The following is a 115,343-nucleotide window of genomic DNA, read 5'->3' as shown; positions in this document are numbered from 1 at the left end:
AAATTTGCATTTCCCTTTTTTCTTTTTGTTTCCTCTTTTGTTTTTTTAGTATTTAATATAAAAGAAGATAAAAAAAGTATAGATTAAAGATTAAAGAAATAAATCTAGCCTTATTTTAATATTATAAAAGCTTCTAAGTCTATTTAAGACTTTTTTGTTGATATACTTTTGTCTTGAATAATATACCTAAGAAGACAAAAAATATGAAAGCGGCTAATTTTTCATTAGAGTTTCAGTTAAATATTTCTGAAATTAGAAAACTTAACAAAATGTACTTTGAACACTTGTTTAAAGAGCGTTTAATCTATGTTTTTTTTGTTGTTGCATTAGTGATGCTTTTTCTTGATTTTATTAATGAAGCCGATTTTTTTCAGTGGCTGATAAGTTGTTTGGTTACACTTGTTTTTTTGGTGATCATTCAATTCTTTTTTCTGGATGCTATATCTAGAACGATTTTCTGCTTAACAAAATGGCTTATCCAGTATAACAAATTTTATAGCAGATATAAACTCACTTTTACTTATTCTGATGTTTGCGTTCGATCTCCGTTAAGAGAATTAAAACATAAATGGACAAAAATTGAAAAAGTTATTTCGACTAAAAATTTCTTATTTCTCTACGTAAAAGAAAGAAATGCTTATATCATTTCTATTTCAAAGAAAGATCACAATTGTCAAGAGATTGAAGAATTGGTTTCATTTGTTGAAAAGCATGTCATGCACGTGATAAAAGTCTAATCCATTTTTAATAATAATATCAAAAAATACCTTATTATGATTGTTTTATGGCTTATTGAAGCTAATGAATGATTGATACAGCTCTAATTTTGCTACATATTTTAGTAGCGAATCCCTCAGTTAATCGAGGAGTTTACTAGTTTTAAAAAACAAAAAGATGCAAAAGGAGCGAGTTTTAGTAGTTGATAATCAAGGTTTTTTTCTGAAAATGTTTAAAAGAAAACTTAAAGATGAGTTTGAATTTTTAGAAAAATCTTTTACTGATCAATGTGAAGGGACAATAAATCAATATGATCGAATTATTTATGTAGTCTACAGGAGAGAAGAGTTGCTTAGTTTTTTACAAGAAGAAAAAAGAGCAAATACTTTAGTTTGTTTGTTTAATAGGCAACTTTACAAGAGCTTATCTTTTTTAGAAGAAATCAATAATTTGATTTTGTTTGATGAATCAAAAACTAGTCGTGAAATTTTTAAAGAAGTAAAACTCTTTTTGAAAATGAAATTAGATTTCAAAAGGGAAAAAAAGACAGTGAGGCCATCTAATCCATCACAATCAAAGTTTAATGAATATTACAAAGCAATGTATTTTTTAATGTGAAGTAATTTATTTTATTTTTTATATTTTTTTCGATCATATTATTTGATAGTAATGTGTTTAAATTGCAGGGTAATTGTTGTTCGTTATCCTGCTTTTTATTTATATTAATTTTCATTTTTTTTAGAAGTTTTTGATTTTTAAGTGTTATTATAACAATTAAAAATCTTAAATTGTTCTGAAAAAATAAAGAATAAAGAAAGAATGAAAAAAAGAGTATTATTTTATCTTCCAATTACTTTAGTTACAGTATTATTAGCGAGTTGCAAAGTTTCTCAAAATGTATCAGAAAAAACAATTGTTTTAAAAAACAGTAGTTCTCTAGCGCTCTCGCAAAAAGCAATTTCTATAAAAAGAGAGAATATTGGAGAAAGCAATGTAAAAGGAGCTTTCCCTATTTTAGTTTCAAAAACAGATACCATTCCAGCGCAGACAAACGATTTGAATGGCGATGGAAAATGGGATGAACTTTTCTTTACAACTGATTTTTCACCAAACGAAGAAAAAATCATTCAGTTAAAATGGTCTGATATAGATCCGAGGTTTACAATAAAAACCAGTGCACGTTTTGGAAAAAGAGAAGGGAAAGATCTTCCTGTTCATCCAGATACACAAGAGGTTTTAATGGCAAATCAGGTTCATAAAAAATTAGGTTATCAAAAATACCAAACAGACGGACCGACTTGGGAGAATGACAAAGTTGGTTTTAGACATTATCTAGATGGAAGAAATTCTAAAGATGTATTTGGGAAAAAGCTTCCAGGAATAACTCCCGAAAACGTTGGTATAAACAGCAAAGGCGCAGTTGAAGATAATTATCATGTGATGTACGATTGGGGAAGAGATATTTTTCCTGTTGGGAATTCTGTTGGTTTAGGCGGTTATGCATTGCTGATTGATAATAAAATAAACCGACTTGGAATTTTAGGCAATGACACCATAAATAATGTAGAAAAGACAACTTTTAAAATTGTAGCAGAAGGACCGGTAAATTCTGTTTTAAGCTACCATTATCAAAACTGGAAAGCCTCTGGAAATCTTTATCAAGTACAGGAAACAACTTCTATTTGGCCTGGAATGTATGGTTATAAAAATACTGTTTCAATAGATGGCATTAAAGGCAAAGAAACATTTTTGGCTGCAATTTCTAATTTGAATAATAAAAATCCGCTACAGGTTATAGAAGCTGGAGATTGGATATGTCTAATTCAGCACGATTATTTGACTTATGAACGCCAATGGATTTTGGGAACAGCGATTTTAGTTCCTGCAAATATTTATCAAGGTTATATTGAAGCTCCTAAAACAGGACAGCTGACGGATTCGTATTTGGCAAAATTAAAAGTTGATAATAAAAAAGAGATCAGTTATTATGCGATTGCAGCTTGGGAACTGAGCGCCGATAAAGGTTTTAATGATTCTGCATTTTTTACTAATTATGTGACCAATTTGGCCAAACAGCTTTCGGCTAAAATAAAAGTCGAAGTAAAGTAATTTGAAACGATAGGGCGTTGTACAAATGAGAGAGTTTTTTATTGTTTTAGCTTTTATAAGCGGATTGAATTTTTCTTTCTCGCAACAGGTAACTGATGTTTTTCCTGATGGCACTTCCATCAGCAGCTGGTTTAAAAACGATCAGAAATTGCAATTAGCGGATTTAGAAAAACAATATCGTATAACAGATTTTGGAGCTAAAAAAGACAGTACAATACTCCAAACGCAAGCCATTCAGGCAATAATTGACCTTGCATCGGCAAATGGTGGCGGTGTAATTGTAGTACCGAAAGGTGTATTTTTGAGTGGCGCTTTATTCTTTAAACCTAAAACAGCTTTATATTTAGCCAAAGGAGCAGTTCTAAAAGGTTCAGATAATATTATTGATTATCCAATTATGGCTTCAAGAATGGAAGGACAAAATCTGGATTATTTTCCCGCCTTGGTCAATGCTTATGGGGTAGATCATTTTTCTATTTCGGGAGAAGGAACAATAGACGGAAATGGAAAAAAGTTTTGGGAAGCTTTCTGGAAAAAACGTGGTGAGAATCCTGATTGCACGAATCTTGAAGTCTCTAGGCCAAGATTAATTTTTGTATGGAATTCAAAAAATGTTCAGTTTCAGGATGTAAAATTGATTAATTCAGGTTTTTGGACGAATCACTTTTATAAATGTAATAATGTAAAACTGCTGAATCTTTACATCTTTTCGCCCCATATTGAAATTAAAGCGCCAAGTACCGATGCCATTGATCTTGATGTCTGCGAAAATGTTTTGATAAAAAACTGCTATATGTCTGTAAATGATGATGCCATTGCCTTGAAAGGAGGGAAAGGACCTTACGCAGATAAAGATCCAAATAACGGCCCTAATAAAAACATCATAATTGAGGATTGTACATTTGGATTTTGCCATTCGGCTTTAACCAATGGAAGTGAAGCGATTCATAATCGAAATGTAATTTTTAGAAATAGCCAAATAAAAGGTGCTTCTAGAATGTTGTGGCTAAAAATGAGACCAGACACGCCACAGCGATACGAATATATTTTAGTCGAAAACATTCAAGGCGAAGCAGAAACTGGACTTGCCATTTTTGCTTGGCGACAGTTTTATGATTTGAAAAACCGTCAGGATATTCCTTTATCTTATGGCGATCAGATTACTTTAAAAAATATCAATCTTAAATGCACAAATTTTTATGGGGTGGAAAAAGATCCCAATGTGAGATTGAGTAATTTTAGATTTGAAAATCTAAATATAGAGTCTGTAAAAACTAAGATGGATAAAAGCATTATAGACGGACTTGTTTTAAAGAATGTTTACCTAAACAAGACTCTTATTGAGTAAAATTTTCCTTTTTTGAGGAATTTTTCCGCTCAAAAATTAACAAATAGAAGAGGTATAAGCCATCTTTTTGGATGAAACTAGTTTTAATTTGATACTTTCTGCAGCGTATTAAAACAGTTGTTGTAAAAACACTTTCAAAGTAAGTGGTTGATTGCTAATGTATTGTATTTGCTGGTTTTTAATAAAGAACAGAAGTCAATTTATTGTAAAGGAAATGAATGAAAAACTGCATTAAATTTAACAGCAAAATTGTTGTAACTATCACACAAACTTTTATTTTTGTGGCTTAATTTAACAATATATAAGCATGAAAGATTTATTAGTAAAAATCAACGCCGAAATTGAAACATTCAAAGCTGAAGCTGAATCTTTGACTGAAAAAGGAATTAAAGCTGCTGGACCAAGAGCACGTAAATCAACTTTAGAAATTGAAAAACTTTTAAAAGAGTTTAGAAAAGTTTCTATCGAAGAATCAAAAAAATAATACAACTAAAACCTCGTCAATCGACGAGGTTTTTTTATGGGTTAAAGTTGTTGGGAGTAAAGAGTAAAGAATAAAGAGTAAAGAGTAAAGAGTAAAGAATTAAGAATTAAGAATTAAGAATTAAGAATTAAGAATTAAGAATTAAGAATTAAGAATTTCTCTTAACGTCTAAAAAAAACTTAGAATCTTAGAACCTTAGCATCTTAGTATCTTAGAAAAAACTCATATCCATTTTAGCTTCGTCGCAATCGAGCATGCTTCAACGGTATTATTAACTTTCATTTTTTCTAAAATATTTTGTCGATGACGGCTTACGGTATTGATGCTGATAAATAGGAGAGTTGCAATCTCTTTACTTTGTTTTCCTGCCTGAAGCATTTTAAGAATCTCTTTTTCTCGTGCAGAAAGAAAGAATTCATTTTCTTTCACATTCTGTTTTACAATATTTCCAGTTGCGGTATTTATTATTGCACCTTCATAGTGAAGAGCAAGAGAAAAATCAAAATTATAAAAACAAAGTGCCAATTCTACATCTTCGTACTGATTCGAAAAATAGAACATCTTGTGTAATAAAGATTTCCCTGCGGTTTCATCATTCATTCTTAATTTACTGATTACACAAAAGTTTCTTCGTTCCTCAGTCGGAATCGTTTTTATGAACTGAAAAAAATGAAGTTCTAAAAGATATTTTTGCAGTACATCATCTGAGTTTAATTTGCCAAAAAGCTCTTCTTCCCAAATACTCTCAATTTCTTGCACTTGATCTTCTTTGAAAATTTCAAGTTCTTGAGCAATTTTGCCCGAATAGATGTAACTTTTATTGTTGTATAAATCGCTTAAAACGGCAATGCCATTTTCTAAATCAGCAAAATTCTGTGCCATTTCCTGACACGTTTTTAAAACCTTTTTATTATTTAAGTTTCCTGAGTTTTTTTGCTCCAAAAGCTGTTTGCTCAAATCATCTTTTATGTTTTTCATAAAAATGGTTATTTATAAGTATTGTCTTATGATTTTCTGCCGAATATATTTGTATGATTATATGGACTGAAATATAATAAAAAATGGGGTTTAAAATAATTATAAAATTCTTAATCATTTTACTTGACTTATTATCAAGTTGTTTGAGGTAAACATATTGCTCAAAAGGCTTTGTGTGAAAGTTGAGTGGATTGATTAATTAATGCTTAATAAATCAAAATCATGAAAAATCTTCTTTTAATCTTTTTTTTTATAAGTATAATTGCTGTTCAAGCACAAAATTCCACCATAAAAAGGCTTGACGGAAGTACAATTTCAACCGATAGTTTGACCGCCACTATTGAAAACCTTATGAGCAAAGCCGATGTGAAAGGATTAGCTATAGCTGTTTTTAATGCTAAAAAGCCTGTTTACATGAAGACTTTTGGCTTTAGTAATGTCGAAACCAAAAAGAAGTTAGAGCTGCAGACCAATCTTTATGGAGCTTCTTTGAGCAAAGCGGTTTTTGCTGTTTTGGTTATGAAACTAGCAGAAGAAGGAGTCATAACCTTAGACAAACCACTTCAGGATTATCTTCCGAAACCAATTTATGAATATGATTTTAAAGTATGGCACGAAGATTTTACAGAATTAAAATCATATCCAGAATATAAAAAAATAACTGCTAGAATGTGTCTCGATCATACTTCTGGCTTGCCGAACTGGCGTTGGTTTGAATCTGATGAAAAGCTCAAAGTTAAGTTTGAGCCAGGAACTAGATACAGTTATTCGGGTGAAGGGCTTACGTATCTTCAGGTCGTTTTGGAAAAAATTACTGGAAAAACCTTAGAAGAAATGGCTCAGCAAAGGATATTCAAACCTCTGGGAATGTCAAATTCAAGTTATAAATGGCAAGAAAAATTCGAAAAAGATTATGCTTTAGGATATGATAATGATGGAAAGATTCAGGAAAAAGACAAAGACAATGCACCGAGAGGAGCAGGAACGCTAGAAACTACGATAGAAGATTATAGCAAGTTTATAACGGCAATTTTGAATAAAAAAATATTGAATGCTAAATCATACAAAGAAATGTTTAGTCCGCAGATTCGCATTCGTTCTAAAAATCAGTTCGGACCAGGAGCATTAGAAGATGGAAACTGGAATGACCAAACAGAGCTTTCATACGGTTTAGGCTGGGGATTAGTAAAAAGCCCTTATGGTTATGGCGCTTTTAAAGAAGGGCAAGGTTCAGGTTTCCAACACTATGGAATTGTTTTTCAAGACAAAGGAACTGCAATGGTCATCATGTCGAACAGTTATCCAACAGGAAAAATAATTAAGTATTTACTGGAAACAGGAATAAAAGACACCTATACACCATGGGAATGGGATCAATATATTCCATATGATAAAAAATGAGGTGCTGAGGTTCTAAGATGCTAAGCTTCTAAGACGCTAAGAAAAAAAACTGAGAATCTTAGTATCTTAGAAGCTTAGCATCTTAGATTAGATCGAATTTCTATCAATAAAATTAAAAGGCACTTTTACCTGACCTTTTTCTTTATTCAAAATCATTCTTGCGGCGGTTTCTCCCATTACATTAAAATCTGTTGACATTACAGTAATGCCAAGCAAATCTTTTAAAGGAGTATCGTTGTATGAAATGATCCCAATATCTTTTCCTAGAACAAACTCTTCATCGCGAATCTGTTTCACTAAATTTACCAGATCAGATTCTTCAATAGTGATAAATAAATCTCCTTTTTTAAGAATCATATCATCGTAAACTTCACTCAGAATTTCAAAATTGATTTCGTGTTCCACACAGAATTTTCTAAATCCGTGCAAAATTCTTCGCGGATAAGGATAAACCGCTTTGTCTGGATATACTAGAATTAAACGTTTGTATTTTGATATTTTAGAAAGACCTTCTTTTAAGGCATTATAAATGTCATTTTCAAAATCCTGGTAAATCTTAATGACATCGTTACCTGTTCCTAATTTTATATTATCTAAAACTACGAGTTTTTCTTGTGGGATTTTTTTAATGGCACTTACAACATCATCAGTAAAGCTCAAATGTTTTAATTCATCTGTTTTAAAGTGCGTTGTAATAACATAATAATCGTAAGCACCTTCAAACTTATCTAAAATATTTAAGAATAAAGTCTCGTCACAGTGATAAATCTGTAGATCAACATGTGCATTTGCGCCCAAAGTATCAATAAATGAGCTGTAGGTTTTCATTTTATACGAACTCAATTTATTAGTCAGAAATAAAATATTGACCTTAGATTCCAATTTTGTTCGAGTAATGTAATAGCCTTTCCCTCTAATTGAAGAAATGATTTTTCGCTCTTTTAAAATATTATAGGCTTTCTCAACAGTATCGCGAGACATATAGAATTCTTCGCTGAAACTATTTATAGAAGGAATTTTTTGATTGATTTTTAAATTTCCGTTGGCGATGTTCTGAAGAATAGAGTCAACAATTTGTTTGTATTTGGGAACTCGAGAGTCTTCGTCTATTTTAATAAGTTTAATCATGTTCATTGTGAGGAAATTTATTTCGCATTTTAGCGAAACTCATTTTAATTCTAAATAATTTTTTTAAAAATCTCTTCTTTCAAAAAGAATCTAATTCACAGAATCATTTTTGTCATAAAAAAGAGAATTCGTCAAGGCTTGTAATCTTTTTTTTATGATTTCTAAATTTTGATCTTAATGCAGAATCAATAATTACGAAATCGATTGCTAAAATAGCCATTTTAAATTTATTTACCCAATAATTACAAGTCGTTATTTCTAATAATCTTTAGTTTTAACAAAAAATATGAAATACGTAAAGGATAGTACAGGACAGTTTTGTTTTTGACATTCTCTTATTTTACAAAACCAAATCACTATCTAACAAACCAAAAACTAAAAATTATTAAATGGAATCATTATTAGGAATCATTTTTCATTCTATCGGAGGATTTTCTTCAGGTAGTTTTTATATGCCTTTTAAAAAAGTAAAAGACTGGGCTTGGGAAAGCTATTGGCTTGTAGGAGGATTTTTCTCTTGGCTGATCGTGCCGCCAATTGCAGCGTACTTAACGATTCCAAATTTTACAGAAATTATTGCAGCAGCTTCTCCATCCATAAAAACCTTCACTTTTACAATGGGTTTAATTTGGGGAATTGGCGGTTTAACATACGGTTTAGGCGTTCGTTATTTAGGAATGTCTTTAGGAAATTCAATTACGTTAGGATTCTGCTCTGCATTTGGAGCTTTAGTGCCATCCATTTATTATGATATTGTTCCAACAGAGGGTAAGATTTCGTTTTCTCACATGCTTACTAATACTGGCGGTCAGATCGTTTTATTGGGTGTGGTTGTATATCTAATCGGAATCGCCATTTCTGGAAAAGCAGGAATGCTGAAAGAGAAAGATTTTGCAACAGGTCACGAAGATAAAGACAAAGATTTCAACTTAGTAAAAGGTTTGATTGTAGCCGTGATTTCTGGAATTTTGAGTTCCTTCTTTAATTACGGAATCGAAGCTGGAAAATCTATGGCAGAACATGCTGTAGTAAATGGTGCAAATCCGTTATTTCAAAACAACGTGACTTATGTTGTTTTGCTTTGGGGAGGATTAACATCCAATTTTATCTGGTGTCTTTATTTAAATTTTAAAAACAAATCAATTAAAAATTACACCGATAAATCTACTCCAATAACTAAAAATGTCTTGTTTTCTGCTCTTGCTGGAACCATGTGGTTTTTACAGTTTTTCTTTTACGGAATGGGAGAAAGCAAACTTGGAAATGGTGCCAGTTCATGGATTCTGCATATGGCAACCATCATTTTAACAGCAAATTTTTGGGGATTTTATTTGAAAGAATGGAAAGGAGTTTCTAGAAAAACTTTGAGAACTTTTTTCTGGGGAATCGGACTTATTATGCTTGCAATCGTTTTGGTAGGAATTGGTAACTCATTATAAATACAAGAAATAATTTAAAATACTATATGTCGAATACAAACACAATTAATAATATGAATTTTAAGCATGTAAGCTACCTTTGGGATGAAGCTAAGGCAGCCGCATTAGCAGGTGATGAAGTAGCGCTTTTTATTTATCGTTCTAACTTGTTAGGGGCTGATTTAAGATTGACCAATTATGGAGGTGGAAACACTTCTGTGAAAATTACAGACAAAGATCCTCTTACGGGAGAATCTTCTGAAGTAATGTGGATTAAAGGTTCTGGCGGTGATATTGGAACGTTGACAAAATCTGGTTGTGCAGCTTTGTATTTGGACAGACTTCGTAACCTTGAAAATGTTTACAGAGGTATTGAGTTTGAAGATGAAATGGTAGAATTGTTCAACCACTGTATTTTTGATTTAGCTTCTAAAGCACCTTCTATTGATACGCCTTTACATGGTTTTCTTCCGTTCAAACATATCGATCATTTACATCCAGATGCGGCAATTGCTATTGCTGCTGCGAAAGATGGAAAGAAAATCACAGAAGAATTATTTAACGGAGAAATTGGCTGGGTAGGCTGGCAGCGTCCAGGATTTGATCTTGGTCTTCAGTTGAGAGCTTGTTTGGAAGAAGCAGAAAAAAACGGTAAAAAACTACGCGGAATCATGTTAGGTTCTCATGGTTTATTTACTTGGGGAGATACTGCGTTTGATAGTTATATCAATACGCTGGAAGTAATCGAGAAATGTGCTTCTTACTTAGAAGATAATTACGGAAAGAAACGTCCAGTTTTTGGAGGTAAAAAAATAGAAAGTCTTCCAGAAGAAGACCGTAAATTAAAAGCAGCAAAAGTAGCGCCAATCTTAAGAGGTTTCTGTTCGTCAGAGCGTCAGATGATTGGACATTATACAGACGATGTAAGAGTTTTGGAATTCATTAATTCTAATGATCTTTCAAAATTAGCTCCATTAGGAACATCTTGTCCAGATCACTTTTTGAGAACTAAAATCAGTCCATTGGTTTTAGAATTAGATCCAAACGAAGATTTATCTGATGTTGCCGCTGTAAAAGCAAAATTAGCTCCTGCATTTGAGGCTTACCGTGCCATGTACAAAGACTATTATAATGCATGTAAAAAATCAAACTCGCCCGCAATGCGTGATCCAAATCCAGTTGTGATTTTATATCCTGGAGTTGGAATGTTCACTTTTGCTAAAGATAAAACAATGGCGCGTTTGGCATCTGAATATTATATCAATGCAGTAAACGTAATGAAAGGCGCTGAAGCAGTTTCAGAATATACTTCTTTACCGCACCAAGAAGCTTTTGATATTGAATATTGGTTGCTAGAAGAAGCAAAATTGCAGCGTATGCCAAAACCAAAAGCATTGTCTGGAAGAGTAGCTTTAATCACAGGTTCTGCGGGCGGAATTGGTAAAGCTATCGCTAAAAAATTCGCTCAAGAAGGTGCTTGTGTCGTAATTAATGATATTAATGAAGAGCGTTTGCAAGGCGCATCTGATGAATTTATTAAAGCTTTTGGTAAAGATGCCGTTTCTAGCACTTTATTGAATGTTACAGACGAAGTAAGCACAGAAAAAGCATTAGACGAAGCTTGTTTAGCTTTTGGAGGCGTTGACATTGTAGTGAATAATGCTGGAATCAGTATTTCTAAATCTATTGCAGAACATACTCTTGAAGAGTGGGATAGATTATATGATATCTTGGTAAAAGGACAATTTATTGTTTCTAAAGCAGGAATCGAAGTAATGCGCAAGCAAGGTTTTGGAGGAGATATTGTAAATATCGTTTCTAAAAACGCTGTTGTTGCTGGTCCGAATAATCCTGGTTATGGATCGGCTAAAGCAGCGCAAGCGCACTTAACACGTTTAATGGCTGCAGAACTTGGAGCTGATAAAATTCGTGTCAATACAGTAAATCCTGATGCCGTAATTTCAGACTCTAATATTTGGTCTGGCGGATGGGCAGAAGGTCGTGCAAAAGCATACGGAGTTACAGTTGAAGAACTTCCGGCTTACTATGCAAAACGTACGCTATTAAATGAAATCATATTGCCAGATGATATTGCTAACGCTTGTTATGCTTTTGTTGGAGGTTTACTTGGTAAATCTACAGGAAACGCATTAAACGTAGACGGTGGCGTAGCCATGGGCTTTTATAGATAAAGATTGTTTAGGTTTTTTATATAAGTTTGTTTAAGCAAAAGTGGTTTTTTGTGGTCTAGCGTTCGAATTCTTTCGAACGTTAGATTTTTTTAGACTATAACAATTTGCTTTACAAAAGAAAACGTAACAAAAAAGTGAAGTAAAACCAGAGTTTAGTTGCTATAAAATTTTTAAGTTGAAAAATAGTAAGCACATGGAAATTATAGTACGCGGATGACACAGATTTGCTATCGCGAAGACGCGGAAAAAGACGAATTTTTTTATTTCACGCAGATTTATATAGATTTAAGCAGATCTAACAGATTTTAATTTTTAGATGATTAAAAAAAGATTTGCGTTATCTGCTAAAATCCTTTTTAAATCTGCGTGAAACCAGAAAATAAAATCTGCGTCAATCAGCGTCTTCGCGATAGCGAATCCGTAAAATCAGCGTCAAAAATTTCGGGATTATGTTGTTAAAAAAATATACTAGAAATATAAAAGTTATATCTTGTAGACTCTATTAAAATATCAATAACTATGTTAATCGGATCAAACCACATCGAATCTCATAACGAAGATTTAATCAAAAAACACCAGAATAAATTAGTTTTTACAGCTTCAGAAATTAATGATACAGAAGCGATTATTCAAAAATTAATCGATTTTCAAATTGCAATTCCATCTTGGGCTTTAGGAACAGGAGGAACAAGATTTGGACGTTTCGCTGGAGGAGGAGAACCTCGTTCTTTAGAAGAAAAAATTGAAGATGTTGGTTTGCTTCACAAATTAAACAATGCTTCAGGAGCCATTTCACTTCATATTCCGTGGGATATCCCGACTGATTATAAAGCAATCAGAACACTTGCAAATCAGCATGGGTTAAAATTCGATGCTATGAACTCGAATACTTTTCAAGATCAAGCAAGCTCTGAGCACACTTATAAATACGGTTCTTTACAAAATGTAAACAAAGCGGTTCGCAAACAAGCAATTGCTCATAATATTGAAGTTATTAAACACGGAATCGAATTAGGTTCTGAGTCTTTAACTATTTGGCTAGCTGACGGTTCTAACTTCCCTGGGCAGTTAAACTTCAGAAAAGCATATCAAAATACTTTAGAAAGTTTAGAGGAAATCTACGATGCATTGCCTTCAAACTGGAAATTATTTTTAGAATACAAATGTGCTGAGCCTAACTTTTATTCTACGACTGTAGCAGATTGGGGGCAGTCTTATTCGTATGTTAAAAAGTTAGGCGACAAAGCGCAGACTTTAGTCGATTTAGGGCACCATCTTCCAAACGCTAATATTGAGCAGATTGTTTCTTTATTATTGATGGAAAACAAATTAGGAGGTTTCCACTTTAATGATTCAAAATATGGTGATGACGATTTAACGGCGGGAGCATTAAAACCATATCAATTATTCTTGATTTTCAATGAATTGGTTGAGGGAATGGATGCCAGAGGAATGAATCACGCCAAAGATTTAGGCTGGATGATCGACGCTTCTCATAACATCAAAGATCCATTAGAAGATTTATTGCAGTCTGTTGAGGCAATTATGATTGCTTACGCACAAGCACTTTCTGTAGATAGAAAAGCATTGGAACAAGCACAAGAAGAAAATGATGTGGTAAAAGCACAAGAAATTCTTCAAAATGCTTTCCGTACAGATGTTCGTGCATTAGTTGCCGAAGCTCGTCTTCGTTCTGGAGCGGCTTTAAATCCTGTAGCATTATACCGTTCGATTCAAGTAAGACAAAATCTTATCGAAGAAAGAGGTTTAAAAACAATGGCCACTGGGTTGTAGTTATAAGTTATGAATTATGAGTTATAAGTCGAGTCTTTTTGTGTTTTGTACTAAAAACATAAAAAGACTTAGCTTAAACATAAAAAAATCATAATTCAAGAACTCATAACTTATAACTCATAACTCATAATTAAAAAAATGAATGTAGTTGCGATTTTTGATATTGGTAAAACAAACAAAAAGGTTTTTTTATTTAACGAAAATTATAAAATTGTCTGGGAGAAATCGGTTAATCTGGAAGAAACTACGGACGAAGACGGATTTCCGTGTGAAGATATCGAAGTACTTAAAAATTGGATTTTAGATCGATTATCTGAAATAAAAGAGCTTAAAGATTATGTTTTAAAAGCTATCAATTTTAGCACTTACGGCGCCAGTTTTGTTTATATAGACGAAAACGGAAAAGTTTTAACTCCTCTGTATAATTATCTAAAAGATTATCCAGAGGATTTAAAAGCTAATTTCTATGAAAAATATAAAGGAGAGAAGAAGTTTGCTATAAAAACAGCTTCTCCAGTTTTGGGCAGTTTAAATTCGGGAATGCAGATTTACCGATTGAAAGAAGAAAAACCCGAAATTTTTGAAAAAGTAAAATACTGCTTGCACTTGCCGCAGTTTTTAAGTTTTCTTTTAACGAATGAAGCCTATGCAGATATTACCAGTATTGGCTGTCATACCAATTTGTGGAATTTCAAAAAAATGAAATATCATAAATGGCTGAAAGAAGAGGGGATTTCAGATAAAATACCACCAATTCATTTTGGAAAAGATGTCATTATGACTCGCGATAATCTGGCAATTGGAGTTGGTCTTCACGATAGTTCATCGGCCATTATTCCGTATACAATCAATTTTACAGAACCTTTTGTATTGTTGTCTACAGGAACTTGGAGTATTTCTTTAAATCCATTCAATAATAAGCCTTTAACTTTTGACGAATCGCAAAACGATTGTCTGTGTTATATGCAGTACACAGAGAAACCCGTAAAAGCGGCACGATTATTTGCAGGAAACGAACACGAAGTGCAGACCAAACGTTTGGCGCAGCATTTTAATGTTCCGGTTGATACCTACAAAGAGGTTTATTTTGACAAGAAGATTGTAGCCAATTTGCGAGCGCTTAATTATCAAATTTTTTATCCTAAGAAATATAATTTTGATATACTGAAAGAATGCCCTTTTCAAAAAAGAGATCTTTCACATTATAAAAATTACGAAACAGCCTATCACCAATTAATGCTTGATTTGGTAGAACAGCAAGTTTTTTCTACCAATTTGGTAATTCATAATAGTCCTGTAAAAAAGATTTTTGTGGATGGAGGTTTCAGTAAAAATTCAATTTATATGAATTTATTGGCAGAAGCTTTTCCAGATATTGAAGTCTATGCAGCTTCGATGGCGCAGGCGAGTGCTTTGGGGGCAGCTTTGGCTATTCACGATAATTGGAATCCGAAACCAATTCAGAACGATTTAATTGACTTGAAATTCTATAAACATTAGGTAAAAACGATCTGTATGTTGTAAATTTGCTGAGAAACGTATTTTTTACATTTTTACAGTACACGCCAAAATGAACAACACACTAAATACTACAACATGAAAATTGGACTTTTTATACCTTGTTATGTCGACCAATTTTATCCTAAAGTAGGAATCGCAACCTACGAATTACTACAAAAATTAGGTTGTGACGTCGAATTTCCGATGGGGCAAACTTGCTGCGGACAGCCAATGGCTAATAGCGGTTATGCACATTTAACAAAAGGATGCGACGCCAATTTTATTGCCAATTTTTCTGGATTTGATTATATAGTTTGTCCTTCTGGAAGTTGTGTTTTGCATGTAAAAGACCATTTGCATGACGAAAAACAAGAAGAGAAGGCAATAGCAATTCGAAATACGGTTTACGAACTTACTGAGTTTATAACCGACGTTTTAAAAATTGACCACATTGACGGTAGATTTCCTTTTAAAGTGGGAATGCACGTGAGCTGTCACGGTCAGCGCGGATTAAAGCTTTCGCAAATGTCTGAATTAAATGCGCCATTTTTCTCGAAACCAGAACAACTATTACACAATATTGAAGGTCTTGATTTGGTTGCTTTAACGAGAAAAGATGAATGCTGTGGTTTTGGAGGAACGTTCTGCGTTACCGAAGAAGCGGTTTCTGTAAAAATGGGACAAGATCGCATTAAAGATCACGAAAGTCATGATGTGGATTATATTACAGGTGGAGATATGTCTTGCTTAATGCATTTGGATGGAATTTTAAAAAGGCAAAAAAGCAGAATCAAAACCATTCACATTGCTGAAATATTAAATTCACTCGAAAACTAAAAATAGATGTTGAGTATTTAACTGCAAAGTGCACAAAGAAAAACCGCAAAGCACGCTAAGATTAAAAATTAGCTTTGCTCCCGATAGCTATCGGGATTGCGTAAAACCTTGCGAACTTTGCAGTTAAATAAATCATTATAAACATTTCAAAATTGACTTTTAAATAGTTAAAAATGTCATCAGAAAAAATAATACCGCACAGCGAAGCCGCAGCAAAGTTCAATAAAGACGTAGAGCGTGTCAATTGGCATGATGAAACGCTATGGTTTGTGCGTGCTAAAAGAGATAAATCAGCACATCAAATTGAAGATTGGGAACTGTTGCGTGAAACCGCTTCTCAAATTAAATTTAATGTGCTTTCTAATATTCATGATTATTTAGTTGAATTTGAAGCGAATGCTCAACGAAACGGAATAATTGTACATTGGGCAGCTGATGCCAAAGAGCACAACGAAATTGTGCATTCTATCATGGCTAAACATGATGTAAAGCAAATGGTGAAATCCAAATCGATGCTTACAGAAGAATGCCATTTAAATGATTATTTAGCCGAAAAAGGAATTGAAGTAATCGATTCTGATTTAGGTGAATATATCGTGCAGCTTCGAAAAGAACCACCGAGTCATATTGTACTTCCGGCCATTCACTTAAAAAAGGAAGACGTAAGCGAAACTTTCCACGAACATTTGGGTACCGAAAAAGGAAATTTTAATCCGCAGTATTTGACAGAATCTGCTCGCCATAGTTTGAGAAATACTTTCTTGACTAGAAAAGTAGCTTTAACCGGAGTCAATTTTGCGGTTGCCGAAACAGGGGAATTTGTGGTTTGTACCAATGAAGGGAATGCCGATATGGGCGCGCATTTGGCAGACGTTCATATCGCTTGTATGGGATTCGAGAAACTAATTCCGAAAAGAGAACATTTAGGCGTTTTCTTGAGATTATTGGCAAGAAGCGCAACAGGTCAGCCTATTACAACTTTTTCAAGCCATTTCAAGAAGCCAAGAGACGGAAAAGAAATGCATATCGTAATTGTAGACAACGGAAGAAGCACACAATTAGGAAGAGAAGATTTTAGAAATTCGCTAAAATGTATTCGTTGTGGAGCGTGTATGAACACTTGTCCTGTTTATAGACGAAGCGGCGGTCATAGTTATCATAATGCGGTTGCAGGACCAATTGGTTCTATTTTGGCACCAAACTTAGACATGAGCAAAAATGCCGATCTGCCTTTTGCCAGTACACTTTGCGGTTCCTGTACCAATGTTTGTCCTGTAAAAATTGATATTCACGATCAATTGTACAAATGGCGTCAGGTTTTGGTAAAAGAAGGGCATACACCAACAGCCAAAACGGTTGCAATGAAAACGATGGCGACGGTATTGGCAAATCCAACGGTTTTTAATATTGCTGGAAAATCGGGAAGATTTGTAATGAAGAACGTTCCAGGAATGGTCAAAAATAAAATGAATAAATGGTACGATCAGCGCGAAATGCCAGATGTTCCAGAAGAGTCTTTTAGAGAATGGTACAAGAAAAATTCGAAAGAATCTAAAAATAGAAAGAATGAGTAGTAAAGGCGAAATTTTAAAAAGAATAAAACTGAATCAGCCTAATAAGGTTGCAGAACTGCCTGATCTAAATCTTTTAGGTTCCGAACAATTTGATGTATTAGAAACCTACAAAACAGTTTTAAAAGGAATTGGAGGCGATCCTGTAGAAGTTGCTGATTATAATGAAATTATCAATTACATTAAATCCAATTATGATCTGGAGAAACGATTAATTACAACGCTTCCAGAACTTTCTGAGATTGCTTCGTTAGATTGGAAAACAGTAGATCCGCATTCGCTTCAAGATGTGGAACTAACGGTTGTAAAAGCACATTTTGGAGTAGCAGAAAACAGCGGACTTTGGGTAACGGATGCTATTTTAGGACAGCGTGTTGCACCTTTTATTGCGCAGTATTTAGCGATTATCGTTCATAAAAAAGATCTTATGCCAACAATGCAGCAAGCCTATCAGAGAATTGGAAACATGGAATACGGTTTTGGAACTTTCATCGCAGGTCCGTCAAAAACAGCCGATATTGAGCAATCTTTGGTTCTTGGTGCACATGGAGCAAGAGGGTTGATTGTATTTTTATTGGATTAAGAAAACAAATAAAAAATATAAAATAGTGAATGCAGAAAGGGTAACTTTTCTGCATTTTTTATTTTCATTTATAAGTGATTGATCATACGAGAAATAAAAAAAAATCAGCTTGGTACGTTTTTTTTATTATTTTTAAAGTGTATAACTTACACTTAACCACACTTGCAATGAAAATCAAAAACTTATGTACAATGGCGATAGGAATATTTTTTCTGTCTACATTATCAAATGCTCAAACCAAAGCATTTCAAAAAGAAGAATTCAAACAATGGGCTCAAACTCCTCCAATGGGATGGAATAGCTGGGATTGTTACGGACCAACAGTTGAAGAACACGAAGTAAAAGCCAACGCCGATTATATGGCAAAAGAACTGAAGAAATTTGGCTGGGAATATATCGTAGTCGACATTCGTTGGTTTGTAGAAAACGACAAAGCAGGAGGCTATAACCAGACCGATCCGCGTTACGTAATTGATCAATATGGGAGATATCTGCCAGCAGTTAACCGATTTCCTTCAGCAAAAGACGGCCAAGGTTTTAAGCCTTTAGCAGATTACATTCATAAAAAAGGATTAAAATTCGGAATTCATATCATGCGTGGCATTCCTAAAAAAGCAGTTGAAGATAAACTGCCCATAAAAGGAGCAAATGGAATTACAGCAGATCAGGTTTATACCACCTCTTTACAATGCGAATGGCTGAGAGACAACTATACCGTTGTGGCAGACAAACCCGGAGCGCAGGAATATTATGATTCTATTTTTGAATTATATGCAAAATGGGGAGTAGATTTTATTAAAATTGATGATTTGTCAAGACCGTATCATGAAGCTGAAATCAATTTAATTAGAAATGCGATTGACAAATGCGGACGCAAAATTGTATTAAGCACATCGCCAGGAGAAACGCCAATTTCAGCTGCCGCTCACGTAAGCAATCATGCCAATATGTGGCGAATGGTTGATGATGTTTGGGATACATGGCCACACATTACGCACTTAATGGATGTAGCGCAAAAATGGTATCCGTACATTGCACCAGGAACATGGCCAGACTGCGATATGATTCCGCTAGGACGCATTTCGGTAAGGGGAGAAAGAGGCGAGGATAGAATGACGCGTTTAACCAAAGACGAACAATATACTTTAATTACATTTTTCAATATCTTCAAATCGCCATTGTTTTTTGGAGGAGATTTACCAAGTAATGATGCTTTTACCTTATCATTATTAACGAATAAAGAGGTCGTAAAAATGCATAACGATAGCAGCGATGTAAAACAGCTTTTTCAGAAAGAAGGAAAAATTGCTGTGACATCAAAAAATACCAAAGATGGCAGTGTTTATCTGGCTTTGTTCAATATCTCAGATAATGCTTCGCAAAAAGTTTCCGTAAATCTTTCCGATTTAGGAATTTCTACTTCAGCCGAAGTTTTAAATATGTGGACCGGTGAGAAATCAAAAGTAACTTCAAAAGAAATAACAGCCGATTTAAAGCCTCACAGCTCAGTTTTATATCAGTTAAAAAATAAAAAATAAGCATCAGATTATTAAAATAAAAAAGCGGTTCCTATGAATTAGAAACCGCTTTTTTATTTTTAATATATGTTTTATTTAAGCCGTTTGATCATCTATAGTTGCATCAGGAGCATTTTTCTTTACCGATTCGATTCCGTTTTCTCTAGCAGATACACTTTCGTACATTTCGCTTGAACCAATAATTTGACCATTTCCAGCTTTTAAATTGAAATAAGGTTTACCGTTACTAGATTCTTTTCTATCATAACGATTATCATCTCCCGCGTTGGTTTTAACAGATTCAATACCATTGTTGCAGGCCGCTTTTGTAGTATAGCCTTCACTTGTTAAAATGGTTTGGCCATTACCAGCTTTTAGATTGAACTGGAACTCTCCATTAGCTCTAGTAGTAATTACAAATTTTCCCATGTAGTTTATTATTAAAGTTAGGTAATATTTATTTTGCTATAGATAAAAATACAAAACTTAGTAATATAAATCATACGTCAATTTGAAAAAATAATTATGTTAACAATAACAATTTGTTTTTGTTCAAGAACTTAAAAGATCAAGATTAGATTCCTAAGCGAAAATCAGAAACACTTTTTTCTTCTAGATTAATCTCTTCAAAAATACTCTGCGTTCCTTTGTCTACAGGGCATTGAGTACTAATTCCCATCCAGATTTTTTTAGGATAATTGTTTTTGTATAAACGAACCATTTGCCAATTCTTTTTATCTAACGAATAATAACTGGCAACTGTTTTTGTGTCAGAAGAAATTTTCATGTAAACAAAAGGCTGTTTTACAATATCGTGATTGTTATCATCAGAAGTACCCATTGTTCGAACCGTTACAACTCGATGATTGCCTCTTTCATCTTGTTCGAAACAAAATTTTTGATAAAAGCTATCATTCACATAAATATATAAGACACCAGCATTATACAAACCTTTTTCTGTAAACTCAGGCGTAACTTTCGCGGTAAGCGTAAAAGGTTTTGTATTGTCTACTTCAGATAAAAGCATTGGCGCTGTTGTATTCGACAATTTCCCGTCTGGATCAGAAAAATAATCAAATTTTTCGCCAGCTTTAAAAATGACTTTTTCGTTAGCTTCGGTTTTAATTAGCGTATCGGCGCCGTTTATCGCTTTTGTAAAATGTATAGAAGATAATTTAATGTCGCAAGGAGAACCGTTTACAAATGCAGAATCTGTTTTGGTTTCTTCTTTCATGGCTGTTTTTGCAGTTTCGTTTTTAGTATTGCAACTCGTTAAAGCAGAAAGACCAAGAAGGATAATGGCGTGGTAAAAAAATGTTTTCATAGATTATTTTTTTGGGATAGAAAGTGATATTTTTAGTTTTCCAAAAATAGAATGGCTTCAATAAAGAGGCAATACCTAAAATTAACCAATTATACTTTCTAATGCTTCAAAATTCTTCAATAGAAAACCAATTAATGACTACGTTTTTAGAACAAAAATTTGAAATTGGAGAATCAAATGATATCGAAATGTACAAACAATTTGTTATCAATTATGTCAAAATAGAGCAATGTGTAGCCGTTTTATCCGATTATCAATCCGATAAAAGTTATATTTATGCCGGAAGTTTCGGCTCTATTTTCGGGCTTCCAGATGAAAATGCTGTAATTGATTCTGCTTTTGAAGAATGTATTTTTACTAAAATCAATTCAGACGATTTGGTTGAACGTCATGTTTTAGAACTCAATTTTTATCAGTTTTTAAAAGAAATTCCAAAAGAAGAATACAGTAATTACAGTACTTTGAGCCGTTTGAGAATGAAAGATTCTAACGATAAAATTACGTATATAAATCACCGTACAATTTATTTGAACACATTTAATAACGGAAGTATCTCTCTTGCATTGTGTTTATATCTGCCATCAACAGATTTGCAGCCTCGAACTGGAATTGACGGAAAAATTTTTAATATTCAAACAGGCGAGGTAATCGAACCAGAAAAGTATAAAAACAATACAGAAAATATACTTTCAAAAAGAGAAATAGAAGTTTTGACGAGTGTAGCAAAAGGAAATAAAAGCGAACAAATTGCGACAGAAATGCATATTTCGGTTTACACTGTAAGACGCCACAGACAAAATATTATTGAAAAATTAAAAGTAACCAATACCGCAGAGGCCGTACAGACTGCTATTATTATGGGAGTGATATCGCTGTAGATTTTAAGTTTAAAATCGACACAAAAGTAAGAATATTCCTTATATTTGAAGAAAAAAAATATTATGAGAAAAATAATTATTCTTGCTTTTGCATCAGCTCTTATAGCATCTTGTAATTCTAAAAATAGTAAAGATGAAAATAATTCTGTTTTGACAGATACTATAGCTAGTAATGAAAAAAACGAACCAGATGATACTATTTCTGTTTTTGAAGGAACGCTGCCATGTGCAGATTGTGAAGGAATAGAAACGGTTCTAAAAATTGATGTTGCAGATAATACATTTCAATTATCTAGTACATACAAAGGGAAACAGCCTGAAAAAAAACTTTAAAGAAATGGGTAATATCAATACCGAAAGAGGTTTAGAGAAAGATCCTGATGGAACAATCTATATTTTAAACTGGGATAAACCAGAAAAAGATCAGGTTTATTACGGTTATTACAGTAAAAATCCCGAAAAACTATATCTGCTAGACAGAAACAAAAAAATAATAAAGTCTAAGCTGAATTATTTTTTAGAATTAAATGAATAAAATAATTTAGGCAGTTTAAATAAGACTTTTCAAAAAAAATATTACAAACTTAAATGACTTTGCAGTCTTTAAGTTTGTAATATTTTTTTACTTTTAGGCTAATAAAAAGTATCATCAATATTAAGTTTCTATTGATGAAGAAGTATCTATGAAAGAAATCAACGAAATTCTTAAAGCCTATTCGCAAGCAAAATCCGAAGGAAAAAAAACAGCTCTAGCAACGGTCGTTAAAGTTGAAGGTTCGTCATATCGACAACCTGGCGCTCGCATGCTGGTTACAGAAGATGGAGAATTGACCGGTGCAATAAGTGGTGGTTGTTTGGAAGGCGACGCGTTACGAAAAGCACTTCTTTCAATCCATCAAAAACAAAATAAATTAGTTACTTACAATACGAATAACGAAGATGATGCAGAAGTGGGTTTACAGCTCGGATGCAACGGAATCGTTCATATTCTTTTTGAATATATTGATGAAGAGATTTCGAATAATCCAATTCAGCTTTTGCAGCAATTGGAATTAGAAAGAAAAGAAGCTGTAATTGTAACCGTTTTTTCTTTGAAAAGAAATGCTTTTCAGATTGGAACAACTTTGTTTTTTAGAAAAGACAGTCCTGTTTTAAATCATAATAACGAGGTTTTAAATTTAATTTCGGATGTAAAAGAAGTGCTGAAAACTAAAACTTCTGTAGTGAAAAAACTTCAGGAAGAAAACGACAACGAAGCTTTAATCGAATACATAAAACCTTCTATTTCGCTTGTAATTGCTGGTGCAGGAAACGATATTCAGCCTATAGTAAAAATGACTTCAATTTTAGGCTGGAAAATTACTATTGGCGAAGGACGCGCAACACATGCAACTAAAAAACGGTTTCCTAAAGCCGATCAAGTTTCGGTGGTAAATCCAGAACAATTTTTAGAGAATATTGTTATTGACGATCAGACCTATTTTGCTTTGATGACGCACAATTACAAATATGATTTAGCTGTTTTAAAAGCGCTGCTAAAAACCGATTTTCATTATATCGGAATTTTAGGTCCGAAGTCAAAATTCAACCGAATGATAGACGATCTTTTGATCGAAGGAATAACAGTAAGCGAAGAGCAGATGAAAAGAATTCATACTCCAATTGGACTCGATATTGGCGCAGAAACATCTGAAGAAATTGCTTTATCGATTGTTTCGGAAATAAAAGCGGTAGCTTCAGAAAGAATAGGAACTTCGCTGAAATATAAAGAAGGCAAAATACATGATGAAATTCATTATGGAGAATAGATTTCAAAATAAAACAGGCATTATTATTTTGGCCGCTGGTAATTCTTCCAGATTAGGCAGACCCAAACAATTGCTGGAATATAAAGAATCAACTTTGTTGAAAAACACCGTTTCAGAAGCTTTGAAGGTTGAAAATTCATTTGTTATAGTCGTGATAGGTTCAAACCATGATTTAATCGAAAAAGAGCTTAATTTACCCGAAGTCACATTTGCATTTAATTCTGACTGGGAAAACGGAATGTCTTCTTCAATTGCAAAAGGAATAAAGGAATTATTGCTTCTAAATCCAGATTGTGAGCAATGTATTTTAGCAGTTTGCGATCAGCCTTTTGTGACAAATGCTGTTTTTGAAAATTTAATTATTCAAGCCAATAAAACAAAAAAAGGAATTGCCGCTTCATCATACTCTGAAACTTTAGGAACGCCAGTTTTATTTCATAAAAAATACTTTCAAGAACTTCTGGAGTTAAAAGGGCAGGAAGGCGCTAAAAAACTCATTAAAAAGCATACAGAAAATGTAGTTTCAGTTCTTTTTGAAAAAGGGAATATTGATATTGATACAGAGGAGGATTATTTTAAGTTGATTTCTTGAAGAAAGGGACAAGGGACAAAGTTGCAGAGTGACAAAGTTTTTTTACACAGCTTTTCTAGATCCAGTTTGTCATCCTGACGAAGGAAGGATCGCACTAGAAACTCCATAAAGTAAATCCTCAATCTTTGTCGGCTCCCGCGTGTGATCCTTCCTTCGTCAGGATGACAAAAATAACCTTTGCGTTTCCGCGACTTTGCGAGATTAAAAAAGTAAAACTTAGTGTCTTAGCGTCTTCGTGGCAAACTGCCTAGCGAGACTCAAAACACTCTCAATAGCAATATCAATTTCCTCAGAAGTAGTAAATCTTCCCAAACTAAAACGAATCGAACTCAAAGCCTCTTCATCAGACAAGCCCATTGCTTTTAAAACGTGAGAAGGCTTAGAAGTAACTGCAGAGCAAGAAGCGCCATTCGAAACGGAAATATTTCCCAAAGCCAGAATCAGTTGTTCTGAATTCACGCCTGGAAAACAAATATTAGAAGTATTGTAAATTCGGTTTTCTGTATTTCCATTTACAAAAGAACCTTCAAATTGTAATAAACCTTTTTCAAGTTTGTCTCGTAATAGAGAAATTCTATTTTGATCTTTTTCTAATTCATTTACAGCAATTTCCGATGCTTTTCCTAAACCTATAATTCCGGGAACATTTAGCGTTCCGCTTCGTAATTTTCTTTGTTGTCCGCCTCCAAGAATTTGAGAAGACAATTTTATTTTGGCTTTCGCCGAAACATACAAAGCGCCAACGCCTTTCGGACCGTAAAATTTATGTGCGGATAAAGTCAAAAGATCAATTCCGAGTTTTTTTACATCAACAGGAATTTTTCCAACCGCCTGCGTAGCATCACACATAAAAAGTACATTTTTGGCTTTCAATATTTTAGAAATTGTACTGATATTTTGTATGACACCAGTTTCATTATTAGAAAACATTCCGATGAAAACCAGAGTTTTATCTGTGATTATTTCTTCTAAAAGTCGAAGGCTCAAAAGTCCGTGGAAATCAGTAGGAAGATAAGTTACTTCAAAACCAATGCTTTCCATAAAGTGACAGGTTTCCAGAACCGCGTTATGTTCGGTCTGAATGGTGACGATATGTTTTCGGTCCTGATCGGCTAAACCTTTAATTGCGAGATTAATTGCCTCAGTCGCGCCCGAAGTAAATATGATTTCTTCTGCATCGGCATTTATTAAATCTGCCGTTTGCCATGCTGCGTTTTCAATAGCTTCTTTTACCGTTAATCCCGCTAAATGTGTTCCTGTTGAATTTGCATACAAATCAGTAAAATACGGAAGCATTGCATTCAAAACTCGTTTATCAACACGTGTTGTGGCATTGTTATCAAGGTAAATGATTTTTTGTTGTAGCATAATTTGGGCTTAGTTCAGTAAAAATACAATTTCAGAATTAATCTACTTGAAAAAAATTAACCGCAAAGGCGCAAAGGGTTTTCGCAAAGAACGCAAAATTTTAATGTGTATAATTTTTGTTTCTCGCAGATTTTGCAGATCTAAACAGATTTTTTATTTATTTCTATCAAAAAGAATCTGTGTAAATCTTTTCATCGTATTCAAAATCTGCATTATCTGCCAAATCTGCGAGAGAAAAATAACTTAGCGAACTTTGCGAAAACCCTTTGCGCTCTTTGCGGTTAAAAAAAAGAAAGAAATTGTAATTATTCTAAATAAGAGTAATGTTTGAATTTTATAATTTTTTCTTACATAAGATCGCTAAATTTGTTAGAATGACAAAAGCGAATTTGCTAATTTAACAAATAGATTGAATGGCTTCTAAAAAAACAAATCAGAATAAAGTAACACCCGAAGATTCCAATTCGCGTCGTGACTTTATAAAGAAATCAGGACTTTTTACCGCCCTTGCCCTGACGCCGCCTTCATTGGTTATGGCTACAGAAAAGAAATGGGATGAAAAAATAGCGGAATATTTAGAAACAGTACCGCTTTCTATTGAAGTAAATGGCACAAAACACAATCTAAATATTGAGCCAAGAACTACGTTATTGGATTTGCTTCGCGAACAGTTACAGCTTACTGGAACCAAAAAAGGATGTGACCACGGACAATGTGGTGCGTGTACGGTGCACGTAAATGGAACTAGAATTTTGTCGTGTCTGTCTTTGGCAACGATGCAGCAAAACGCACAGGTAACTACGATTGAAGGACTTTCGAAAGGAAAAAAACTGCACCCAATGCAGGAAGCTTTTATCAAACACGATGGTTTTCAGTGCGGCTATTGCACTCCTGGACAAATCATGTCTGGAATTGCTTGTATCAAAGAAGGCCATGCAAATAGCAGAGAAGAAATCAGTGAATATATGAGTGGTAACATTTGTAGATGCGGTGCTTATCATAACATTGTTGACGCCATAACGGAAGTGAAGGAAGGAGGGAAGGAAATATGAAAAACTTTCAGATAATTAAAGCTTTGTCGTCTTCTTCGGCAATTACAGGAAAAGCCAAAGATGATTCTTCTATGTTTATTGCGGGAGGAACAAATCTGGTGGATTTGATGAAGAAGAATATTGTCGCTCCAGATAAATTGGTTGACATTAACGGATTAGACTTAAAGAAAATAGAGTTCTTAAAAGGAAAAGTTTCGATTGGTGCATTGGCAAAAAATAGTCAGGTTGCCGAAGATGCTTCTATTAAAGAGAAATATCCTTTATTAGCGTTAGCATTAGCTGCTGGAGCTTCTCAGCAAATTCGTCACATGGCGACCGTTGGAGGTAATATGCTGCAGAAAACGAGATGCTCTTATTATTACAACACCGATATGCCTTGCAACAAACGAGTACCAAAAAGCGGATGCGGTGCGATTGGAGGTTCTAACCGAATGGCAGCTGTTTTTGGAACTTCGGATAGTTGTATTGCCGTTCACCCAAGTGATATGTGTGTGGCTTTGGCGGCGCTCGATGCAACAGTTTTGGTAGAAGGTCCAAAAGGAAAACGAGAAATTAAGTTTACTGATTTTCATAAACTTCCTGGAAATACACCAGAAAAAGACAATACACTTGACAGCAGAGAATTGATTACTGCTGTTGAAATTCCAGATAATAATTTTACTAAAAATGTGCATTATCTTAAAGTGCGTGACAGGACGAGTTATGCTTTTGCATTAGTGTCTGTTGCTGTGGCTTTAGATGTAAAAAATAATACCATAAATGATGTCAGATTGGCTATGGGAGGTGTGGCACATAAACCATGGCGATTGACTGAAACAGAAAAATTCCTGAAAGGAAAAACAGTTTCTGAAGATCTATTTAAACAAGCAGGCCATTTGTCTATGAAAGGTGCAAAAGGATTCGGGGATAATAATTTTAAAATAACGCTTGGAGAGAATGCAGTAGCAGAAGCACTTACAATAGCAGCATCAAAATAATTAAATTATGAGCAAGACAAGTAATATTAATAGAGTTGACGGATTTGCTAAAGTAACGGGTTCAGCAACTTATTCGGCAGAATATAAAACAGCAGGCGTTGTTTATGCCTGTTTGGTAGGAAGTACGATTGCGAAAGGAAGAATTAAAACCATTGATACTAAAAAAGCGGAATGGGCGCCAGGAGTTTTGGCTGTAATTACGCATTTAAATGTGGATAAACCTGCTGGCTACGAAAAAGCAAAAGACAAGCATAATTTTGGTCAGCCCTTGCAGATTTTCAAGGATGATTCGGTTTTGTATTACGATCAGCCCATTGCTCTGGTTATTGCCGATACTTTTGAGCGTATGCGATATGCGGCGAGTTTAATTAAAGCCGATTATTTTAAAGAAGAACATTCGACAGAACTTAAAAAAGCAGCTGAAAAGGAAAAGAAAGTCGAAACCGATAAAGGAAATGATTACCATCGCGGAGAACATGATGGTTATAAAAATGCTGAGGTTGTTCTAGAAACCGAATATACGATTCCAACCGAGGTGCATAACCCGATGGAACTGGCAAATATTATAGCCAAATGGGACGGAAATAAACCCATTTTATATACCAAAAGTCAGGGTGTCGAGGGAACGCGTAAAAGTGTTGCCGGAGTTTTTGGAGTGCCTGTCGAAGATGTTGAGGTTCACGCCGAATATCTTGGAGGCGCTTTCGGAATGGGATTGCATACTTGGCCGTATGAAATAGCGGCTTTAATTGGAGCCAAAAAACTAAATCGTCCAGTTAAATTAGTACTGCATCGCGAACAGATGTTTACCAATGTTGGTTTCAGGCCTTACACGATTCAGAAAATGGGGCTTGGGGCAACTAAAGATGGAAAACTGACTGGATTAACGCATGAAGCGGTTGCAATGACTTCAAGCTATGAGGATTTTATGGAAGGTACCGTAAACATGTCCCGATTTATTTATGATTGTGCCAATGTTTCGACACGTTATAGAATTGTGCCTTTGGATACTTGCACACCAATCTGGATGCGTGGACCGGGAGAGGCGACAGGCTCTTTTGCCTTAGAAAGCGCAATGGACGAATTGGCTTATAAATTAAACCTAGATCCGATTGAATTCAGAAAACGCAATTATGCTGAAAAAGATCAGGAACAAAATAAACCTTGGAGCAGTAAATTTCTTTTAGAATGCTACGAAGCTGGAATGGAACGCATAGGCTGGAAAAACCGTAAAAATGAACCGGGTTCTGTTAAAGAAGGAAACTGGCTAGTGGGTTACGGAATGGGAACTGGAACTTTCGGCTGTTATCGAAGCCCAACTTCTGTAAAGGCAAAATTTTTGGCTAATGGAGATTTGGTATTGCAATGCAGTGTAAATGATATGGGACCAGGAACGGCAACTATGATGACTGCTATTGGAGCTGAAGTAATTGGTTTGCCATCTGAAAATGTAGTTATCGAAATGGGAAAAAGCGGATTGCCAAAAGGCCCAACGCAAGGTGGTTCGGCAACGACTTCGTCTGTTGGTTCTGCTGTTCATGATGCTTGTAATTTATTGGTGAATAAAATAATTGAATTGGGAAGTAAAAATTCTGCTTTAAAAGGAATCGCTCTCACAGATTTAACTTTTGAAAATGGTGCAGTTTCTTCTAAAAAAGACAAATCTAAATCGGTTACATTAGCGGCGCTCTTAAGCAGTAATAAATTAGAAGATTTTGAAGTAGAAAATCTTTCTAAAGCCGCAGAAGAAGCAAAGAAATATTCGATTTATTCGTTTTCGGTTCATTTTGTAAAAGTATTAGTGAATCCGAATTTGGGTAAGATAAGATTGGCTCATGTTGTGTCTTGTGCCGATATTGGAACCGTAATCAGTCAGAAAACTTCTGCTGGACAAATGTTCGGTGGAGCAGTAGGAGGAATCGGAATGGGATTGATGGAAGCATTAGAAATCGATCATCGTTTTGGCCGTCCAATCAACAATAATTTTGCTGATTATCATGTTCCTGTAAATGCAGATATAGAAAAACAAGAAGTGTTCTTCGTTAATAAAAAAGACCCAATCAGTAACCCAATGGGAACAAAAGGTTTAGGAGAAACAGCTTTAGTTGGAATGGCACCAGCAATTGCAAATGCCGTTTTTAATGCAACTGGAAAACGTGTTAGAGATTTACCAATTACATTAGATAAAATTATTGAGACCGTAAAGGTTTAAGCATAAAAAACAATTACAATAATCCCTTTGAGAATAAGATCTTAAAGGGATTATTTTGTGTTATGAAAGTCTTGAAAAGCAGAAGAGCAACAAAGTTTTTTTAGACAGATTATTACACAATCTTGTCATTTCGACGAAGGAGAAATCTTCGTAAGCAGCTCCTCAATAATAAGCCAATCTTTGTAGAGTTTCTTGTGGAGATTTCTCCTTCGTCGAAATGACAAAAATGAGTTTACTTTGCCTAAAAAAAATCATCTCTGGTTTCGCTAGATTAATAAAGCTTTGAGAGCTTATGTAAATCGGCTCTTTGTGCTTAAATAAAAAAAGTCGCAAAGCTTAAAAAAACTTTGCGACTTTGTGCCTTCGTGGCATATATCATTAAAACTTATTTAATCGTAATTGGTAATTCAACAGTTGTTTTATCCCATCCAATAACAAGATTTGTTACATTGCCTTGAGTTGTAAATGCAATAGATAAAGCTTCGATTGTTTCGCTTACAGATTTAACTGGAACAGAAACTCTTACAACGTCTTTGCTTTCATCATAAGCATAACCACCCCATAAATCCAATTCTTTATTGATAATGATCGTCCATTTATCTTTTTCTGGAATAGCAAATAAACTGTAATATCCTGCATGAACTTTTTTACCGCCAATAGTTACATCTTTGTAGAATTTAATCTCTGTATTTTCATTAGCACCAACTCTCCAGATTTCTCCAAACTTTACAACATCGCCAAAAATAGTTCTTCCTTTTGCAGAAGGTCTTGCGTAAGTAACTTTGATAATCGGATTTGGATTATCTGTTTTTTTGAATTTAACCGCCTTGTTTGGGAAATAAGAAATATCAACAGGGCTGTTGTCTAATGGAGCAAATTTCACCACTTCTTGTGCCTGAACTGTAAAGGCAGCAAACAATGTAACTGCCAGTAAATAAATTTTTTTCATAGGATTACAATTTTTAGAATAACTACAAAGTAAGTTAATAATGAAGAAAAATCATATAATTTACAGTTTGTTTTTTGTTAATGAATTGGTAATGACGAATTAATTCTGAAACTCCTTTTTCTTTTTAGCATACCAATCCTGCATAATGTAAAAAGCTTTTTTCTTTTCACCATCATTTGAAATTAAACCTTTACGATTGTAACCGTCCTGAATACCTGGAAGCAATCTTTTCGGAGATCTAAAATCAACCAAAATCCACGGACTTGTTCCGCTTAAGTGAGGAATCTTTTCAATCATTTTTAGATTCTGAATGTATAAATATTCCTGGTATTCCTCCGTCCAACGTTCGTTTTTCTCTCCATGAAAGCCCGCTTTTGCATCGCCTCCAAATTCAGAAACGAAAACAGGTTTGTTGTATGGCGTAGTCCAGAATGTTTTTTCAGCATTTTCTAAGTTACCGCCGTACCAGCCTAAATATTGGTTGAAAGCAATAATGTCAAGTGATTTTCCAATTTCGTCGTCAATCTTTCCGTTATGCGTTAATAAAGCGGCGCTAATTAACCTTGTATTATCCAATGATTTTGTATGATTGACCAAATTCGTGATAAAAGTATTTCGAGCGTCAGAAACTGGAGTTTCATTTGCCATAGACCAGATCACAATACTGGCTCTATTTTTATCTCTCGTAATAGCAGCCGTTAATTGATCTTGGGCATTTTGATACGTATTTTTATTAGTAAATTCAACAGTCCAGTAAACTGGGATTTCTTCCCAAACCATTAATCCCATTTTATCAGCTTCTCTAACCATGTTTTCGTTATGCGGATAATGTGCCAGACGAACATAATTACAACCTAATTCTTTTGCCCAATTTAGTAAACGCAGCGCATCTTCTTCAGAATTAGCACGTCCGCCTTTTGCATTTTCTTCGTGAATAGAGATTCCTCTTAAAAAGACTGCTTTTCCGTTTAATAAGATTTTATCACCTTGCGTTTCAATTGTTCTGAAACCAATTTTGTCGTTTAATTTTTTTCCGTTAAAGTCAACAATAACATCATATAATTTCGGATTTTCTGGCGACCAATAAGAAATCTTTTTCGTTGGGATTTCAAAGTTTAGAATTCCCTGAGCATCTGCTTTTCCTTTGTAATTGATTTTTAATTCAGGAATAGCAATCGAAATCTGATTTTTTGATGGATCTAAATTATTAATCTTGATGAATCCCGAAATAACATTCGCATTACCTTTTTTCAGCTGAATAGTGTAATCTTCTACAAAAGATGCTTCTTCTTCAATTAAAGTTACATCGCGCGTGATTCCGCCATAATTCCACCAATCTGTATTCACAGTCGGAACATCTTCTTTATGGCGCGTATTATCAACTTTTATAACCAAATAATTGCCTTTGGGCTGAACAATAGAAGTCACTTCGTAATTAAATGGCGTAAAACCACCTTCGTGAGTTCCTAGTTTCTTTCCGTTCAAATAAACATCAGCTTTGTAATTGATAGCTCCCAAATATAAAAACAAACGTTTGTTGGCTGCTAAATTGTAATCGAAAGACTTTTTAAACCATACATTTCCTTCATAATATTTCAGTTCTGTAACCTGCGAATTCCAATCGCCAGGAATAGTAATTGTTGGCGATTTATCAAAATCATATTCTACCAATTCCTGTTTGTTTTGAGCATGATAATTCGTGAAAAATGCTCCTTTTGCTGGTTTTTCCTGTTTATCGTATTGGTCAAGGTGAAAGCTGTAAAAGCCAGTTTGGTACGGATCAATTATGTAATTCCAAATTCCGTTTAAAGAAGTAGTATTTCGGTTTGACACGTTAGAAATTAAACCTTGTGATTGTCCAATTGCGAACGACGTCAGGAATAATAATGTTAGAATTTTTTTCATTGTAAATTTGTTTATTATGTATTTTGCCACAAAGGCGCTAAGGCACAAAGATTTTTTCATTCGTTTTTTTGTCATCCTGACGAAGGAAGGATCACACTAGAAGCTCCGCAATCTTTGTCACCAATCTTTGTAGAGTTACGAGTGTGATCCTTCCTTCGTCAGGATGACAAACTAGGCGATAAAACTTAGAATCTTAGAACCTTAGCAGCTTAGGATCTTTTCACTCAACTGGAATCTTCAAATATTCCCCTTTAAAACTCTGGTTCAACGCCGTCATTTCAATCGGATTGCCAGAACCGTCAGGGATAACCTCTATAGAAGCTTTTCCGTTTGCCATTCTAATAGATTCACTTCCCGTTGGTGTTCCTTGGTTTTTTAATGTTTTTCCGCCTTTTAGACATTGAAAATAGACACTCGCTTCATAATCCAAACAGCGTAAATTGTTATTGTCAATTGCAATTGCCGTAACCAGATAATTGCCGTTTTTTAATTTTTCCGAAGACAATTGAAGCGAAGAAGCAGTATCATTTTTATTGAAGCGATAATTGACTTTTATCGTATCAGAAACCGTTTTTCCATCTTTATTTTTACCAATGGCAATTAAAACGTTTTCTCCTTTTTTAAAATTGACATCCCAAGTTAAACCATTTGCAGGATAAAGGGAAAGATTACGCTGTTTTTCTCCCAAAGATTTCCCATCATGAAATAGCGTTACTTTCTCGCAATTACTGAAAACACTGATTGTTCTTGGCGTATTTTCTGGACCTTGACGTTCCGTCCAGGTATGCGATTCGATGTAAGCGAAAGGTTCTTTTGCCCAATAACTTTTAAAAACATAATATGCGTCTTTTGGAATTCCGTTTCGATCCGTAAGTCCTTTTTGGTTCATATATGGAATATCGTCTTCTGGACGTAGCGGCGTTGCAAAATCCTTAAATGCCCATTGAATATTTCCCACAAACGTTGGGTCATTCTCGGATATATGCAAATGCCAATCAAACAAATCAACTATATAGTTTTCGCTCCAATCGCCAATTTGGGCAATGTTAGCCACTTTAGTCTGTACAATAGCTTCTTCCCATCCTTCAGCTTTTATTACATTTTCGCCCGTTACAGGATTTTCGCTGTGGCGCCCAACATGACTGTCTCCGCCATACTCGGCATGAATAAAATGCTTGTATTCTTTTTTGTAGACATCAATTGCTTTTTGGTAGCTTTTATAACTTCCAGAATACCAACCAGACCAGATAGAGGGAGAGAAGATATCTACAATATGAGATCCTTCATAATATTTTCTGATAGCCGTTTTTCTTGTCGGATCAAGTTTATGAGCAATATCATTCAATTCATTTAAAAACACATTGGTTTTATCTGCGTTATCTCCATCAGGAAAATCTGGAAGCCAGTTGATTTCATTTCCTAAAGACCAAATTATAATACTTGGATGATTGTAATTTTGATTGATGATTTCTTCCAGCATGTTTTTGGTGTTGGTTTTCCACACTTCATTTCCAATTCCGCCACGACACCAAGGAAGTTCATCCCAAACCAAAAGTCCAAGTTCGTCGCAAGCTTTATAAATTTCAGGATCTTGCGGATAATGTGCTAAACGAACAAAATTAGCGCCCATTTCCTTAATCGATTTCATATCAGCCCAATGCTGTTCGTTGCTCATAGCAGCTCCAACTCCAGCTTGTTCTTCATGACGGTGTGTACCGCGAATTAATAAACGTTTTCCGTTAAGGTAAAACGGACCATGATCTTTAAATTCAAACCATCTGAAACCTACTTTTTCAGAAACACTATCTCTAATTTGATTTTTTTCTGATAAAACAGCAGAAAGTCGGTATAAATTTGGTTTTTCAGTATCCCAAAGTTCTGGGTTTTTGATGTTTTCGAAAGTAATTGTTGAAGTTTTATCTGAAACCAAAACGGTTTTACTTGCCACTTTTTTCCCTTTCGGGTTTTTTAAAGTTATCGTCAATGATAAATCTTTTGAATTCTCAGGGTTCACAAAAGTAGAAACAATTTGCACCGAAGCTTTTTTAGCAGAAACTTCAGGAGTTGTAATTTTTATATTTTCGATATGATTTTTGTATTTCGAAACTAGCCACACATCACGCGTGATTCCGCCATAAATAAAGAAATCGCTTTTTTGAGATGGAATAATTTCAATATCATAACTATTATCCACACGAACAAAAATATCGTTGTTTCCTTCTTTGATAAAGTTGGTAATGTCTATTGAAAAACCAATATAACCACCAATATGCGAACCAGCTTCTTTTCCGTTTACATATACTTTTGTGGTTACATTTGAACCTTCAAAGTATAATGAATAAACATGGTTTTTATCGATTTGCGCAATATTTAATTTCTTCTGATACCAACTGGCATCGCGTCTGTATCCTGGATAGAGGTCGGTTGCATCTTCGGCATTCCAAGTATGCGGTAAGTTTAAAGAAGTCCAGTTGGAGGCTTTTTGCGCTTCGTTTAGTTTTTGAGTGTCATTTTCTAAATAAAGCCAATTGTCATTGATGTTCATCTTTGTCTGAGCAAAACTGCTGCTCAGACAAATTTGAAACAAAACAAAAAGCGCAAAAATTGAAAATGTATTGTGTTGATATTTCTTCATGTGTGTTTAGGTTCAGAGGTTCAAAGGCTCAAAGATTCCAAGGTTCAGTAGTACAAAGGCAAAAAAGCTTTGCTACTTTGTTACTTTGTCACTTTTTCTTAATAGAGCTTCCAAAAAATAATAATCGGCATAGATTATAGGTTCGTCAATTTCATCATGTTTTGGCCAGTTTCCTGTACTGTGATCAAATAGGAACGGTGCTTTAATTTTAGTATCTAAAATATAGTTATCCGTTTGTACCGAAGCCATCAGTTTATCGGCGAAAGCCAGATAACTGTCATTTTTGGTATAACCATGCAATTCATATAAAGCAGATGCCATCACCATTGCAGCCGAAACATCGCGCGCCGAATTTGGAATACTAGGATCTTTAAAATCCCAATATGGAATTCCGTCTTCTGGAAGGTTTTTATTCGTCATAAAAAACTTTGCCGTTGCTTCGGCTTGTTTTAAATAAGCAGGATCTTTTGTATATCTGTACGACATCGTAAATCCGTAAACTGCCCATCCTTGACCTCGTGCCCAAACCGAGTCGTCATTATAACCTTGAAGTGTGGTTTTCTTTCTAACTTCGCCTGTATTTGGGTTATAATCGATAACGTGGTAACATGAATTGTCTTCTCTAAACTGATTTTTCAAAGTTGTATTGGCGTGTTTAATTGCAACATCGCGGTATTTTGGATTTCCAGATATTTTGGATGCTTCAAAAAGCAATTCCAGATTCATCATATTGTCGATGATAACTGGATAATCCCAAATTTCTTTGTTGAAATCCCAAGAACGAATCGAACCCACTTTTGGATTAAACCTTGTGCATAAAGTTTCAGCGCCTTTAACAATTACCGCTTCGTATTCTTTCTTGTTTTCCACTTTTAGAGCTTCTCCAAAACTGCAAAACACTTTAAAACCTACGTCATGCGAATTACTATTGACACTTTCTTTTTTGCTGAAAGGAGTCCATTTTTGAGCTTGTTCTTTATATTTTGAATCGCCTGTTAATCGGTACAATTGCCAAAGATTTCCAGCAAAAAAGCCGCTTGTCCAATCTCTCGACGGCACTTTGCGAATCTCAAGAGTTTTTATATTCATACTTCTCGGCATAGATATAGAATCTACCGGATAATCGAGTAACATTTTGTAACGCGTTTCCAGTTTTTCTGTCGCTGCTGAGGTAGTTTTTGTTTGAGTATTAATTCCGGATTTGCACGCCGTTACCAGCGATGCAAACCCAAGAATTAAAGAAATGAAACTGACATTCTTCATATTAAAATAATATATGTTTTAGTAGATACTGAATGAATTTCTAACACATAGAAACATAGTTATAGATAACCTAAAAGGCGTTTCACTTTATTCAAATAAACATAGCTATGTGTTAATGACTAGTCATTTTCTTCCGCCTATTATTAAAAAAAAATCTATGTTTCTATGTGTTTGAAAGCATATTCAGTTAATATTTTTTTAGACGCGGATTGGACGGATTCGCTTTCGCGAAGACGCTGATTTGTACGGATTTTTTTATTTCACGCAGATTTAAGTGGATCTTGGCAGATAAAGCAGATTTTTTTTAATCAATTTTAATCAGCTTAAATCTTTTTAAATCTGCGTGAAACCTAATTATACACAACGTGATTAAAAATCCGTTGCAATCCGCGCTTTTGCGATAGCAAACCCGTTTCATCCGCGTTCCATACTATTAATAACCAGGATTATTTGGTTTTAAATTTGGATTAATAGCCAACTCTGTTCCAGGCAGCGGCCACAAATAATCTTTGTTTGGATCAAAATTAGCATGTGGTTCTAAGCCATCTGGGCCAAATACTTCGGGTCCGATTTTAAGTCTTTTAATGTCGTACCATCTTACATATTCAAAAGCCAACTCTAATCTTCTTTCATCAATAACCATTTTTCTGAAATCTGCCTGAGATAAGCCTGGAGTTACATTTGCTGGAAAAGAAACTAATTTACCCGCTTTGTTTCTTGCTCTTGCACGAACACGGTTTACATAACCATTAGCTTCTGTTGTTCCCGGATTAATTTCGTTTAAAGCTTCTGCTGCCGTCAATAAAACTTCTGCAAAACGCATGGTAATGTAGTTGTGCTGAGACGTTCTTCCATTAGCACCTGCTTTTCCCGGAAAACGGAAATATTTTGCAATGTGTGGGCGTGGTGCTTTTTCATTATCGCTTGAAGGAAAGACTTGTAATGCTCCTCCCGGTCCGGTTTTCTTTCTGATAATGGTATCAAAACTTACCGCTCTTCTATAATCTCTCTGATCCCAAGTATTGAACACTTTTAAAGACGGAACGGCAACAGAGAATCCTTGTCCGTAGCTATAACTATCATCTTTTAAAGATCCAGTGAAAAACGCGGTATAATCCTGACCGTAATTTCCTGATGTTAAGTTATTAAAGTCAATTGTGAAAAGTGGCTCTTTTAAAGTAGCTGTTTTAGTAGCGTTAAATAAATCCTGAAAATCAGCATCCAAACCTAAACCAAATTTAGCTTCGTTGGTAATTACAAATTTTGCTTCATCATATGCTTTTTGAAAATTTCCTAAAGTCAAATAAACAGACGCTAAATATCCTGCAGCAGTACCTTTTCCAGGAACAGCTTTTACTTTTGGTTTATCCTCCAACCATTGTTTCGCAAATTCTAAATCGGCAATAATTTTTGGATAAACATCTGCTTCTTTTGTTTTTCCAATCGAGTTTACCTGATTCACATCATTCACCACAAAATCAACATATGGAATATCACCAAAAAGGCGCACTAAATGATAATAAGCAAAAGCTCTTGCAAAATACGCTTGAGCTGCAATAGCGTTGACTTTTGCTGGATCGCCAGGTGTTTTTTTAGCACCTTCAATCGCCTGATTTGCGGCTGTGATAATTACATACGATTGAGGCCAAAAGTTTGCCACAAGCGCGTTGGTATCATTCATTGACATATCGTTTACATCAATACGAGCCGCTTGCGTTGTTCTGTCGCCAATATCAGACATGTCGTCACGAAGCATAAGGGCAATTGTAAATTCTCTTCCCCAATAATTATTGTGACCAATGTTGGCAAATGCACCGTTTACAGCAGCCTGCAAATCGTCTGTATTATTAAAAAAGTTCTCTGGACGAATAATTCCTATTGGTTTTTCTTCTAGATCAGAACAGCTAAAAAACGCCATTGTTCCAAAGCAAAGAAGAGCTATATATTTTTTCATAATTGTTTTAGATTAAAATTTTAAATTGAATCCTGCTGTAAATGTTCTTACGTTTGGATATCCTCCATAATCCAATCCTAAATTGGTATTACTTCTAGAATTCGTGTCGTTCAAGTAATTCGTTTCAGGATCTGTTCCTGGATAATCAGTAATGGTCCAAAGGTTTTGTGCACTGATGTAAAAACGAACTTTGCTTAATCCCATTTTAGAAACAACTTTTTCATCTAAACTATATCCAATAGAAACGTTTTTTAAACGGATATAACTTCCATCATAAACAAATCTTGAAGTGATTCTTTTAGTTCTTGCTGCATTTGCAGGAACATTTGTATCGGTATGGGTTGGTGTCCAAGCATCTAAAACTTCAGTTGTAGCATTGTTGTTACCAGAAGCCAATTCCATCAAAGTATAGTTTAAGATTTGACCTCCTTGCGAACCTTGAAAGAAGATATTCAAGTCAAGATTTTTATAAGTGAAATCATTGTTGAATCCGAAGATGAAATCTGGGTTTGGATTTCCGATGATTGTTTTATCTTGAGAATCCAATTTTCCGTCACCATTTACATCTCTAAATTTTTCACCACCTGCAACAGTTTCAAAGTTTCCTGGTAAAACCGCTTCACCTTGCTGAATTACGCCATCATAAATAAATCCGAAGAAAGAACCTACTGGCTGTCCAACTCTTAAAATTTGCGATTCTGTTGCTAAGAAATGCCCAGGTGCAGAGTTGATTAAAAGATCTTTGTTATCAGCCAATTTTAAAACTTTGTTTTTGTTTGAAGAAATATTAAAGTTTGTTGACCAAGTAAAATCAGAACCAATAAAGTTTCTGGTATTAATTCCTAATTCCCATCCTTTATTTTCTAATTCTCCCACGTTTTGAAGCTGAGAAGCAATTCCTGAAATACCTGGAAGCGGTCTGTTGAACAATAAATCTTTGGTAATCGTTTTGTAATAATCTGCTGTAATACTGATTCTATTATCAAATAAACCTAAATCAATACCATAATCCTGCTGATAAGACGTTTCCCATTTTAAGTTCGGATTGTCTAATGAAGTCAGCTGAACCGAATTTGTAATTACATCACCACTTACGTAATAGATTTCAGAAAATCTAGAAAGAGTAGAGTAGGCACCAATTGAAGGGTTTCCTGTTGCTCCATAACTAGCTCTCAATTTTAAGTTTGAAACCGTTTTATTGTCTTTTAAGAAGTTTTCTTTACTGATGTTCCATCCAATGGCTCCAGAAGGAAAAGTTCCGTATTTGTAGTTTTTACTAAAACTAGAAGAACCGTCTCGTCTTGCTGTAAATGTCAATAGATATTTGTCGGCATAATCAAAATTCAACCTTCCAAAAGCAGAGATTAATTCAGTTTCAGATAAGCCAGAATCAGGTTTCAAGAAAACAGTTCCGGCACCTAAATTTCTGTATGAATTCGTATTCGTCAAAAATCCTCTTGATGCAGCATACGAATTTTCGTTTTTGTTTTTCTGGTAAGAGTATCCTCCAAGAACTGTCAGTATTCCTTTGTCGATAATTTCGCGTTTGAAAGTCAAATAGTTCTCTGTCAGGAAAGACGAAAATCTTGTGTTGTTTACAGAAGCTTCTCCTTTGATGTTTTTTCCGGCAATTAAAGTGGAAGGAATAAATCTTCCTGTTTGCGAATTATTATCGGTTAAACCTAAAGTAGTTTTAAAATCAAGATCTTTTGTAATTTGGTATTGAGCGAAGAAATTGTTTCGGTTTACGATAGAAACAGTTTCCAAAATATTTTCCATTGCCGTTGCGTATGGATTATCAATATCGTCACCAATTGGAGCAGTCGTTGTATAAGTTCCGTCTGCATTGTAAATTCCTTTATCAGGCATAAAACGATATGCAGAAGCAATTACACCTGCAGCACCAGTTCCTCCAGCACCTGTCTGACTTACGATTCCTTCTTTGTTCTGCTTGCTTGTAAAAGTGTTTAAACCTACTTTAAATTTTGGAGTTAAATCGGCCTCAAGATTTCCAACAATCGTGTATTTGTCAATTCCAGAATTGATTACAACTCCATTTTGGTTGAAATACGTTCCAGAAACATAATATCTGATATTTTCAGATCCGCCTGAGAAAGACAATTGCGTATTCGAAATCATTCCTTCACGATAAATCTCATCTTGCCAGTCTGTATTTGCAGGACCTTGCGTGTGTGTAGTAAAACTTTTTCTATAAGCCGCAAATTGATCTGCATCTAATAAATCTAATTTATTATTTACGGATTGAATAGAAGTCGAATTGCTAAACTCAATTACTGGTTTTCCTGGTTTTCCTTTTTTAGTTGTTACCATGATAACTCCATTAGATCCACGAGATCCGTAAATGGCAGTTGCCGAAGCGTCTTTTAAAACTTCAATAGAAGCAATGTCCTGAGGAGCTGGCATAGAAACACCTGCAAAGCCATCTACAACAATCAAAGCATCTCCGCTCGCGTTAATAGAAGTTCCTCCACGAACTCTAATTTTTGTAGGAGCTCCAGGTTCGCCACCATTATTGGTCATTACCGAAACACCCGCTGCACGACCTTGTAAAGCTTGTTCTGCATTTAAAACAGGAAAAGCTGTCAGTTCTTTTGCCGTTACAGAAGATACAGAACCTGTTATGTCGCTCTTTTTACGCGTTCCGTAACCTACTACAATAACTTCGTCAAGCGCTTTTGTATCTGGTTTTAAACTTACATTGATAACATTTTTGGTTCCAACTGGAACTTCAACCGTTTGAAATCCTACGAAATTGAAAACTAAAACAGCATTTTTCTCTCCTACAACTACAGTATAATTTCCGTCCATATCGGCAGAAGCGCCTACAGAGGAGTTTTTGATATAGACATTAGCACCAGGAAGCCCAAGCAAATCTTCGCTGGAAGTTATTTTTCCAGTTACTTTTCGTTCCTGTGCATGCATCACGATATTTACCAGTAAAAAAGATACTAGAAAACACCATTTAAACGATTTGTTTTTGTGGTTTGTAAACATTCATTTTTTGGTTTTAAGGTTAATAAGTTAGATAAAGTAGAAAAGCAATAAACTCATTCCGATTATGATGATGACAAAGAAAATTTGCAGCAATAAGAATTTTGTTTTTTTGATTTTCATATCGCAAATGTAGAAGCCAAGAAAGAAATAGAAATACAAAAAAGGGTATCTAAAAATACAGATAACCTTTTTAAAGCCTTTAAAAATGCGGATTTATTAAAATACAGTAGAAGATTTATAAAATTTGTCGGCGTATTGAGATGGAGTTTCACCGTACTTTTTCTGAAAGCATTTGCTAAAGTATTTCGGATTGTTGAAACCGACTTTATAACTAATTTCAGAAACGGTTAATTTGTTTTGTTCTAATAATTGAGCCGCACGTTTTAATCTGATTTCATGTATAAATTCGTTTGGCGTGCAATTGGTCCAAGCTTTTATTTTTAAGAATAACATCGTTCGGCTTACGCCTAATTCTGAACAGAAAAACGGAATATCGAATTGTTCGTTTGAAATGTTTTCTTCTACAATTTTGAATGCTTTTTTCAATAATTCTTCATCCAGAGAAGAAACCGTAATTTCTGACGGAATAAAACTGTCTTCACTTGAAAATTTGATTCTCAAACGTTCCGTTGTATTTAGAAGATTTTTAACGCGAAGCCTGAATTCCATTAAATTGAATGGTTTACTAATGTAATCATCGGCACCGCTTTCTAATCCTTCAAATTTGTAAACTAATGACGATCTCGAAGTCAGCAGAATAACCGGAATATGGCTGGTTTTGATGTTTTCTTTGATTCGTGAACACAATTCAGTTCCTACCATTTCTGGCATAATCACATCGCTGATAATCAGATTTGGAACAAATTTTAAAGCTTTCTCTAAAGCAATTTTACCATTTTCGGCTTCGATAATATTGTAGTCTTTTTTGAGCAGGTTTTTCATGAACTTTCTCAAGACTTTATGATCTTCAACAATTAAAATCGTTTGTTTTTCTTCGTTTACAATTAAATCTTCAATGTCATCATTTTCTACAATTTCTGAAGTTTCTAATTGAGCTGCGTATTGTGCAATATCGTCACTGATTTTAAAATCAGGAATAATTTCGTTGTCCAGAAGATGTTCACGCCCAAGCGGTAAAGTCACTTTAAAAATAACTCCGCCAGAAGGTTTATTGGTAACATCAATTTTTCCTTTATGAAGTTTAACAATGTTTTTAACGATAGAAAGTCCGATTCCTGTTCCTTTATTGTAATTTTTCTGAACCTGATTATGTGTTGGAACTTCAAAAAACAGATCGAAAATTTTATCGATATGTTCCTCGGCAATTCCTACACCCGAATCTTCAACGGCGATAAACAGATTCTGCTGGTCTTGATTGATTTTAATTTTGATCGAACCGCCTTTTGGAGTGTATCTAAAAGCATTTGAAATCAGGTTATAAAATACGCGTTCCAGTTTATAGCGGTCAAAATAAAGCAGAATTTCTTCGTTTTCAGTTTCAAACGTATAATCGTATCCGCCGTCTTTGGCATATTCGATAAATGAAAGAAAGATTTCTTTGGTAAATTTGACAATATTTCCGTTTGCAGATTCCAGCGTAACCTGATGATTTTCCAGTTTTCTAAAATCCATTAAACGGTTAATCAAACTCAAAAGATGATTCGCGCTTCCTTCAATAACCAAAAGTTTTTTATACATTTCGTTGGTTCCGTTGTAATCGGCTAAAATTTGTTGTAACGGCCCTAAAATCAAAGTTAAAGGCGTTCTAAATTCATGCGAAATATTGGTAAAGAAATCTAGTTTCAGCTTGTTGTTTTCTTCAATACGCTGCGTTTCCAGATATTCCAGTTCGAGTTTTTGTTTCAATCTCGCTTTCGATTTCATAATCCAAATCAGGCCATATAAACCTAAACCAATTATGATTCCGTAAAGCATAAATGCCCAAATACTTCGCCATGGAGCAGGATTTACAATAACGGTTAAAGTCGTTGGAGCCTGATTCCAAACGCCGTCATTGTTGGCGCCTCGTACTTCAAACGTATAAGTTCCTGGATTTTGAATCGCAAAATTAGCTTCACTGTTTTTAGTAGTTGTCCAGTTATTTTCCAAACCAACCAAACGATAACTGTATTGGTTATTTTTGGATCGAATGTAATTTGGAATCGCAAAACTGATCGAGAAATTTGCCTTATCATAATCCAAAGTGATCGTTTTAGTATAGCCGATGCTCTGTTCTAAGATTCCGTCTTTATCATGCGCATTTACTGTCTCGTTTTTAATTTTCAAATCGGTAATTAAAACCTGTGGAGCATACTTATTTAAGGAAATTTTTGTGGCATCGAAAAAAGTTGCACCCGACGGACTTCCAAAATAAAACTGATTGGAACCTAATTTTAAAGCCGAATTATCGTTGAATTCATTACTCGCCAAACCATCTTTCTGATCATAAATTACAACCGATTTTTTAATTGTATTGTACTTGATAATTCCCTGATTAGTACTGATCCATAGGTTTTTATCATCATCTTCTAAAATCGAATGTATAGAGGTAATAACCGTATTTCCAATTCTAAGATTGATTCTGGTAAACTTTTTTCCATCAAAAACATGAAGCCCTTTGGCTTTTGTTCCTACCCATATTTTATTTTGAGAATCTTCAAACAAAGTCAAAATATCATCTCCCGACAAAGCCGAATGATCGTAAAAGAAATGTTGTATTTGGTATTTCTTAGAATCAAAATTTTGAAGCGAAATGCGATTTAAACCATTTTGTGTTCCGAGCCAGATTGAATTTTGTTTGTCGATCAAAATACTGCGAACCATATTATTGGTTAGAAAAACAGGTTTAGAAGTGTCATTTCCAATAATTTGGAAGGTTTTGTCTAATGTGTTGTAACGAATTAAACCTTTGCCAAAAGTTCCAATCCATAAGATTTTATTTTCAGCTTTAAGAGAATAAACACCGCTTTCTTTCAGTAATTCGGTTAAATCAGTTGCAATTCTATTATCTTCCATTCTTTTTGAAATGGTATTGTAAGCCGATAATCCCTTCGAAAAAGTTCCAATCCATAAAATATGATCGTCTGCAAGACACATGGCCTTGATATCATTTTTATGAGTTTGTCCAGTTTTACTATTGATATAACTTACAGCTTCGGTAGTTGTATTGTAAATGCTAATTCCACCGCCTTCAGTTCCAAAATAAATGTTTTGGTTTTTATCTGCAATAATCGAACTCACCACATCAAAACTCATCGGAATCTTTTTCGAATTCTGATTGTAATTGGAGAAATTGACATTCGAAACGTCCCAAAGATTTACGCCTTTGTAATAACAGCCAATCCAGATAGAACCTTTTTTATCCATAAAAATAGATTTTACTTTGTCGATTCCGTTGGCATTATTGCTATTATTGATTTTTTGAATATTTTTCTCTTTACCTAAAATATAAATTCCGTCATAAGCGCCAACCCATAGAGAACCTTGATTGTCAATCACTAAAGAACGAATATCGGTATTGATTTCGCGGTATTTTTCAGCCGGTAAAAAAGAAATAAAAGCTTTTTCTTTTAGATCGAATTTTAAAAGTCCTTTGTTTTTTGTCCCAACCCATAAGCTGCCATCTTTGTCCTCAATAACCGATTGAACGTTTAGTAAGTCAGTTGTGTTTAATGGATAATTTTTAAAAGATAATTTACCATTTTTTCGACTGGTCAATTGGCATAAACCTTTCGTTGTTCCAATCCAGATTTCGCCTTTTTTAGTTTTTAAAATGCTCAGAATATTATTGCTTGGAAGAGTAGAAGCATCATCATCGGAATGAAATACGGAAGTAAATAATCCTGATTTTTTATTGAATATCGTTAATCCTTTTGAAGTTCCGAACCACATTTCTCCTCCAATTTCTCTCATGCTCCAAACTGCATTATTACTTATAGTATGATTGGCTTTGGTGTGAAGATATCTTGTAAAACGATTCGAAACAGGATCATAGCAATTTAGTCCGTTGTAAGTTCCTACCCAGATTTTTCCTGAATTGTCTTCTTCAATAGCCAAAATATCATTGTTGCTGATCGAAAATTTATCTGCAGCATCATTCCTGAAAATCGTAAATCGGCTTCCATCATATTTGTTTAAACCATCACGGGTTCCAAACCACATCTGCCCAAATTTATCCTGATGAATGGCAATGACAGAACTCTGCGAAAGCCCGTCTGTCGTAGAGAAATTTTTAAGACGGTATTTATTTTGGGAAAACAAATTCCCTAAAACAAATACAATTGCGAGAAAAGCTATTTTATATTTCATAGCGTTTATTTTTAGTTTCAAAGTTGCAAAGGAGCAGAGATGCAAAGTTTTTTTAGTTATGATTTAATCTCGCAAAGTCGCTAAGACGCAAAGGTTTTCTCATTTTTGTCATTTCGACGAAGGAGAAATCTTCGCAAGTAGCTCCGTACAGAATTTCGTCAATCTTTATAGAGTTACTCGTGGAGATTTGCTTCGCTTGTTTGCTATCGCTTGAGTCTCCTTTGTCGAAAGTGACAAACTATACTTAATTAATGATTAAAATGAACAAGTAAAACTTTGCGTCTTAGCGACTTTGCGAGATTAATTTTAAACACATAGAAACATAGATTTTTTCTTTTTATAAAAAAGGCATTTAAAAAAAACTAGTTTTTCACACATAGCTTCACGCAAAATCTATGATTATTTATGTAAGTGAAACGCCTTTTTACGTTCCTAAAAGCTATGTTTCTATGTGTTTAAATTTATTTTTTCAAACGTTTATTTAATTGATAATCGTACAAAGAAGGAATCTTCTCAATTGGCGTATTCAAAAATTCAATATAGGGATCAATGTCGTATTTGATTTCAAATTTCGTATTTCCTTGAACACCAATGATTCTGGCTAAAGCGCCATCTTTCATTCCGTACAATAAAACTGGTTTTGATAGATCTGGATTTTCAACCTGAACATTCAGATTCCAAAACGTGCTGAAAGGACCGTGAGAAGGTTTCCAATAATCGGCTCCGCCTCCGCCAAATAAGGCGTAACTATTGTTTTTGTCGGCTTTTATGTGTACAGTAATATTATCAAATAAATTTTGATGATTGGCTCCTGAATGCTGATCTAGAAGTGGGTCAGTAAATATCTCGCAGTTTTGATACACATTTTTAGTTGCAAAAGTGTTGAAACTTAAAGGATGGACGGCAGAATTATAGATTTTGAGATTCTTAACCAAAATATTGTGCACGCCGCCTAAAGTTACGGTGTAATGCGATAAATGCGGTCCATCGGTTGTAATATCTTGAATGGTAACGTTAGCAACTTCTTCGGCTAAAATTCCGCTGTCGGCATTGGTGATTTTCACATCTTTAACCCAACTGTTGAAAAGACGAGTTAAGAAGATACCATTATTGCCAGGTTCTACGTGATGCGCGACTCTTGGAATATCAGGAAACGTAAAACGAAGATGCTCGATACCGACTTCGTTTAAATGTTTCCACTCAACCAATTGCGCCTGATAACTTGGCTTAATTGAAATGGTTAAAGGTGTTTTTAAAGTAATTTTTGAACCCGAAATTTTAGTGATTTCAACCTGCTGTCTCACAATGGGAAGTTTTGGAAATTTCCAATGATGCGAACCAGGTTTTACTTTTGCTCCTTGATATAAATCGTTGATGATTTCGCCATTTTCGCCATCTTTATTAAAAAGCTGCAATTCTACAACATCGCCGACTTTTAAACCTTTTATGTCAGAAACCGTAATAATATGTTCGCCCATTTTCCCCGAACTGACTTTCGCCAGCGGATTAGATTCTGGTTCGTATTTATCCAAATAGGATTTTACACGTTCGCCTGGAACCTGTGTCCAGATAAAACCTCCAGACCAAGCGTATTGCGAGAAAGGCAAATCGATATTGTTTTCAGGTTCGCGCTGTCTTTTGTCAAAAGTGGTTAAATATTCGCGAAGTTCAGCCAAAACATCAGAATCTTTAAGATACATCATCGGTCTTGGGCAGTAGATTTCAGTTCCGTTTTCGTTAGAACCTGTACCGCGAAGCACAAAATTGCTTCTTTCAATATAGAGTATTTCACTTAAGATAATGCGTCCAGCTGGCAATTGCAGAATGACATTTCCCTCAGCAGCATTCGCGGCTTTAAAGGCTTTTAAAAGCGCTTTTGAATCGTCTAAATCGTCATTTGCTTTTACGCCAAAATCAACTGCATTGATGACTTTTCCATTAGGTTCAGGAATCTGGCTTTCGCCGAAGTGATATCCTGCATAACTAAAATCTGGAAGATAATTGGTTTTTGAAGTAATAATTTTAGGTATTTCCTGTGCCAGTAAAGTGTTTATAAAAAAGCCACAGGATATAAGAATGGCTTGGCGAATCATGGTTTTGTGGTTTTTGTGGTTAGTTAGTTTTTTTGTTTTGCCACGAAGGCGCTAAGGCACGATTTTTTTTTAGCCACAGATTAAAAGGATTAAAAGGATTTTTTTTCACGCAGATTTGGCAGATTATAGCAGATTTTATTATGTATAAATTATCTGCGTTCATCTGCTTAAATCTTTTTAAATCTGCGTGAAACAAAAAAATAAAAAACTTTGCGTCTTAGCGCCTTAATGGCAAACAAAATTATAAAGATCGTTTGATCCCTAATTCAAGTCCGCGTAGTTCTGCTAAGCCTCTTAAACGGCCAATTGCAGAATACCCCGGATTTGTTTTTTTCTTCAAATCATCCAGCATTTGATGTCCGTGATCTGGGCGCATTGGTAGTTGAGTATTATTTCTTTTTTCAACTTCCAAAATGGCTTTTACAACTTCGTACATATCTACATCGCCTTCCAAATGATTTGCTTCGTAAAAACTTCCTTCTTCATCGCGCTGCGTGCTTCTTAAATGAATAAAATTCATTTTGTCGCCATGGCGTCTCACAATTCCAGGCAAATCATTATCGGCTCGAACACCATAAGAACCTGTACACATTGTAAATCCGTTTGATGGAGAAGGAGCGGCGTTCATTAATTCCATCAAATCTTCTTCGGTACTTACGACTCTTGGTAGACCTAAAATTGGGTAAGGAGGATCGTCTGGATGGATAGCCATCAAAACGCCTTTACTCTCAGCAACCGGAATAATTTCTTTCAGAAAATGAAAAAGATTATTCTTTAAAGCCTGTCTGTCAATATGATTATAAGCACTTAATGTTACTAGAAAATCTTCAACAGAATAAGCTTCTTCAGCCCCTGGAAGTCCAGCCAGAATGTTCTGCTGTAATTTTACTTTATCTTCGGCAGTCATGGCTTCAAAATAGCTTTTTGCTTTTTGTTTTTGTTCTTCAGAGTATTCGTTTTCTGCACCTGGTCTTTTTAAAATAAACAATTCAAAAGCAGCAAAAGCATTAATGTCAAAACGTAAAGCTTTTGATCCGTCTTCAACTGTATACGATAAATCGGTTCTTGACCAGTCTAAAACAGGCATAAAGTTGTAACAAACACATTTGATACCGCACAAAGCCAGATTGCGAATGCTTTCTTTATAATTTTCAATATATTGAAGATAATTTCCAATCTGTTTTTTAATGTCTTCATGGACCGGAATACTTTCTACAACCGACCAAGTTAACCCAGAAGCACCTTTTTTAGGATCACCGTTTTCGTGTTCGATTTCAACTTTTCGCTTAATGATCTCGTCAATACTCCAAACTTCTCCATTTGGAATGTGGTGTAATGCCGTTACAATTCCGGTTGCTCCGGTTTGTTTGATATCTTGTAAAGAAACAGGGTCATTTGGTCCGAACCATCTTAATGTTTGTTCCATTTTGTATTATGTTGTTTTGTGAATTAGTTTTTAAATACTCGTTGCAGCAAATCCGCCGTCAACTTTTAAGATAGTTCCAGTAACAAATTTTGACATATCGCTGCATAAAAATAAAAGCGCACCGTCAATATCTTCTGGAGTTCCAAATCTTCCCATTGGCGTATGATCGATAATTTTTTCACCTCTTGGAGTCAGTTTTCCTTCTGGAGTCAGTAATAAAGCGCGGTTTTGTTCGCCAATAAAGAACCCAGGAGAAATAGCATTTACACGAAGTCCTTCTCCATATTTTTGAGCCAGTTCCACTGCCATCCATTGTGTAAAATTGTCGATTGCCGCTTTTGAAGCAGAATAACCTACAACTCTTGTTAAAGGTCTTTGTGCCGAAGCCGATGAAATATTGATGATGTTTCCTGATTTCTGTTTCGCAAAAAGTTCGGCAAAAACCTGAGTTGGAAGCATTGTTCCGATAATATTTAAATCAATAACTTTTTGCAGATCATCGCTTTTCATATCATAAACCGCTTGATCAGGCTGAATGGTTGCGCCCGGCATATTTCCTCCGGCAGCATTAATTAGAATATCGAGACGTCCGTATCTTTCAACAATAAAATCTTTGGCTTTTTCTATTTCTTCTTTATTTAAAACATTCGCCTGAACTGCAAAACCTTGTCCGCCGTTTGCTTCTATGGCTTTTACTGTGTTTTCGGCTTTTTCCAATGATTGCGAAACGATTCCGACAATTACACCTTGTTGTGCCAAGGTATTTGCAAATCTGCTTCCTAGAACTCCAGCACCACCTGTTATTAAGGCAATTTTTCCTTGTAGATTGAATATTGAATCCATTTTAATTTTTAATTTTCAATACTTTAAATTCCAAATTCCAATTTGGAAATAAAGCACATTTTTGTATAATTAATTTTTACTTTTTTGATTTATTTAGCCCCATCAGTTCATATTGAGTTTGGAATTTGGGTTTTCAAATTTGGAATTTAACTTTTGATTGTTTCAATCAATTCCAAAACCCTTTTGGTTTCTTTTTCGATTGTCTCGTAAGCACCATATTCCATTACTTCTTTGCTAATTAATTTGCTTCCCATTCCCACAGCAGACACACCAGCGTTAAACCAAGTTTCGATATTTTGTTTAGTAGTATCAACACCTCCAGTTGGCATAAAAATTAAGTTTGGAAAAACATCTTTGATGGCACTCATAAAATCTGGACCTAAAATGTTTCCGGGGAAAAGTTTAATGAATTTTACTCCAGCATTTTCAGCAGCAATAATTTCAGTTGGCGTCATGCAGCCTGGAGCGTATAAAACTTCTTTAGAAATTAAAAACGAAGCAATTTCAGGAACAAATCCTGGGCTTATAAAAAAGTCGGCTCCAGTTAAATAATACGTTTCTGCTTGTGCTAAATTTTTGATGGTTCCAATTCCTAAAAGCATTCCTGGCATTTCAGCGTTTCTTACTTCAACCATTTTTTTGAAATTAGAAAGCGCTTCTGGACCGCGGCTTGTATATTCTACTGCTCTAATTCCAGAGTTATAAAGTGTTCTTAAAATCGTGATGCTTTTGCTTTCCTCTGCATTAAAATACAATGGAAGCATTCCTTGTTTTACAATGACATCAATCGAATTCTGAATAGTGCTCATGACTTATATTTTTACTTTAATAACGATTTTTTTCAGTGTTCCTTCACCAATCATTGCGGTATGAACATCTTCTGGAAAAAGAATGGCGAATTGTTTTTCCTGCATTTCAAAAAAAGTATCTGGTGCATCATGGAAAAATCGAACATCTCTTTCATCGCTGTAGTCGCCATTCGGATTCACACATTTTTCTCTTGGCTTCCATGCAAAAGTTTCGGGTCCTTTAATCGAAATTTGAATATCGATGTTTTTATCATGGCATTCAAATCCTTTTACGGCTTCTTCTTTTGTATTTCCTTGTCCAACAATTACAATTAGTTTTAAACCTTCTCCAATTTCAAAAGCACCTTCTTCTAGATTGGCAATGTCATTTTGATTTACATAATCAAAAGCTTTTTTGAAATTTGGATGCAGACCGTAGTATTTTGGTGCATTTTGTAATGAGTCTAGTATCATTTTAATTGATTATTATTTTTATTTTTCAGTGTTATATGTATATTTGCGTGTACGCACACGGTGTTGTACAAATGTATGCAAAAAGTGATGTAAAACAACTTATTTTTAATAAAATAAATTAATTTTACCCGACTGCTTTTATTTTTTTAACTTAAAAAGAATCAATATCATAACAATTAAAAAAATTGCCGAACTAGCTAATATTTCTGCCGGAACCGTCGACAGGATTATACACAAACGCGGACAAGTAGCGCAGGAAACCGTAGATAAGGTGAATGCAATAATTGAAGAGTTTGGTTATACCCGAAATATTTTGGCAAGTAATCTGGCACTGAATAAAAAGTTTCATTTTGCAGTTTTTCTTCCAAAATCGGAAACTTTGGAATATTGGAAAAGTCAGACGGACGGAATAGAAAAAGCAGCTTTGGAATTCAGTAAATTCGGAATAGTATTGGATTATTTTTTCTACGATTATAATTTGGCATCGTTTAAAGAATCGGCTCAAAAAGTATTGGAATTTGATTGCGATGGTTTGTTGTTTGCACCAATTTTTTACGAAGATTCTGTTCAGTTTTTAAAGGAATATGAAAAAAAAAATATTCCGATTGTGATGATCGATTCGAATATTTCTGAAGAAAACGAACATGCTTATGTAGGGCAAGATGCTTTTCAGAGCGGATATTTAGCTGGAAGATTAATTAGTTTTGCGGTGAAAAATGAGCGACAAGTTTTAATTTTTAAGATTACTAGAGAAATCGAAAGCACTTCTGTGTATCAGCAGCGTATAAAAGGTTTCTATTCGTATTTTCAAGACCATGATGAATTGACCAATTTTAAATTTTCTGAATTTACCTTAAAAGATTCCGGAATCGATCAATTGAGTTTAGAAATGTTTTCGGGTGTAAACAGCGTTTTTGTACCCAATTCTCGAGCGTATATTGTTGCCGAGTTTTTAGAAAAAAACAATATAAAAGGTGTTCGAATTATTGGTTTTGATTTGCTGAAAGAGAATATCGAATATTTAAACAAAGGCGTAATTGATTTTTTAATCAATCAAAGACCCGAAGATCAAGGTTATATGGGTATTAATTATTTGTATAAGAAATTGGTTCTGCAAGAAGAGACGGAGCGAACGCATTATATTCCGTTAGAAATTATTTTGAAGGAGAATTATTTTCCTGTTAAGCGATAGTTTTTTTGCCGCTACGGCACTAAGTTTTTTTAGTTTTACCTTTTAATCTCGCAAAGTCGCAGAGACGCAAAGTTTTTTGTTTCACGCAGATTTAAAAAGATTTAGGCAGATTTGTTTTAAATTAAAATCTAAATTAAATCTGCTATAATCAGCAAAATCTGCGTGAAATAAAATCATTTTAATCCTTTAATCTGTGGCCTAAAAACTTTCGTGTCCTAGCGCTTTAGTGGCAAAAATAATTATTTCTTCACCTTCACAATCAAAGGATTATTAATCTTGTCAGCAAAAGAGCTCAAATATTTTTCCCATTCCTGTTTAGTCTGAAACGGACTTCCTTTTTTCCATCCAAAGCCAACATAATAAATAGCTTTATTGTTCTTAACAGCAATATTTCCGTACAGATTACTTAGATCTTTTTCGTCTGTTACATGATTGTCAAAACTGATTAAATTGCCTTCTGGAACAACCAATCCTGTGCCAATTTCAGAATCATCGATTGGCTCCCAATAACTTAGCCAGCCTTCTTTTACATTTGTTCCGATTGTTCCTTTTTTATCATGAAGTGTTAATCCGGCAGCAATTTGCTTGGTTCTCGTAATATTGATTTCAAAGCGAGAAAGCTGACTTCCGTAATCTAAACTAATTAATTTCGATTCCGTTATTTTATTGCCTTTTGCATCCCAATCGGCATAGGTCAGAATAAAACTCGTTCTGATAGGCCCTGTTGTAATGGTTTTCCAGCTGATGAAATTTTTAGAGAAATAATATTTTCCATCAACATTTACAGCAATTCCGCCCACACCACGGCTATCACCTACGTGAAAGTTGTCTAAACCTTCGCCGGTATCTTTATGATACGTTCCAGTTCCGTTTGTGGCTTTTTCATACCATTTATTAATGATTGGATAATCTACTCTTTTTAGCCAAGCATCGATTCCGCTGGTTAGAGTACCTCCAGGAATTTTATCTTCAACCATTTTTTGAGCCACTGGCCCGTAAGTTCTAAAAGCTACTTTATTGTTTTCCCACGCATAGTCATCTGTACGTTCTGGAACAAAACGAGAATAACAGCTAACTACTTTTGAAGCATTTGGATTTGTTCCAACTAATACTTCAAAATCCTGTTTAGAAGCAGCTTTGATTTTTGGCTGAAAAAGCAAAACATCTGCATTTCCGTCGCCATCATTATCTATGGTTTGAGTTTTTAAGAAGGTATTACTGCTAATGTCTTTTACAGCATAGTTTTCAAGTTTCGAATCGGCATTTAATCCAAGTGACTTTTTAGTCAATTCGATGGTTTCAAATTCTCTGTCAACTTTTAAAGAGTTGGAAATTGTGATGATTTTATTCTGAGAAAAAGCAGCAAAATTGGCTGTCAGAATGGTTATGATAAAAAGATGTTTTTTCAAAATTTTGAGGGTTTATTATTTTTTAAAATTAGGTTTGATAGAATTATAAAAGTACAAATCAAAACTTAAACAAAAATACAGAATAGGAGTAATTCTGTACAGAATGCTGAAAATGAACAGAAAAGCTTTGAAAGAGAAAATAGATTATTTTTTCGTAATTTACATTTCCTGATTTTGATTTCAGGTGAATTTATAAATAAATGAAAATCAACAGAAATGGTTAAATGCATAATTTTCGATTGTGACGGAGTATTGGTCGATACTGAGAAAATCGGTAACGGAATATTGTTGTCAATGGCGCAAGAACATGGATTCGAAATGGAATTGGAAGATGCGTATCGATATTTTAATGGCCGAAATCTAAAAGATTGCTTCAGACATATTGAAGAAGCAATCGATCAGAAACTTCCAGAAAATTTTGAAACAGAATATCGCGAAAAGAGTTTTGAAGCTTTTAAAACTCAGGTAAAACCAATGGAAGGAATTGTTGATTTTATCGAAAATATCGAAAAATTAAAAATTCCATATTGCGTTGCCTCTAGCGGACCAGTAGATAAAATTCGTTTGAATCTTGAAGTGGCTGGGTTACTCGATAGATTCGAAGATAGAATATTCAGTTCGTATCAAGTTGGGAGTTGGAAACCGGAACCAGGAATATTTCTTCACGCTGCTGCAGTAATGGGTTTTGAGGTAAAAGAATGCATTGTTTTAGAAGACAGTAAAGCTGGTGTAAGAGCAGGAGTAAGCGGAGGATTTAAAGTTTATGGTTTTGCCAATGGTTTCAATAATGATGATTTAGAAGATGAAGGAGCAGAGCTTTTTAACTCATATGAAGAATTAAGTGAAAAGCTTGGAGTTTAAGGTTTGTTTTGTTTCAAGTTTCAGGTTTCAAGTTAAACCCGACAGGTTTTTAAAACCTGTCGGGTTTATTTGTACGAAGGCAGATTCTTAAGAACTTTGTCAAAGTTCAAAACTTTGACAAAGTTTAATTATCTAATTGGCAAATTTTCTAATTATCAAATTCTCTTATTAAAATGTAATTTGTTGCATTAAAATAAATTTTTATATATTTGAGTTTCGACATTCTCTTTTTTGATTTGGTAATATTGAATAATTGTTATTGCTACATTTAAAAAGAAATGTTTTTTGTCCTAAAAAATGATTATTCCCAAAGGATCTTTTTTAGGAAGTGATTTCCCAAAGTCACTGCATTAACCTACAGACGCAAACAGAATGATGAAATTTAAAACTAGAATTTTACTTCTATTCCTATTATTTTCTCCAATTATCCATTCCCAAATTAAAAAGATTGGAGTTCCCTTTATAGCCAATTATAGCCCGAAGACCTATAAAGCTGCATCAGAAAATTGGGATGTTTTGCAAGATTCCAAAGGCATGATGTTTTTTGCCAATCATTTTGGTGTTATGCAATTCGACGGTGTGCGTTGGGCTATTGTGACACAGCCAGAAAACCGAAGCATGGTGCGGTCGATGACAATTGATAAAAGCGATAAAATGTATGTGGGTGCGCAAGGTGATTTCGGGTTTGTGATTCAGCTTCCAAATGGGCAATATCAATATACTTCTTTAGTAAAACTGCTTCCTAAATCGGCTCGAAATTTTGGTGATGTACTTCATACGGTCATTCGAAATAATGAAGTTATTTTTTTCTCTTACGAAAGGATTTTTATTTACAAAAACAATACAATCAAGGTAATTAATGCCAAAACCTCTTTTGATGATTTCTTCGAAGTGGGAAAAGAAATCTATGTTACAAACAATGAAAAAGGATTATTAAAGCTGAAAGGAAATGATTTAATTCCAGTTGAAAATAGCCAGCAGTTTGTTGGATTGCAGGTTCGAAAGATTTTTCAAACCCAAAATGGACTTTTAGTATTAACTCAAAAAAATGGTCTTTTTATCTTCGATGGAGAACAGATTAGACCATTTATAACGGAAGTTGATCCTTTATTAAAACAAAATCAGATTTCGGCAGGAATTGAACTTTCGGACGGTTATTTAGGAATCGGAACCCGTCAATCGGGGTTGATAGTTATTGATAGTGAAGGACATTTGATTCAGCATATTGACAAACAAATGGGACTTCAAAACGAATATGTTACCAATTTTAAAATCGATGCGGAAGGCAATCTTTGGGTCACGCTCAAAGGCGGAATTTCATTAATTCAGATTTCATCTCCTTTATCCAAAATTATTGACGGTACAAATTCTGAAACCAAAATTTACTGCAGTCAGATTTACCAGAATAAATTGTATATCGGCACAGATAATGGCGTATTTTGGCTCGATTGGGAAGCTTATAAAAGTGGAAAAAGAGAAAATGTAACGTTTCAGTATGTTTCTGGAATGTCTGAAAATGTTTGGAATATTGGTGTTTTTGGCAATTCGTTGTTAGCATTTGAAAAAAATGGCATATTTGAAATCAGTAGAAATTCCGCGAAAGCGTTAGCCAAAATTGATGGTGCTTGGCAAGGAATCCTAATCCCGAATCATCCTGATTTGCTTCTTGTTGGCGGTTATACTGGATTGTATCTTTTAAAACAAATAAACGGTTCGTGGGTTTTTCAGCATCGAATAAAAGGGTTTGAAGAAAGCAGTAGAATAATGGAAACCGATAAACAAGGAAACATTTGGATTGCGCACGGCTACAAAGGAATTTATAAATTGAAATTTAATGCAGTATATGATTCGGTTATTGATATTCAGTTTTATAATGATAAAAATGGATTTCCGTCGAGTTTGTTTTTGAATACCTTTAAAATCGATAATCAGATTTTGTTTGGAACCACAAAAGGCGTTTACAGACAAGATGTATCTTCAAAAAAAATGATTCCAGATCCTGTTTTCAAGAAATATCTGGGATTAGAAAATCATATCCGATTATTAAAACCAGATCAGCAGGATAATATATGGTACATTTCTGGTGAAAATACAGGAAAAATGAGCAAACAGAAAAACGGAAGTTTCAAGACAGAAGAACTTCCCTTTCGAAAACTTCGATACCTATATGTTCCTGGATTTGAAAATATACAGACGACAAAAAGCGGTGATGTGTTTTTTGGAACGCAAGAAGGTTTGATTCATTATAGTGCCATTAAAAACAAAAAATATCAAACGAAATATAAAGCGGTTATTTCAGAGGTAAAATGCATTTTTCCGAAAGATAGTCTGTTGTTTTCTAGCCGTTATGATGTTCTTCCAAATAAAACGGGATCGGTAAAAGATAAACTTTCAACCGTATTAGCGTATTCTAACAATGCGCTTCATTTTTCTTTTGCATCACTTTGTTTTGAAGACGCCGATGCAACAAAATATGAATATTGGTTGGAGGGTTTTGAGCCAACGTGGTCAGATTATAGTGTGCAAACAGAAAAGGAATATACCAATTTGCCTGAAAACGAATATGTTTTTCATGTAAGGGCAAAAAACGTGTATGATGTGGTCAGCGAAGAAGCTGTTTTTCGATTTGAAGTTTTACCGCCTTGGTACAGAACTTTTTGGGCATACTTATTTTATTTTACGCTTTATAGTATTGTAATTTATTTAATTGTGAGATATCAGAAATCTGTTGCTGAGCGTCAACGCCGTCAATTAATAGAGAATCAGGAAAGAGAATTGCTTCGAAGCCGTGCAGAACTTAACGAACAGAAACTGACATTCGAACAACAGAATATGGCTATTGTGCGAGAGAATCTCGAAACGACAATAAATCTTAAAAATGCTAAAGTAGCTTCAAATACAGTCAATTTGATTCATTTAAATGAAATTCTACTTTCTATTAAAGAATTGATCGGACAGATTGATAAGAAGAATGATCCGAATGTAAATTTCAGCCTGCTGACGAAAATCAATAAATTGATTGACCACGAATTGCAGGGAGACAAACATTGGAATGAATTTGAAGAAATCTTTAATCAATTGCATGATAATTTTATGCAGCGATTAAAATCGAGTTATCCAGAATTGACTCCGCGCGATATGCGATTGTGTGCGTATTTGCGAATGAACTTCAATACAAAAGAAATTGCTCCGCTTTTAGGAATTTCTGTTCGTGGTGTTGAAGATACCCGTTATCGCATTCGTAAAAAATTGCAGCTTCCATCAGATACAAACATCACCGAATTTATTCTCAATTTTTAATTTTTCTCATTTAAGTGAAATTTTAAGTGATTTTATGCATTTCATCGATGATTTGTTACATTTCTTCGATAGTACCGTAGTCAAACCGTACTCAAAAATGTAAGTCTTGCCTGATTTTTTAGTTAATATTGCTTTGTTATTGTCGGAAAATACAAACTATTTTTTTTAAATGGTTTTTATTGAAGAAATAACATTTACTAACTAAAACCTATTTAAAATGAAGCAAAAAGACTTTTTTTTCGGCCGACCACCGAAAAGTAATTCCTATTTATTAAAACAATTTTGTGTGGCAGTTTTATTTCTACTGCTGCCATTTCTTAAAACTCAAGCCCAATGTAATACATTGGTCTGGTCTGATGAATTTAATGGCACTACGGTAGATTTGACCAAATGGCAAAGCATTTCAGGAAATGGCTGTCCGTCGCTCTGCGGATTTGGAAATGCCGAGGCACAGCGCTATGATCCGAATCAGGCGACAATTGTAAAAGAAGGTGCAAACAGTTATTTGAACATTCAGGCAAAGTATGAGCCGAGCGCTTCATTCCCAGATCAGCCGTATGCTTCTTCAAAATTAACTACAGAAGGAAAATATTCTCTAAAATATGGAAGGGTTGAAGCCCGTATGAAGTTATCTAACGGACAAGGCGCGTGGCCCGCTTTTTGGATGCTTCCTGTAAACGGAAACTGGCCGTTTACCGGTGAAATTGATATTATGGAAGCCAAACACAGAAATCCGCAATCTGTAGACGGAACGATTCATTATGATGGAAACGGATATCATTTTACGGGTAGAAGCTATAGTTCTCCAACAGATTTATCTTCAGATTTTCACGTTTATGCGGTAGAATGGGGACCAAATTTTATCAAATGGTTTGTTGATGATGTTTTATTTCATACAGCAACTCCAAATACGACCGTTAATGGCGGATGGCCTTTTAACGATAGTCAGTTTTATATCATTTTAAACCTTGCTGTTGGTAGCGCAGGAACGCCTTATACCAGTGTAAATGGAGCGGGAGTAGCGCCAGTTCCAGGTGATTTCCCAGCAAAATTACAAGTCGATTATGTTCGTGTTTACGATGGGAGTTTTAAATATGCGGTAGCAGGAGATAACAAAGTTTACCAAAATGAAACTAGTAAAACCTATTCTGTAAATGCAATTGCGGGGGCGACCTATAACTGGACAGTTCCAGCAGGCGCAACAATTGCATCAGGGCAGGGAACAAATTCGATTACTGTAAATTGGGGAACTTCTGGAGGAGATGTTTCTGTAGCTGCAACGGTTTCTGGCTGTAATGTCAATACTTACAAACTTGCCGTTACAACCGAACCAGCATTGCCAGTAGAAAAAATACATGAAGATTTCCAGAGTAATCGAAATGTATTGTATCCTGTAAAAACGGGAGTTTTGACAGAAGCTGTCGCGAATCCTTCGGCCACAGGAATTAACACTTCTGCTTTGGTTGGAAAATACGTTCGAAATTCAAGTGAATTGTACGATGTTTTGAATATTAGAAACGTAATCATTACCAATGCGAACGATTATGTGTACGGAAGAAAAAGACTTTCGTTTGATATTTATACTTCGGCTCCTGTTGGAACAAAAATTTCGATGCAATTGGAAAATAGCAATGTAACAACTGCAACCAATTATCCGTCAGGAAGACATAGTGGTTTTAAAGCGACGACAACAGTTCAGAACAAATGGGAAACGATTGAATTTGAATTTGAAAAAGTAATCGATCCAAATACGAGCGCATTAGCGATTAATAATGTTGTAATTCTTTTTGAATCGAATTCTAATTCTGGAGCGACATATTATTTTGATAATCTGCTAACAAAAGCAGCGCCAGAAAAACCAATTATTGCCACAGATGTTCTGCAAAACTATGATGGAGCAAATAAAATCATAAAAGGAACGACAACGGGAACGTATTCTGTTGTGGCAAATCCGGGTTCGAATGCTGTTAACTCATCTGCAAATGTAGCGAAGTACGTTCGAAATGCATCTGAGCAATATGATGTACTTTTTTTTAATACACAAACTTCAATTGAAGATGCAGGATTATTCAAAAGTCAGACCAATAAAATTATGATTGATGTTTATACAACGGCGCCAATTGGTACGGTTGTAAGCATGAATTTTGAAAATAGTGCGACTTCGCTTCCAGCCAATTATCCGACAGGAAGAAATAGTAGTTACGTAGCCATTACAACCAAACAAAACCAATGGGAAACATTAACTTTCTACTATAATTCCAGTCCGGATGCTGGAACTTCGAATCTGGCAGTGAATCAAATGGTTTTATTGTTCAATTCGGGTTCGTACACAAGCGATACATATTATTTTGATAATATTAGAATTGGATCGACTAAGCTTCCAGATACTTTTACGCCTGGCGTAGTGTATGAAGATTATCAAACGATTCACAATATTACGTTTAGAGATGCTATTGGAACGTATACAGCAAACACAGCAAATCCAAATGCAAGCGGAATCAATACTTCTTCTAATGTTGGAAAATACGTTCGTAAATCAACGGAGTTGTATGATAATTTCTCGTTCAACACGACTTTAAACAACATAGGTGATTTTAAAGCGGGAACAAAAAAGTTTGCAATGGATGTTTACACTTCTGCGCCAGTTGGATCAATTATTTCATGGCAAGCAGAAAGTAGTGCTTCAGTTCCGTCCAATTATCCTGTTGGAAGACACAGTATTTATCAGGGAGTGGTAAAACAGAGCAACGCTTGGCATACTATTACTTTTACGTATGTAAGCACGCCAGACGCTTCAACTCCAGATAATGATGTCAACCGTTTTGTTTTCTTGTTTGAACCGGGAACTAATTCTGGAAATACCTATTATTTTGATAATCTGAGAGCTTTAAATTTAGCCTCTACAGAAACTCCAAATGTGAATTTAGCTTTGGCTAAAACAGCAACGGCTTCGACATTAGAAAATGCGACTTTTACTGCAAACCAAGCAACAGATGGAGATGGAGGTACAAGATGGGCGAGTTCTTTTGCCAATGCAACCGAATGGATTTATGTGGATTTAGGAAGCAATTATACACTTAACAGAGTAGTTTTAAAATGGGAAGCTGCTTATGCAACTCAATATAAAATACAGCTTTCAACTGACAATGTTTTTACAGAAAATGAAACCATCAGTACACAAACGGCAAGCGATGGCGGAACGGATGATTTAGCGGTAAGCGGAACAGGAAGATATCTTCGCATTTTATGTACAGCAAAAGCTTTGGCTCCTTACGGATATTCATTGTATGAAATTGAAGCTTACGGATCTTCTTCAACGGCTAGAATGGCTTTGAATGTTGCCGAAGAACCTCAGGAAGAAGAAACTGTTTTTGCAGTTTATCCAAATCCGACAACAAACTATGTTCAAGTTTCATCTCCTGAAAACTTAGACAATAAAGTGATCACGATCTATGATAACTCTGGAACTTTGATTTTACAGAATAAACCTCAAGGGAATGAAAGTGTAATTGACGTGAGTAAACTTCGCAGAGGAATCTATATTTTAAACTTCAAATCAGATCAAAAGAGTTGGAGTAAGAAGTTAATTAAGAAATAATTTTTAAATCCGTTGGGTGCAATTCAAGGAGGGCAGACCAGTTGCACCTGGCGGAATTATTTAGTCATTTTCAAATGACTTTAGTTTTAGAATCTAATTATTATGTAACCCCAAAATTATTTAGATATGAATAAAATTAGACTTCAAAGATTTTCTTTTTTGATGACGCTTTTTTTAGTGTTTTCAAGCCTAATGCATGCTCAAGGGCCTGTACCGTTTACGATTAGTAATAATTCGACATTTGCAGACAGCGACCTATATGTTGCCATTGTAGGAATCGATTATACTACAGGAAATCACGTTTGGGTCAATGCCAAGACAAGTCAGGTTTTGCCCATGAATGCTTCTTATAATACAGTTACAGGACCCACTTATGGAGGAAACACAGGACCGGGACAAAACTCAAAATATGCCGCATGTTTTACAAAACTGAGCGAAATTCCAAACAAAACTTTCACTTTGCCATTAATTGCAGGATGTAGAGTTTTTATTTCTAAAGGCTCACAATTGTACTTTTACTTTTTTGGAGCAAGCGGAGCGCCTTCGGGATATGCATCTCCAAATCCGCAGAACGCAACAGATCCAAATCAGGGAATTTTGTATGAAATGATCGAATTGACCAATAATCAATATGGTTTCTTCGGAAATCCAACAAGAGTCGATTCATATAAATATCCAATGGGATTGGAATTGTTTGGTGCCAACGGATATCAAAAGAAGGTGGGAGACTTGAAAAAACATGCAGATATTGTTGCAGCTTTTAAAGCGAATGTTCCAGCAGAATTTCAAGGCTGTGTCAATGATGCAACTGGAGAAATTACCGCTCCTTCTAAAACAGCTGCTTATGCTGAAGGATCAGGACCATACGCTAATTATTTAAAATCATATATCGATGCGATTTGGAATAAATACAAAAATGAAGACTTGATCTTTTATGCAGGAGATGCGGGAGTTTTTAAAGGAAGAGTTATTGGAGAACAATTAGAAATGGTGGGACAATCTGGTGCTTTTGTCGGAAGAACTGGACGTGTTCAAAATAGGCCAACAACGCAAGAAGCACTTGAAGGAAAAGGTGTTTTGGACAGAAGATTGGTTGATGGAGATTTAGATCTTGTAATTCAGGCTCAGTTAACAGCAGCGATCAACCGACATGTGGTAAATACTACAACAGCAAATCCGGGACAGCAAAATTGGTACGATGCATCGAAATATTATCAAGTAAATCCAACCAATCATTATTCTAAATTCTGGCATTTACCAGGAATTAATATTGATAATTTGGCTTACGGATTTGCTTATGATGATGTTGCCGATCAGTCGCCATCGCTTCATTCACCATCTCCAACAAAAGTCATTGCTACATTTGGTGGTTATTATGGACTTACCACGCCTTCAGTTCCAGCTACAACAGATGTAATCACAGTTTATAAAGATTGTAACTACACAGGGTTCTCAGCAGGATTGACAATTGGAGATTACAATTTGACTCGTTTAAATTCTTTAGGAGTTTTAAATGATGATATTTCTTCGCTTAAAATTACTCCCGGTTATCAGGCGATTTTATATCAAGATGATAATTTTGGCGGAGCTTCAACTGTAATCAATTCTGATAATTCTTGTTTGAATACCACTTGGAATGATAAAGTAAGTTCAATCAGAATTATTGCAAACGGAACGACAACTTTAGGAAACCAGACTTTCTTTCTTCAAAACAGAAACAGCGGATTATATATGGATGTTTGGAATTCGAGTATGTCAAACGGAGCAGGAATCAATCAAGGCGCTTTGAATTCTGGAAACAATCAGAAATTTACTTTCACGCATTTAGGTGATGGATTGTATAAAATCATTGCGAACCACAGCGGAATGTCAATGGACATTAATAACTTCAATAAAGCAAATGGCGCAAGAGTAGAACAGTATCCATACAATGCTACCACAAATCAGCAGTTTATTTTGGTTGCAACAGGCGATGGCTATTATAAAATTGTGGCCCGTCATAGCGGAAGAATTGTTGAGGTGGCAGGAGCTAGTACCGCTTCTGGAGCAATTGTACAGCAATGGGATAACAACAATCAAACTTGCGGACAATGGAAATTGATTCCAGCTACAAGTTTACAAACTTCGGTATTGATTCAAGCAGAAGATTATTCAGCAATGAGCGGCATTCAAGTCGAAGCGACTACCGATACAGGCGGAGGTTCAAACGTTGGTTATACAGAAACAGGGGACTGGCTGACGTATAACAATATTAATTTCCCAACAACTGGTTCTTATTTAATTGAATATCGAGTAGCAAGCGGTGTTACGGGCGGAAGATTATCTTCTGATTTGAATGCTGGAGCTGTTGTTTTAGGAAATGTTGATATTCCGAATACGGGAGGTTGGCAAAATTGGCAAACCGTTTCGCAGACTGTAAATGTAAATGCAGGAACATATAATTTCGGAATCTACATTCAGAATACAGGAATGAATATCAATTGGATTAAAATTACAAAAGGAGCAGGAGGAACAGCAAGAATGGCTTCAGTTGAAACAGTTGAAGAACCAGCTGAAACTGTTTTAAATGTTTATCCAAGTCCAGTTGAAAATACGTTGTATGTAACAACAGATCTTTCTGGAGGAAGCGTAAAAATAGTCGATTCGCAAACAGGATCTACTGTAGCATCTCAAAAAATCAACAACAATAGTTTTGATGTTTCGCATCTAAGAAAAGGAATCTATTTTATAGTTTTTGAAAAAGATGGCAAACAAACGATCAAGCGATTCATAAAGAAATAGTTTTAGATTAAAGTGATTTTAGATTGCAGATTTTAGATTTTAGATTATTTTGAAATCACTTGTACACTATCCTAGTTGGGATTTGGCTTTGCCAAATCCCAATCTAAAATCTGCAATCTAAAATCTAAAATAGAAAGTACTCAAATAACCGTCCCAACATTTACGAGTTTATTAATCTATTAAAACAATTATTATGAAAAACAATTACAAAAGAATGCTGCAGAAATGCATGATTATTTTAGTGTTGGGTGTCTTTAATTTAGTTTCGGCCCAAAAGAAAGTAATAGCTTACGTTCCCAACTGGATCGACTTGAATGCTTTTTCGAGTACGATTCAGTACAGTAAATTAACGCATATTAATATTGCATTCGAAAATCCTGATGCCAATGGTTATCTAAGTTTTAATTCAGGAAGTAATGCAATAATAAATGCTGCACATGCTCAAAACGTAAAAGTTTTTGTATCGCTTGGAGGTGGTTCTGTTTCTGAAGGCGGACCAATTCGTGATAATTATTTCAATTTAATTACGCCCGCCAACAGAACGGCTTTCATTCAGAAAATTTACGATTATGTTGTAGCCCATAATTTTGACGGTGTAGACGTAGATCTAGAAGGTCCAGCAATTAATGGAGATTACGGCGGATTTGTGATTGCTTTGGCTAATAAATTGCATGCCAATGGCAAATTGATTTCAGCAGCGCTTTCAGAAGGATATGGTGGTGCCAATGTACCTTCATCTACTTTTGCAGCTTACGACTGGATCAATATCATGGCTTATGATGCAACTGGGCCTTGGGCACCAAATAATCCGGGACAGCATTCGCCTTACAGCATGGCGGTAAATCAGTTTAATTATTGGACAGGGAGAGGATTGCCAGCAAGTAAAGCTATCATTGGACTTCCGTTTTATGGTTACGGTTTTGGAGCCTCTGCTAATCAAGGAATTTCTTATGCGAATATTGTAGCGCAATATCCAGGAGCGGAGAATCTGGATCAGGTTGGAAATACGATTTATTATAACGGAATTCCAACTATCAAACAAAAAACGACTTTTGCGATTCAAAACGCAGGCGGAGTTATGATTTGGGAATTGTCTCAAGATGCAACAGGATCTAAATCTTTACTGACAGCCGTTAATCAGGTAATTACAGGAAGTAATCCTCCAGCAACTGGAACTACAATTCAGGCTGAAAATTATAATACGATGAGTGGTGTTCAAACCGAAGCAACAACCGATACAGGTGGTGGATTAAATGTTGGATATTGCGACACAGGCGACTGGATGGCTTATTACAATATTAATTTTCCAACTTCTGGTTCCTATCAAATAGAATATCGAGTAGCAAGTGCAGTTACGGGCGGAAGATTATCATCTGATTTAAATGCAGGAACTATTCAGCTTGGTGCTATAAATGTGCCAAATACAGGAGGATGGCAAAATTGGCAGACGATTACTCAAACCGTAAATGTAAATGCTGGAACGTATAATTTCGGGATATATGTTCAGAACACAGGTTTTAATATAAACTGGTTTAGAATTACAAAATCGGGTTCAACGGCTAAATCTGCTCCTGCAAGTTCAGAACAATCAATTGCGAGTTTAGAAATTTATCCGAATCCGACTGAAAGTCAGCTTTTCTTCAGCACAGAGGTTTCTGGCGGAAATGTAAATGTTATCAATACAGAAGGCGGTGCGACTGTTTTTTCTCAAACCGTAAATAATAACAGCATTGATGTTTCGACTTTAAAAACAGGAATTTATCTGATTTCGGTAGAGAAAAACGGAATAAAAACGGTAAGACGTTTTATTAAAAAATAATCATAACCCATTTGCCATAATGGTTTTAGATACATTAAATTTTAGGTTTTAATGTGATGAAAAGGGCTGTCTATTTGGACGGCCTTTTTTATGATGAAAGCTTTATGTTTAACCGCAAAGAACGCTAAGGTTTACGCAAAGAGCGCAAAGTTTTTTAAGACTAAATTTTATAAAATAAAAAAGTTCGCAAAGCTTTAAGTTTAGCTTTGCGAACTTTGCGTTTTTAATAGGTTTGCAGAGATAAAAACTTTGCGTGCTTTGCGGTTAAAAAAGAGAATCACTTCACATTCTTAATTTCACCATTTTTCAAATCAACTGTAAAATGATCTGCTGGAACTTCGTGCATAAATTTATTGAAGATGATTAGGAATAACTTCATCTGTTTTTGGAGCGGAGTATCTTTTGAAAGATCAGCTTTGGAACCTTCTAAAAATAAATCAGACAAAACTTTATATTCTTTTGCTCTTTGAATTCCAACATCAGCCAAAGCCAATTCATCTGCACTTCTAAAACGATAAAAATCTACTAGAAGATCATAACCCGTCCAATTAAAGTTTTCTTTTTTGAGTTTATTCTGAGTTAGGATTTTTTCCGATTTAGTTTCAGCTTCTTTCCATTGTTCTTGAAACTGCTCTTTATTTTTTAGAATAAAATCAAAATCTTGATCGGATTGCATATTGGCTAAAACCAGTAAATCTTTTGCAGAAACATTCAATATAAAATATTTGAAAGCAGAAGGCCAATCGTCTTTTAAGAAACGAAGTCGAACTAATTCTTTTAAATGAAAATCGGTAAAATCATGATAGTTTTTCGTTTTTAAAATATCAATATTCCAAATGTCTTGCATGTTCTGACTTTCCAAAAACTGATATTCCATTTTGTATAAATCAAAAAGTTCGTTGTACCTCGGAACATTGTCAATAGTAATGGTTTGAATATCTACGAGATTATCTTTTTTGAAACTCAATAATTTATAAGCAGGAATGTAGGCTGCAAGCGATGGAGTCTGAATGTTAACCAAAGTATTTCCTTTTGCTGAAGTTCGAACTCCCGTATCGTTGATATGCATATGGCCTCCAAAATGAATCTTCAATCCTGCATCTGCAAATACTTGTGCTACTTCTTCGACAGGAACTCGGTTTAATTGCCATTTGTTTGGACCAAGCAATTCTTTTATTTCTGCAGAAGCGTCATCATTAAAATCAATCATAGGGAAATGGCTGAAAGCGATTAAAGTTTTTCCTTGTTTTTTGGCTTCCGCCGAAATAGTTTCAACCCATTTTATAAGATGTTTTTTGTTCGAAAGCACATTATTGTAACCTGTACTGGCTTCGCTGTAATTCTTAGAATATTTTTCTGTAGAAGCATTTTTCTTCGGAATATAAACATTTCCATCAATGGCCATCAGCCAAAGTCCGTTGATAGGTTCTACGACATAACTAACATCTGGAACTTCATAACCAAGTGCTACTTCGTATACGCGATTTGCCAATTTGGCGCTTTCTAGAGCTTTTTCGAATGTATAATTCTTGCTTGAATAGGTAGAAAATGGTGTTGCCCAGAATTTGTATTTTTTATTTGGATGAAAACCAAAATCATGAAGCTGATCTGTAATTCCTAAATAACCCATTTTAGCAATATCGGCGGTAACAACTACTGGCTGTTCGGTGTTTAAATTGGGCTTATAAAGGCCGTCTTTGCTAAAAATGGGCTGACTTTTACCATCATTGCCTAAGAAATCTTCTTTTCCAGATTCTTGAGCAAATGGCCCAACCGGATCGTGATTTCCTGTGGTGATGAAGAATTCTATTCCGTACTTTTTGGTGTATTGTTCTAATATTTTGGCTAATCCGCGAACGTGAATTGGCTGTCCGTCATCGGTATAATCTCCAGGAAGTGCGACGTATTTGATTTTGCGCTTAGCGATATCTTCTAAAGCGGCTATAAAGGCGAAATAATTTTCATTGAATATTCGAGTAGAATGTAGCTGAGATGACATCGTTCGCACCAAAACATATTCTCCCGTTTTCGGATTTATAACGCCTTTATAATCTGAATCTGAAAATCTTCCGAATAAATCCTGTAGATGGACATCAGATAAAAATGCGATTTGTGTTCCGTTGAGGTTTTTTACTTTTTGTGCGGATGCTACGTTATTGAAAAAAACTAGGAGCGAGATTATGTATAATATTATAAATTTTGAATTCATAGGTTTTGTTTTTTTTACCGCAAAGAGCGCAAAGAGTTACGCAAAGTTCGCTAAGATTTTTAAGCATGATTTATAAAAATCGAAGAACACAAAGCTTTGCGAACTTTGCGTTTCTAAACGCAATCTTAAATAAAAAATCTTAGCGCTCTTTGCGGTTAAAATTATTATTATTTCAATTTTCAGGTTTCCCGTTCCAGAAATAACTTGAAACTTGAAACCTGAAACCTGAAACAAAAAAAAACTATTTTCCAGTAACAGGATTATTTCTAACATAACTTCCATCATCGTATTTAATTTGGTACGGTGAATTGAAGAAAGTGCTTGGAAGATAATAATCGGTTGTGATTATTTGTGCGCCTGATTTTTTAGCTGCTTCAAAATGCGAATAATCGTTGGCACGCGCTTCTTTGGTGTCAGAATCTGCTCTTGTTCTTATTAAATATCCTTTTTTAACTAAATCTTCAATCTGCGGATCTTCAGAATTATTTCTGAATAATGTTGCGGCTTCTGGTTTTCCGGGTTCGGCGTTAATGAAAACGGCGCGTCCCTTAAGGGACGGATGATTCAATGCGTACAAATCTCTTTTTGCGCCGTTATTATCTAATAGGAATAAAAATCGTCCTTTGGCTTCTTTTAAAGTTGGCCAGTTGTCATGCAAAACGGCTTCTTCGAGTGTTTTGTATTTTCCTCGCACCATATCTGGCGTAATCAATTTGTCTTTTCCTAATTCTTTTCGAATTACTTTATCCATTTCATCAAAAACGGATGCAGTGAAATCTTCTGGTTTTGTTCCGAAGAAATTAGCATCGCCGTCTTTTGGCTCTAAAGTGATAAAAACGGGAATATGATTTGGATTGGCATCAGACCATTTTTTTAGTTCCTGCAAACAGATTTCAAAAGTGTAGCAAGAAGTTTTAAAATCGATATCCGGCATGTGGAAAACTTTAAAACCCGGTTTTTTCATTAATCCATCTGGGTCGTAAGCTTCTTCAGATTTTGCGATATCTAAACCTTTCGGATGAGTATATTTTCCGCCTTTCGCGTCAGCAAAAATATCAATTTCCAGATTGCGTAGACCTTTGTTTAATTGATCTGTAATACTGATGTGAGTATATTGTAAACCCTTAAGCGAACGAGAAGTGTCTCGTGCCTGAATGGTATTGTATAAGTCCGTTTCGATCGCGTGACGGTAACTGTTATGCGATCCGATAACTTGAAGCTGGTTCATTTTCAGATTGTCGTTTTGGGCCTGAACGCTTAAAGCTCCTGCTAATAATAAAGTGAACAAAAATGGTTTCATAATTCTAAAATGTAATTGATACTGTTGATTGGGACGCATCAAAAGAAAATTGCATTTTTTGAAAGGGACTAAGTTAAAAGCTGCTATTGGTTTCTATGTTAGATTAAAAAAAAGAAATCGCAAAGACATTTCTATTTCTGTCTTGAAAAAGTAGTATTAATACAACAAACGTGTTTATTTATTAATTTAAAGATAACCTTGACGCAAAAAGCATTGGCTTTTCATTTTATTATTTTACGATATTAAAAAGCCTGTAATTATAATATGAATAATCCTGAAATTTTTGAACAAACGTATAATCAATATTGGAAAAAGCTCAATGCGTTTTCTTATACGATGACTCAGGATAAAGACTTGGCGCAGAACATCGTTCAAGATGTTTTTGTGGATTTATGGGAAAGAAAAGAAGAGCTGAATATTAATGCGATTGAACCTTTTTTGTTTCGCGCGGTTAAGAATCAGGTTTTCAAACATTATCAGAACAATCGTTTTGATAAGACGATTCTGGAAGAAAAATTCGAAGACTACATTATTGACAATTTTTCGACAATTGATCCAGAAGTGATGGATCTGCTTTATGCTGCATTAGATAAACTTCCGGAGAAAAGAAAAGAAGTTTTGCTGATGTATAAATTTCAAGACATGACAATCGATCAGATTGCAGAGGAGCTTGGAATTTCGAAACAAACCGTAAAAAATCAGATTTCATCTGCGGTAAAACAACTTCGCGAAGGCTTAAAAGACTTGGCTTGGCTGGCGCCATTCATTATTTTCAATCAACAATTTTAAAATAACTTTCGCTTGATGTTTTCATAATATTTGGCGATAGTACGATTTCGAGATTCTGGTACTTATTCATAACAATAAGTATTTATGATAAAAAGAATCAAACATAGTTTAGAGTATTTGCTAGATAAAAGTTCGCGAGGAAAAACTTCATCAGCAGAAGAAAATTTATTACATGATTTTGCTTTCAGCGAATATCAAAAATCAAAGTGGGATAATGATTTTATGGGAAATCCAGAAATCGAATCTCAAAACATGTACGATGAAATTCAGTTAAGAATTGGAAAGAAGAAATCTTTCCGTCCTTATTTAAAATATATAGCTGCTGCCAGCATTCTTTTTCTGCTTGGTTTAGGATTTTTCTTGAGACCAAATGTTTTAAACCAAAAACAAATCACATTTAAAACGTCATCGATTCCCAAATCTATCCAATTAAGTGACGGTTCGAAAATTTATCTGGCAGCAAACTCATCATTTCAGTATCCTGAAAAATTTGTAGGCGATCAAAGAACAGTTTCTTTAGTAAAAGGAAACGCGTTTTTTGAAGTCGCCAAAGACAAAAAACATCCTTTCATTATTCATTCTGGCGAAATACAGACAAGAGTTGTGGGAACTTCATTTCACATTCAATTATCAAAATTAAACTGTAAGGTAATTGTAGTAACCGGAAAAGTAAATGTGTCTGGAAAAGGGCAGAGTGTTGATTTAGTACCGAATCAGGAAGCTTTATTTGAAGGTAAAAAATTAACCAAACAATTGGCCGATAAAGCATTTTTGGTGAATTGGTATAATGAAGATGTTACGCTAAATCAAACTACTTTAAAACAAGTAATCACCATTTTACAATATAAATACGGAGTTTCTTTTGAGTATAATAATAAACACGTATTAGCAATGCCGTTAACGGTATTCATTAAGAAGGACGCGACATTAGAAAATGTTTTGGAACAAATAAATTATATCACAAACCTAAAATTCAAAGTCTATGGCGAAATAGTAAAAGTGGATTAAAAACAAAAAAAGCAGTTGCGGGAACAACTGCCATTAATAAATTAAGCATCGTAAAAACAATTACTTAAATCATGTATTTTAAACCTTCTTATTTAAATCTAAAGAGTTTTGTCTTTTTAGTTCTAGCTTTACTTGCCTTTCAGAGCGGTTATAGTAAAACTTTATTAAAAGAGTCAAAAATAGCAAATAAAATAGAAAAAGCGACTCTTGTCTCTATTTTTTCAAAATTAACACAGCAGACCGATTACAAATTCAGTTACGGACAAGCCATAATTGCTGATAATACAGCTTATACAGTAAATTATAATACAGAGTCTATTACTGCTATTTTGAATGATCTTTCTAAAAAAGCCAATTTCAATTATAACATTAATGGTAAATTAATTTTAATTCAAAAAACAGCTAAGCCAAAAGCAGTAAATACCAAAGCTATTGAGAGAATTAAAATAAAAGGAAAAGTCGTTGACGAAAATAAATTGCCTATTCCTGGTGCATCTGTAATAGAAACGAGCACTTCAAACTCAACAGTGACGGATTTTGACGGTGTTTTTGAACTTACTGTAGGAGAAGGAAAAACAATCGATATTTCGTATGTAGGATATAAATCTAAAACGGTTCCTGCACAGAGCGGTTTTATGACAATTCAGTTAGAGCCAGCTACTGCAGAATTAAATGAAGTTTTGGTTGTTGGTTACGGAAAACAATCTAAAAAAGACGTTACGGGAGCAGTTACGCAATTGGAAGCGGCTAACTTTAAACAAGGAGTAAGCATTTCGCCAGATAATTTAATTCAAGGAAAAGTTGCGGGTGTTCGTGTGGTTAGTACAAGCGGTGAGCCAGGAGCAGGAGTAAACGTAACCATTAGAGGTGTTGGATCTATTAGAAGCGGAAGTACGCCTTTGTTTGTTGTTGACGGAATTCCATTGTCTAATGACGATGTGAGCCCATCTGGAACGAATGTTGGTTTTGGTAGTTCGCAAGCTAAAAACCCTTTAAACTTTTTGAATAATAGTGATATCGAATCGATTACAGTTTTGAAAGATGCATCTGCTTCTGCAATTTATGGAGCAAGAGGGTCTAACGGAGTTGTTTTGGTAACGACTAAAAAAGGAGCAAAAGGAGATGGAACTCTAACTTTTGATTCGTCTTTAGGAATTTCTACTGTAGCAAACAAATTGGATGTTTTGAGTGCAGGACAATACAGAAATGCAATTAAAGATAAAGCTTTTGACCATGGCGGTAATACAGATTGGCAAGATGTTATTTTTAGAGAAGCTATTACAAAAAGCAATTCGCTAGCATTTTCTAAACAGACAGAATCAGGAAATTACTATGCTTCTGTATCACAATTAGATCAAGAAGGTATTATTAGAAATAGCAATTTTAAGCGTTTGACGGGAAGAATTAATGCTGCTGAGTCATTTCTAGACAATAAACGTTTAAAATTAAAATTTAATCTTACGGCTAGTGAAACCAAAGACGATGGTGTTCCTACAAGTGATGACGGAGGTTCTAACGGACAATTGCTGGTACATACCTTAATGGCAAACCCAACCAGATCGGTTTTTGATGCAAATGGAAATTATACCAATTTTAATATGAATGCGCATTACAACCCAGCGTATTTGTTAAGCATTTATACCGATCAGACTCGTACTTTGAGAGTTTTAGGAAACTTTGAAACTTCTTTTAGAATCGTGAACGGATTAGAGTATAAATTGAACCTTGGTATCGATCGTTCGATGTCAGAGAGAAATACTACTATTTTTCCAAACTTAACAGATTTGAATCCGAAAGGGAAATATGTTCAGAATAATTTAGATTCTAAAAACTCTTTGGTAGAGCATTATCTGACGTACAATTTAAATTTGGATAAGCATAAAATTGAAGCTTTAGGAGGTTTTTCATATCAGAAATTTGAAAGATCGGGAACAAGTTTCAGTATCGACGGAATTTCAAACCAAGGTGAAGGTGTTCCTCCTTCAATAAATCCAGGTTTTAAAGGTACTCAATCTGGAACAACAGGTTATGCGCAGGAAAATGAATTGCAGTCTTATTTTGGAAGATTAAATTATGGTTTTGATAACAGATATCTTTTAACAGCTTCTATGAGAGGTGACGGATCCACTCGTTTTGGTAAAAACAACAAATACGGTTATTTCCCATCATTTGCTTTAGGATGGAATATTGCTAACGAAAGTTTCTTAAAAGAATCTTCTACTTTAAACAACTTAAAACTTAGAGCGAGTTGGGGACAGACAGGAAACCAAGAGGTTGAAAATAAAATTACGCAGGCAAGTTATTCATTGTCTGGAGCTGATGGATATTATTTATATGACGATTTAAATCTAGTAAACGGAGTTTCTGTAAATAGAACACCAAATCCTGATTTGAAATGGGAGGTTGTGACGCAATTTAACGTAGGTTTAGATTTCAATTTATGGAATGACAAATTGTACGGAACATTAGATTATTTCAATAAAACCACTACTGATGCGATTCTGAATGTTCCTTCTCAAGCTTTGAGTCCAACCACTACTATCTGGACCAATATTGACGGTAAAATTATCAATAAAGGAATCGAGTTTATGTTGGGTTCAAAAATAGTTGATACTAAGAATTTTTCTTGGAACATTGACATGAACGGCGCAACATTGAATAATAAAATTGAAGATCTTCCAGTTTCAGAAATCTTAACGGGAACAATCTCAGGACCTGGACAATCTGGAGTAAATGCAAATATTTATAAAAGCGGATATGCAGCTGGATCATTCTATTTGTTGGAACACATTGGTTTTGATGCAAATGGAGGAAATATCTTTAAAGATCAGAACGGAGACGGTGTAATTGATAATAGTGATAGAGTCATTATTGAAGGAGCACTTCCAACTTTCTACTACGGATTTAATAGTGATATGAGATATAAAAGCTTTACGTTTTCTTTCTCTATCATCGGGCAAACAGGTGGTTATTTATTAAATAATACAGGTTTAAATGCATTAAACATAAACAATTTAGCATCAGACCGTAACGTGGCAACAGGTTATTATGAGTCTGGAGCAAATGCTGCAAACTCACCAATCTTGTCAACTCTTTTCTTAGAAAAATCAGATTTTATTAGATTAAATACAGCTCGTATTGGTTACAATTTTGACTTGAAAGGATTAAACTGGATCAACGGATTAACGCTTTACATAACAGGTCAGAACTTAATTACGATTACAAACTATACAGGTTACGATCCGTTAATTAACAGTCCGAAATCAAACGGAGGAAATCAATCTATTGGTATCGATTATGCAAGTTATCCAACTTCTAGAACATTCAGTTTTGGAGCAACTTTAAAACTATAATTATTATGAAGACAAATACAATTTTTAATATAAAAACATTAGCAATATTTTCTTTTATATGGCTTTTTGCAAGCTGTACTAACCTTGACGAAGTTGTTTTAGATGAGGTTTTAGGAGAAGATGCTTCAAACCCTGCTGGAGCTCTTGCGGCTGCTTACGACCGTTTAGGAGACGGAACGTTCGTAGATCATGGAGGAATTTTTTCTTTGCAGGAATACACGACAGACGAAGCAATTTTGCCAACTCGAGGAAGTGACTGGGGAGATGGCGGAAAATGGAGAGATATGCATGAGTTTACATGGAAATCTGATAATGCTGTTGTAGTGGATAATTGGAACAAATTGACAAACGGAATTACACGTTCGTTAACTGCAATTCAATCAGTCGAAGAAAGTTCAATTCCGGAGAAGAAATTGTTTTTAGCGGAAGCGAAAGGACTTTTAGCGTATTATTTGTACACCACATTAGATTTATACGGACAAGCGCCTTACAGAGATCCGATGAACCCAAATGCGCCTTTACAGATTTTAAAAGCCGATACGCAAATCGATCAATTGATAAAAGACGTTGAAGCTCTTCTGCCAGATTTAGCAGAAATGGGAACACAGCAAACGCATCACGGAAGATTTACAAGAGAAGCAGCTTATGGATTCTTAGCAACTATGTATTTGAATCGTGCGGTTTTTAAAGATCGTTTTAATGCGTCTTCAAGTTTTAATTTTACTGAAGCTGCCGCAACGGGTACAGGAACAGATATGGATCGTGTAATTTATTATACTTCACTATTGATTGATTCAGGAAAGTATTCTTTAGAAAGTGATTATTTCAAAAACTTCGCAAGAGACAATGATAAAGGAAAAGAGTTGATTTTTGCTATTTCTCAAAAGATAGATTACATCAGAAACGGTTCTAACAGTTTTGCTTATGTATGTATGGAGCGTAACCAGAGAACATCTGCAGCCAATAGAGGAACAAATGCGGCTTGTACAACTCCTGAGTTTTTTGCCACATGGGATGGAAATCATGACGATCCGAGATTTCAACAGAAATACCAATATTCTGACGGAACTTGGTTTAAAAACGACGGAACAGATGTAAGCGTTCCAGCAACAGATATTGTTCCTAAAAGTGCTAATTTACCTTGGTTCCACTTTAATAGAGGAATTGAATTTGGACCGCAATACGGACCAATCTTATTGTCATCTGGTTCTTTGGAAATGGTTAACGGACGCATTAAAGTTTCTCCGTTATACATGGAAAAAAGCACAACTACAAGAATGGATTTTACGCCTTCTTTGACTTTCAAAAATCCTGCACAGGCAGTTTTTGCTCAGAACGAAATCAATCAGGGAGCTCGTATTTTTAAATATGAATTTGATCCAGAAGGAGGAAACGGAAACAGTAATGTTGATATTCCTTTGTTCCGTTTAGGAGGAATTTATACCATGAGAGCCGAAGCTTATTTCAGAAAAGGAAATACGGGTCAGGCAATGGATGATTTAAATAAATTGCGTACAAGCAGAAAAAGAGAATCTCTCTACGGAAGCACACCAGGAAAAGCTTTGACTGCAATCGATCAGACTGTTTTATATAACGAAATTGGTTTCGAATTATACTGGGAATTATACAGAAGGCCACAAATGATCCGTTTCGGGAAATTTGATCTTCCAGGAACAGCAAAACCAGCTTCAGAGCCATACAGAAGAGTTTTCCCAATTCCGCAGTCCACTATCGATGTAACTAAGGAATTCCAACAAAATCAAGGATACAATTAAGTTTGTGTGTTAGTTTATTTTTTATTTTTTTTCAAAAAGCCTGTTTTAAAAAAGCAGGCTTTTTCTTTTAAAGACGCTAAGGTTCTGAGATACTAAGATGCTAAGTTTTTTTTAAATCTAGAGATGCACTGCAGTGCATCGAACATAAAGTATATAAATCTTAGCATCTTAGTATCTCAGAACCTTAGCATCTTAAAAAAATATAATAAACGAATAGTTAAATGTAAGTGTTATCTGATTGATAATGAGTATATTTGAGTATGTGTTGAACATTCTTAAAATGTTTAAAAATGAACAGTATTAAATAACTCAAAATGAATAAAAATCATGATACATCAAATTGACACGACAGATAATATTGTTGCCTTTAGAGCATTGGCAGAAGTAACAAAAGAAGATTTTTTGACTACAGTAACTCCAGCGGTTGAGCATTTGGTAAAACAAGTCAATGAAATTAATTTTTTATTGGTCTTAGATACAGACATTAAAAATTTTACACCCGGCGCATGGCTAGAAGATGGACTTTTAGGACTTAAGCATTTAGGAAAATGGAATAGAGCTGCAATTGTTACCGATACAGAAGAAATTATCTCCTTTACAAACGGATTTAGCTATATTGTTCCAGGGGAGTTTCGTGGTTATAAAAAGGCTGATTTTAATAAAGCATTAAATTGGGTTGAAGGAAATATTTCTTAATCTATCTTCCCAAAAAATAAAAAAGAGCGCTTATAAAGTAATAAGCGCTCTTTTTTATGATAGTTTATTTAAACGTTTAATGATTGTATTCGATACCGCTGCTTGCCTGCGCATCAATTTTTTCTTTAGATACTTGACTGTATTTTTTATAACAAGCCGATGCTAAAATTGGTAACGCAAGACCGCCTACAACAGCACCTACTTTTTTATGCCCCGTTTGTTTTAAAACTGCCGCTGCAAGAAGAGCACCGACACCAGCACAAACCATTTGTTTTACTGACAGATTTAACGGTTTACTTTCAGGTTTAATTCCGTGTAATAATGGGTCTATAAAATTCAAATTCTCCATAATGCCAATTAATTTTAATTATACTTATTTGTTATTTTTAATTTTTACTGTTTTCAGTGTCAGTTTCACTCTCAATTTTCTCAATTTCGACCTTTTCTTTTTTTATAGCTTGGCGCAATAGAGCAAAAAGACTCATATAAACATTTGCCATAAAAACTAGAGAAAACCCTGCCAAAATATATCCTCTCCAATCATTTAACAAAAGTTTATAATCGCAAATAATCAGAAAGGCAATTGTAACATAATGGCTAAAGCAATATTCACAGGTGAGGAGATAGAAAAACTTTCTTGACAGTATAAATTTGTCATTTTTAGAATGTCTGACACACCATTCATGCGGTTCTCTAAAAATCTCTTCATGTGTGACAGTCCAGCTGATGCAGGCAATCGGAATTGCTAATACAAAAAGCCAGACAATTTGAACTGCTATAGACATAAATTAATGCTTTTACAATTTACGATAATTTTTGCTATTCTCTAGGATGGTTTTCAGGATAATGTTCTGCGTCAAAATCATCCAATTCTTCATCCTTATCCAAATCTTCCTCTTTTTCACGATCTTTTTCGTAATCTAAATCCGGATCATAGTCATCGTTTAGGTCATCTTCTGTGCCGTCGTTTGTAATGGCATCATCTTCATTGATGATTCTTTCCTGATTCGGAATGTTTTCTGAACGAATAGTAGTATTGGGTTCAAAATCGCCTTTTAGATGCGTAGGATCTTCAATAAACTCTTCCTGATATTGATACGGATCTTCATCTCGTGCATAATTATCATTATCAACTAGCGTATTTTGTTCGTAATGATCGGGATCGCTTTCGCCAAATTCTCGTTCATCATGTTTCAGAACTTGTTTAAATTCATCTTCATTAGAATAAGAACCATCTACAAGTGTGTTTTGTTCGATATAATCAGGATCAAATTGACCATAATCATGGTTATGTTGCTTTTCCATAATAGTGTTTTTTTGATTTGTTATTTATTTCCAATATTGAATCTTCACGATGAAGACCTTCCTAAATCTTTTACAGTTTTCACTGTAATCCGTGTCTGTAGCTTTTCTTTAAATAACCTATTTTCGGCTTTTAATTTTTTCTGGCTTGTACTTTTATAAAGTCACTAAGAAAAGCTGTATTTACAAAATTACCCTGTAAATAGATCAAAAACCTTATAGAAAAAAACATTATAGTTGCATAATTAACAGTTATTTATATTATAAATGTTGTAAGAAATTATGTAAGGCACTTGTGTTTAAACAATCTACATTTGAAATGAGATTAATGTGCAATTAAATTTAAATCAATATGGCATCAGATAAGGTAACAGCATGTTGTAAGGCTTTAATAGAAAAGAATTTAACAATAGCATTTGCAGAAAGCGCTTCGGCAGGAAAAATGTGTTATGAATTTTCCACAGTTTTTAATTCCGGAAGAATTCTTATAGGAGGAATGGTTTGTTATCATTCGTCTATGAAAGAAGATTTGCTTCATATTCCGTGGGGAACAATTGAACAATATAGTGCCGAATCTGCAGAAGTTACCAAGTTAATGGCTCAGAACTTTTACCGTTACATTAATTCGGATATCTGTGTGGGTTTAACGGGATTAACTACACCTGGCGGAAGCGAAAGCGAGTCTAAACCTGTTGGAACTATTTTTATCCATATCATTTTTGGCGAAATACAAATTGCCAAACGTTTTGAGTTTAAAGGAAATCCAGAAGAGATTATTAATCAGGCAATAGATGTTGTAGCCGATTTGATTTTGAGGGAAATTTAATAAACCAATCAAACGTCCCTACGGGACGACAACTACTTAAACATTTTTTTTTCTACCGATGAGATGTTCCTAGCGGAACATTTTTTTTATGATAATGGATTGAAATTTTTAAAATTTCTTGATTTATAAGATTCGAAGAATGTTCCTTACGGAACATTTTTTAGTCTTAAACTAACACTCATATGACTTTTAGTAGCTATCCGAAAAAATAGAATGTTTAAAATTTATATCACTAAGAGAAAAAATGTTCCGCTAGGAACATCTCATCGGTAGAACTTTTAATGATGGATTATTTTTTTCGTTCCGTAGGAACGTTTGGTAGGTTATGGCAAACACATACACACAATTGCATATACAATTTGTATTTGCAGTAAAATACAGAAAAGCATTAATTGCAAAAGATTGGAAAGACAAATTACATCAATATATTACGGGTATAATTCAAGCCAATAATCATAAAATGTTATGTATTAATAGCATGCCAGATCATATACATATTTTTATTGGGATGCGTCCTACACAATCTATTTCTGCATTAGTCCAAAATATAAAAACAGAAACTAGCAAATGGATTAAAGATGAAAAATTGGCTTCTGATTTTTCATGGCAAGAAGGTTATGGCGCTTTTTCATATTCAAGAAGCCATGTGCCGAATGTCATTCGGTACATTCAAAATCAAGAACAGCATCATAAAAAAGAAACGTTTTTAGAAGAATACCAGAAACAGCTGATAGCTTTTGAAGTAGAATTTGATAATCAATACATTTTTAAAGAACCAATTTTATAACGTCAAACGAACGTTCAGATGAGGTGACCCAAAACGCGCATGTTTGTATATATTACGACCCATATGTTCCATCGGAACATTTCATCGGTAGAAAATTAACAATCATTCATTTTTTACGTTCCGTAGGAACGTTTGATAAATTGAGATTAATTTAAAATGATAATCAATCAAACGTCCCTACGGGACGAAACGAACCATCTATTTATTTTTTTTTCTACCAACCAAATGTTCCGATGGAACATGATTTCAATATTCTTTTATTTATTTTTTAATATATAACGAACCATTTTTAATTGTCTTTTTATCCAACAAATCTTGCTGATATAATTTCTCTAAAATAGAACTAGCTTCAGAAGTCGATTTATCCAAAATTACAGCATACTCTTTTGGAGCTAATGTTGGGAAAATTTCAAACAAATCTAGTGGAGTTTCATTTTTAATGGTTTTCTTTTTTGCATCGGGAAATAATGCTAATAAAGCATTTTCATAGGCAGCATAAGGTTTAGAACCGTAAACCGTTAATTGGTTATTATCAGCATCGGCTAAAAATAAGGTTGGGAAACCTCGTACTCCAAGCGTTTTGGCTAAATTTAAATCTTCTTGAAAAAGCTTTTTGGCATCTCCATCATAATCGGTTTTTAGTTTTTTAACATCCAAACCGGCAATTTTTGCTGCTTCTGCTATGTTTTTCCATTTGGCGATGTTCTTTTTATCGAGATAAAGCTTTTCGCGAAGAATACGCATAAAAGAAACCGCTTTTGTTTTACTCTGCATTTGAGCCGCTTTCATAGCAATGCAAGAAGGATAAGAAGAATCTAACGGGTCTTCAATCCAAACATTTCCGTCAATAGGCATTTCGTAATATAAACTCGCTTCATCCCAATGATGCGCAACGTCAGAAGGTTTGCTTATTCCGCCACTGTTATAACTCCAATCGGGTAATAAGCCGCCCATTCGGTAATCAATTTCAAAATAATCGCCATATTCAAGTTTTAATTTTCTAAGCTGAGGTTCAATTCCCCAGCAAGAAGAACAAATAGGATCGGTATAATAAATAATTTTTACAGGTTTATTTTCCGTTGGAATAGCCGTTTTTTCATTCGATTTTTCGCCAACAGGCATCTCGCACATTCCGCTAACAGGATCACACAGTAGCGGATTTGTTTTGTCTTCACTCATTTTTGAATTTGTTTGTGACTGGCAGCTGGCACTGCAAATCAAGATTAATAGTAGCGACAGTATTTTCATAGAAATTTTTAAAATGACTCCCGAGTTTTTTAACTTACTGCAAAGTTCAGCCGAATATCATCGCCAGTCAATTAGTCAAAAAAAAGTGACTAGAAAAAAAACAATTTTTACGAATTGTCTATTCTTCTAAAAAAAATAAACTTCTAGTATTAAGTAGTTGCAATCTTACACTGTTTTTGTGTATTTTCACATTTGATTAAATCTACAGCCAAAATGAATTACATTCAAAAAATTAAACGCCTCTTCAATTTGTCTGAAAATGAAAACTACGGATTTTCAGAAAATCAAATCCTCGATCTTGAGAAAACATTAGAGATTAAACTTCCCTCACAACTCAAAGAATACTATTTGAAATTAGGGAAAGAAGAAAATCTTAATTACAGTTTTAACAGACTTTTGAAACCTGAAAATGAAATCGGATTTTCAGATGATAATTTTCTGGTTTTTTACGAAGAAAATCAAAATGTAGCTTTTTGGGGAATTAAAAAGGAAGATTTATCAGAGGAGAATCCTCCAGTTTACGGCAATTACGATACAATCGAAAAATCAGACTGGGAAATTGAAACTGAAATAACGGAGAACTTTTTTCTACTAATGGCAGTTTTCAACGGTACATTGGGCGGACTTCAATTTAATGGAAATCATTTTGGAGAAATTGATTTGGAAATTGTAAAGTTGATTGAAGAAAATTATGCACTTGTTCCTGAAATCAGTAGAGAAAACCAAAAGGTATATACAGATGATTTTTATGCTGTAATCAGTTTGTCATTCGATCAAGAAAAAAATTGTACGGGAGCTTTTATTGGATCAAGCAATCAAGAACGGTTTGATGCCATTCTGGAGAATATTGATATCGATTGGTCATATCTTTCGTATGATGATGAAGATGCTTATGAAGATGATGAAACAGAATAAATATGTGGTTCAGTAAATTTACTTTTTTCGATAAACAATCGGCTTTAACAGAATCAGTTTCAGAAGATTTCTTTACCAAATTATTTTCAAAAGATGAGTTTGACAATTTTCCTGATATCGAGAGTTTGTATCCAAATGGTAGAGATCCAAAATATTTCCCTATTCCTCAACAGCTAAGGCTTCCGAAAGAATATATCGAACTTTTGCAGTATTCAAACGGTGGTGGAATTATAAATGGCGAACGTGAATTTGGCTTTTTTTCGTTAGAAGAAATTCGCCAGATGTATATAAATTACGGATTTCCAATTTGGGCGCCGGCATTTCTTCCAATAGCTTTTAATGGTGGAGGGAAGTTTTATGCTTATGATCTCAGAGAAAACGAGGGTTTCCCGATAATTCTCATTCCTGCTGGAAATCTTGGATATGATGATGACTGTTGGGTGTTTTTAGGAAACTCGCTAGAAGAAATCTTGAATAAAAACACAAATGTAGAAGATGAGCTGGATGTGCTTTATCCTGAAAAAGAACTATCAGAAAATGAGATTCGATACAGAGAACTCCGCCTTGAATTAAAGGAACTAGAAGACAATAAATCAAAAGGAAAAATGGATTTAAAAACTTTTCTGCTTTCGAAAAAACGAATCGAAACGGATTTAAAGAAATTATAAGAAAAACGAATAAAATATAATGAGAGAATTAAACTATTTAGTAAAAATAGATGGCAACGAAGCGCTTTTAGAAAAATTCATTGAAGCGATTGATAACAATACAGTTACAATTGATAAATCGTATCCAAATCCTTATGTATTAGATTCGGGTGAAAAATTTCTATTATCATCCATAATTGAATATTTTTTCCAGACCAGACCTTTCTCAAAAGAATTTTATATTTCATTTGTCGAAAAACTTAGAAAACTTACTGGATTTGATAGTTACCGTTATACATTAGGATTGCAAGCAGACGAATTGGTTTTTAATAGTTTTGAAAGAGTAAAAAAAGGCAAATACAAGATTTTTATACCCAAAACAACAGAAGAGATTCCAGAACCCATATTGACGGAAGAGCAAAAAGAACTTTTAAGTTTTATATGCTATATTGCTGTTTCTCATATTAAATACGGTCCAAGTTATGCCACAGTTACTGCAAATGAGTATTTTAATGTTGTAACAGAATTGGGGTCTGACGAAGTAGCTCAACTAAAGCAAAACGGAACAGGAAAACTTCCAAAAGAATTGAGTGCACATAAAGACAGTGATCTAACAGCTAAAGCCAATGATGTTTTTGCAACAATAAATATAAAACTGATTACAGAAACAGAAAAAAGCTATAGAAAAGCATTACACTTTGTAAATAATCTTCTGAAGACCGATTTTCCTAAAAGCTATGAAATCGCATTTTCATCTAAAAAACAAAGAGTTGCTTCCAATAAAAGGACTTCCAAAATGCGGACAGAACTATCTCTTTGCAGGAGCTGTTCAATATTCGAACCTTCACAAGGATATTTTAGAATATATTAATCTGGCTAAAAAAGAATACGAATGGTACAACAATCTTGAAGACGAGAATTGTGCGATGCCATCGACTTTTGCTGTTTTTGCTTTAGGATTACAAAAAGAAAAATATTTTGATACGCTAATTGAGTATTATAAAACAGTAGATGGCGAACATCAGTCTCTTCAGGTCAAATTTACGCCTGTATTTTTGGAGAAGTTCGGCATAACCGAAAAATCTATAAAAGTCTTTATCAATGCTGTTTTATCCATGCAGGAACATCCGCATAATAAGACTTTCATTTCTCATTTTTCAAATGAGAATAGCTTGAAATTATTGTTGGATAGCAAGGAGAATTTCATTTCGTATTATTTTACTGAAGAAGATTTAAATGAATATTCAAATAGTGGAGATAATCCTCAGGAAATGGCAGATTATTGTTGGGAAAGCATTATGTATACGATTTTTGGGCAAAGTAAAGATTTTGCTAAAATTGCCAGACAATTATCAGACGAACAAAAAATACTATTTGAAAAGTTGTTTTAAATAATTTCAGTAGTTTATAACCTGAGATCAAACGAAAAAGTAGTTAGAAATATTTGCAGTATAGATATAATACTCAAAAAGGAAATAAGATTAATATGAAAATGTACATTTTAGTAAAACAGGACGTTCCAGACAAATTGGTTCCGGTAATAACTGCCCACGCATCTTTGGCTTGTTTTAGAAAATTTGAGCAAAACGAAAATATGCAGAAATGGGTAAACGGAATATTTAAAAAAGTGGTCTGCGTGGTTTCTGAAACAGAATTTATAAATGCAGGAAAAGAACCGGACCATATTATTTTAACCGAGTCGGCATTAGATAACCGAGAAGTTTGTATAGCATTTGTACCACGGGAAGAATACTCTAAAATATTTAAATTTTTTAGAATGTGGACACCTCAAGATAATTTGTAATTATGAATACAACAATACAAATCGAAGAACTCAGCCATAATACCTTTTTCTGGAAGTATTATTTCTGCTGGTCACGAGGTTTTGATGAGAAAGAAGAAGTAAATATTGATGAAGCTCTAGAAGTTGTAGAAATTAATGAAACAGAAGCTTATGAATGGGAAAGTATATTTTTTAATTATGATGATATAGAAGAAAATCCAAGACATGTTGCAGGCAGAATAAATGATAATTTAAATTTTGCAGTTGAGTTTGCCGAATATGAAATCAATTTTTTTCTGAATGATATTTACATAGGAAATTTAGGAGGACATTTTGAAGCTTGGTTTTTTACTTTGGATGAATTATTGGCTTTTGAAAAATATCCTAATTTGTTTCTTCTTTTTCTTCCAATGACAGGAATAAAAGAAAATGAAAAAGCTGTTTTAAAACCAATAATGGTAAAACATTTAAATGCAATTCCGAAGTTTGATGCACATTCCAATTATATTGCAGATTGCCTCCTAAACGGATTAATTATGCAATCTCCATTTGAAGAAATAGAAGAAATTGGTTTGACAAATAATCAAAATCATAGCGTGAGGAATGTGACAGCATACCCGCGTTATCAGGAAGATGTAATAGAGCTGAACAAAATTCTAAAATAATACCTTTAAACTTAGCGCCTTAGTATCTCAGCATCTTAGAATCTTAAAAAGTACATTAAATTTTCATTAACAAAATCTAATTAAGCATTAGTTTATATTTGTAAGAAACAAATTAAATTTAAGATCAAAAGGTCTATGAAAAATAAACTTTTAAAAATTTCTTTTCTTCTGTTTCTGCTTTTTTCCGTAAAAGGATACAATCAGAACGTAAAGCTTTTAAATATAAATCAGCTCAACGAAAGAATTAAAAACGGAAAAGACAGCACTTATGTAGTCAATTTTTGGGCAACTTGGTGCGCACCATGTATAAAAGAATTGCCACATTTCGAGAAATTGGGAGCAGAACATAAATCAGAGAAAGTAGCTGTTTTATTGGTAAGCTTAGATTTTAAATCCAAATTGCAATCGAATGTAATTCCGTTTGTGAAAAGGAAAAATTTAAAGAATGAAGTCTTTCTTTTAAACGAAAGTAATCCACAAGAGTTTATTGATAGAATTGATCCGAGCTGGTCTGGAAGTATTCCAGCTACGCTTTTTATTAAAAATGATAAAAGAAAATTTGTTGAAAGCGAATTTACCTACGAACAATTATTAACTGAATATAAAAAACTGTAAACCATTATGAAAAAAATAATCTTATTACTAGCATTAGCATTTTCTGCTTTTCTATCTCATGCACAAAATGCTGTAACACTTAAAGCGGGCGATGCAGCTCCAGATTTCAAACTGAAAAATGTGGACAACAAAGACGTTTCTTTTGGATCTTTTAAAGATGCAAAAGGATATATTGTTGTTTTTACGTGTAACACTTGTCCCTATGCTATTGGATATGAGCAGAGAATTATTGATTTAGATAAAAAATTCAAATCTCAAGGATATCCTGTAATTGCAATCAATCCAAATGATCCCGAGGCTTCTAATGCAGATACTTTTGCAAAAATGCAGGATTTGGCCAAAGAGAAAAAATATTCTTTCCCATATTTATTTGATCCAGGACAAAAAATCACTGATGAATATGGTGCAAAACGTACGCCTCACATCTTTATCGTTTCTAAAACTTCAAAAGGAAATGTGGTAGAATATGTTGGAGCAATCGACAATGATCCAGAAGGAAATAATCCGCAGAAAATAAAATATGCAGAAGATGTAATTGCATCACTTAAAAGCGGTCAAAAACCAGCAATTACACAAACTAAAGAAATTGGCTGTACAGTAAAAAGAAAAGCAAAAGCTTAATTGTTTTGTTTCAAGTTTCATGTTTTATTCCGTTGCGTTTAACCTGAAACCTGAAACTTGAAACCTGAAACAAAAAAAAACATAAAATACAAACGCCCCAAATATGGGGCGTTTTTTTGGCATGTATGGTGAACAAGTTTACTTTCTATTTTTTATCAATTTTGTAAAGTCTTCCTTGATCGGTAACGGCGTATAATGCTTCATCTTTTCCTTGCGTAATATCTCTAAATCTTTGACCTTGTCCTGCTAATATTCTTTCTTCACCCGCTACTTTATTGTCTTTAAAAGCTAAACGTATAATATGCATGCCGCTCAATGAACCAATAAAAAGGTTATTTTGCCATTCTGGAATACGGTTTCCGGCGTAGAAAGTCATACCACTTGGTGACACTACAGGATCCCAATAATAGACCGGTTGCTCCATTCCAGTTTGTTGTGTAATACCTTCTCCAATTTTCGTACCACTATATTCAATTCCGTAAGTAATTGTTGGCCAGCCGTAATTTGCTCCAGCTGTAATTCGGTTAATTTCATCACCACCTCTTGGGCCGTGTTCACTTTGCCATAAGTCACCCGTTGTTGGATGAACAGCCAAGCCCTGCGGATTTCTATGACCAATAGTATAAAGTTCTGGCAAAGCCCCCGTTTGTGTAAAAGATGGATTTCCTGGTGCTGCTTGTCCGCTTGTTGTAATGCGTACAATTTTACCCAAACTGCTCGTTACAGCTTGCGCCAACGGACGAGTTTGTAAAACAGATCTTTCTCCAATACTTACAAATAAATTTCCAGTTTTGTCAAATACAATGCGGCTTCCGTAATGCAGCGTGCTTGCGTTTGGCGTATTCGAACGATAAATAACTGTTACGTTTTCAATTGCAGTTTCATTATCAGATATTTTTCCTTTCGCGACAGCGGTAATATTTCCCCCAGCAACAACTTCAGAAAAAGCCCAATAAATCATTCGGTTAGTGGCATATGCTGGATCTAGGCAAATACCTAATAATCCGCCTTGATCTGCAGGATTTACAGCAGGAACACCTGTTAATGCCTCACCAATAACTCCTGCTTGGGTTACAATTTTAATTTTTCCTGCTTTTTCGGTTACCAAAAGACGTCCGTCAGGAAGATACGCAACTCCCCAAGGAGCGCTTAAACCGCTGGTGATTATTTTAGCTTCATATTCTGTGGTAGTTTGAATACTTCCTGCTCGTGTTTGTCCAGAAAATGCGGGCTGATAAGTAGTGTTGGCTGTACCCGTTTCTACAGGTGGGCCAGTTGGTCCTGGGTCGGTGCCTGGATCAGTATTGTCATTATTCGAACAGCTGCCAAAAACAAGAATGGTGGCCAGAAGGAAAATACTTTTTTGAATTATCATAATGCTTTCATTTTAATGGTTAAAAAATAATTTTTGCATTATCGAACATTTCGAAAAAGAGGTAGAGATTCGTTAATTTGAAATGGTCAGTTTCGAACGAAATTCTCGGTTCTATTTTCAATTAAGAATGCCTAAATGCTTATGCCATTTTATATGAAGCAGAAGAATTTCAAAAACAGAAATTAAACTTCTTTTGGAAAAAGCATTTAGTGGGACATGCCTAATTGGAACGGAAAATTGTGACAAAATATTGCCAGTACGAATTGTATTGTTTTTTTCTTAGCAGAAATTTAACATTCAAAACTTCAATAAAAATAGGGCTGAAGTCTTATTTTTAAAGAGAATTTTAAAGACTCTTTAATTTTTTCATGAAGACCGGAAAAACTTCATTTAATTCTTCAAAAAGAGGATTTTTGCGGTTTTTTAATTTGATTTCGCTAAATAATTTTAACCCTAAAGCAAATTGAACTGCTTCAGATTCGTTTGCGAAAATGTTCTTAGATTTTATTCTTTCGATAATTCCGAAGATTTCGTCGTGATTATCAAATTCGATTCCGAGTTCTTTTGCTGGTTCGGTCTCACCATTTGAATATTCCTTAAGGCTTAAAGTAAGATAATATTTGTTTGATCTTTTTTCCATGATATTTGTAATTCTAATTTTATTTTAGCCACTTTTCGACCAATGTTTTAAAAGCTTCTTTGTATTGTTCGCCGACTGTGATTTCTATTTTATCTATAAAAATGGAGTTTTTACTAATAGCACTTATTTTGTCAAGCGAAACAATAAACGAACGATGAACACGCATAAATTTTGATGATGGAAGTTTTTCTTCTAATGCTTTAAGCGAAATAAGAGACATTAAAGCTTTTTGAGAATCTTCAAGATGTACTTTTACGTAATCTTTTAAACTTTCGATGTAAGTGATGTCTTTTAGAGAAATTCTAACCCATTGGTATTCTACTTTCAGGAAGATAAATTCGTCATCTGCAGCAATTGTTGTAAAGGTATTATTGGCTTCTTCGGTTAATTGCAAAACTTTGCTTGAAGCACGTAGAAATTCTTCGTAACTGAAAGGTTTTAAAAGATAATCTACAGCGTTTACGCGATAGCCTTCAATTGCATAATGATTGTAAGCTGTTGTAAAAACGATTTTAGGCAGTGGTCCAGCTTGATCTTGAAGAAGTCTTGCTAATTCCATTCCAGTCAAATTAGGCATATTAATGTCTAAGAAAACCAAATCGGGTTTTGTTTCTCTAATGATGCCCATTGCGTCTACAGCATTATCGCAAGTTGTTATTAATTCTAAAAAAGGAGTCTGCTGTATAAACGTTTCTACCAGTTTTAAAGCCAATGGTTCATCATCTACTGCTATACATTTTAATACGGTCATTGCTCTAAAGTTATTTTGAGTTTAATGTTATATGTTCCGTGATCGGTAACTCCAAAAGATATATAATGCTGATTTGGATAAATCAATTGCAATCTGCGTTTGGTGTTGGTTAAACCAATTCCGCCTTCATCTGAAACCGATGTTTTTTCGAAAAAAGTATTTTCTACTTCAAATTCTAGATGTGTATTATTTTGCGAAAGTTTAATGTGTATTTCACTTTTATCGGTTGCATGAACACCGTGTTTAAACGCATTTTCTACTAAAGGTAGTAATAACATCGGAACAATTGGATAATCGTGCAGTTTTTCGGGGATTTCTGTGGTAATAGTCAATTTGCTATTGGCACGAAGTTTCATCAAAGCGATAAAATCTTTTAAGAATTCTACTTCTTTAAGCAATGTAGTTCGTTCGCCTTCTGTGCTGTAAAGCAAGTAACGCATCATTCGGCTTAAAGTATGTAGCGCATTTCTAGAATCTTCGATATCAGTATAAGTCAAGGAATAAATGCTATTCAAAGAGTTAAAGAAAAAATGCGGATTAATTTGCGCTTTCAGCATGGCCAATTCTGCCATTGTTTTGTCTTGTTCCAGTTTCTGTTTATGCTGTGCTGCTTTTTGCCAATGCGTTAGCATTGCCCAACTGGTGCTTATTCCTAAAACCAATAATGTCAAAGTAAATACGTAATTATCAAAATACGGATTTTTATATTTTTTAAAGCCGATAGCCTTGCTAATTTGAGTATGAAGATCGGTTTGTGAGGTATAAAAATAGGCAATTAATTGCATGGCAATAATCGCAGCAAATGCCCAAATTAAAAATGCCGAAGTATTGTCTTTAATGATGGTTTTTGGAACTATTTTTTTTGCCGTAGAATAAAAAAGAATCATTAATAAAAACAATATAATACTCTGCCAAAGCCAGAATGCTTGCGGAAGCACAACATTCCAAGTCAGTGGAATATAAAACAGCATAAGATACCCTAATAGAGACCAGCCAAGAATGTGTAGTCCAGTAAATAAATAAGGTCTAAAAAAGTTCGGTGCCATTATAATTTGTGATTTTTAGGGCAATATTACATTTTATTTGAATATGAAAATCGGGCAATCGCTAAACCCCGATTTAGAGTCTCTAAAAAGCATTTTAGAGCCGACGGGATAAAAATTAAACACTTGTTTAATATTTAAAAAAAATCCATCGGTTGTCATCTAACCTTTATCGATTATATCGGGCTCTTCGTCTATTTGAAAATTTTTGCATGTTATATTTTAGTTCTTTTGTTGTCATATAATAGATAATTACACATTTTTCAAGATGAATAAGCAATCATTTTTAAGCATTCTTGCAGCATCACTTATTATCGCTTCTTGCGGTAAAAATGACAAATCGGCACAAGCCGGAGGAGCTCCGCAGATTAAAGAATATAAGACTGTTACATTACAGCCAGAATCAGCTACGTTAAACAGCGATTTTCCGGCTAGTATACAAGGACAGCAAAATATAGAAATCCGCCCAAGAGTTGAAGGATACATCGATAAGATTTTTGTTGATGAAGGAGCAGTGGTAAAAGCGGGGCAGCCATTGTTTAAAATCAGTGCTCCAGAATATGAGCAGCAAGTTCGTACTGCAACAGCAAGCATTAAAAGTGCTCAAGCAGAGGTAAGTACAGCAAAATTGGCTGTAAATAAAGTGAAGCCATTGGTTGAAAAAGGAATTATCAGCAAATACGATTTAGAATCGGCTCAATATACTTACGAGTCAGCTTTGGCCTCTTTAGCGCAAGCAAATGCTGCTTTAGTAAATGCTAAAGTTAATTTAGGATATACAACAGTTACAAGTCCAGTAAATGGAGTTGTAGGATCAATTCCTTTCCGTTTAGGAAGTTTGGTAAGTTCTAATACTGCAGAACCTTTAACTACAGTTTCAAGCATTGGTAACGTGTACGCTTATTTTGCAATGAATGAAAAAGCACTGCTAAGTTTTACTAAAGATGCAGGAGGTTCGTTAAATCAAAAAATCAAAAGTATGCCAGCAGTTTCTTTATTGCTTTCTGATGGTTCATTATACGATCAAAAAGGAAATATCGAAACGGTAAACGGATTAATCAATACAGAAACTGGTACGGTAAACGTTAGAGCACGTTTCGCAAATCCAAAAGGAATTATCAGAAGCGGAAGCAGTACAACAGTTCGTATTCCGACGGATGTAAAAGAAGCTTTGATTATTCCTCAAAGTGCCACTTTTGAACTACAAGATAAAATGTTTGCAGTAGTTGTAGGTAAAGACAAGAAAACAAGAAATGCCAATATCACAGTACTTGACAATTCAGCAGGTAATTATTATGTAGTTTCAAGCGGTTTAAATCCTGGAGATGAAATTGTATTAGAAGGAGTAGCCTCATTAAAAGAAGGAACTGAAATTAAACCTAATAATCAAAGCCAAGAAGCAGTTTACGCCGATTTAAAATAAAAAAAATGTTTAAAAAATTTATACAAAGACCCGTACTCTCGACGGTAATATCTATTATTATCGTCATCTTAGGTGTTTTAGGCCTAATTGAGTTACCGATATCGCAATATCCAGATATTGCGCCTCCAACTGTAAACGTTGCAGCTAGCTATACAGGAGCCAATGCTGACGTGGTACTGAAAAGTATCGTTATTCCGTTGGAAGAACAAATTAATGGTGTAGAAAACATGACTTACATGACTTCTACAGCAACCAATGATGGTAATGCTTCTATTAAAGTTTTCTTTAAAGTAGGTACCAATCCAGACTTAGCAGCGGTAAACGTTCAGAACAGGGTTTCTAGAGCAACAAGTTTATTACCAGTAGAGGTAACTCAAGCAGGGGTTACAGTAACCAAAAGTCAGAGTAGTAACTTATTGATTTTCTCTTTATACAGTGATGATAAAGCTTACGATCAGACGTTTCTTCAAAACTATGCAAAGATTAACCTTGTACCGCAAATTCAGCGTGTTGTTGGGGTAGGAGATGTAACCGTTTTTGGTGCAAAAGATTACTCGATGAGAATCTGGCTGAAACCAGATGTAATGCAACAATATAAACTGATTCCAAGTGATATTTCGGCAGCTTTAGCCGAACAAAATATCGAAGCGGCACCAGGTAAATTTGGTGAAAATGGAAATCAGGCATTTCAATATGTAATTAAATATAAAGGACGTTTAACAAGTGCTGAGGAATTTGGAGACATTGTTATAAAATCTGTTGGGAATGGACAGATGCTGAGACTTAAAGATGTGGCTAAAGTAGAATTGGGATCTTTAAGTTATTCGTCAACAATTAAAACAAACGGTGTAGAATCGGCTGCGATGGCAATTAGCCAGACGCCTGGATCTAATGCTCGTGATGTAATTATCAATTCTAAAAAATTGATTGAAGAAGCGGCAAAAAGTTTTCCAAAAGGAATGAAGTACACTATTATGGTGGACGTTAACGAAAACTTGGATGCTTCTATCGAAAAAGTAATTCATACTTTGGTTGAAGCCTTTATATTGGTTTTCATCGTGGTGTTTATTTTCCTTCAAGATTTTAGATCAACTTTAATTCCGGCAATTGCAGTTCCGGTTGCGATTGTGGGAACGTTTTTCTTCCTGAATTTATTCGGATTTACGATCAACTTATTGACGCTTTTTGCGATGGTTCTTGCCATTGGTATTGTGGTCGATGATGCGATTGTCGTCGTCGAGGCCGTTCACGCCAAACTCGATCACGGATATAAATCGGCTAAAAAAGCTACAATTCATGCGATGGACGAAATCTCCGGAGCAATTATTTCGATTACATTGGTAATGGCCGCGGTATTTATTCCGGTAACTTTTATTGGAGGATCTACAGGGGTTTTCTACAAACAGTTTGGTATTACACTGGCCGTTGCGATTATTCTTTCGGCAGTAAATGCCTTGACTTTGAGTCCGGCTTTGTGTGCGCTTTTATTGAAACCGCATGCTGACGATCATAAACATAAAAGTTATTTACAGCGTTTCTATACTTCATTTAACGTGGCGTTCGATAACGTTACCGCTAGATACAAACGTTCAGTAAGTTTCCTTTCTGTAAAAAAATGGATTGCATTAGGTTCTATTATAGTTGCTGGTGCGGCATTGGTTTATATGATGAAAACTACGCCTTCAGCTTTCGTTCCTTCAGAGGATCAGGGAACTGTTTTTGCTAACATTAGTTTGCCGCCATCAGCTTCGATGGAACGTTCAGATATTATTGCAAAAAGAGTAGATAGTATTGCAAAGACAATTCCAGGCGTTAAAAATACACTTCGTATTGTGGGGCAGAACTTTACCGCTGGAGCTGGTAGTGCCTACAGTATGGTTATTGTAAAATTATATCCTTGGGATCAGCGTGATCTTAGCGTTGATGATGTAATCGGACAGCTTTTTGCTAAAACAAGCGGTATTCGTGAGGCAAGTATATTCTTTATTTCGCCTCCAACCATTCAAGGTTTTGGACAAAGTGGTGGATTTGAATTCCAATTGCAGGATAAAGGTGGACACACGACTTCTGAGTTCTATAAAGTGAATAATGAATTCTTAGCTAAATTATCTGAGCGTCCAGAAATTCAATATGCAACAACGCCGTTTAACCCTGGTTTCCCTCAGTATATGATGGATATTAATTTAGCGAAAGCGAAAGATGCGGGAGTTTCTATCAATACGATTCTGTCAACCATGCAAGGTTATTATGGAGGATTGTACGCTTCGAATTTCAACAAATTCGGAAAACAATATCGTGTAATGGTTCAGGCAGCGCCAGAATTTAGAGCGAATACTGAAGGATTGAACAAGATATTCGTTCGTAATAGCGCAGGAAACATGGCGCCAATTACCGAGTTTGTAAAAATGACAAGAGTTTTTGGACCAGAATCTATTTCGAGATTTAACTTATTTACTTCAATCTCGATTACAGGAGCGCCAAAACCAGGTTACAGTTCTGGAGATGCAATTAAAGCAATTCAGGAAGTAGCGGCAGAGAATCTTCCTGCAGGTTATGGTTACGAATTCTCGGGTTTAACGCGTGAGGAATTAGCATCAGGAAGTGAGACGATTTTCATCTTTATTTTATGTTTGGTTTTCGTTTATTTCTTGTTGAGTGCACAGTACGAAAGTTACATTCTGCCATTTGCCGTATTATTATCAATTCCGTTTGGACTGGCAGGAGCCTATTTGTTTTCGATTATTTTCAAATTAAATAGTAATATTTACCTGCAGATTTCCTTAATCATGCTTATCGGACTTCTGGCGAAGAATGGTATTTTGATTGTCGAATTTGCTTTGGACAGAAGGCGTAAAGGATTGCCAGTTGTACAATCTGCAATTGAAGGAGCTGTAGCGCGTTTGCGTCCAATTTTGATGACATCATTTGCCTTTATTTTAGGATTGGTTCCCTTAATGTTTGCTTCTGGAGCTGGAGCTGTTGGTAATAAATCGATTGGTACTGGAGCCGTTGGAGGTATGTTAATTGGAACTATTTTGGGAGTATTTGTTATTCCGGTTCTGTTTATCATTTTCCAAAACTTGCAAGAAAAAATAAGCGGTCCAGCGAAAGATGGTTATGATGATGACGATGACGATGAAGACGAAATTCATTTAATAGAAGCTCACAAAGAGTAAAATTTAATTACAAGAAAAATGACGAATAGTTCAAATAAATATATTCTACTGGTAATAACAGCCGCACTGATTAGTGCGTGCTCTGTTACCAAGAAATACGAACGCCCCACTACTTTAAAAACAGATCAATTGTATCGCGATGAATCTTCTACAGATTCAACTACAATTGCAGATATGCCTTGGAATACCGTTTTTAAAGATGAAAAACTGAATGCTTTAATTCAAAAAGGATTAGAACAGAATCTAAATCTGAAAAATGCAATTGAGAATATTGTTCAGGCAAGAGCTTCTTTACGCCAGAGTAAATTGGCTTATTACCCGTCATTGCAATTGGATGCGAATGTAACGCACAATAAACAATCTCAGGCAGGATTAAACTTTCCAGCAGGAATCAATATTAATACCCTGACTACAACTTATAAATTAGGTGTAAGCAGTTCTTGGGAAATTGATGTCTGGGGAAAATTAAGCAGTTCTAAAAGAGCCGCTTTGGCAACCTATTTAGCTTCTGATGCTGCAAAACAAGCAGTTCAAACGCAGTTGATCGCCGATATTGCCAATAATTACTTCTTGTTATTATCGTATGATGAATCGCTAAGAATTACGGAAGAAACGTTAAAAACCCGTATCGAAAACGTTGAAACGATTAAAGCTTTAAAAGAAGGAGCAATTGTTACAGGTGCAGCGGTTGTTCAGAGTGAAGCCAATCAGCATGCGGCAGAAGTTTTAATTCCAGACTTGAAGCAAAGCATTCGTGAAACCGAAAATGCTCTAAATATTTTACTTGGACAAGGGCCTGGGCCAATTGATAGAGGCGTTTTAGGAACACAGATTATTCCTGAAAAAATTGCAATCGGAATGCCTGCTCAGTTATTGAATAATCGTCCAGATGTCCGTCAAGCGGAATTTAATTTCAGAGTTGCTTTTGAATCGACTAATTTGGCTAAAACGTATTTTTATCCAAGTCTGACGCTTACCGCAAGCACAGGATTTTCAAATTTAGAATTGAATGATTTCTTCAGCCATTCTATTTTTTATTCGATTATTGGAGGATTAACACAGCCTTTATTCAATAATGGCTTAAATAAAATGAGATTGACTACAGCGCAGTCACAACAATTACAAGCATACAATAATTTCCAGCAAAGTCTTTTAGTAGCAGGTCAGGAAGTTTCAAATGCCTTGTATGCGTATCAAATGGCTGTTGAAAAAGAAGATTCTAGAGCGAAACAAATTGCAGCTTTAGAAAAAGCAGTAGACTTTACGCAAGAACTTTTAGAATATAGTTCTGCAACTAACTATACAGATGTATTAACATCACAGCAAAATCTTTTAGCAGCGCAATTAAGCGGAGTTAATGATAATCTTCAAAAATTGCAAGCTGTTATTAATTTGTACAGAGCGTTGGGTGGTGGTTGGAAATAATTGTTTATAATGATAAAAAACGTCTCAATTTTTTGAGACGTTTTTTTGAAATGTATATCGTTTAAAAAGCACTCTTCGTCGATTACTTTAGTAATTTTGTATAATGAATGCTTAACACGCAAATTTTTGGCATTACTTTCGATTATTATCTATTAAGATTAACATTTAAATTCTAAAGACATGAAAAAGTTAGTATTCGCCTCAGTGCTTTTTATGAGTGCATTTTTTGCTCAAGCACAGGTATCTGTAAATGTAAACATCGGAACACCGCCTAATTGGGGGCCACAAGGTTATGACGACAGCAGGTATTATTACCTACCAGACATTGATGTATATTATGATGTAAATCAGAGCGTATTTATTTACGATAATGGCGGAAAATGGATGCGCGAAAAAAGACTTCCGTCAAGATATAGAAGTTATGATTTATATTCAGGATACAAAGTAGTTTTGACTGATTACAGAGGAGATTCTCCTTATTACTATCACACAAAACATAGAGCCGAATATCCGAAAGGTTACCACGGAAAACCTCAAAAAAATAGAGGAGAAAAACCAAAAGGCAACAACGGAAATCATTACGGAAATGATAAAGACAATAAAGGAAAAAACAAAGGAAATAATAACTCCAAACAAAAGTCAGACAAGAACCACGATCACGGTAATGGCAAAAACCATTAATAAACATGACTAAAAGAAAACGCCTCCAATGGGAGGCGTTTTTGATTTTATACCATAAGGAAATAAAATATATCGTTTATATATTTTAGATATAGCCCGCGGTTTCAACCGCGGGAAAAGTATTGTGTGTTTTGTTGCTTCTCCGGTGCTATAAATATGTCGCTCCTCTGGAGCTTTTTCCTTGTGCAGGGATTATTTATTTGCTATAAATATTTCGCTCCTCCGGAGCTTTATTTGGATGTATGTTTTATTTACACCAAACAAAAAACCTCCAGCTAAAGCTGGAGGCAATTGATATTTTAAAAATAAAAATTCGTGTTAATTCGTGCAATTGCTTCGCCTGTTCGCTATCGCTCGGGTAGTGGCTATAAAAAAATCCTTTTTAACCCCAATAATCTGTGGCAAAAAAAAACTATTCAGAAACTGCTTTCACCTTATGTCCAAAAGCCCCAAAAGAAAGAATAATCAAGAAACAGACTAATGGGATAATATATCCTGATTGAATATCGTCATGATTCATGTCGATTAAAGTTCCCATTCCGTACGGAATAATGGCACCTCCAACGATCGACATTACCAACCAAGAAGAACCTGTTTCTGTATTCGATTTTAAGCCTTTAATTCCTAAAGAGAAAATCGTAGGGAACATAATTGACATAAAGAACCCAATTCCTCCAAGAGCATAAATAACTACAATTCCAGAACCGTAAATCGCTACTAGGCATAGTAAAACGCTCATTACGCAGTAGATTGACAATAAAACGTAATCTTTTACGAAACGTAAAAAGAATGTTCCAATAAAACGTCCCGCCATAAAAAGGAAACCATAGATTCCTAAGTAATATCCAGCCGTTTTTTCGTCTAACCCAGCACCTTGCTGTGCGATACGAATAAAGAAACTTGTGATACAAACCTGAGCACCCACATAAAAAAATTGAGCCGCAACTCCCCAGCTTAAATGTCTGAATTTTAAAACAGAGAAAAAACCTGGTTTAATTTCAGCTTCTGTATGAGTAGCTTTCATTGAAGGCAGTTGTACAAAGTAAAATATTATAGCAACCAAAACCAAAATGCTTCCCAAAACGATGTATGGCATTTTTACAGAAGCCGCTTCGCCTAATAAATAGGCCGCTTTTTCAGCCTCAGGCATTGCTGCCATTTGTTCTGGCGTATGATTGGTTCCTGAAAGAATAAACAACGAACCTACAATAGGAGCAACCATGGCTGCCAATCCGTTGAAAGAAGCTGCTAAATTTAGTCTTTTAGAAGAAGATTCTGCTGGCCCTAAAATCGCCGCATAAGGATTTGCGCTAGTTTCTAAAATGGTTAATCCACAGCCAATTACGAATAGAGCGAATAAAAATAATTCGTAAGTTCTGGTATTAGCGGCAGGAACAAATAAAAAGGCTCCAACAGCAAAAACTAACAATCCTGTAATAATACTGTTTTTATAGCCAAACCTTTTAATCAGCATTCCCGCTGGAATCGCCATAATAAAATAAGCAAAAAATACGGAGGTATCAATTAGAGTAGATTGGCGATTGTTTAATTCGCACGCTTTTTTCAAGTGTGGAATCAAAACAGAATCTAAATTGTGGGCCATTCCCCAAAGAAAAAATAGGCATGTAACGAGAATAAAAGGCAAAAGGTACTGATTTCCTTTTCCGCCTTCTGTCGGCACTTCGTGTTGATCGCCGGCTTGGTTTGTAATTTGCATTTAGATAGTTTTTTAGTTATTTTTTTATAGGTGCTAAGGTTCTGAGGTGCTGAGATTCTAAGTTTTTTTCTTTTGCCACGAAGGCACTAAGACTCAAAGTATTTTTATTTTTTCTTTGCGTCTTTGCGAGATTATTTTTAAGCAGTCTTTTTTTAGTCTCGCAAAGACGCAAAGTCGCAAAGTATTTAAAAACTTAGCACCTTAGAATCTTAGTGTCTTAGGACCTTTTCTTCACAAGCAATAGATGATCGCATACCAAAACGACTTCACCGCGCTGGTTAATGATTTCTACATGTTCTGTTACAGTTCCCATTTCTGGATTTTTGGCTTCTCCTTTTTCAGAAATCGTAATTTCAGAATGGATGGTGTCGCCGATATGAACAGGTTTTACAAATCGCATTTTGTCGTAACCTCTAGAAAAAGCTTCGGGGTTTATTTCTGAAGCTGTTAGTCCGATTCCGATGGCAAAAACCATGGTTCCGTGTGCAATTCTTTGTCCGAATGGTTGTGTTTTGCACCATTCTTCGTCCATGTGGTGCGGGAAGAAATCTCCCGTGTGTCCGGCGTGAACTACGAAGTCAGTTTCTGTTATTGTTCTGCCTAAAGTTATTCGTTTGTCGTCGATTTGATAATCTTCGAAAAAAGTCGATTTAAAATACATATTATAGATATTTTTTGTCGGCCTTACTTTAAAAATACGTTTGTTTTGAAGAAGGCTTAAATTTATTTTTTTTGGTTTTGAAATATAGTGTTTTAATTACACTTCATCAAAAGAAATGCCGCCATTTTTACTGCTTACATAACAAGCTTCTACAACCTTCATTGTGCCTAAAACATCCTGAACACTTGCAGATAATGTTGAGTCAGAACCTTCTTTGTAACGCATCAGATTGGACATTGCACCAATAAAAGCTTCTGGAAACCAAGAACCTTCCAGTTTTACTTCAGTCCATTCGTATTCATTTTCGTTATCTTTTTTTGGCAGCGCGTACTCAAAAACGTCCGGTAAACCGTCAGGATAGTTCATTAACAAGCCCATTTTTGCTTTAACAGCGCCCTTTGTTCCTTCCCATTTGATGTAGCTTTCTTCGTGTTTTGGACCAAAATGATGATCATGATTCGTATTAATCACAACATGTTTATCTTCGCCATAATCTAAAATAATAGTAGATCGGCTTGAAGATAATTTTTTAAGCGGATGTTTGGCTGTTTTTGCCATTACGCTTTTAGGATTTCCCAGAAAAGATCGAATGCAGTCAATATAATGCACACTGTGAAAAAGAATCTCCAATCTTGGGTGTTCTTTAATTAAAGGAAACAATTCCCAAGGGGTATTTACGGTAACTTTGAATTCTAAATCGTATAATTCGCCAATAATTCCCTGATCGATTAAATATCTTGCAGCGCTTACAAAAGAAGCAAAACGCAGTTGGAAGTTGATGGCAGCAACCAGATTTTTTCTTTCACATACTTCTACAATTTCGCGTGCCTGAGCCAAATCATTTCCCATTGGTTTCTGAATCAAAACCGCAGCGCCGTCAGGCAATTGTTCTAAAATTTCGATGTATTGATCAGGTAAAACGGTAATATCGTAAACAGCATTTGAAGGCGCATTTTTAACTGCGTCGGCAACACTTTCAAAAACATGATCGATTTTGAATTGTTTCTGTAAATCGTATGCCTTTGAGATGGTTCTATTGGTAATACCAAAAACTTTAAAACCAGCCATTTCGTAAGCAGGAAGATGTGCATCTTTTACAATACCGCTCGCTCCAATAATCACAATGGGCTGTTCTGTTTGGGGAAGTAAAGGTTTATAGGGAATATTCATTTGTTCTATATTTTGAAATTAAGCCTGTCAAGTTTAATTTTTGACAGAGCCGTGTAATGTTGTTCCTTGACTTAATTCTCTAATTTTTTTCTGAGTTTCCTCTAAAAGTATTGCCGATGAAATATCGGTTTCAATAGCTTTTAAAACTGCGCCGTCAACAAGTTCAGCAACTTTTGGCCAGATTGGCGTTTGAGGCAGTGTCAATGCATTTTCATGAAGCATTTCCAGTTTATGATAAAACGGAATTAAAGTATTAATTTCTGCATCTTTCCAAGTTGATTTTCTACATCCGATTCCGCCTTCTGTGGTCAATAATTTGTCACTTTCTGGCGTTGTGGCAAAACGTAAAAAATCATAAGCCAATTTTTTATGTTTGCTTCCAGAACCAATGGTATACAGCCAATATACATTTAAAGAAGCCGTTTTATGACCAGGATCGGATGGGAGAGAAGTGATATCGATTTTTCCTTTGACTTTCGATTCTTCTATAACTTCTGCCATAGAAGCAAATCCGAACCAGTTGATAGCCATTGCCGCTTGTCCTTCGGCGAAAGCCAAACCTGCTTCAACCGAACCAAATTCTCTCGATTTTGGATGAACCGCATTTTTGTCATTGACCATTTTTCGATAAAAATCCAATGCTTTTATCGCTGCTTCATTATGAATGTCAATCTGATTTTTTTTGTTTAATAAAGAACCGCCGCGTGTCCATAATTGCAGACAGAAGTCGAAAACCATATTGTGTCCGTCGGGATAATTGGCAAAAACAGCACCGTATAAATTTTGTTCGGGACGATTAAAAAATGTGGCTATTTCTGCGAATTCCTGCCATGTTTTTGGTGTAGCAAGTTGGTAACCAAACTGTTTTTTAAAATTCTCTTTTTCTGTTTCGTTTTCGAATAAATCTTTTCGGTAAATCAGACATTCCGGCCCGTCGTGAAATGGAAGTCCGAAAATGCCGTTACTTAGTTTCTGCAAATGCAAAAGCGATTTATGCCATCCGAAAGGATAATTTTCTGGTGGATTTTCTCCAATTAACGAAAACAAATTAAGAACCGCATTCTCGTTTGTAGCATCAAAAATCCAATCGGTATTGATATGAGCGATATCCCATTTTCCTTCTTTTAAACCTTTATCTGAAATTGTGGTTTCATATAAATCATGAAGTTCCAATGCAACCATTTCCGCTTCCATTTTTATATTGTTTTGAAGTGAAAATGCATCCCATAATTTTCGAAGTGTACTTTCGAAAGGATCGAATTTACGAACGGCGATTCTAATTTTTTCCATTAACAGTCTATAAATTCTTTAATAATTTTCTCGTTGTCTTGACCCAGTTTCGGCGAACCTTTTCCAGAAGTCAGATATTCACCGTCAATTTTTATCGGACAGCGTGTAGTTTTATACGTATAACCGTCAAGCATTTCGACTTGCTGCGTAAAATTTAAAACCTTAAATCCATCTTCAGCAAATAGCTGCTGATAGTTTAAAACTCCTGCACACCAAATGTCTGCGGGCTCTAAAATATCTAACCAAAACTGTGTTTCCTGCGTTTGCAAATGATCCGCAAGAATATTTTTGATTTCGTCTCTAAGTGTAAATTTATTTTCAGGAAAAGCCAATAAAGCATCACATTTTAGCAGAGAAGCCAAAACAGGAATTGATCCCATTGCAAGCGCTAAATAACCGTTTTTGGTTTTGTAAATTCCGTATGGCGCGCCCAAATAGGCGTGTGCGTTATTGGTTTTGGTTCGAATAGGCAATTCACCTCCGTCATTAAAGAAAGTAGTAATCGTTTCAAACTGAAAATCAAATGCCGATTCTAGCATACTGACTTGTAATTGTGCGCCAATATTATGAGTTGCTTTTCTATATAAAGCGGCCAAAATTCCCTGTGCTAAATGCGCTCCCGCAAGCATATCCACAATTGATAATCCCATTGGAACTGGACCATCTTCTTGATTGCCGCTTAACCAAGTTAGTGCCGTTAAAGATTGTAAAAGCAAATCTTGTCCCGGCAAATCTTTCAAATCGGGATGTTGTCCAAAACCTGAAATAGATCCATAAATCACATTTGGATTAATGCTTTTTACGTCATCATAACTCAAACCAATGCGTTCCATCACGCCGGGTCTGAAATTATGCATCACAACATCAGCTTTGGCTAATAATTTTTTTAGTTTTTGAAGCTCTTCTGTTTGTTTAAAATCAATAGCAAAAGATTCTTTGTTTCTGTTGATGGTATGAAAAACTGACGATTCGCCATTCATAATCAAATCAGAAGTATATAAAGTACGGCAGATATCTCCCGTTCCCGGTTTTTCAATTTTTATCACGCGCGCTCCCAAATCGGCCAGACGCAAACTCGCTGACGGCCCCGAAAGAAACTGACTGAAATCTACAATTAAATAATCTTCTAATGGTTTCATTTTTTTTGTTTAACCGTTTAATCGGTTATGTGTTTAATCGTTTTTATTCAACAATTAAAAATCTAATTTGATCTGCTAAAATCTTTTTAAATCTGCGTGAAATACTTTTAGCGCATAGATTTTTTCATGCAGATTTGTGCAGATTAAAGCAGATTTGCACAGATTTTGATTTAAGCTGTTGCGTATCATTTAACTTGAATAAACTCTTTGTGTATGCTTAAATTATCTTGTCCTACTTTTGGTGCTGCTTTTTCGCTTAACAGAATTTCTCCATCCAATTGTATTGGACTTCTGGTTGTTACCAAAGTTTCGCCGTCAGTATTTTTTACGGTTTGTTTCAATTGTAATTCATTTACAAAAGATTGACTATCTAATTCTTCGTAATTGAACACTTTTCCGCACCAAATCCCTTCTTTCTGCAGGATTTCGATCCAATAATCAGAATTTTGGGTTTGAATTCTTTCGCTTAAAATTGTTCTGATTTCATCGCGTTTTTCAAACCAAAGATGTTTATCAGCGAAAGCGTTTAAATCCAATCCTAATATTTTTCCAATAAAAAGTAAATCACCCATGGCAAGAGACAAATAACCATCCTGCGTTTGATAAACTCCATAAGGAGCACTCAGAAAAGCATGTGCACTTCCTTTAATATCGCCGCGTTCAGGTAATTGGCCTCCATCATTTAAGAAAGAAGTAATCGCTTCAAATTGTACATCGAGAATAGATTCTAGCAAACTCACTTCTACCAAAACTCCTTTTTTGGTTTTAGCTCTTTTTAGAAGTGCTGCTAAGATTCCTTGTACAAAATGATTCCCGCACATTAAATCGGCTACAGCCAATCCAAACGGAACTGGGCCTTGACTTTTGCGTCCGCTTAACCAGCTTAATCCAGAAAGCGATTGTAACAATAAATCTTGTCCCGGTTTTTTTGCCCACGGACCTTCATTTCCGTAACCTGTAATGGTTCCGTAAATAATCTGTGGATTTATAGAAAGCGTATTTTCAAAATCTAAACCGATTTTTTCCATCACTCCGGGTCTGAAATTATGCGTCATAATATCCGCCTTTTCGATTAGTTTTTTGATTAAAACTAAATCGTCAGGATTTTTTAAATCGGCTGCAAAAGATTCTTTATTTCGGTTTATCGTATGAAAAAGCAAACTGCTATCGTCTACAAATAAATCTTTGATGCTCAATTGTCTGCAAGCTTCACCTTTTACAGGACGCTCGATTTTGATGACGCGTGCGCCCAAATCAGCCAATTTTAAACCAGCTGAAGGTCCTGCCAAAAACTGGCAGAATTCCAGAACAACTAATCCTTCTAAAGGTCTCATACGGTTTGGATTTTTAGAGATTCCGCGTAAAGCGAATTCATTTCTTCCAATACTTTTAATTCGTCTCCGCCATTCATCAAATAATTGCGAACCACATCTCCAGCATGATCTTGGAAATACATATGTCCGTAATATCTCGGACGAAGGAAAGCGCGTTCTAAAGCAGGAAGTGTATTTTTGAAATAATCGTGAGTTACACCATTAATTCGCTCACTTTTCCAAGCTTGTAAATGTCCTGGCTGACCGCCATTATCGGTATAAATATTCTGTTGAACTTGAGATGAACAAGTAAATTCAGCATATTTTATAGCAGTATCAATATGTTCGCTGAATGAAGAAACCGCTAATCCAGTTCCTCCCAAAGAAGAAATCATCGGATTATCATTCAATTTTACCAAATCATAAAAATGTAAAAGGTTTTGGCTGTAGCCAATGCGAGAATAATTAGAATAGCCATAAGCGAACGGACAATAGGCAATTTCGTCTGAATTCACCATTGCTTCGTAAACTTGAATTGGATTACGGTTGAAGTTAGCTGGATCAATTAATTGTGCTAATTCTCTAAACATTTGAAGCGCTTTGATTCCTGTGGTTTCGGAAATCACTTTTTCTTCCGAAAGAAAAGGAGCTTCACCCAAACTGCAGCAAAACATATAAAAACTCATTAAAACATCTACCGGAATTCCAGCAAAAGCGACTAAACCCTTTTTCGCTAAAGCCAATAAATCATCATAAGTTTTAGGAACTTCTAAATTGTTTTTTTTTAAAAGATCCAATCGGGCAGAGGCAACCGGAGTTGCGGCATCGATTGGCAACGCCCATAATTTATCGTGAAAAACATAACTTCCGTACGATTTTCCAACAGTATTATTTTCTTGATCTTTAATATATTCGTTTGACAAATAATCAGATAACGGAAGAATCGCCTTGGTCTGTGCTCCAAAACCTGTCCAAGGATGATCAATTACCAGTAAATCAAATCTTTTGGCTAAGTCTTCAATAGAAGCATCTGCAAACTCTTGTAAACTTCTTTTCTCCCAAGAAATTTCAACATCAGGATGTAGTTCTGTAAAACGCTGTGATGTGGCAACCATAGGAAGCAAACCTCTTGTATGATTCCAAGTTATGCCTTTTAATTTTATCATTTTTATATAGGAATTTTGGGTAATGAAATCGTTTGAAATAATAAATGTAAAAAATACAATTACAAAAGTAGAAATAAGATTTAAATGCACAAGAAATCCTTTATTTATTAAAGAATCTTTTTGTAGAAAAGGACAATTAGTGATATAATTTTTACAAACCGTCTAAAAAATGTTATAAAAATTTAAAGTTTAGTCATTTTCATTAATGGAAAATAAAATATATCTCGGATATTAATTTTTAAAAAGTATTTTTGTAATTGTATTTTTTACATTTATTAATTTTGTTTTGTTCTTTTGAAGAATTTTTAATTTATAAATGAAGAATTACCATGAAATATAAACTAACAATTAAAAATATACGATTATGAAATTAATACGTTTTGGAGAAATCGGAAAAGAAAAACCTGGAGTTTTAATTGGAGAAAAGAGATATGATGTTTCTTCGATTGTAACCGATTTTAACGAAAGTTTCTTTGAAGAAAACGGATTAGAAAAATTACAAAAAGCATTAGAAAGCAATCCAACTTTACCAGAAGTAGATGCTTCAGTACGTTTGGGTTCGCCAGTGGCAAGGCCTTCAAAAATTATCTGTATTGGCTTAAATTATGTCGATCATTGTAAAGAAACAAATGCTCCGATTCCGACAGAACCGATTATTTTCTTTAAATCGACAACTTCTTTGTGCGGGCCAGATGATGATTTGATTATTCCAAAGAATAGTGAAAAAACAGATTGGGAAGTTGAATTGGCTTTTATAGTTGGAAAAAAAGCAAGTTACGTTGAAGAAGCAGAGGCTTTAGATTATGTTGCTGGTTATGCTTTATTAAACGATTATAGCGAAAGAGCTTTTCAGCTGGAGCGCGGCGGACAATGGGCAAAAGGAAAAGGAAGTGACACTTTTGCGCCTCTTGGACCATTTTTGGCTACAAAAGATGAGATCGCAGATGTAGACAATTTAAAGATGTGGCTAACGGTAAACGGTAAAAAATACCAAGATAGCAATACCTTAAATTTAGTTTTCAAAATTCCTTATTTAGTACATTATTTAAGTCAGTTTATGACTTTGCTTCCGGGTGATATTATCAGTACTGGAACGCCTCCGGGTGTTGGTTTAGGAATAAAACCAGATCCGATTTACATTAAAGCGGGCGATGTTGTTGAATTAGGAATTGAAGGTTTAGGAACAAGCAAACAGAAAGCTGTAGCATATCAAAAAAATTAAGAAAGTAAAAATGAAATATATAGTTTGCGAAAAACCGCAGGAATTTCTACTAAAAGAAACCAGTATTCCAGAACCAAAAGAAGGGGAAGTTTTATTGAAAATCAAAAGAATCGGAATCTGCGGAACTGATATTCACGCTTTTGGCGGAACTCAGCCTTATTTTGAATATCCAAGAATTTTAGGTCACGAATTGGCAGCAGAATATGTAAAAGGAAATGCTGAAGGTTTCAAGCCGGGAGATAAAGTGACTTTTATTCCGTATTTCAACTGCGGAAAATGTGTTGCGTGCCGAAACGGATTGACAAACTGCTGTGTAAATATCAAAGTTTTCGGAGTTCATATTGATGGCGGAATGGCTGAATATGTGTCGATCCCAGAACAATATTTACTGCACGGTCAAGGTTTAGATTATGATGAACTGGCTTTGGTTGAACCGTTAGCAATTGCAGCGCACGGAGTTAGAAGAGCAGCAGTAAAACCAACTGATACCGTTTTGGTAATGGGAGCAGGACCAATCGGAATTGGCTTAATTCAGTTTGCTAAAATTGCAGGAGCAAAAGTAATTGTAATGGATATCAATGATTACAGATTAAACTTCTGTAAAACAGAATTAAATGCAGACGAAACGATTAATCCGTTAAACGATGATGTTGCTCAAAAATTAGCTGAATTGACAAACGGCGATATGGCAAACGTGGTTATTGATGCAACAGGAAACCAAAAAGTAATGAACAGCGCTTTTAATTATATTTCGCATGGCGGAAGATTTGTTTTGGTTGGACTGCAAAAAGGCGAATTAAGTTTCAGCCATCCTGATTTCCATAAAAGAGAATCGACTTTAATGAGCAGTAGAAATGCAACGATCGAAGATTTCGAATATGTAATGAAATGTTTGAAAGAAGGAAAAATCGATCCGAAAAAATACATCACACACAGAACAAGTTTTTCTGAAATGATTACTGATTTTGGTAACTTAATTGATCCAAAAAATAATGTGATCAAAGCATTAATTGAAATAGACTAAAAGTATATTGTAAAGTACTATTTGTCATTTCGACGAAGGAGAAATCTTCGTAAGAAACTCAACAAAGATTGGCGAATTTCTTGATGGAGCTACTCGTGGAGATTTCTCCTTCGTCGAAATGACAAAAATGCTGCAAAAATATTGAACACATAGAAACATAGATTTTTTGTTTAAAAAAAAGAGAATAAAAAAGAAACTAGTTTCTTAACACATAGCTATGTGTGTTAATGCAAGTGAAACGCCTTTGAGCGGTTTTAAAAACTATGTTTCTATGTGTTTAAAAATAAATCTTAATACCCACAAAAATGGATTTAAACTTAAAAAATAAAATAGTTGTCGTTTCTGGTTCGGCTGGAAAAGAAGGCAGTATCGGAGAAACAATCGTAAATAGATTGGCAGATGAAGGCGCAATCCCGGTTTTAGTTGACAGAAACGCAAGAGGTTTCGAATACGTGGAAAGACTTCAAAAAAGAGGCGTTAATTCTTTATTTGTACAGACTGATGTAACTGATCCTGTTGCAATAGAAAACGCTGTAAAAGTAATTGGAGCTAAGTACAGAAGAATCGATGCCATCATAAATAATGTCGGCGTTAATGACGGCGCAGGATTAGATTCAAGCTACGAAGATTTTATGAATTCTTTGAAATTGAATGTAGTGAGTTATTTTCTTTTGGCTAAATATTCACTTCCGTACTTAAAAGAATCAAAAGGAAATATCTTAAATATTGGTTCAAAAGTGGCTTTAACTGGTCAAGGCGGGACTTCGGGTTACGCTGCTGCGAAAGGCGGCGTTTTGGGCTTAACTAGAGAATGGGCAGTAGATTTGATTCAGTACGGAATTCGTTCAAATGCGATTATTATTGCCGAAAGTTATACGCCAGCCTACGAAGATTGGATTAAAACATTGCCAGATGGCGAAACTGTTTTGAATAAAATCAATAAAAGTATTCCTTTAGAAAGTCGTATGACTAAAACAGAAGAAATTGCAGATACAGCACTTTTTGTCATTTCAGAAAAATCATCGCATACTACTGGACAATTTGTTTTTGTGGATGGAGGTTACGTACATTTAGACCGCGCTTTAATCAGCGATGTTAACTAAGAAATTATGAGTAAAAGAATAGATTCCCATCAGCATTTTTGGAAGTTTGATCCCGTTCGAGACGGCTGGATCGACGAAACTATGCAGAATATCCAAAGAGATTTCCTTCCAGAAGATTTACAGCCATTATTAAGCGACAATAAGTTTGAAGGCTGTGTTGCTGTTCAAGCAAGTCAGTCTGAGGAAGAAACTCAATTTTTATTGGATTTAGCATCTCAAAATGATTTCATAAAAGGTGTTGTCGGTTGGATAGATTTACGAAATGAGAATATCGAAGAACGTTTGGAATTCTTTTCAGATCAAAAAAAGCTGAAAGGTTTTAGACACGTCGTTCAAGGCGAAGCGGATGATTTTATGTATGGAATGGAATTCAGAAATGGAATTTCAGCTTTAAAACCTTTCAATTATACTTACGATATATTGATTTTTGAACGTCAATTACCAGCTGCAATAAGCTTGGTAAAAGATTTTCCAGACCAAAAATTTGTAATCGATCATATTGCCAAACCAGATATTAAATCAGAAACTATTTATACTTGGAAAAGTGGCATTGAAGAAATTGCAAAATACGACAATGTCTGGTGTAAAATCTCAGGAATGGTCACAGAAGCCGATTGGAAAAACTGGAAACCAGAAGATTTGAAACCGTATTTGGATGTTATTTTTGAAAATTTTTCGATTGATAAATTGATGTATGGTTCTGACTGGCCAGTTCTAAATGTAGCTTCTGATTACAATGAAGTCGTAAAAACTTTGGAAGATTATATTTCGAAGTTTTCTGTTGAAGATCAGAATAAGATTTGGTTTGAGAATGCGAACGAATTTTATAAACTAAACAGCTAGTTTTTTTCTTAACCATATAAGTTATATAAGTTCAATTTAGCTGGTTCTTAAATAGTTCTCGCAAAGACGCCAAGTCGCAAAGTTTTATTTTCTTAGCGACTTGGCGTCTTTGCGAGATTTTTTTATTCGCATTTTATTAAATGAACTTATATAACTTATATGGTTCAAGAAAAATTAAAATTTAACCGCTTTTTTAGGAACGCTTTTATCAATAGTAGTCGTCTTAGAAAAATTAATCTTAGAACCGCTTAAATCAATATTCTTACTCGCTTCACCGTTAATAGTAATCACATTTGATGAAGAAGGATTAAACTCGATATTTTTTAGCGAAAGGTTTTTAGTATTGTAAATTTCGAAAGCATTTTTTGCTTCAATATCCAATTGAGCATTGCTGATTTTAATTCCGTTGGCATCAATTATAGAAAAACCTTTTTGTGCTTTAGCAATCAAGTTTGTGATTTCAATATTTTCTAAATTCATTTCGGGAAGACCTTGTAAAAATACTGCTTGCTGAGCGCCTTTGATTGTGATATTTTTGATCACGATATTTTTAAACTGAGGTGTTTCTTCGTTTACCGGAATTGCTTTTGTGCTAACAGTATTTCCACCTTCTGCTAAAGTCTCAGCGATTGATTTTCCTCCATAGTACAAATCGAAAGAAATAGCTTGTGACGGAATATCAGTCATAAAAACGTCTGAGATATAAATGTTTTCTACAACACCACCACGTCCGCGAGTACTTTTGAAACGAAGTCCAACATCCGTTCCCATAAAAGTACAATTGGAAACATGCAGGTTTTTTACGCCTCCAGACATTTCACTTCCAACCGTAACACCGCCATGTCCATGATACACGATATTGTTTTTCACAATGATATTTTCGCAAGGAACGCCTCTGTCACGTCCGTCTTTATCTTTTCCGGATTTAATACAAATCGCATCGTCACCCACATCAAAACTTGAATTTTCGATAACTACATTTTTACAAGATTCAACGTCAAGTCCGTCACCGTTTTGAGAAAACCACGGATTGCGAACGGTAATATTTCGAACAATTAAATCTTCAATTAATAAAGGGTGAATATTCCAAGCAGGAGAATTTTGAAAAACTGGTCCGTCGAACATGACTCTTTTACTGTTTTGAATGCTAACTAAAACCGGACGCAAAAAATCATGAATTGCTTCAAAATCTTCTTTAGTTTTCAAATCATGACGAATGTTCTGATCGGCACCTTTAGCACCTTTTAAATATTGTTCAGAAGGATACCAGCTGTCTTTCTTTTCATTTAAAACCCCGCCAGAAGCAACAAATTTCTTCCATTGCTCGTCTGTTAGTTTACTTTTTTTAACTTGTCTCCAAGCTTCGCCAGAACCATCCCAAACGCCATTTCCAGTAAAAGCAACGTTCTCTAAATTTTTACCATAAATAGGAGAGATGCATCGCCAAGTATTTATGCCTTCAAAACTGGTTTCGATAATGGGATATAAAGTTTTGTCTGTTGAGAATTTAATTAAAGCGCCAGTTTGAGCATGAAGTTCGATATTGCTTTTTAAGATAATCGGTCCCGTGAGCCAAATCCCAGGTGGAATAATTAATTTTCCTCCGCCTTTTTTAGAAAGCGCATCAATAGCATCAGCAAAAGCTTTTGTATTTAAAACATAACCGCCATTTACTGCTCCAAAGTCTTTTAAATTTACACTGTAATTCGGAATTACAGGTTCTTGGACTTCAGCCATTTTAAACTCAATATTTTTATAAGTATCAGCAGATTTTTGTGCAGAAACTGTATTGAAACTCAAAGCAAAAGAGGCGAGAGCTACACATAAAAGGGTTTTTCGGTTAGTTTTCATTCGTATTATATTATAGTTAGTATTTTAAGGTTCTAAGTGGCTAAGATGCTAAGATTCAAGTGAGAAACATAGCATCTTAGTGATTTTGGTGTCTTATGAACTTTTTTTCGATTTACTGGTAATTCAATTTTTTATGCTGTAAATTTTTATTCAATAAATATAATTATGCATTTTTAATTTGAAATACTTAATGTAATCGATTACACAAATCTATTAAAAAAATAGTATGAAATGACAGTTTTATAGACTTTATCACAGATTTTTTGTGAATTTAACTTTTTTTGTTTGCCAAATCAGAAAATAATAGAAAACCAATTTTTTAAGCGTTTGGTCTTAAAGACAACATTGCAGGAGGGTACAGGATACATGTAATTTTATATTCTTCTAAATTGTCCCTATTATTTGGTAAAAGTGTTAAAAATACAATTATTTGTAAAAATTATAGCGCTTTAAATAAATGCCTCGTAATTTTAGCTTAAGAAAAAAATCAATACTATAAATAATGCGTTTAATTCCTTTCAACAAATTACTGATTGTTTTTTTAATGGTATTCACAATTTCGGCAAGTGGAGCTGAAATCTGGGTTTCACCATCAGGAAAAGATTCGAACCTCGGAACAAAATCAAATCCGCTGGCAACAGTTCATATGGCAATGCGAAAAGCTAGAGAACTTCGCCGTTTAAAAGATCCATCGATAAAAGACGGAATCCGAATCATAGTAATGAATGGAACGTATTATTTAAACGAACCTTTGTTTGTTCGACCTGAAGATTCAGGAACAGCAGACAGTCCGACTACAATCGAAGCCGATGTAAATGCAAGACCCATTATAAGCGGTGGAATCGAAATTAAAAACTGGACGAAATCGACAACGGTTATCAACGGACTAAAAAAAGGTGCTGTTTGGGTAGCTGATGCGCCTAAAAAAGCAGGAAACCTAATTGATTACAGGCAATTATGGGTAAATGGCAAAAAAGCCGTAATAGCCAAAAATACTGCGGGAACTACAATGGAACGCATTTTATCGTGGAATCATCAGGAACAAACCTGTTGGATTCCGTTTAAAGATAAATCGGTGAAGTTTGAACCGGGAATGGAAATGTTTATTGTGCAATGGTGGTCGAACGCTAACCTTCGAATCAAAAATATCGAAGTTCAAAAAGACAGTGCCAAACTTTCGTTTGAAGAACCAGAAAGCCGTATTCAAAGCGAGCATCCGTGGCCAGCGCCGTGGATTTCTAAAAACAACGGAAATTCAGCTTATTTCTTAAACAATGCTTTTTCGCTTTTAAACGAGCCTGGAGAATGGTATTTGGACAAGAAAAATGCTAAAATCTATTATATTTCGAGAGCTGGAGAAGAAATTAATTCGGCAATTGTAACTGCGCCTGTTTTAGAAAATCTGGTTGAAGTAAAAGGAACGATTGATTCGCCTGTTCATCATTTTCAATTTAAAGGAATTTCGTTTCAGCACAGTAATTGGCTTCGTCCTTCGCAGCAAGGTCATGTGCCGTTGCAATCTGGTTTGTATTTGTTAGACGCTTATAAATTGAAAGTTCCAGGAACTCCAAATCAAGCCAGTTTAGAAAATCAGGCTTGGGTGGGAAGACCTCGTGCAGCGGTTGAAGTAAATTATGCTAATAATATTCAGTTTGAGTCTTGCCGTTTTGAGCATTTGTCTTCGACTGGTTTAGATTTAAATAAAGGAACGAATCACAATACAGTAAAAGGAAATTTATTTAAAGATATTGGCGGAAGTGCCATCAATGTTGGAATTTTCTCCGAAGAAGCTTTCGAAGCGCATTTGCCTTTAATCATAAAAGATGAAAGAGAAATGTGTTCGGATGAAGTTATTTCGGATAATTTAATCACCAATGTAACCAATGAAGATTGGGGAACTTTAGGAATCAGTGCAGGTTTTGTTCGAAATATTACGATTGAACACAACGAAATTTCGGATGTATCGTATTCTGGAATGGCGATGGGATGGGGTTGGACACACACGCCAAACGTGATGCAGAACAATAAAATTCTGGGAAATAAAATTCATCATTATGCCAAACATTTACATGATGTGGCTGGAATTTATACGCTTTCGGCTCAGCCAAACAGCCGAATCGAAGAAAATTATATAGACAAAGTGTACAACAGTCCGTATGCGCACGATCCGTTTTTATGGCTGTATCTGTATACCGATGAAGGAAGTGAAGGTTTTACGATTAAAAACAATTGGATCGCCGAAAAGAAAATTCTTAAAAACCATAACGGTCCAAAAGGAAATATTTGGGAACACAACGATCCGTATGTAAGTACTAAAATAAAAGATGCAGCGGGAATCAGAGCGCCTTACAAAGATTTAGAAAAGGAAGTTGTAATTGATGAAAAATGGGGCTTGCAGGAAATGCCAAAACCGTATGCGATCGAATTGATAGGTTCTGATTTTGATATCGAAAAAATCAAATCGACTTTGGTTGGGTTTAGAATTGTAGGTCAGGAATTGTATCAATGGAAAAATCATTTGGTGATTTACGGAAAAATGAATCAACCCGAAAGAACAAAACGAAAACTGGCGGGCGCTTTCCCTTCTTTAGAAATTAAAATCTATGAAGATCTAGTTTACGATTTCCAAAACTTCGAAAGATGTAAAGATTCAAAACCAGCATCAGATTGGGAAAATATTGTGTTAACAGCGAATCTTCCTGTTGATGAAAAACGACAAAAAGAATATGTTGAGTACCACAAAACGCAATTCGAAAAATGGCCAGAAGTAGCAAAAGGTTTCTGTAATGCCGATTTTCAGCAATTGCAGGTTTTCAAAAAAGACAGACAATTAATTTTGGTAATCAGTATTCCGAAAGGAGAAAATTTGGATAAACTAAATCCAAAGACAACTGAAAATAATCCTAAAGTAGATCAATGGAACGCCTTAATGAAAAAATACCAATCGGGAATTGAAGGTGCAAAACCAGACGAAACGTGGATTTTCTTGAATAAAGTAAGTGTAGAGGAGAAAAAATAGAAGAAAGATCCAAGAAAAAAGAAAATCTGCTCAATCTGCTTAATCTGCGTGAAAAATAAAACTAATCTAAAAGAAGATTTCGGAAATAATCTAAAATCTAAAATCAACAATCTAAAATAACCACAACCAATGTTAAAAATAGCCATTCTAGGACTTGGAGAAGGACGAAGCACAATGTCTGCTGCTATAGAAAGTTCAAAACTAGAACTCGTTAAGATATGCGACCGAAACGAAGAATTGTGTAAACAGCGAGCAAAAGAATTCGATTTTCATTCGTACACTACTAATTATGACGATTTATTGAATGATTCTTCAATTGATATTATAGCGATTTATACGCCAGATCATCTTCATGCACAGCATGTAAAACA

At 34.8% G+C, this 115,343-nt stretch carries 89 protein-coding genes (1 of these 89 running past the window's edge); 53 read left to right on the top strand and 36 right to left on the bottom strand.

Annotation, left to right across the window (positions count from 1 at the left end; translation table 11 throughout):
• Positions 1-203 precede the first annotated feature (203 nt).
• The 5 genes from QLQ95_RS23500 (at position 204) to QLQ95_RS23480 (ending at position 4,658) form a co-directional block, all read left to right on the top strand.
• A complete protein-coding gene (locus QLQ95_RS23500; RefSeq protein ID WP_482501941.1) occupies positions 204-737 on the top strand; it encodes a YcxB family protein in 534 nt (177 codons plus the stop codon).
• Between the two features lie 157 nt (positions 738-894).
• Positions 895-1,335: a hypothetical protein gene (locus tag QLQ95_RS23495; protein WP_320493744.1), complete on the top strand. Its 441-nt coding sequence runs from the start codon at positions 895-897 to the stop codon at positions 1,333-1,335.
• Positions 1,336-1,536: 201 nt separating this feature from the next.
• Complete coding sequence (locus QLQ95_RS23490) at positions 1,537-2,826, top strand: DUF4861 domain-containing protein (protein ID WP_482501940.1); 1,290 nt, start codon at positions 1,537-1,539, stop codon at positions 2,824-2,826.
• A 25-nt stretch (positions 2,827-2,851) separates the two neighbouring features.
• Positions 2,852-4,174 (top strand): rhamnogalacturonidase, encoded by a 1,323-nt coding sequence (locus tag QLQ95_RS23485; protein WP_482501939.1) that lies wholly within the window; start codon positions 2,852-2,854, stop codon positions 4,172-4,174.
• 307 nt (positions 4,175-4,481) lie between these two features.
• Positions 4,482-4,658 carry a histone H1 gene (locus tag QLQ95_RS23480; RefSeq protein WP_008467640.1) on the top strand — a complete coding sequence of 59 codons (177 nt, stop codon included), beginning with the start codon at positions 4,482-4,484 and terminating at the stop codon, positions 4,656-4,658.
• Between the two features lie 222 nt (positions 4,659-4,880).
• Here QLQ95_RS23480 and QLQ95_RS23475 read toward each other — a convergent pair whose 3' ends face one another.
• A complete protein-coding gene (locus QLQ95_RS23475) occupies positions 4,881-5,636 on the bottom strand; it encodes a response regulator transcription factor (protein ID WP_095930776.1) in 756 nt (251 codons plus the stop codon).
• A 222-nt stretch (positions 5,637-5,858) separates the two neighbouring features.
• Here QLQ95_RS23475 and QLQ95_RS23470 point away from each other — a divergent pair, with 222 nt between their 5' ends.
• Positions 5,859-7,037, top strand: coding sequence for a serine hydrolase domain-containing protein (locus QLQ95_RS23470; RefSeq protein WP_482501938.1), 1,179 nt, complete (start codon positions 5,859-5,861; stop codon positions 7,035-7,037).
• Positions 7,038-7,124: 87 nt separating this feature from the next.
• Here the strand turns inward: QLQ95_RS23470 and QLQ95_RS23465 are convergent, their stop codons facing one another.
• Positions 7,125-8,165, bottom strand: a complete 1,041-nt coding sequence (locus tag QLQ95_RS23465) for a GntR family transcriptional regulator (protein WP_095930828.1) — start codon at positions 8,163-8,165, stop codon at positions 7,125-7,127.
• Positions 8,166-8,554: 389 nt separating this feature from the next.
• Between QLQ95_RS23465 and rhaT the strand changes: the two genes are divergently transcribed.
• From rhaT to QLQ95_RS23425, 8 genes are all read left to right on the top strand, one after another.
• A complete protein-coding gene (gene rhaT / locus QLQ95_RS23460; protein ID WP_095930774.1) occupies positions 8,555-9,604 on the top strand; it encodes an L-rhamnose/proton symporter RhaT in 1,050 nt (349 codons plus the stop codon).
• Between the two features lie 26 nt (positions 9,605-9,630).
• Positions 9,631-11,775, top strand: coding sequence for a bifunctional aldolase/short-chain dehydrogenase (locus QLQ95_RS23455; RefSeq protein WP_482501937.1), 2,145 nt, complete (start codon positions 9,631-9,633; stop codon positions 11,773-11,775).
• 519 nt (positions 11,776-12,294) lie between these two features.
• A complete protein-coding gene (locus QLQ95_RS23450; protein ID WP_095930772.1) occupies positions 12,295-13,569 on the top strand; it encodes a sugar isomerase in 1,275 nt (424 codons plus the stop codon).
• 138 nt (positions 13,570-13,707) lie between these two features.
• Positions 13,708-15,069 carry an FGGY-family carbohydrate kinase gene (locus tag QLQ95_RS23445; RefSeq protein ID WP_482501936.1) on the top strand — a complete coding sequence of 454 codons (1,362 nt, stop codon included), beginning with the start codon at positions 13,708-13,710 and terminating at the stop codon, positions 15,067-15,069.
• Positions 15,070-15,165: 96 nt separating this feature from the next.
• On the top strand, positions 15,166-15,906 hold the full coding sequence (locus tag QLQ95_RS23440; RefSeq protein ID WP_095930770.1) for a (Fe-S)-binding protein: 741 nt from the start codon (positions 15,166-15,168) through the stop codon (positions 15,904-15,906).
• A gap of 173 nt (positions 15,907-16,079) precedes the next feature.
• Complete coding sequence (locus tag QLQ95_RS23435) at positions 16,080-17,480, top strand: lactate utilization protein B (RefSeq protein ID WP_482501935.1); 1,401 nt, start codon at positions 16,080-16,082, stop codon at positions 17,478-17,480.
• Positions 17,473-18,060, top strand: a complete 588-nt coding sequence (locus QLQ95_RS23430; RefSeq protein ID WP_482501934.1) for a LutC/YkgG family protein — start codon at positions 17,473-17,475, stop codon at positions 18,058-18,060. The genes QLQ95_RS23435 and QLQ95_RS23430 overlap by 8 nt, the downstream gene beginning before the upstream one ends.
• Before the next feature lie 167 nt (positions 18,061-18,227).
• Complete coding sequence (locus QLQ95_RS23425) at positions 18,228-19,598, top strand: glycoside hydrolase family 27 protein (RefSeq protein WP_482501933.1); 1,371 nt, start codon at positions 18,228-18,230, stop codon at positions 19,596-19,598.
• Positions 19,599-19,673: 75 nt separating this feature from the next.
• Here the strand turns inward: QLQ95_RS23425 and QLQ95_RS23420 are convergent, their stop codons facing one another.
• Both QLQ95_RS23420 and QLQ95_RS23415 read right to left on the bottom strand, forming a co-directional pair.
• Positions 19,674-20,006, bottom strand: a complete 333-nt coding sequence (locus tag QLQ95_RS23420; RefSeq protein ID WP_095930765.1) for a YegP family protein — start codon at positions 20,004-20,006, stop codon at positions 19,674-19,676.
• A 145-nt stretch (positions 20,007-20,151) separates the two neighbouring features.
• Entirely contained in the window at positions 20,152-20,901 is a 750-nt protein-coding gene (locus QLQ95_RS23415) for a DUF1349 domain-containing protein (protein ID WP_482501932.1), read from the bottom strand.
• A gap of 134 nt (positions 20,902-21,035) precedes the next feature.
• Between QLQ95_RS23415 and QLQ95_RS23410 the strand changes: the two genes are divergently transcribed.
• The 5 genes from QLQ95_RS23410 (at position 21,036) to QLQ95_RS23390 (ending at position 24,179) form a co-directional block, all read left to right on the top strand.
• The gene (locus QLQ95_RS23410; protein ID WP_320493754.1) at positions 21,036-21,779 is read left to right on the top strand and encodes a response regulator transcription factor; all 744 of its coding nucleotides are present in this window, start codon (positions 21,036-21,038) and stop codon (positions 21,777-21,779) included.
• 63 nt (positions 21,780-21,842) lie between these two features.
• On the top strand, positions 21,843-22,112 hold the full coding sequence (locus QLQ95_RS23405) for a copper resistance protein NlpE N-terminal domain-containing protein (protein WP_482501931.1): 270 nt from the start codon (positions 21,843-21,845) through the stop codon (positions 22,110-22,112).
• A gap of 4 nt (positions 22,113-22,116) precedes the next feature.
• Complete coding sequence (locus QLQ95_RS23400) at positions 22,117-22,314, top strand: hypothetical protein (protein WP_482501930.1); 198 nt, start codon at positions 22,117-22,119, stop codon at positions 22,312-22,314.
• Positions 22,315-22,462: 148 nt separating this feature from the next.
• Positions 22,463-23,587 (top strand): XdhC family protein, encoded by a 1,125-nt coding sequence (locus tag QLQ95_RS23395; protein ID WP_095930761.1) that lies wholly within the window; start codon positions 22,463-22,465, stop codon positions 23,585-23,587.
• Entirely contained in the window at positions 23,562-24,179 is a 618-nt protein-coding gene (locus QLQ95_RS23390; RefSeq protein WP_253251849.1) for a nucleotidyltransferase family protein, read from the top strand. Before QLQ95_RS23395 ends, QLQ95_RS23390 begins: the two co-directional genes overlap by 26 nt.
• Before the next feature lie 216 nt (positions 24,180-24,395).
• On the opposite strand, the gene QLQ95_RS23385 is transcribed toward QLQ95_RS23390, so the two are convergent.
• Positions 24,396-25,547: a cysteine desulfurase family protein gene (locus QLQ95_RS23385; protein ID WP_095930759.1), complete on the bottom strand. Its 1,152-nt coding sequence runs from the start codon at positions 25,545-25,547 to the stop codon at positions 24,396-24,398.
• A 413-nt stretch (positions 25,548-25,960) separates the two neighbouring features.
• Between QLQ95_RS23385 and QLQ95_RS23380 the strand changes: the two genes are divergently transcribed.
• Genes QLQ95_RS23380 through QLQ95_RS23370 form a run of 3 tightly spaced genes read left to right on the top strand, consistent with a single transcriptional unit; the run spans position 25,961 to position 29,788 of the window.
• Positions 25,961-26,599, top strand: coding sequence for a 2Fe-2S iron-sulfur cluster-binding protein (locus QLQ95_RS23380; protein WP_095930758.1), 639 nt, complete (start codon positions 25,961-25,963; stop codon positions 26,597-26,599).
• On the top strand, positions 26,596-27,576 hold the full coding sequence (locus tag QLQ95_RS23375) for an FAD binding domain-containing protein (RefSeq protein ID WP_095930757.1): 981 nt from the start codon (positions 26,596-26,598) through the stop codon (positions 27,574-27,576). Before QLQ95_RS23380 ends, QLQ95_RS23375 begins: the two co-directional genes overlap by 4 nt.
• A 7-nt stretch (positions 27,577-27,583) precedes the next feature.
• Positions 27,584-29,788, top strand: a complete 2,205-nt coding sequence (locus QLQ95_RS23370; protein ID WP_482501929.1) for a xanthine dehydrogenase family protein molybdopterin-binding subunit — start codon at positions 27,584-27,586, stop codon at positions 29,786-29,788.
• 385 nt (positions 29,789-30,173) lie between these two features.
• Here QLQ95_RS23370 and QLQ95_RS23365 read toward each other — a convergent pair whose 3' ends face one another.
• The 12 genes from QLQ95_RS23365 to QLQ95_RS23310 all read right to left on the bottom strand — a co-directional run bounded on the left by QLQ95_RS23365 (position 30,174) and on the right by QLQ95_RS23310 (position 51,441).
• On the bottom strand, positions 30,174-30,737 hold the full coding sequence (locus QLQ95_RS23365; protein WP_482501928.1) for a DUF2911 domain-containing protein: 564 nt from the start codon (positions 30,735-30,737) through the stop codon (positions 30,174-30,176).
• A gap of 99 nt (positions 30,738-30,836) precedes the next feature.
• A complete protein-coding gene (locus tag QLQ95_RS23360; protein ID WP_482501927.1) occupies positions 30,837-32,642 on the bottom strand; it encodes a glycoside hydrolase family 2 protein in 1,806 nt (601 codons plus the stop codon).
• 220 nt (positions 32,643-32,862) lie between these two features.
• Entirely contained in the window at positions 32,863-35,277 is a 2,415-nt protein-coding gene (locus QLQ95_RS23355; RefSeq protein WP_095930754.1) for a glycoside hydrolase family 2 protein, read from the bottom strand.
• 72 nt (positions 35,278-35,349) lie between these two features.
• The gene (locus QLQ95_RS23350) at positions 35,350-36,540 is read right to left on the bottom strand and encodes a glycoside hydrolase family 88 protein (protein ID WP_428238072.1); all 1,191 of its coding nucleotides are present in this window, start codon (positions 36,538-36,540) and stop codon (positions 35,350-35,352) included.
• Between the two features lie 433 nt (positions 36,541-36,973).
• Positions 36,974-38,494, bottom strand: a complete 1,521-nt coding sequence (locus tag QLQ95_RS23345) for a RagB/SusD family nutrient uptake outer membrane protein (RefSeq protein ID WP_250836416.1) — start codon at positions 38,492-38,494, stop codon at positions 36,974-36,976.
• A gap of 12 nt (positions 38,495-38,506) precedes the next feature.
• A complete protein-coding gene (locus tag QLQ95_RS23340; RefSeq protein WP_482501926.1) occupies positions 38,507-41,509 on the bottom strand; it encodes a SusC/RagA family TonB-linked outer membrane protein in 3,003 nt (1,000 codons plus the stop codon).
• Between the two features lie 216 nt (positions 41,510-41,725).
• The gene (locus QLQ95_RS23335; RefSeq protein ID WP_482501925.1) at positions 41,726-45,817 is read right to left on the bottom strand and encodes a hybrid sensor histidine kinase/response regulator; all 4,092 of its coding nucleotides are present in this window, start codon (positions 45,815-45,817) and stop codon (positions 41,726-41,728) included.
• A 461-nt stretch (positions 45,818-46,278) separates the two neighbouring features.
• Positions 46,279-47,910: a hypothetical protein gene (locus QLQ95_RS23330; RefSeq protein ID WP_482501924.1), complete on the bottom strand. Its 1,632-nt coding sequence runs from the start codon at positions 47,908-47,910 to the stop codon at positions 46,279-46,281.
• A gap of 241 nt (positions 47,911-48,151) precedes the next feature.
• On the bottom strand, positions 48,152-49,336 hold the full coding sequence (gene uxuA, locus QLQ95_RS23325; RefSeq protein ID WP_095930748.1) for a mannonate dehydratase: 1,185 nt from the start codon (positions 49,334-49,336) through the stop codon (positions 48,152-48,154).
• 30 nt (positions 49,337-49,366) lie between these two features.
• The gene (locus tag QLQ95_RS23320) at positions 49,367-50,179 is read right to left on the bottom strand and encodes an SDR family oxidoreductase (RefSeq protein ID WP_095930747.1); all 813 of its coding nucleotides are present in this window, start codon (positions 50,177-50,179) and stop codon (positions 49,367-49,369) included.
• A 146-nt stretch (positions 50,180-50,325) separates the two neighbouring features.
• Positions 50,326-50,988: a bifunctional 4-hydroxy-2-oxoglutarate aldolase/2-dehydro-3-deoxy-phosphogluconate aldolase gene (locus tag QLQ95_RS23315; RefSeq protein WP_095930746.1), complete on the bottom strand. Its 663-nt coding sequence runs from the start codon at positions 50,986-50,988 to the stop codon at positions 50,326-50,328.
• Positions 50,989-50,991: 3 nt separating this feature from the next.
• Entirely contained in the window at positions 50,992-51,441 is a 450-nt protein-coding gene (locus QLQ95_RS23310) for a NanQ anomerase/TabA/YiaL family protein (protein ID WP_095930745.1), read from the bottom strand.
• Positions 51,442-51,562: 121 nt separating this feature from the next.
• On the opposite strand from QLQ95_RS23310, the gene QLQ95_RS23305 reads away from it, so the two are divergent.
• Positions 51,563-52,633: a substrate-binding domain-containing protein gene (locus tag QLQ95_RS23305; protein ID WP_371611530.1), complete on the top strand. Its 1,071-nt coding sequence runs from the start codon at positions 51,563-51,565 to the stop codon at positions 52,631-52,633.
• A 239-nt stretch (positions 52,634-52,872) separates the two neighbouring features.
• Here QLQ95_RS23305 and QLQ95_RS23300 read toward each other — a convergent pair whose 3' ends face one another.
• A complete protein-coding gene (locus tag QLQ95_RS23300) occupies positions 52,873-54,042 on the bottom strand; it encodes a DUF4861 family protein (protein ID WP_482501923.1) in 1,170 nt (389 codons plus the stop codon).
• A 216-nt stretch (positions 54,043-54,258) separates the two neighbouring features.
• Between QLQ95_RS23300 and QLQ95_RS23295 the strand changes: the two genes are divergently transcribed.
• The 5 genes from QLQ95_RS23295 (at position 54,259) to QLQ95_RS23275 (ending at position 66,401) form a co-directional block, all read left to right on the top strand.
• Positions 54,259-54,903 (top strand): HAD family hydrolase, encoded by a 645-nt coding sequence (locus QLQ95_RS23295; RefSeq protein WP_482501922.1) that lies wholly within the window; start codon positions 54,259-54,261, stop codon positions 54,901-54,903.
• Between the two features lie 372 nt (positions 54,904-55,275).
• A complete protein-coding gene (locus tag QLQ95_RS23290) occupies positions 55,276-58,203 on the top strand; it encodes a triple tyrosine motif-containing protein (RefSeq protein ID WP_482501921.1) in 2,928 nt (975 codons plus the stop codon).
• Positions 58,204-58,489: 286 nt separating this feature from the next.
• Positions 58,490-61,801, top strand: coding sequence for a family 16 glycosylhydrolase (locus tag QLQ95_RS23285; RefSeq protein WP_482501920.1), 3,312 nt, complete (start codon positions 58,490-58,492; stop codon positions 61,799-61,801).
• A 126-nt stretch (positions 61,802-61,927) separates the two neighbouring features.
• Positions 61,928-64,582: a beta-1,3-glucanase family protein gene (locus tag QLQ95_RS23280; RefSeq protein ID WP_482501919.1), complete on the top strand. Its 2,655-nt coding sequence runs from the start codon at positions 61,928-61,930 to the stop codon at positions 64,580-64,582.
• A gap of 193 nt (positions 64,583-64,775) precedes the next feature.
• Entirely contained in the window at positions 64,776-66,401 is a 1,626-nt protein-coding gene (locus QLQ95_RS23275; RefSeq protein ID WP_482501918.1) for a glycosyl hydrolase family 18 protein, read from the top strand.
• 277 nt (positions 66,402-66,678) lie between these two features.
• Here the strand turns inward: QLQ95_RS23275 and QLQ95_RS23270 are convergent, their stop codons facing one another.
• On the bottom strand, positions 66,679-68,610 hold the full coding sequence (locus QLQ95_RS23270; RefSeq protein ID WP_482501917.1) for a metallophosphoesterase: 1,932 nt from the start codon (positions 68,608-68,610) through the stop codon (positions 66,679-66,681).
• Positions 68,611-68,851: 241 nt separating this feature from the next.
• A complete protein-coding gene (locus QLQ95_RS23265) occupies positions 68,852-69,910 on the bottom strand; it encodes a phosphatidylinositol-specific phospholipase C1-like protein (protein ID WP_320493770.1) in 1,059 nt (352 codons plus the stop codon).
• Between the two features lie 264 nt (positions 69,911-70,174).
• On the opposite strand from QLQ95_RS23265, the gene QLQ95_RS23260 reads away from it, so the two are divergent.
• From QLQ95_RS23260 to QLQ95_RS23240, 5 genes are all read left to right on the top strand, one after another.
• Complete coding sequence (locus QLQ95_RS23260; RefSeq protein WP_482501916.1) at positions 70,175-70,699, top strand: RNA polymerase sigma-70 factor; 525 nt, start codon at positions 70,175-70,177, stop codon at positions 70,697-70,699.
• 84 nt (positions 70,700-70,783) lie between these two features.
• Positions 70,784-71,707, top strand: coding sequence for a FecR family protein (locus QLQ95_RS23255; RefSeq protein ID WP_482501915.1), 924 nt, complete (start codon positions 70,784-70,786; stop codon positions 71,705-71,707).
• A gap of 71 nt (positions 71,708-71,778) precedes the next feature.
• Positions 71,779-75,060: a SusC/RagA family TonB-linked outer membrane protein gene (locus QLQ95_RS23250; RefSeq protein ID WP_482501914.1), complete on the top strand. Its 3,282-nt coding sequence runs from the start codon at positions 71,779-71,781 to the stop codon at positions 75,058-75,060.
• Between the two features lie 5 nt (positions 75,061-75,065).
• A complete protein-coding gene (locus QLQ95_RS23245) occupies positions 75,066-76,835 on the top strand; it encodes a RagB/SusD family nutrient uptake outer membrane protein (RefSeq protein ID WP_482501913.1) in 1,770 nt (589 codons plus the stop codon).
• A gap of 327 nt (positions 76,836-77,162) precedes the next feature.
• Complete coding sequence (locus tag QLQ95_RS23240) at positions 77,163-77,531, top strand: SpoIIAA family protein (protein ID WP_095930732.1); 369 nt, start codon at positions 77,163-77,165, stop codon at positions 77,529-77,531.
• Positions 77,532-77,607: 76 nt separating this feature from the next.
• Here QLQ95_RS23240 and QLQ95_RS23235 read toward each other — a convergent pair whose 3' ends face one another.
• The 3 genes from QLQ95_RS23235 to QLQ95_RS23225 are packed head-to-tail and all read right to left on the bottom strand — an operon-like array spanning position 77,608 to position 78,836.
• A complete protein-coding gene (locus tag QLQ95_RS23235; RefSeq protein WP_095930731.1) occupies positions 77,608-77,880 on the bottom strand; it encodes a hypothetical protein in 273 nt (90 codons plus the stop codon).
• Between the two features lie 37 nt (positions 77,881-77,917).
• Complete coding sequence (locus QLQ95_RS23230; RefSeq protein ID WP_320493775.1) at positions 77,918-78,316, bottom strand: hypothetical protein; 399 nt, start codon at positions 78,314-78,316, stop codon at positions 77,918-77,920.
• Between the two features lie 34 nt (positions 78,317-78,350).
• A complete protein-coding gene (locus QLQ95_RS23225) occupies positions 78,351-78,836 on the bottom strand; it encodes a hypothetical protein (RefSeq protein WP_482501912.1) in 486 nt (161 codons plus the stop codon).
• Positions 78,837-79,185: 349 nt separating this feature from the next.
• Here QLQ95_RS23225 and QLQ95_RS23220 point away from each other — a divergent pair, with 349 nt between their 5' ends.
• Together QLQ95_RS23220 and tnpA are read left to right on the top strand one after the other, a co-directional pair.
• Positions 79,186-79,659, top strand: a complete 474-nt coding sequence (locus tag QLQ95_RS23220) for a CinA family protein (protein ID WP_320493777.1) — start codon at positions 79,186-79,188, stop codon at positions 79,657-79,659.
• Between the two features lie 325 nt (positions 79,660-79,984).
• Entirely contained in the window at positions 79,985-80,446 is a 462-nt protein-coding gene (tnpA, locus tag QLQ95_RS23215) for an IS200/IS605 family transposase (RefSeq protein ID WP_482501911.1), read from the top strand.
• Positions 80,447-80,707: 261 nt separating this feature from the next.
• Here tnpA and QLQ95_RS23210 read toward each other — a convergent pair whose 3' ends face one another.
• On the bottom strand, positions 80,708-81,625 hold the full coding sequence (locus QLQ95_RS23210; protein ID WP_482501910.1) for a DsbA family protein: 918 nt from the start codon (positions 81,623-81,625) through the stop codon (positions 80,708-80,710).
• A 282-nt stretch (positions 81,626-81,907) separates the two neighbouring features.
• Between QLQ95_RS23210 and QLQ95_RS23205 the strand changes: the two genes are divergently transcribed.
• The 8 genes from QLQ95_RS23205 to QLQ95_RS23170 all read left to right on the top strand — a co-directional run bounded on the left by QLQ95_RS23205 (position 81,908) and on the right by QLQ95_RS23170 (position 86,940).
• Positions 81,908-82,609 (top strand): hypothetical protein, encoded by a 702-nt coding sequence (locus QLQ95_RS23205; RefSeq protein ID WP_095930726.1) that lies wholly within the window; start codon positions 81,908-81,910, stop codon positions 82,607-82,609.
• A gap of 2 nt (positions 82,610-82,611) precedes the next feature.
• Positions 82,612-83,277, top strand: coding sequence for an SMI1/KNR4 family protein (locus tag QLQ95_RS23200; RefSeq protein WP_095930725.1), 666 nt, complete (start codon positions 82,612-82,614; stop codon positions 83,275-83,277).
• A 19-nt stretch (positions 83,278-83,296) separates the two neighbouring features.
• The gene (locus tag QLQ95_RS23195; protein ID WP_482501909.1) at positions 83,297-84,127 is read left to right on the top strand and encodes a DUF6138 family protein; all 831 of its coding nucleotides are present in this window, start codon (positions 83,297-83,299) and stop codon (positions 84,125-84,127) included.
• Positions 84,027-84,647 (top strand): DUF6138 family protein, encoded by a 621-nt coding sequence (locus tag QLQ95_RS23190; protein ID WP_482501908.1) that lies wholly within the window; start codon positions 84,027-84,029, stop codon positions 84,645-84,647. Before QLQ95_RS23195 ends, QLQ95_RS23190 begins: the two co-directional genes overlap by 101 nt.
• 95 nt (positions 84,648-84,742) lie before the next feature.
• The gene (locus QLQ95_RS23185) at positions 84,743-85,060 is read left to right on the top strand and encodes an aminoacyl-tRNA hydrolase (protein WP_095930824.1); all 318 of its coding nucleotides are present in this window, start codon (positions 84,743-84,745) and stop codon (positions 85,058-85,060) included.
• 2 nt (positions 85,061-85,062) lie between these two features.
• Positions 85,063-85,704: an Imm19 family immunity protein gene (locus QLQ95_RS23180; RefSeq protein ID WP_095930723.1), complete on the top strand. Its 642-nt coding sequence runs from the start codon at positions 85,063-85,065 to the stop codon at positions 85,702-85,704.
• 135 nt (positions 85,705-85,839) lie between these two features.
• A complete protein-coding gene (locus tag QLQ95_RS23175) occupies positions 85,840-86,319 on the top strand; it encodes a TlpA disulfide reductase family protein (RefSeq protein WP_095930722.1) in 480 nt (159 codons plus the stop codon).
• Positions 86,320-86,325: 6 nt separating this feature from the next.
• Positions 86,326-86,940, top strand: coding sequence for a thioredoxin family protein (locus QLQ95_RS23170; protein WP_095930721.1), 615 nt, complete (start codon positions 86,326-86,328; stop codon positions 86,938-86,940).
• A gap of 145 nt (positions 86,941-87,085) precedes the next feature.
• Here the strand turns inward: QLQ95_RS23170 and QLQ95_RS23165 are convergent, their stop codons facing one another.
• The 4 genes from QLQ95_RS23165 to QLQ95_RS23150 form a co-directional block, all read right to left on the bottom strand.
• Positions 87,086-88,315: a PQQ-dependent sugar dehydrogenase gene (locus QLQ95_RS23165; RefSeq protein ID WP_095930720.1), complete on the bottom strand. Its 1,230-nt coding sequence runs from the start codon at positions 88,313-88,315 to the stop codon at positions 87,086-87,088.
• Positions 88,316-88,661: 346 nt separating this feature from the next.
• Positions 88,662-88,955 (bottom strand): DUF3861 domain-containing protein, encoded by a 294-nt coding sequence (locus QLQ95_RS23160; protein ID WP_095930719.1) that lies wholly within the window; start codon positions 88,953-88,955, stop codon positions 88,662-88,664.
• A gap of 19 nt (positions 88,956-88,974) precedes the next feature.
• Positions 88,975-89,706, bottom strand: coding sequence for a LytR/AlgR family response regulator transcription factor (locus QLQ95_RS23155; protein ID WP_095930718.1), 732 nt, complete (start codon positions 89,704-89,706; stop codon positions 88,975-88,977).
• Complete coding sequence (locus QLQ95_RS23150; protein ID WP_095930717.1) at positions 89,703-90,752, bottom strand: sensor histidine kinase; 1,050 nt, start codon at positions 90,750-90,752, stop codon at positions 89,703-89,705. The genes QLQ95_RS23155 and QLQ95_RS23150 overlap by 4 nt, the downstream gene beginning before the upstream one ends.
• A 265-nt stretch (positions 90,753-91,017) precedes the next feature.
• Between QLQ95_RS23150 and QLQ95_RS23145 the strand changes: the two genes are divergently transcribed.
• The 4 genes from QLQ95_RS23145 (at position 91,018) to QLQ95_RS23130 (ending at position 97,454) form a co-directional block, all read left to right on the top strand.
• Positions 91,018-92,172 carry an efflux RND transporter periplasmic adaptor subunit gene (locus tag QLQ95_RS23145; protein ID WP_095930716.1) on the top strand — a complete coding sequence of 385 codons (1,155 nt, stop codon included), beginning with the start codon at positions 91,018-91,020 and terminating at the stop codon, positions 92,170-92,172.
• Positions 92,173-92,177: 5 nt separating this feature from the next.
• A complete protein-coding gene (locus QLQ95_RS23140) occupies positions 92,178-95,348 on the top strand; it encodes an efflux RND transporter permease subunit (RefSeq protein WP_095930715.1) in 3,171 nt (1,056 codons plus the stop codon).
• Between the two features lie 18 nt (positions 95,349-95,366).
• A complete protein-coding gene (locus tag QLQ95_RS23135; protein WP_482501907.1) occupies positions 95,367-96,773 on the top strand; it encodes an efflux transporter outer membrane subunit in 1,407 nt (468 codons plus the stop codon).
• A gap of 180 nt (positions 96,774-96,953) precedes the next feature.
• Positions 96,954-97,454, top strand: a complete 501-nt coding sequence (locus tag QLQ95_RS23130; protein WP_095930713.1) for a hypothetical protein — start codon at positions 96,954-96,956, stop codon at positions 97,452-97,454.
• 412 nt (positions 97,455-97,866) lie between these two features.
• Here QLQ95_RS23130 and fucP read toward each other — a convergent pair whose 3' ends face one another.
• The 7 genes from fucP to QLQ95_RS23095 all read right to left on the bottom strand — a co-directional run bounded on the left by fucP (position 97,867) and on the right by QLQ95_RS23095 (position 105,910).
• On the bottom strand, positions 97,867-99,171 hold the full coding sequence (fucP, locus tag QLQ95_RS23125; RefSeq protein ID WP_320493785.1) for an L-fucose:H+ symporter permease: 1,305 nt from the start codon (positions 99,169-99,171) through the stop codon (positions 97,867-97,869).
• Positions 99,172-99,388: 217 nt separating this feature from the next.
• Positions 99,389-99,832 (bottom strand): MaoC/PaaZ C-terminal domain-containing protein, encoded by a 444-nt coding sequence (locus QLQ95_RS23120; protein ID WP_482501906.1) that lies wholly within the window; start codon positions 99,830-99,832, stop codon positions 99,389-99,391.
• A 96-nt stretch (positions 99,833-99,928) separates the two neighbouring features.
• On the bottom strand, positions 99,929-101,002 hold the full coding sequence (locus tag QLQ95_RS23115) for a Gfo/Idh/MocA family protein (RefSeq protein ID WP_482501905.1): 1,074 nt from the start codon (positions 101,000-101,002) through the stop codon (positions 99,929-99,931).
• 33 nt (positions 101,003-101,035) lie between these two features.
• Entirely contained in the window at positions 101,036-102,292 is a 1,257-nt protein-coding gene (locus QLQ95_RS23110; RefSeq protein ID WP_482501904.1) for an extracellular solute-binding protein, read from the bottom strand.
• The gene (locus QLQ95_RS23105; protein ID WP_482501903.1) at positions 102,292-103,431 is read right to left on the bottom strand and encodes a CaiB/BaiF CoA transferase family protein; all 1,140 of its coding nucleotides are present in this window, start codon (positions 103,429-103,431) and stop codon (positions 102,292-102,294) included. Before QLQ95_RS23105 ends, QLQ95_RS23110 begins: the two co-directional genes overlap by 1 nt.
• Positions 103,432-103,616: 185 nt before the next feature.
• On the bottom strand, positions 103,617-104,765 hold the full coding sequence (locus tag QLQ95_RS23100) for a CaiB/BaiF CoA transferase family protein (RefSeq protein WP_095930706.1): 1,149 nt from the start codon (positions 104,763-104,765) through the stop codon (positions 103,617-103,619).
• On the bottom strand, positions 104,762-105,910 hold the full coding sequence (locus QLQ95_RS23095) for an ABC transporter substrate-binding protein (protein ID WP_428238494.1): 1,149 nt from the start codon (positions 105,908-105,910) through the stop codon (positions 104,762-104,764). Before QLQ95_RS23095 ends, QLQ95_RS23100 begins: the two co-directional genes overlap by 4 nt.
• A 364-nt stretch (positions 105,911-106,274) precedes the next feature.
• On the opposite strand from QLQ95_RS23095, the gene QLQ95_RS23090 reads away from it, so the two are divergent.
• The 4 genes from QLQ95_RS23090 (at position 106,275) to QLQ95_RS23075 (ending at position 110,102) form a co-directional block, all read left to right on the top strand.
• On the top strand, positions 106,275-107,132 hold the full coding sequence (locus QLQ95_RS23090) for a fumarylacetoacetate hydrolase family protein (protein ID WP_482501902.1): 858 nt from the start codon (positions 106,275-106,277) through the stop codon (positions 107,130-107,132).
• Between the two features lie 10 nt (positions 107,133-107,142).
• Entirely contained in the window at positions 107,143-108,156 is a 1,014-nt protein-coding gene (locus tag QLQ95_RS23085; RefSeq protein ID WP_482501901.1) for a zinc-binding alcohol dehydrogenase family protein, read from the top strand.
• A gap of 305 nt (positions 108,157-108,461) precedes the next feature.
• A complete protein-coding gene (locus tag QLQ95_RS23080; RefSeq protein ID WP_482501900.1) occupies positions 108,462-109,259 on the top strand; it encodes an SDR family oxidoreductase in 798 nt (265 codons plus the stop codon).
• Positions 109,260-109,265: 6 nt separating this feature from the next.
• Complete coding sequence (locus tag QLQ95_RS23075) at positions 109,266-110,102, top strand: amidohydrolase family protein (protein WP_482501899.1); 837 nt, start codon at positions 109,266-109,268, stop codon at positions 110,100-110,102.
• A gap of 174 nt (positions 110,103-110,276) precedes the next feature.
• On the opposite strand, the gene QLQ95_RS23070 is transcribed toward QLQ95_RS23075, so the two are convergent.
• Positions 110,277-111,953 (bottom strand): glycoside hydrolase family 28 protein, encoded by a 1,677-nt coding sequence (locus QLQ95_RS23070; protein ID WP_482501898.1) that lies wholly within the window; start codon positions 111,951-111,953, stop codon positions 110,277-110,279.
• A 502-nt stretch (positions 111,954-112,455) separates the two neighbouring features.
• Between QLQ95_RS23070 and QLQ95_RS23065 the strand changes: the two genes are divergently transcribed.
• Positions 112,456-114,972, top strand: a complete 2,517-nt coding sequence (locus tag QLQ95_RS23065; RefSeq protein WP_482501897.1) for a right-handed parallel beta-helix repeat-containing protein — start codon at positions 112,456-112,458, stop codon at positions 114,970-114,972.
• A 129-nt stretch (positions 114,973-115,101) separates the two neighbouring features.
• Positions 115,102-115,343 carry the 5' end (the start) of a Gfo/Idh/MocA family protein gene (locus QLQ95_RS23060; protein WP_343543882.1) on the top strand. Its footprint extends 823 nt past the window's final position, so only the first 242 of its 1,065 coding nucleotides appear in the window; its start codon is at positions 115,102-115,104; its stop codon lies off the right edge, out of view.

The organism is Flavobacterium sp. B330r, from assembly GCF_056824325.1.
This window is presented reverse-complemented; position numbering and strand designations above follow the sequence as displayed.

Bases quoted from the DNA above. Each gene is read 5' to 3' on its own strand.
- QLQ95_RS23500 (WP_482501941.1), top strand. From the start codon at position 204: ATGAAAGCGGCTAATTTTTCATTAGAGTTTCAGTTAAATATTTCTGAA.
- QLQ95_RS23495 (WP_320493744.1), top strand. From the start codon at position 895: ATGCAAAAGGAGCGAGTTTTAGTAGTTGATAATCAAGGTTTTTTTCTG.
- QLQ95_RS23490 (WP_482501940.1), top strand. From the start codon at position 1,537: ATGAAAAAAAGAGTATTATTTTATCTTCCAATTACTTTAGTTACAGTA.
- QLQ95_RS23485 (WP_482501939.1), top strand. From the start codon at position 2,852: ATGAGAGAGTTTTTTATTGTTTTAGCTTTTATAAGCGGATTGAATTTT.
- QLQ95_RS23480 (WP_008467640.1), top strand. From the start codon at position 4,482: ATGAAAGATTTATTAGTAAAAATCAACGCCGAAATTGAAACATTCAAA.
- QLQ95_RS23475 (WP_095930776.1), bottom strand. From the start codon at position 5,636: ATGAAAAACATAAAAGATGATTTGAGCAAACAGCTTTTGGAGCAAAAA.
- QLQ95_RS23470 (WP_482501938.1), top strand. From the start codon at position 5,859: ATGAAAAATCTTCTTTTAATCTTTTTTTTTATAAGTATAATTGCTGTT.
- QLQ95_RS23465 (WP_095930828.1), bottom strand. From the start codon at position 8,165: ATGATTAAACTTATTAAAATAGACGAAGACTCTCGAGTTCCCAAATAC.
- rhaT (WP_095930774.1), top strand. From the start codon at position 8,555: ATGGAATCATTATTAGGAATCATTTTTCATTCTATCGGAGGATTTTCT.
- QLQ95_RS23455 (WP_482501937.1), top strand. From the start codon at position 9,631: ATGTCGAATACAAACACAATTAATAATATGAATTTTAAGCATGTAAGC.
- QLQ95_RS23450 (WP_095930772.1), top strand. From the start codon at position 12,295: ATGTTAATCGGATCAAACCACATCGAATCTCATAACGAAGATTTAATC.
- QLQ95_RS23445 (WP_482501936.1), top strand. From the start codon at position 13,708: ATGAATGTAGTTGCGATTTTTGATATTGGTAAAACAAACAAAAAGGTT.
- QLQ95_RS23440 (WP_095930770.1), top strand. From the start codon at position 15,166: ATGAAAATTGGACTTTTTATACCTTGTTATGTCGACCAATTTTATCCT.
- QLQ95_RS23435 (WP_482501935.1), top strand. From the start codon at position 16,080: ATGTCATCAGAAAAAATAATACCGCACAGCGAAGCCGCAGCAAAGTTC.
- QLQ95_RS23430 (WP_482501934.1), top strand. From the start codon at position 17,473: ATGAGTAGTAAAGGCGAAATTTTAAAAAGAATAAAACTGAATCAGCCT.
- QLQ95_RS23425 (WP_482501933.1), top strand. From the start codon at position 18,228: ATGAAAATCAAAAACTTATGTACAATGGCGATAGGAATATTTTTTCTG.
- QLQ95_RS23420 (WP_095930765.1), bottom strand. From the start codon at position 20,006: ATGGGAAAATTTGTAATTACTACTAGAGCTAATGGAGAGTTCCAGTTC.
- QLQ95_RS23415 (WP_482501932.1), bottom strand. From the start codon at position 20,901: ATGAAAACATTTTTTTACCACGCCATTATCCTTCTTGGTCTTTCTGCT.
- QLQ95_RS23410 (WP_320493754.1), top strand. From the start codon at position 21,036: ATGACTACGTTTTTAGAACAAAAATTTGAAATTGGAGAATCAAATGAT.
- QLQ95_RS23405 (WP_482501931.1), top strand. From the start codon at position 21,843: ATGAGAAAAATAATTATTCTTGCTTTTGCATCAGCTCTTATAGCATCT.
- QLQ95_RS23400 (WP_482501930.1), top strand. From the start codon at position 22,117: ATGGGTAATATCAATACCGAAAGAGGTTTAGAGAAAGATCCTGATGGA.
- QLQ95_RS23395 (WP_095930761.1), top strand. From the start codon at position 22,463: ATGAAAGAAATCAACGAAATTCTTAAAGCCTATTCGCAAGCAAAATCC.
- QLQ95_RS23390 (WP_253251849.1), top strand. From the start codon at position 23,562: ATGATGAAATTCATTATGGAGAATAGATTTCAAAATAAAACAGGCATT.
- QLQ95_RS23385 (WP_095930759.1), bottom strand. From the start codon at position 25,547: ATGCTACAACAAAAAATCATTTACCTTGATAACAATGCCACAACACGT.
- QLQ95_RS23380 (WP_095930758.1), top strand. From the start codon at position 25,961: ATGGCTTCTAAAAAAACAAATCAGAATAAAGTAACACCCGAAGATTCC.
- QLQ95_RS23375 (WP_095930757.1), top strand. From the start codon at position 26,596: ATGAAAAACTTTCAGATAATTAAAGCTTTGTCGTCTTCTTCGGCAATT.
- QLQ95_RS23370 (WP_482501929.1), top strand. From the start codon at position 27,584: ATGAGCAAGACAAGTAATATTAATAGAGTTGACGGATTTGCTAAAGTA.
- QLQ95_RS23365 (WP_482501928.1), bottom strand. From the start codon at position 30,737: ATGAAAAAAATTTATTTACTGGCAGTTACATTGTTTGCTGCCTTTACA.
- QLQ95_RS23360 (WP_482501927.1), bottom strand. From the start codon at position 32,642: ATGAAAAAAATTCTAACATTATTATTCCTGACGTCGTTCGCAATTGGA.
- QLQ95_RS23355 (WP_095930754.1), bottom strand. From the start codon at position 35,277: ATGAAGAAATATCAACACAATACATTTTCAATTTTTGCGCTTTTTGTT.
- QLQ95_RS23350 (WP_428238072.1), bottom strand. From the start codon at position 36,540: ATGAAGAATGTCAGTTTCATTTCTTTAATTCTTGGGTTTGCATCGCTG.
- QLQ95_RS23345 (WP_250836416.1), bottom strand. From the start codon at position 38,494: ATGAAAAAATATATAGCTCTTCTTTGCTTTGGAACAATGGCGTTTTTT.
- QLQ95_RS23340 (WP_482501926.1), bottom strand. From the start codon at position 41,509: ATGTTTACAAACCACAAAAACAAATCGTTTAAATGGTGTTTTCTAGTA.
- QLQ95_RS23335 (WP_482501925.1), bottom strand. From the start codon at position 45,817: ATGAAATATAAAATAGCTTTTCTCGCAATTGTATTTGTTTTAGGGAAT.
- QLQ95_RS23330 (WP_482501924.1), bottom strand. From the start codon at position 47,910: ATGATTCGCCAAGCCATTCTTATATCCTGTGGCTTTTTTATAAACACT.
- uxuA (WP_095930748.1), bottom strand. From the start codon at position 49,336: ATGGAACAAACATTAAGATGGTTCGGACCAAATGACCCTGTTTCTTTA.
- QLQ95_RS23320 (WP_095930747.1), bottom strand. From the start codon at position 50,179: ATGGATTCAATATTCAATCTACAAGGAAAAATTGCCTTAATAACAGGT.
- QLQ95_RS23315 (WP_095930746.1), bottom strand. From the start codon at position 50,988: ATGAGCACTATTCAGAATTCGATTGATGTCATTGTAAAACAAGGAATG.
- QLQ95_RS23310 (WP_095930745.1), bottom strand. From the start codon at position 51,441: ATGATACTAGACTCATTACAAAATGCACCAAAATACTACGGTCTGCAT.
- QLQ95_RS23295 (WP_482501922.1), top strand. From the start codon at position 54,259: ATGGTTAAATGCATAATTTTCGATTGTGACGGAGTATTGGTCGATACT.
- QLQ95_RS23290 (WP_482501921.1), top strand. From the start codon at position 55,276: ATGATGAAATTTAAAACTAGAATTTTACTTCTATTCCTATTATTTTCT.
- QLQ95_RS23280 (WP_482501919.1), top strand. From the start codon at position 61,928: ATGAATAAAATTAGACTTCAAAGATTTTCTTTTTTGATGACGCTTTTT.
- QLQ95_RS23275 (WP_482501918.1), top strand. From the start codon at position 64,776: ATGAAAAACAATTACAAAAGAATGCTGCAGAAATGCATGATTATTTTA.
- QLQ95_RS23270 (WP_482501917.1), bottom strand. From the start codon at position 68,610: ATGAATTCAAAATTTATAATATTATACATAATCTCGCTCCTAGTTTTT.
- QLQ95_RS23265 (WP_320493770.1), bottom strand. From the start codon at position 69,910: ATGAAACCATTTTTGTTCACTTTATTATTAGCAGGAGCTTTAAGCGTT.
- QLQ95_RS23260 (WP_482501916.1), top strand. From the start codon at position 70,175: ATGAATAATCCTGAAATTTTTGAACAAACGTATAATCAATATTGGAAA.
- QLQ95_RS23255 (WP_482501915.1), top strand. From the start codon at position 70,784: ATGATAAAAAGAATCAAACATAGTTTAGAGTATTTGCTAGATAAAAGT.
- QLQ95_RS23250 (WP_482501914.1), top strand. From the start codon at position 71,779: ATGTATTTTAAACCTTCTTATTTAAATCTAAAGAGTTTTGTCTTTTTA.
- QLQ95_RS23245 (WP_482501913.1), top strand. From the start codon at position 75,066: ATGAAGACAAATACAATTTTTAATATAAAAACATTAGCAATATTTTCT.
- QLQ95_RS23240 (WP_095930732.1), top strand. From the start codon at position 77,163: ATGATACATCAAATTGACACGACAGATAATATTGTTGCCTTTAGAGCA.
- QLQ95_RS23235 (WP_095930731.1), bottom strand. From the start codon at position 77,880: ATGGAGAATTTGAATTTTATAGACCCATTATTACACGGAATTAAACCT.
- QLQ95_RS23230 (WP_320493775.1), bottom strand. From the start codon at position 78,316: ATGTCTATAGCAGTTCAAATTGTCTGGCTTTTTGTATTAGCAATTCCG.
- QLQ95_RS23225 (WP_482501912.1), bottom strand. From the start codon at position 78,836: ATGGAAAAGCAACATAACCATGATTATGGTCAATTTGATCCTGATTAT.
- QLQ95_RS23220 (WP_320493777.1), top strand. From the start codon at position 79,186: ATGGCATCAGATAAGGTAACAGCATGTTGTAAGGCTTTAATAGAAAAG.
- tnpA (WP_482501911.1), top strand. From the start codon at position 79,985: ATGGCAAACACATACACACAATTGCATATACAATTTGTATTTGCAGTA.
- QLQ95_RS23210 (WP_482501910.1), bottom strand. From the start codon at position 81,625: ATGAGTGAAGACAAAACAAATCCGCTACTGTGTGATCCTGTTAGCGGA.
- QLQ95_RS23205 (WP_095930726.1), top strand. From the start codon at position 81,908: ATGAATTACATTCAAAAAATTAAACGCCTCTTCAATTTGTCTGAAAAT.
- QLQ95_RS23200 (WP_095930725.1), top strand. From the start codon at position 82,612: ATGTGGTTCAGTAAATTTACTTTTTTCGATAAACAATCGGCTTTAACA.
- QLQ95_RS23195 (WP_482501909.1), top strand. From the start codon at position 83,297: ATGAGAGAATTAAACTATTTAGTAAAAATAGATGGCAACGAAGCGCTT.
- QLQ95_RS23185 (WP_095930824.1), top strand. From the start codon at position 84,743: ATGAAAATGTACATTTTAGTAAAACAGGACGTTCCAGACAAATTGGTT.
- QLQ95_RS23180 (WP_095930723.1), top strand. From the start codon at position 85,063: ATGAATACAACAATACAAATCGAAGAACTCAGCCATAATACCTTTTTC.
- QLQ95_RS23175 (WP_095930722.1), top strand. From the start codon at position 85,840: ATGAAAAATAAACTTTTAAAAATTTCTTTTCTTCTGTTTCTGCTTTTT.
- QLQ95_RS23170 (WP_095930721.1), top strand. From the start codon at position 86,326: ATGAAAAAAATAATCTTATTACTAGCATTAGCATTTTCTGCTTTTCTA.
- QLQ95_RS23165 (WP_095930720.1), bottom strand. From the start codon at position 88,315: ATGATAATTCAAAAAAGTATTTTCCTTCTGGCCACCATTCTTGTTTTT.
- QLQ95_RS23160 (WP_095930719.1), bottom strand. From the start codon at position 88,955: ATGGAAAAAAGATCAAACAAATATTATCTTACTTTAAGCCTTAAGGAA.
- QLQ95_RS23155 (WP_095930718.1), bottom strand. From the start codon at position 89,706: ATGACCGTATTAAAATGTATAGCAGTAGATGATGAACCATTGGCTTTA.
- QLQ95_RS23150 (WP_095930717.1), bottom strand. From the start codon at position 90,752: ATGGCACCGAACTTTTTTAGACCTTATTTATTTACTGGACTACACATT.
- QLQ95_RS23145 (WP_095930716.1), top strand. From the start codon at position 91,018: ATGAATAAGCAATCATTTTTAAGCATTCTTGCAGCATCACTTATTATC.
- QLQ95_RS23140 (WP_095930715.1), top strand. From the start codon at position 92,178: ATGTTTAAAAAATTTATACAAAGACCCGTACTCTCGACGGTAATATCT.
- QLQ95_RS23135 (WP_482501907.1), top strand. From the start codon at position 95,367: ATGACGAATAGTTCAAATAAATATATTCTACTGGTAATAACAGCCGCA.
- QLQ95_RS23130 (WP_095930713.1), top strand. From the start codon at position 96,954: ATGAAAAAGTTAGTATTCGCCTCAGTGCTTTTTATGAGTGCATTTTTT.
- fucP (WP_320493785.1), bottom strand. From the start codon at position 99,171: ATGCAAATTACAAACCAAGCCGGCGATCAACACGAAGTGCCGACAGAA.
- QLQ95_RS23120 (WP_482501906.1), bottom strand. From the start codon at position 99,832: ATGTATTTTAAATCGACTTTTTTCGAAGATTATCAAATCGACGACAAA.
- QLQ95_RS23115 (WP_482501905.1), bottom strand. From the start codon at position 101,002: ATGAATATTCCCTATAAACCTTTACTTCCCCAAACAGAACAGCCCATT.
- QLQ95_RS23110 (WP_482501904.1), bottom strand. From the start codon at position 102,292: ATGGAAAAAATTAGAATCGCCGTTCGTAAATTCGATCCTTTCGAAAGT.
- QLQ95_RS23105 (WP_482501903.1), bottom strand. From the start codon at position 103,431: ATGAAACCATTAGAAGATTATTTAATTGTAGATTTCAGTCAGTTTCTT.
- QLQ95_RS23100 (WP_095930706.1), bottom strand. From the start codon at position 104,765: ATGAGACCTTTAGAAGGATTAGTTGTTCTGGAATTCTGCCAGTTTTTG.
- QLQ95_RS23095 (WP_428238494.1), bottom strand. From the start codon at position 105,910: ATGATAAAATTAAAAGGCATAACTTGGAATCATACAAGAGGTTTGCTT.
- QLQ95_RS23090 (WP_482501902.1), top strand. From the start codon at position 106,275: ATGAAATTAATACGTTTTGGAGAAATCGGAAAAGAAAAACCTGGAGTT.
- QLQ95_RS23085 (WP_482501901.1), top strand. From the start codon at position 107,143: ATGAAATATATAGTTTGCGAAAAACCGCAGGAATTTCTACTAAAAGAA.
- QLQ95_RS23080 (WP_482501900.1), top strand. From the start codon at position 108,462: ATGGATTTAAACTTAAAAAATAAAATAGTTGTCGTTTCTGGTTCGGCT.
- QLQ95_RS23075 (WP_482501899.1), top strand. From the start codon at position 109,266: ATGAGTAAAAGAATAGATTCCCATCAGCATTTTTGGAAGTTTGATCCC.
- QLQ95_RS23070 (WP_482501898.1), bottom strand. From the start codon at position 111,953: ATGAAAACTAACCGAAAAACCCTTTTATGTGTAGCTCTCGCCTCTTTT.
- QLQ95_RS23065 (WP_482501897.1), top strand. From the start codon at position 112,456: ATGCGTTTAATTCCTTTCAACAAATTACTGATTGTTTTTTTAATGGTA.